Source organism: Pseudoalteromonas denitrificans DSM 6059 (assembly GCF_900112265.1).
GTDB classification, from domain to species: domain Bacteria; phylum Pseudomonadota; class Gammaproteobacteria; order Enterobacterales; family Alteromonadaceae; genus Pseudoalteromonas; species Pseudoalteromonas denitrificans.
Map to the genome: position 1 here is coordinate 1 of NZ_FOLO01000007.1, position 115,343 is coordinate 115,343.

101 protein-coding genes, 1 pseudogene and 1 CRISPR repeat array are annotated in these 115,343 nt (G+C 34.5%); of the genes and pseudogenes, 38 read left to right on the plus strand and 64 right to left on the minus strand.

Annotation, left to right across the window (positions count from 1 at the left end):
* Positions 1 to 345: plastocyanin/azurin family copper-binding protein (locus BM088_RS06455; protein WP_218156466.1), on the minus strand; the 345-nt coding region annotated here is incomplete at its 3' end.
* A 99-nt stretch (positions 346 to 444) separates the two neighbouring features.
* Here BM088_RS06455 and BM088_RS06460 point away from each other — a divergent pair.
* Genes BM088_RS06460 through sodX form a run of 4 tightly spaced genes read left to right on the plus strand, consistent with a single transcriptional unit; the run spans position 445 to position 1,908 of the window.
* Positions 445 to 873, plus strand: coding sequence for a hypothetical protein (locus BM088_RS06460; protein ID WP_091981925.1), 429 nt, complete (start codon positions 445 to 447; stop codon positions 871 to 873).
* Positions 874 to 894: 21 nt separating this feature from the next.
* Complete coding sequence (locus BM088_RS06465; protein WP_091981929.1) at positions 895 to 1,095, plus strand: hypothetical protein; 201 nt, start codon at positions 895 to 897, stop codon at positions 1,093 to 1,095.
* A gap of 2 nt (positions 1,096 to 1,097) precedes the next feature.
* Positions 1,098 to 1,598 (plus strand): superoxide dismutase, Ni, encoded by a 501-nt coding sequence (gene sodN / locus BM088_RS06470; protein ID WP_091981932.1) that lies wholly within the window; start codon positions 1,098 to 1,100, stop codon positions 1,596 to 1,598.
* 13 nt (positions 1,599 to 1,611) lie between these two features.
* Complete coding sequence (gene sodX, locus BM088_RS06475) at positions 1,612 to 1,908, plus strand: nickel-type superoxide dismutase maturation protease (protein ID WP_091981936.1); 297 nt, start codon at positions 1,612 to 1,614, stop codon at positions 1,906 to 1,908.
* Here the strand turns inward: sodX and BM088_RS06480 are convergent.
* The 5 genes from BM088_RS06480 to smc form a co-directional block, all read right to left on the minus strand.
* On the minus strand, positions 1,886 to 2,347 hold the full coding sequence (locus tag BM088_RS06480; protein WP_245763774.1) for a DUF2919 domain-containing protein: 462 nt from the start codon (positions 2,345 to 2,347) through the stop codon (positions 1,886 to 1,888). The genes sodX and BM088_RS06480 overlap by 23 nt on opposite strands.
* A gap of 32 nt (positions 2,348 to 2,379) precedes the next feature.
* Positions 2,380 to 2,724, minus strand: a complete 345-nt coding sequence (locus BM088_RS06485; RefSeq protein WP_091981944.1) for a DUF3392 family protein — start codon at positions 2,722 to 2,724, stop codon at positions 2,380 to 2,382.
* Positions 2,721 to 4,742: an NAD-dependent DNA ligase LigA gene (gene ligA / locus BM088_RS06490; RefSeq protein ID WP_091981948.1), complete on the minus strand. Its 2,022-nt coding sequence runs from the start codon at positions 4,740 to 4,742 to the stop codon at positions 2,721 to 2,723. The genes BM088_RS06485 and ligA overlap by 4 nt, the downstream gene beginning before the upstream one ends.
* Positions 4,743 to 4,827: 85 nt before the next feature.
* Positions 4,828 to 5,562 carry a cell division protein ZipA gene (gene zipA / locus BM088_RS06495; protein ID WP_091981953.1) on the minus strand — a complete coding sequence of 245 codons (735 nt, stop codon included), beginning with the start codon at positions 5,560 to 5,562 and terminating at the stop codon, positions 4,828 to 4,830.
* 57 nt (positions 5,563 to 5,619) lie between these two features.
* Complete coding sequence (gene smc, locus BM088_RS06500; RefSeq protein ID WP_091981957.1) at positions 5,620 to 9,051, minus strand: chromosome segregation protein SMC; 3,432 nt, start codon at positions 9,049 to 9,051, stop codon at positions 5,620 to 5,622.
* Positions 9,052 to 9,227: 176 nt separating this feature from the next.
* On the opposite strand from smc, the gene cysZ reads away from it, so the two are divergent.
* Both cysZ and BM088_RS06510 read left to right on the plus strand, forming a co-directional pair.
* Positions 9,228 to 9,950 (plus strand): sulfate transporter CysZ, encoded by a 723-nt coding sequence (cysZ, locus tag BM088_RS06505; protein ID WP_091981961.1) that lies wholly within the window; start codon positions 9,228 to 9,230, stop codon positions 9,948 to 9,950.
* A 28-nt stretch (positions 9,951 to 9,978) separates the two neighbouring features.
* Positions 9,979 to 10,782 carry a PhzF family phenazine biosynthesis protein gene (locus BM088_RS06510; protein ID WP_091981964.1) on the plus strand — a complete coding sequence of 268 codons (804 nt, stop codon included), beginning with the start codon at positions 9,979 to 9,981 and terminating at the stop codon, positions 10,780 to 10,782.
* Between the two features lie 63 nt (positions 10,783 to 10,845).
* On the opposite strand, the gene BM088_RS06515 is transcribed toward BM088_RS06510, so the two are convergent.
* Together BM088_RS06515 and BM088_RS06520 are read right to left on the minus strand one after the other, a co-directional pair.
* Complete coding sequence (locus BM088_RS06515) at positions 10,846 to 13,233, minus strand: Lon protease family protein (protein ID WP_091981967.1); 2,388 nt, start codon at positions 13,231 to 13,233, stop codon at positions 10,846 to 10,848.
* A 91-nt stretch (positions 13,234 to 13,324) separates the two neighbouring features.
* Positions 13,325 to 13,801 (minus strand): zinc ribbon-containing protein, encoded by a 477-nt coding sequence (locus BM088_RS06520; protein ID WP_091981972.1) that lies wholly within the window; start codon positions 13,799 to 13,801, stop codon positions 13,325 to 13,327.
* 196 nt (positions 13,802 to 13,997) lie between these two features.
* Here BM088_RS06520 and leuS point away from each other — a divergent pair, with 196 nt between their 5' ends.
* The 6 genes from leuS (at position 13,998) to BM088_RS06550 (ending at position 19,921) form a co-directional block, all read left to right on the plus strand.
* Positions 13,998 to 16,577, plus strand: a complete 2,580-nt coding sequence (leuS, locus tag BM088_RS06525) for a leucine--tRNA ligase (RefSeq protein WP_091981975.1) — start codon at positions 13,998 to 14,000, stop codon at positions 16,575 to 16,577.
* 1 nt (position 16,578) lies between these two features.
* The gene (locus BM088_RS06530; RefSeq protein ID WP_245763775.1) at positions 16,579 to 17,097 is read left to right on the plus strand and encodes an LPS-assembly lipoprotein LptE; all 519 of its coding nucleotides are present in this window, start codon (positions 16,579 to 16,581) and stop codon (positions 17,095 to 17,097) included.
* Between the two features lie 32 nt (positions 17,098 to 17,129).
* A complete protein-coding gene (gene holA / locus BM088_RS06535; RefSeq protein ID WP_091981978.1) occupies positions 17,130 to 18,167 on the plus strand; it encodes a DNA polymerase III subunit delta in 1,038 nt (345 codons plus the stop codon).
* Between the two features lies 1 nt (position 18,168).
* Positions 18,169 to 18,801 carry a nicotinate-nucleotide adenylyltransferase gene (gene nadD, locus BM088_RS06540; RefSeq protein ID WP_091981981.1) on the plus strand — a complete coding sequence of 211 codons (633 nt, stop codon included), beginning with the start codon at positions 18,169 to 18,171 and terminating at the stop codon, positions 18,799 to 18,801.
* Between the two features lie 67 nt (positions 18,802 to 18,868).
* A complete protein-coding gene (locus tag BM088_RS06545; RefSeq protein WP_091981985.1) occupies positions 18,869 to 19,555 on the plus strand; it encodes an HD domain-containing protein in 687 nt (228 codons plus the stop codon).
* Positions 19,556 to 19,594: 39 nt separating this feature from the next.
* On the plus strand, positions 19,595 to 19,921 hold the full coding sequence (locus tag BM088_RS06550) for a hypothetical protein (RefSeq protein WP_091981988.1): 327 nt from the start codon (positions 19,595 to 19,597) through the stop codon (positions 19,919 to 19,921).
* A 322-nt stretch (positions 19,922 to 20,243) separates the two neighbouring features.
* On the opposite strand, the gene BM088_RS06555 is transcribed toward BM088_RS06550, so the two are convergent.
* The 3 genes from BM088_RS06555 to BM088_RS06565 all read right to left on the minus strand — a co-directional run bounded on the left by BM088_RS06555 (position 20,244) and on the right by BM088_RS06565 (position 22,436).
* Complete coding sequence (locus tag BM088_RS06555; RefSeq protein WP_091982309.1) at positions 20,244 to 20,990, minus strand: HvfC family RiPP maturation protein; 747 nt, start codon at positions 20,988 to 20,990, stop codon at positions 20,244 to 20,246.
* A gap of 17 nt (positions 20,991 to 21,007) precedes the next feature.
* Complete coding sequence (locus BM088_RS06560; RefSeq protein WP_091981992.1) at positions 21,008 to 21,892, minus strand: HvfB family MNIO-type RiPP peptide maturase; 885 nt, start codon at positions 21,890 to 21,892, stop codon at positions 21,008 to 21,010.
* A gap of 70 nt (positions 21,893 to 21,962) precedes the next feature.
* Positions 21,963 to 22,436 carry an HvfA family oxazolone/thioamide-modified RiPP metallophore gene (locus BM088_RS06565; protein ID WP_091981996.1) on the minus strand — a complete coding sequence of 158 codons (474 nt, stop codon included), beginning with the start codon at positions 22,434 to 22,436 and terminating at the stop codon, positions 21,963 to 21,965.
* A gap of 214 nt (positions 22,437 to 22,650) precedes the next feature.
* On the opposite strand from BM088_RS06565, the gene BM088_RS06570 reads away from it, so the two are divergent.
* Entirely contained in the window at positions 22,651 to 23,610 is a 960-nt protein-coding gene (locus BM088_RS06570; RefSeq protein ID WP_091982001.1) for a tRNA-dihydrouridine synthase, read from the plus strand.
* 111 nt (positions 23,611 to 23,721) lie between these two features.
* A complete protein-coding gene (locus BM088_RS06575) occupies positions 23,722 to 24,075 on the plus strand; it encodes a TraR/DksA family transcriptional regulator (RefSeq protein ID WP_091982005.1) in 354 nt (117 codons plus the stop codon).
* 24 nt (positions 24,076 to 24,099) lie between these two features.
* On the opposite strand, the gene BM088_RS06580 is transcribed toward BM088_RS06575, so the two are convergent.
* Positions 24,100 to 25,266: a hypothetical protein gene (locus tag BM088_RS06580; RefSeq protein WP_091982009.1), complete on the minus strand. Its 1,167-nt coding sequence runs from the start codon at positions 25,264 to 25,266 to the stop codon at positions 24,100 to 24,102.
* A 44-nt stretch (positions 25,267 to 25,310) separates the two neighbouring features.
* Between BM088_RS06580 and BM088_RS06585 the strand changes: the two genes are divergently transcribed.
* Positions 25,311 to 25,811 carry a GGDEF domain-containing protein gene (locus BM088_RS06585; protein ID WP_091982012.1) on the plus strand — a complete coding sequence of 167 codons (501 nt, stop codon included), beginning with the start codon at positions 25,311 to 25,313 and terminating at the stop codon, positions 25,809 to 25,811.
* Positions 25,812 to 25,881: 70 nt separating this feature from the next.
* On the opposite strand, the gene BM088_RS06590 is transcribed toward BM088_RS06585, so the two are convergent.
* From BM088_RS06590 to BM088_RS06615, 6 genes are read right to left on the minus strand one after another with little or no spacing between them, the layout of a single operon-like run.
* Positions 25,882 to 27,147: a tetratricopeptide repeat protein gene (locus BM088_RS06590; RefSeq protein WP_091982016.1), complete on the minus strand. Its 1,266-nt coding sequence runs from the start codon at positions 27,145 to 27,147 to the stop codon at positions 25,882 to 25,884.
* Between the two features lie 12 nt (positions 27,148 to 27,159).
* Positions 27,160 to 27,774: an energy transducer TonB gene (locus BM088_RS06595; RefSeq protein ID WP_091982020.1), complete on the minus strand. Its 615-nt coding sequence runs from the start codon at positions 27,772 to 27,774 to the stop codon at positions 27,160 to 27,162.
* Positions 27,774 to 28,175, minus strand: a complete 402-nt coding sequence (locus BM088_RS06600; protein WP_091982024.1) for an ExbD/TolR family protein — start codon at positions 28,173 to 28,175, stop codon at positions 27,774 to 27,776. The genes BM088_RS06595 and BM088_RS06600 overlap by 1 nt, the downstream gene beginning before the upstream one ends.
* 14 nt (positions 28,176 to 28,189) lie before the next feature.
* Positions 28,190 to 28,714, minus strand: coding sequence for a MotA/TolQ/ExbB proton channel family protein (locus BM088_RS06605; protein WP_091982027.1), 525 nt, complete (start codon positions 28,712 to 28,714; stop codon positions 28,190 to 28,192).
* Positions 28,714 to 30,078 (minus strand): MotA/TolQ/ExbB proton channel family protein, encoded by a 1,365-nt coding sequence (locus tag BM088_RS06610; protein ID WP_091982032.1) that lies wholly within the window; start codon positions 30,076 to 30,078, stop codon positions 28,714 to 28,716. The genes BM088_RS06605 and BM088_RS06610 overlap by 1 nt, the downstream gene beginning before the upstream one ends.
* Before the next feature lie 5 nt (positions 30,079 to 30,083).
* A complete protein-coding gene (locus BM088_RS06615) occupies positions 30,084 to 30,854 on the minus strand; it encodes a DUF3450 domain-containing protein (RefSeq protein ID WP_091982036.1) in 771 nt (256 codons plus the stop codon).
* A gap of 472 nt (positions 30,855 to 31,326) precedes the next feature.
* Between BM088_RS06615 and BM088_RS06620 the strand changes: the two genes are divergently transcribed.
* Positions 31,327 to 32,910: a tetratricopeptide repeat-containing sulfotransferase family protein gene (locus BM088_RS06620; protein ID WP_091982039.1), complete on the plus strand. Its 1,584-nt coding sequence runs from the start codon at positions 31,327 to 31,329 to the stop codon at positions 32,908 to 32,910.
* A 57-nt stretch (positions 32,911 to 32,967) separates the two neighbouring features.
* Here BM088_RS06620 and BM088_RS06625 read toward each other — a convergent pair whose 3' ends face one another.
* Positions 32,968 to 33,237, minus strand: coding sequence for a hypothetical protein (locus BM088_RS06625; RefSeq protein ID WP_091982042.1), 270 nt, complete (start codon positions 33,235 to 33,237; stop codon positions 32,968 to 32,970).
* Positions 33,238 to 33,516: 279 nt separating this feature from the next.
* Here BM088_RS06625 and BM088_RS06630 point away from each other — a divergent pair, with 279 nt between their 5' ends.
* On the plus strand, positions 33,517 to 34,365 hold the full coding sequence (locus BM088_RS06630) for a sulfotransferase domain-containing protein (RefSeq protein ID WP_091982045.1): 849 nt from the start codon (positions 33,517 to 33,519) through the stop codon (positions 34,363 to 34,365).
* Between the two features lie 95 nt (positions 34,366 to 34,460).
* On the opposite strand, the gene BM088_RS06635 is transcribed toward BM088_RS06630, so the two are convergent.
* The 4 genes from BM088_RS06635 to BM088_RS06650 all read right to left on the minus strand — a co-directional run bounded on the left by BM088_RS06635 (position 34,461) and on the right by BM088_RS06650 (position 44,005).
* The gene (locus BM088_RS06635) at positions 34,461 to 35,402 is read right to left on the minus strand and encodes a class I SAM-dependent methyltransferase (protein ID WP_091982048.1); all 942 of its coding nucleotides are present in this window, start codon (positions 35,400 to 35,402) and stop codon (positions 34,461 to 34,463) included.
* Positions 35,403 to 35,505: 103 nt separating this feature from the next.
* Positions 35,506 to 38,112 (minus strand): TonB-dependent receptor plug domain-containing protein, encoded by a 2,607-nt coding sequence (locus BM088_RS06640; RefSeq protein ID WP_091982052.1) that lies wholly within the window; start codon positions 38,110 to 38,112, stop codon positions 35,506 to 35,508.
* Positions 38,113 to 38,600: 488 nt separating this feature from the next.
* Positions 38,601 to 41,450: a TonB-dependent receptor gene (locus tag BM088_RS06645; protein ID WP_091982058.1), complete on the minus strand. Its 2,850-nt coding sequence runs from the start codon at positions 41,448 to 41,450 to the stop codon at positions 38,601 to 38,603.
* Between the two features lie 188 nt (positions 41,451 to 41,638).
* The gene (locus BM088_RS06650) at positions 41,639 to 44,005 is read right to left on the minus strand and encodes a DNA polymerase II (protein WP_342742232.1); all 2,367 of its coding nucleotides are present in this window, start codon (positions 44,003 to 44,005) and stop codon (positions 41,639 to 41,641) included.
* 58 nt (positions 44,006 to 44,063) lie between these two features.
* Here BM088_RS06650 and dinG point away from each other — a divergent pair, with 58 nt between their 5' ends.
* The 5 genes from dinG to BM088_RS06675 all read left to right on the plus strand — a co-directional run bounded on the left by dinG (position 44,064) and on the right by BM088_RS06675 (position 48,086).
* Positions 44,064 to 46,136, plus strand: coding sequence for an ATP-dependent DNA helicase DinG (gene dinG / locus BM088_RS06655; RefSeq protein WP_091982066.1), 2,073 nt, complete (start codon positions 44,064 to 44,066; stop codon positions 46,134 to 46,136).
* Positions 46,137 to 46,142: 6 nt separating this feature from the next.
* Positions 46,143 to 46,919, plus strand: coding sequence for a TSUP family transporter (locus BM088_RS06660; RefSeq protein ID WP_091982070.1), 777 nt, complete (start codon positions 46,143 to 46,145; stop codon positions 46,917 to 46,919).
* Positions 46,920 to 47,510 (plus strand): primosomal replication protein, encoded by a 591-nt coding sequence (locus BM088_RS06665; RefSeq protein WP_091982075.1) that lies wholly within the window; start codon positions 46,920 to 46,922, stop codon positions 47,508 to 47,510. It abuts the gene before it with no gap.
* 149 nt (positions 47,511 to 47,659) lie between these two features.
* Positions 47,660 to 47,929, plus strand: a complete 270-nt coding sequence (locus tag BM088_RS06670; RefSeq protein WP_091982078.1) for a late competence development ComFB family protein — start codon at positions 47,660 to 47,662, stop codon at positions 47,927 to 47,929.
* The gene (locus BM088_RS06675) at positions 47,922 to 48,086 is read left to right on the plus strand and encodes a DUF2496 domain-containing protein (protein WP_091982082.1); all 165 of its coding nucleotides are present in this window, start codon (positions 47,922 to 47,924) and stop codon (positions 48,084 to 48,086) included. The genes BM088_RS06670 and BM088_RS06675 overlap by 8 nt, the downstream gene beginning before the upstream one ends.
* Before the next feature lie 36 nt (positions 48,087 to 48,122).
* Here the strand turns inward: BM088_RS06675 and BM088_RS06680 are convergent, their stop codons facing one another.
* The 24 genes from BM088_RS06680 to BM088_RS06795 form a co-directional block, all read right to left on the minus strand.
* On the minus strand, positions 48,123 to 49,349 hold the full coding sequence (locus BM088_RS06680) for a beta-ketoacyl-ACP synthase (protein WP_091982085.1): 1,227 nt from the start codon (positions 49,347 to 49,349) through the stop codon (positions 48,123 to 48,125).
* A complete protein-coding gene (fabG, locus tag BM088_RS06685) occupies positions 49,349 to 50,074 on the minus strand; it encodes a 3-oxoacyl-ACP reductase FabG (protein WP_091982088.1) in 726 nt (241 codons plus the stop codon). The genes BM088_RS06680 and fabG overlap by 1 nt, the downstream gene beginning before the upstream one ends.
* 70 nt (positions 50,075 to 50,144) lie before the next feature.
* The gene (locus BM088_RS06690) at positions 50,145 to 50,609 is read right to left on the minus strand and encodes an ApeP family dehydratase (RefSeq protein WP_091982090.1); all 465 of its coding nucleotides are present in this window, start codon (positions 50,607 to 50,609) and stop codon (positions 50,145 to 50,147) included.
* A 1-nt stretch (position 50,610) separates the two neighbouring features.
* Positions 50,611 to 51,786, minus strand: a complete 1,176-nt coding sequence (locus BM088_RS06695) for a beta-ketoacyl-ACP synthase (RefSeq protein ID WP_091982091.1) — start codon at positions 51,784 to 51,786, stop codon at positions 50,611 to 50,613.
* A gap of 2 nt (positions 51,787 to 51,788) precedes the next feature.
* The gene (locus BM088_RS06700; RefSeq protein ID WP_091982094.1) at positions 51,789 to 52,355 is read right to left on the minus strand and encodes a DUF3261 domain-containing protein; all 567 of its coding nucleotides are present in this window, start codon (positions 52,353 to 52,355) and stop codon (positions 51,789 to 51,791) included.
* The gene (locus tag BM088_RS06705) at positions 52,352 to 53,590 is read right to left on the minus strand and encodes an NAD(P)/FAD-dependent oxidoreductase (RefSeq protein ID WP_091982097.1); all 1,239 of its coding nucleotides are present in this window, start codon (positions 53,588 to 53,590) and stop codon (positions 52,352 to 52,354) included. Before BM088_RS06705 ends, BM088_RS06700 begins: the two co-directional genes overlap by 4 nt.
* Positions 53,580 to 55,862 (minus strand): MMPL family transporter, encoded by a 2,283-nt coding sequence (locus BM088_RS06710; RefSeq protein ID WP_091982099.1) that lies wholly within the window; start codon positions 55,860 to 55,862, stop codon positions 53,580 to 53,582. The genes BM088_RS06705 and BM088_RS06710 overlap by 11 nt, the downstream gene beginning before the upstream one ends.
* Complete coding sequence (locus BM088_RS06715) at positions 55,846 to 56,433, minus strand: LolA family protein (RefSeq protein WP_091982102.1); 588 nt, start codon at positions 56,431 to 56,433, stop codon at positions 55,846 to 55,848. The genes BM088_RS06710 and BM088_RS06715 overlap by 17 nt, the downstream gene beginning before the upstream one ends.
* On the minus strand, positions 56,423 to 56,854 hold the full coding sequence (locus BM088_RS06720) for an acyl-CoA thioesterase (RefSeq protein WP_091982106.1): 432 nt from the start codon (positions 56,852 to 56,854) through the stop codon (positions 56,423 to 56,425). Before BM088_RS06720 ends, BM088_RS06715 begins: the two co-directional genes overlap by 11 nt.
* 257 nt (positions 56,855 to 57,111) lie before the next feature.
* The gene (locus BM088_RS06725) at positions 57,112 to 58,659 is read right to left on the minus strand and encodes an HAL/PAL/TAL family ammonia-lyase (RefSeq protein ID WP_091982109.1); all 1,548 of its coding nucleotides are present in this window, start codon (positions 58,657 to 58,659) and stop codon (positions 57,112 to 57,114) included.
* Positions 58,660 to 58,673: 14 nt separating this feature from the next.
* A complete protein-coding gene (locus BM088_RS06730) occupies positions 58,674 to 59,627 on the minus strand; it encodes a lysophospholipid acyltransferase family protein (RefSeq protein WP_091982113.1) in 954 nt (317 codons plus the stop codon).
* Positions 59,628 to 59,629: 2 nt separating this feature from the next.
* Positions 59,630 to 60,364, minus strand: a complete 735-nt coding sequence (locus tag BM088_RS06735) for a glycosyltransferase family 2 protein (RefSeq protein WP_091982116.1) — start codon at positions 60,362 to 60,364, stop codon at positions 59,630 to 59,632.
* Positions 60,361 to 60,720 carry an ApeI family dehydratase gene (locus tag BM088_RS06740; RefSeq protein WP_091982119.1) on the minus strand — a complete coding sequence of 120 codons (360 nt, stop codon included), beginning with the start codon at positions 60,718 to 60,720 and terminating at the stop codon, positions 60,361 to 60,363. The genes BM088_RS06735 and BM088_RS06740 overlap by 4 nt, the downstream gene beginning before the upstream one ends.
* A complete protein-coding gene (locus BM088_RS06745) occupies positions 60,713 to 62,065 on the minus strand; it encodes an AMP-binding protein (protein ID WP_091982122.1) in 1,353 nt (450 codons plus the stop codon). Before BM088_RS06745 ends, BM088_RS06740 begins: the two co-directional genes overlap by 8 nt.
* Positions 62,066 to 62,069: 4 nt before the next feature.
* Positions 62,070 to 62,642: a COG4648 family protein gene (locus BM088_RS06750; RefSeq protein WP_091982125.1), complete on the minus strand. Its 573-nt coding sequence runs from the start codon at positions 62,640 to 62,642 to the stop codon at positions 62,070 to 62,072.
* Positions 62,639 to 62,890 (minus strand): acyl carrier protein, encoded by a 252-nt coding sequence (locus tag BM088_RS06755; RefSeq protein ID WP_091982127.1) that lies wholly within the window; start codon positions 62,888 to 62,890, stop codon positions 62,639 to 62,641. The genes BM088_RS06750 and BM088_RS06755 overlap by 4 nt, the downstream gene beginning before the upstream one ends.
* A 13-nt stretch (positions 62,891 to 62,903) precedes the next feature.
* On the minus strand, positions 62,904 to 63,161 hold the full coding sequence (locus BM088_RS06760; protein WP_091982130.1) for a phosphopantetheine-binding protein: 258 nt from the start codon (positions 63,159 to 63,161) through the stop codon (positions 62,904 to 62,906).
* The gene (locus tag BM088_RS06765) at positions 63,154 to 63,927 is read right to left on the minus strand and encodes a lysophospholipid acyltransferase family protein (RefSeq protein WP_091982132.1); all 774 of its coding nucleotides are present in this window, start codon (positions 63,925 to 63,927) and stop codon (positions 63,154 to 63,156) included. The genes BM088_RS06760 and BM088_RS06765 overlap by 8 nt, the downstream gene beginning before the upstream one ends.
* Positions 63,920 to 64,651 (minus strand): beta-ketoacyl synthase chain length factor, encoded by a 732-nt coding sequence (locus tag BM088_RS06770; protein ID WP_091982135.1) that lies wholly within the window; start codon positions 64,649 to 64,651, stop codon positions 63,920 to 63,922. Before BM088_RS06770 ends, BM088_RS06765 begins: the two co-directional genes overlap by 8 nt.
* A 273-nt stretch (positions 64,652 to 64,924) precedes the next feature.
* Positions 64,925 to 65,185, minus strand: coding sequence for a hypothetical protein (locus BM088_RS06775; protein WP_091982138.1), 261 nt, complete (start codon positions 65,183 to 65,185; stop codon positions 64,925 to 64,927).
* 593 nt (positions 65,186 to 65,778) lie between these two features.
* A CRISPR array of direct repeats spans positions 65,779 to 66,887; the repeat unit is 28 nt; unit sequence TTTCTAAGCTGCCTGTGCGGCAGTGAAC.
* Between the two features lie 201 nt (positions 66,888 to 67,088).
* Positions 67,089 to 69,218, minus strand: a complete 2,130-nt coding sequence (locus BM088_RS06780; RefSeq protein ID WP_091982140.1) for a peptidase domain-containing ABC transporter — start codon at positions 69,216 to 69,218, stop codon at positions 67,089 to 67,091.
* Between the two features lie 70 nt (positions 69,219 to 69,288).
* Positions 69,289 to 70,533, minus strand: coding sequence for an HlyD family secretion protein (locus BM088_RS06785; RefSeq protein WP_091982143.1), 1,245 nt, complete (start codon positions 70,531 to 70,533; stop codon positions 69,289 to 69,291).
* 76 nt (positions 70,534 to 70,609) lie between these two features.
* Positions 70,610 to 73,837: a lantibiotic dehydratase gene (locus BM088_RS06790; RefSeq protein ID WP_091982147.1), complete on the minus strand. Its 3,228-nt coding sequence runs from the start codon at positions 73,835 to 73,837 to the stop codon at positions 70,610 to 70,612.
* 19 nt (positions 73,838 to 73,856) lie between these two features.
* A complete protein-coding gene (locus BM088_RS06795; RefSeq protein WP_091982150.1) occupies positions 73,857 to 75,074 on the minus strand; it encodes a lanthionine synthetase C family protein in 1,218 nt (405 codons plus the stop codon).
* A gap of 688 nt (positions 75,075 to 75,762) precedes the next feature.
* Here BM088_RS06795 and BM088_RS27145 point away from each other — a divergent pair.
* Positions 75,763 to 75,939, plus strand: coding sequence for a hypothetical protein (locus BM088_RS27145; protein ID WP_177207971.1), 177 nt, complete (start codon positions 75,763 to 75,765; stop codon positions 75,937 to 75,939).
* Positions 75,940 to 76,324: 385 nt separating this feature from the next.
* A complete protein-coding gene (locus tag BM088_RS06800; RefSeq protein WP_091982152.1) occupies positions 76,325 to 77,281 on the plus strand; it encodes a methylenetetrahydrofolate reductase in 957 nt (318 codons plus the stop codon).
* Positions 77,282 to 77,437: 156 nt separating this feature from the next.
* On the opposite strand, the gene BM088_RS06805 is transcribed toward BM088_RS06800, so the two are convergent.
* The 3 genes from BM088_RS06805 to BM088_RS06815 all read right to left on the minus strand — a co-directional run bounded on the left by BM088_RS06805 (position 77,438) and on the right by BM088_RS06815 (position 79,305).
* The gene (locus BM088_RS06805; protein ID WP_091982155.1) at positions 77,438 to 78,169 is read right to left on the minus strand and encodes a transglutaminase-like domain-containing protein; all 732 of its coding nucleotides are present in this window, start codon (positions 78,167 to 78,169) and stop codon (positions 77,438 to 77,440) included.
* 89 nt (positions 78,170 to 78,258) lie between these two features.
* On the minus strand, positions 78,259 to 78,441 hold the full coding sequence (locus tag BM088_RS06810; RefSeq protein WP_091982158.1) for a hypothetical protein: 183 nt from the start codon (positions 78,439 to 78,441) through the stop codon (positions 78,259 to 78,261).
* A 117-nt stretch (positions 78,442 to 78,558) separates the two neighbouring features.
* Positions 78,559 to 79,305, minus strand: a complete 747-nt coding sequence (locus tag BM088_RS06815) for a helix-turn-helix transcriptional regulator (RefSeq protein WP_091982160.1) — start codon at positions 79,303 to 79,305, stop codon at positions 78,559 to 78,561.
* Between the two features lie 275 nt (positions 79,306 to 79,580).
* Between BM088_RS06815 and BM088_RS06820 the strand changes: the two genes are divergently transcribed.
* Positions 79,581 to 80,303 (plus strand): substrate-binding periplasmic protein, encoded by a 723-nt coding sequence (locus BM088_RS06820; RefSeq protein WP_091982162.1) that lies wholly within the window; start codon positions 79,581 to 79,583, stop codon positions 80,301 to 80,303.
* A gap of 226 nt (positions 80,304 to 80,529) precedes the next feature.
* Here the strand turns inward: BM088_RS06820 and BM088_RS06825 are convergent, their stop codons facing one another.
* Positions 80,530 to 81,411 (minus strand): AraC family transcriptional regulator, encoded by an 882-nt coding sequence (locus tag BM088_RS06825; protein WP_091982311.1) that lies wholly within the window; start codon positions 81,409 to 81,411, stop codon positions 80,530 to 80,532.
* A 189-nt stretch (positions 81,412 to 81,600) separates the two neighbouring features.
* On the opposite strand from BM088_RS06825, the gene BM088_RS06830 reads away from it, so the two are divergent.
* From BM088_RS06830 to BM088_RS06850, 4 genes are all read left to right on the plus strand, one after another.
* The gene (locus BM088_RS06830; RefSeq protein ID WP_091982165.1) at positions 81,601 to 82,596 is read left to right on the plus strand and encodes an aldo/keto reductase; all 996 of its coding nucleotides are present in this window, start codon (positions 81,601 to 81,603) and stop codon (positions 82,594 to 82,596) included.
* A 107-nt stretch (positions 82,597 to 82,703) separates the two neighbouring features.
* A complete protein-coding gene (locus BM088_RS06835) occupies positions 82,704 to 83,426 on the plus strand; it encodes an SDR family oxidoreductase (protein ID WP_091982168.1) in 723 nt (240 codons plus the stop codon).
* A gap of 942 nt (positions 83,427 to 84,368) precedes the next feature.
* Complete coding sequence (locus BM088_RS06845) at positions 84,369 to 85,484, plus strand: FAD-dependent monooxygenase (RefSeq protein WP_091982174.1); 1,116 nt, start codon at positions 84,369 to 84,371, stop codon at positions 85,482 to 85,484.
* 288 nt (positions 85,485 to 85,772) lie between these two features.
* Positions 85,773 to 85,973, plus strand: a complete 201-nt coding sequence (locus BM088_RS06850; RefSeq protein ID WP_091982179.1) for a DUF3545 family protein — start codon at positions 85,773 to 85,775, stop codon at positions 85,971 to 85,973.
* An 86-nt stretch (positions 85,974 to 86,059) separates the two neighbouring features.
* Here the strand turns inward: BM088_RS06850 and BM088_RS06855 are convergent, their stop codons facing one another.
* The 3 genes from BM088_RS06855 to BM088_RS06865 all read right to left on the minus strand — a co-directional run bounded on the left by BM088_RS06855 (position 86,060) and on the right by BM088_RS06865 (position 89,320).
* A complete protein-coding gene (locus BM088_RS06855) occupies positions 86,060 to 88,192 on the minus strand; it encodes a pyridoxamine 5'-phosphate oxidase family protein (RefSeq protein ID WP_342742233.1) in 2,133 nt (710 codons plus the stop codon).
* Positions 88,193 to 88,406: 214 nt separating this feature from the next.
* Positions 88,407 to 89,030: a glutathione S-transferase family protein gene (locus BM088_RS06860; protein ID WP_091982184.1), complete on the minus strand. Its 624-nt coding sequence runs from the start codon at positions 89,028 to 89,030 to the stop codon at positions 88,407 to 88,409.
* A gap of 32 nt (positions 89,031 to 89,062) precedes the next feature.
* Positions 89,063 to 89,320, minus strand: coding sequence for a glutaredoxin domain-containing protein (locus tag BM088_RS06865; RefSeq protein WP_091982186.1), 258 nt, complete (start codon positions 89,318 to 89,320; stop codon positions 89,063 to 89,065).
* Positions 89,321 to 89,457: 137 nt separating this feature from the next.
* Between BM088_RS06865 and BM088_RS06870 the strand changes: the two genes are divergently transcribed.
* Entirely contained in the window at positions 89,458 to 90,342 is an 885-nt protein-coding gene (locus BM088_RS06870; RefSeq protein ID WP_091982188.1) for a LysR family transcriptional regulator, read from the plus strand.
* On the opposite strand, the pseudogene BM088_RS06880 reads toward BM088_RS06870, so the two are convergent.
* Together BM088_RS06880 and BM088_RS06885 are read right to left on the minus strand one after the other, a co-directional pair.
* Positions 90,339 to 91,294: pseudogene (locus tag BM088_RS06880) on the minus strand (sensor domain-containing diguanylate cyclase). The gene BM088_RS06870 and the pseudogene BM088_RS06880 sit on opposite strands and share 4 nt — an antisense overlap.
* 174 nt (positions 91,295 to 91,468) lie before the next feature.
* Positions 91,469 to 92,383 (minus strand): haloalkane dehalogenase, encoded by a 915-nt coding sequence (locus BM088_RS06885; RefSeq protein WP_091982194.1) that lies wholly within the window; start codon positions 92,381 to 92,383, stop codon positions 91,469 to 91,471.
* 128 nt (positions 92,384 to 92,511) lie between these two features.
* Here BM088_RS06885 and BM088_RS06890 point away from each other — a divergent pair, with 128 nt between their 5' ends.
* The 4 genes from BM088_RS06890 (at position 92,512) to BM088_RS06905 (ending at position 97,854) form a co-directional block, all read left to right on the plus strand.
* Positions 92,512 to 93,114, plus strand: a complete 603-nt coding sequence (locus BM088_RS06890; protein WP_091982196.1) for a TetR/AcrR family transcriptional regulator — start codon at positions 92,512 to 92,514, stop codon at positions 93,112 to 93,114.
* Between the two features lie 29 nt (positions 93,115 to 93,143).
* The gene (locus BM088_RS06895) at positions 93,144 to 93,419 is read left to right on the plus strand and encodes a hypothetical protein (RefSeq protein ID WP_091982198.1); all 276 of its coding nucleotides are present in this window, start codon (positions 93,144 to 93,146) and stop codon (positions 93,417 to 93,419) included.
* Positions 93,420 to 93,798: 379 nt separating this feature from the next.
* Positions 93,799 to 94,725, plus strand: a complete 927-nt coding sequence (locus BM088_RS06900; RefSeq protein WP_091982199.1) for a DUF4097 family beta strand repeat-containing protein — start codon at positions 93,799 to 93,801, stop codon at positions 94,723 to 94,725.
* Positions 94,726 to 94,893: 168 nt separating this feature from the next.
* Positions 94,894 to 97,854 (plus strand): pre-peptidase C-terminal domain-containing protein, encoded by a 2,961-nt coding sequence (locus BM088_RS06905; RefSeq protein ID WP_177207972.1) that lies wholly within the window; start codon positions 94,894 to 94,896, stop codon positions 97,852 to 97,854.
* Positions 97,855 to 98,074: 220 nt separating this feature from the next.
* On the opposite strand, the gene BM088_RS06910 is transcribed toward BM088_RS06905, so the two are convergent.
* The 5 genes from BM088_RS06910 to BM088_RS06930 all read right to left on the minus strand — a co-directional run bounded on the left by BM088_RS06910 (position 98,075) and on the right by BM088_RS06930 (position 104,084).
* Entirely contained in the window at positions 98,075 to 98,410 is a 336-nt protein-coding gene (locus BM088_RS06910; protein ID WP_091982203.1) for an HIT family protein, read from the minus strand.
* A 12-nt stretch (positions 98,411 to 98,422) separates the two neighbouring features.
* The gene (locus BM088_RS06915) at positions 98,423 to 99,607 is read right to left on the minus strand and encodes an ATP-binding response regulator (protein ID WP_091982204.1); all 1,185 of its coding nucleotides are present in this window, start codon (positions 99,605 to 99,607) and stop codon (positions 98,423 to 98,425) included.
* Positions 99,597 to 101,855 (minus strand): response regulator, encoded by a 2,259-nt coding sequence (locus BM088_RS06920; RefSeq protein ID WP_091982206.1) that lies wholly within the window; start codon positions 101,853 to 101,855, stop codon positions 99,597 to 99,599. The genes BM088_RS06915 and BM088_RS06920 overlap by 11 nt, the downstream gene beginning before the upstream one ends.
* 231 nt (positions 101,856 to 102,086) lie before the next feature.
* Entirely contained in the window at positions 102,087 to 102,881 is a 795-nt protein-coding gene (locus tag BM088_RS06925; RefSeq protein WP_091982208.1) for an alpha/beta hydrolase, read from the minus strand.
* Between the two features lie 9 nt (positions 102,882 to 102,890).
* On the minus strand, positions 102,891 to 104,084 hold the full coding sequence (locus BM088_RS06930) for an alpha/beta hydrolase (RefSeq protein WP_091982210.1): 1,194 nt from the start codon (positions 104,082 to 104,084) through the stop codon (positions 102,891 to 102,893).
* A gap of 210 nt (positions 104,085 to 104,294) precedes the next feature.
* On the opposite strand from BM088_RS06930, the gene BM088_RS06935 reads away from it, so the two are divergent.
* Positions 104,295 to 106,376 (plus strand): winged helix-turn-helix domain-containing protein, encoded by a 2,082-nt coding sequence (locus BM088_RS06935; RefSeq protein ID WP_091982212.1) that lies wholly within the window; start codon positions 104,295 to 104,297, stop codon positions 106,374 to 106,376.
* 158 nt (positions 106,377 to 106,534) lie between these two features.
* On the opposite strand, the gene BM088_RS06940 is transcribed toward BM088_RS06935, so the two are convergent.
* Both BM088_RS06940 and BM088_RS06945 read right to left on the minus strand, forming a co-directional pair.
* On the minus strand, positions 106,535 to 108,034 hold the full coding sequence (locus tag BM088_RS06940; protein WP_091982213.1) for a flavin-containing monooxygenase: 1,500 nt from the start codon (positions 108,032 to 108,034) through the stop codon (positions 106,535 to 106,537).
* 517 nt (positions 108,035 to 108,551) lie between these two features.
* A complete protein-coding gene (locus BM088_RS06945) occupies positions 108,552 to 110,717 on the minus strand; it encodes a winged helix-turn-helix domain-containing protein (protein ID WP_091982215.1) in 2,166 nt (721 codons plus the stop codon).
* A 191-nt stretch (positions 110,718 to 110,908) separates the two neighbouring features.
* On the opposite strand from BM088_RS06945, the gene BM088_RS06950 reads away from it, so the two are divergent.
* From BM088_RS06950 to BM088_RS06960, 3 genes are all read left to right on the plus strand, one after another.
* Complete coding sequence (locus BM088_RS06950) at positions 110,909 to 111,607, plus strand: class I SAM-dependent methyltransferase (protein ID WP_091982216.1); 699 nt, start codon at positions 110,909 to 110,911, stop codon at positions 111,605 to 111,607.
* Positions 111,608 to 111,667: 60 nt separating this feature from the next.
* On the plus strand, positions 111,668 to 113,779 hold the full coding sequence (locus BM088_RS06955) for a TonB-dependent receptor plug domain-containing protein (RefSeq protein ID WP_091982218.1): 2,112 nt from the start codon (positions 111,668 to 111,670) through the stop codon (positions 113,777 to 113,779).
* A 278-nt stretch (positions 113,780 to 114,057) separates the two neighbouring features.
* A complete protein-coding gene (locus tag BM088_RS06960; protein ID WP_091982219.1) occupies positions 114,058 to 114,576 on the plus strand; it encodes a P-loop NTPase family protein in 519 nt (172 codons plus the stop codon).
* Positions 114,577 to 115,059: 483 nt separating this feature from the next.
* On the opposite strand, the gene BM088_RS27695 is transcribed toward BM088_RS06960, so the two are convergent.
* The gene (locus BM088_RS27695; protein ID WP_245763776.1) at positions 115,060 to 115,182 is read right to left on the minus strand and encodes a helix-turn-helix domain-containing protein; all 123 of its coding nucleotides are present in this window, start codon (positions 115,180 to 115,182) and stop codon (positions 115,060 to 115,062) included.
* Positions 115,183 to 115,343 lie beyond the last annotated feature (161 nt).

Consider the following 115,343-nt stretch of genomic DNA (forward strand, 5'->3'; position numbering starts at 1 on the left):
ATTTTCAGCACTCCCAACTTGAACAAGCCCCACCATACCCATTACGATATGAGGTAAACATTTATACAAATAAACCCCCTCTTTATCAAAGGTGACTTTAGCAGGTTGACCGAATGGCGTCATAAAAGCTTTAGCCCCTTTTGGCACTGAAAATGATTGAGCATTATGGCTTGCATCACTCGGGATAAAATTTATCACATCTCCTTTATTAATTTTAATGTAGCCAGGCTCCATAAACATCGTGGCTCCATCTGAACCTGAAGTGACAAGTTTTACTGTATGTTCAGCAGCGTGAACTTGAATAATGCCAAAACTCAATGCCAAATAGATTATTAATTTATACATATTATTCCCCTAAATTATTCATAAATAAAATTTTTACTTTACATTTCAATGCAAAAACAATATAAATGAAAATCATTCTCATTACAACAAAGTAATCAAATGGAAAACTGGCAAAACATGATGAAAACAGGCAATGCTTTTTTTGAGCAGTGTGCCTGGTTCGATGCGCAATTTTATTATCAAAATGCGATATCTCATATTGAAACAATATGGCCAAGTGATCCTTATAACATTCAATTATTACAAGGGTGGATTTGTGGGATGCATAACCTGTCAGCTTTGTTTGAAATCCAAGGAGACTTAAGAAGCGCATTAAATTATTTAAAAATACCACATGAGCACATGTTTTCCTTAGCACAAGATGGCAACCAAACTGAATCAATGCAACTTATTGCATTAAAAGCTTTAAAGATAACACTTAACCCGCTTTTAGAATTTTCTCAAAAGCACCCAATTTGTGCTCCTTGTTTAAAATCGCTGCAAGAGACAGAGGATTTTGTTTATTCATCACAACCTATTATTCATTAAAATAACATTGAAGGAATTACTATGAAGTTCACAAAAACCTTACCAGTATTGTTAGGCGCTAGCGTATTTGCCACACAAGCGGTATATGCTCACCCTGGACACGATCACAGTGCTACATCAGCTAATCTGATTCATTTATTTTGGATAGCGCCCGCTTTTATCGCTGTTGGTTTTATTGCATATAAATTACTTAATAAAAATAAACAAATTAATAAGGATTAATCATGCTATTTAACTTAATAAGTAAACTAGATAAAAAACTCAAATTTTCAACGGCGTCAGCACATTGTGATATTCCCTGTAAAATCTACGATCCAATTAGTGCACAAATTGCAGTATTAACTATGATACGTATGGTTGATTTACTTAATGATATAAATGAAAAATCAAACTTAACAGCCAATGACCAAGCACAATTTCATCGTTTATTAAATCAAAAAGAAGAACATGGTAATAAAGTAAAAGAAGAGATCCGCATTATTTGGGGAGATTATATCAAGCAACCACAGTTAGAAAAATTTCCTGAATTACATGCGTTAACCCATAGCATTATGCTAGCCAGTTCAAAAGCGAAGCAACACATAGACAAAGACGCAACATTGGATCTATTAAATAAAGTAAACAGGTTCGCTGAAATTTTTTGGGCAACTAAAGGTTTAGAAACGTATACAGCTGTATGCCCTTACCCACCAACACAAACTCTTGTTTACCCTAAATTAAATTAATCAGGTTAAATTGATGGGATTTAAATTTATCCGTATTACGGGGCATAGTATGATGCCTCGAATACCTGATAACAGCTATGTTTTAATTCATACTTGGTTAAAGATATTTAAGCCTAAACCAGGTAATACACTGTTGATCAAACATCATAAATACGGTCATATAATAAAAACCTTATCTCATATAGATAAACAAGGTTTCTATTGGGTTAAAGGTGAGAGTATGCAAAGTGTTTCCATGTCAAATATAGGCCCTATTATAAAAGAACAGATTCTAGGAAAAGTGTGTATTACTTTGTCGGCCAATCATTAAAAAATGCGGGAAGATATTTACTACGTAATAAATAAATAAGCACCCATGAAACTAAGACTAATTGAATGGCAAGAAAACCAGAAAATTGAAAGTAATGGCTTTTAGCTTGTATTAATAGCCAAGCTAAATCACACATACAGCATACAACTAAAGGCCACTTCATAAAACGCCATAATTTTGCAAGTTTTGGGTTACTTGTGGGCCTTCGCAGTGAAAATAATATAGCAGGTAATAAGGCTAAAGCGCCTATTGTTAACGCAATAAAAAAATCATCTTTATTGCGATAAAATAACGACATCAAATCTAAATCAGGTCGCCTTGAGACTGCTGAGAATATCCAAATAATGTAAGTTCGTAACAAAATTAAAAAAGTAAAGCTCAAAGCAATTGGTGCACGATATACACCATGTTTATCCCAATACTCAGGCCCAAAACGCATTCTACTTCCTATACTACTCATTTTGAAAATCTCTAAATTTGATTTTTTTTATCGGCTAATATACCTAATACAATAAAAGCCACCAGCAGTAACCAAGGCATATAAAGTTTGCCAAAAATCAATAATAGTTTAATTAATATAGGCGTGACAAAAAACGTTAAAGCCCCAAAACCAAAAGCAGTGACAATAATAAAAGTCATTGTTCTAATGATAAAATGCCTTCTTGCAAAAAGTCGTTTAATAAATTTATTTAAGTCATTTGCATATAAAGCAATCAAACATACAATGATTGTTAAGGCTATTTGATGTAAATATGGGGTTAGCCAGCTTACAAGCTGGCTTGAAATATTATTGAATGTACTGATTAAAAAATTCATACATTATGGCCTATAAATAGATCAACTAAATCTTGTTCCGTTAATACCTCTATCCCTAAGTCCTGTGCTTTAGTGAGTTTCGATCCCGCTTTATCACCTGCGACTATAGCATGTGTTTTTGCCGAAACACTCCCTGATACCTTAGCACCTAAAGCCTGTAATTTAGCTTTTGCTTCAGAGCGTCCCATTTGAGTTAATGTACCCGTCAATACATAAGTTAAACCAGATAAAGGCTGTTCATTTCCTAATTTCACTTCAATAGCAGGCCAACCAATTCCTGCAGATATTAAATCATCAACAACGGCTTTGTTATGGTCTGCTCTAAAAAAGAAATTAACATGTTTTGCAACTATTTCACCTACATCTGAAACCTCTTGTAAACTTTCAATGCTTGCTAAGCTCACTTTTTCAAGCGTGAGGTAATGTGCAGCTAAATTTTGTGCCGTAGCTTCACCCACCTCTCGTATTCCCAAGCTATATAAAAAGCGTGCTAACGTAGTACGTTTTGATGTTTCTAATGATGTGATAAGATTTTCAGCTGATTTAGGTCCCATACGCTCTAATGACTCTAAATGGCCTTGTTTTAAGTTAAATAAATCAGCTGGTGTATGGATAAGCTCCCTATCAACTAATTGTTCAACTATTTTATCGCCTAATCCATCAATATCGAGTGCTTTACGAGATGAGAAATGTTTTATCGCTTCTTTTCTTTGTGCTTCACACACTAAACCGCCACTACAACGCGCTACAGCTTCACCAGTTAGGCGTTCGACTGCAGAATTGCATACAGGGCAGACTATTGGAAAAATAATATCTTGTGCATTTTCTGGACGCTTATCTAAAACTATTTGAGCTATTTTTGGGATCACATCACCGGCGCGGCGGATGATCACCGTATCACCAATTTTAATACCTAAACGTTCTATTTCATCCTGATTATGTAATGTGGCATTTGAAACAGTGACACCACCAACAAATACAGGTTCTAACCTGGCAACAGGGGTAATAGCTCCCGTTCTCCCGACTTGAAATTCAACATCTAATAATTGAGTTAACTCTTCTTGAGCTGGAAATTTAAAAGCAATCGCCCATCTGGGGGCACGGGCAACAAAACCTAAGCTTTGCTGAAGCGCTTTATCATTTATTTTAATTACAACACCATCAATCTCATATTTTAAGCTGGTACGGCGCTCACCTATATCTTTGTAATATGCTAAAGCAGCATCAACCCCGGTAACAAGTTTCGTTTCAGGACTCATCGGAATGCCCCACTGTGTTAGCTGGGTTAATTGTTCATAGTGGTCTTGAGCAAGTTCACCGCTTTCCACTACACCTGTACTATAGGCGTAAAACATTAATGGTCGCTTAGCTGTTACTTTAGAGTCTAACTGGCGCAGACTACCAGCAGCTGCATTTCTGGGATTAACAAATACTTTGTCACCACTAATTTTAGCTTGCTCATTCATTTTCTCGAAACCAGCACTATTCATAAATACTTCACCACGTACTTCAAAGCGTGCCGGATAGCCAGAGCCACGTAATTTAAGTGGAATATTACGAATCGTTTTAACATTTTCAGTGATGTTTTCTCCCGTAGCGCCATCGCCTCGGGTTGCAGCTCTTACTAATATGCCATCTTCATACAAAATTGAAACAGCTAAACCATCAAGTTTAGGTTCACAACAAAACTCAAAAGTATGTGATTCTTTTAATCTATCTTGTAAGCGTTTATCAAAAGCATGAAATTCATCATCATTAAAAGCATTATCAAGCGATAACATAGGCACTTCATGGGTTACTTGACTAAAACTATCAAGTGCATGTCCGCCTACTTTCTGCGTAGGTGAGTCAAATGTTATATATTCAGGGTTGTGTTGCTCAAGTTCAGTTAATGAGCGTATTAACCTATCGTATTCAATATCAGGAATACTCGGTTCATCTAAAACATAATATTTATAGTTATGCTCTTCAAGTTCAGATTTAAGCTCATTAATTTTTGATAAGATCTGTTGTGACATTATTTTCTCTTTCAATAAAAAAGCCACCAAAGGTGACTATTTTTAAAACTATAAATATATTATTTTTTATTAAAATATATGTTGTTTAGCCAAACTCTCTAATTTTTTCAACATATTGCCTTACTGTTGGTACGGTAAGTAATTCACGCTTGTGATCAAATATTTCAGCGCCAAATTCATCAGCTATTTTTTTAGCTGCGCTATGTAACATATTAAATGCGGGCAAACTGTCGCCTTCACAAGGTAAAGTCATAAATAAACTTACACCAGCAGTTGAAAACTGCTCCATATTATCAATATCAAAAGTCCCAGGATTAAACATATTGACTAATCTAAACAAAATTGGCCCGGTACCTGATGCGTCTTGATGACGATTAAAAAAACCTTCATCTGAATATTTAAACCCTAAAGTAAGTAAAAGAGGTAATAAAGAAGAGCCTTGCATCGTTAGGCCCGTAGGCATTTGAATATGAACAATAATAAAGTCTTTTGTTTCTTCAGATGCGGCATCGTCTGATTTTGGCTCTTCTGGTTTTGGAACTTCATCATTAACTTCATCAATCGTGACTTCGTTCTGTTCATCTAATTCAACAGAGAAATCGCCTATTTCAGGTTCATCCCTATCTGCTGAAAACCCTTGAACATCTATCCCAGTATCATTATCAAGTGAAGGTGCCTGTTCTTTATTAACAATGTTGGTATTGGCTTCACCTGATGGGGCTTCATCTTTTTTCCGTACAGACCAAATTCCATGTAATAATAATCCACCAATCACTAAGGCGCTAATGATCACTAAAACCCATCTCAACTCTTCGGCCATGCCTTCACCCTTTTTTATTTTTTGATACTGTACTATCTAGTTATAGCATTATATTAGTTAATTAACAGCCATTTCAACTGCTTGGTCTATATCAACTGCAACCATACGCGAAACACCAGGCTCTCCCATAGTCACACCAACCAAACTACCAGCCATTTCCATGGCAATTTTATTATGACTAATATAAATAAATTGCACTGTTTGTGACATTTCTTCAACGAGTTTACAAAAGCGACCAACGTTAGCATCGTCTAATGGTGCATCAACCTCATCCAACATGCAAAATGGTGCTGGATTAAGTCTGAAAATAGAAAACACTAATGATAATGCGGTTAGCGCTTTTTCTCCACCACTAAGCAAATGAATTGTTGAATTTTTCTTTCCTGGAGGTCTTGCCATAATGGTCACACCACTTTCAAGTAGGTCATTAGATGTTAATTCTAAATATGCATGACCGCCACCAAATACTTTTGGAAATAGCTCCTTTAAACCTTCATTTAACGCATCAAAGGTTTCTTTAAAACGATTTTTAGTTTCTTTATCTATTTTATGAATTGCTGTTTCTAGGGTATTAAGTGCATCAAATAAGTCTTGGTATTGTTCATCTAAATATTCTTTTCTATTTTTAGCTTTTTCATATTCATCAATGGCAGCTAAGTTAATTGGTCCTAGTTGATTTACTTTTATAGCCAAATCGTCAAGTTTTGTTTGCCAAATAGCCAGTTTTGCATTTTCTGGTAAATGTTTTAATACGGTTTCTAAATTAGTATTTAAATCAACAAGGGGCTCAAGTAACCCTGCGGCTCTAACAAGACTACCTTGCTGCTCTACTTCGAGTTGTTGTAATTTTTTTTGTATTTTTTCAAGTTCATTTTGTGCGTCTTTTTGACCTGACTCTTTTATTGATAAATTTTCTTTTGCTTTAACAAGCGCTTTACTGTGTTCTGAGCGCTTAACATTCAGTTTTTGTTTCTGATTAAGTAAAACCGCTATTTGTTCACTTGCATTTTTTATTGGGTCAACAAGTGCCATATACTGTGTATTAACTGTTTTTTGCAATTTGTGTGCTTCAGCTAAAGCAGCTTGATTATGCAATAATTGATGTTCTTCTAGCTTAAGGGTATTTTTAATTGATTCTAATGCCAAACTCGATTCATGTTTGGCATTTTTAAGCTGTTCTAATTGCTCTTGATATAACTTTAGCTCTTGTTTGGCTTTACTATAATCAAGTTCAGCCAGTTGGACCTGTGCCACCAGCTTCACATCCGTTATTTCTACCGCCTTTGCTTGTGCTGCTTGATAGTCACATTTTAACTGAATATTTTGAGTGCTGAATTGATTTAATTGGGCGCTTGTATCATCAAATTGCACTTGCCAATGCTGGGTTTGTTCTTGCAATAAATCCAAACGTGTAAAAATAGCAACATCCTGTTGAGACAATTGATGAATATGCGCTGATATCACGTCATGTTCAATATTAAGTTCAGATATAATTAATCTTTGCTCACCCACTTCTTTTTCTAACTGAGCCTGATTAAAATAATGATGACTTAGCTCTTTTTTCAACTCAGTCACTTTCTTTGACTTCACTATCAGTGAAGCCGACTCATCTATTTTAGTATCTAATTTCCAGTTACGACCAAATAGTGTGCCTTGCTTGTTAATACAAGCAAACCAATGCGAATCTTTTAATATTTCTTTTGCTTCAATGTCATTCTCTACCAAGGCTATACGTTCTAATATATCAGGGTAAACCCCCGTATTAACTTTATGAGATAAGGCTTTTATTGAAACTTCATTACTATGATGTTGCCAAACTCTATGCCCAGCCATAGTAACTGACACTGTATTTTCAAAGACCTGTGCATGTTTAAATTGCTGTAGTGCATTTTCAACGACTAGCTCAAAACCATTTTCAACCTTAAGCTGGCTTAATAATGAAACAGCATCTTTACATTGTGTATCACTGTGTGAAAATGCATTATTAACGATATCATTTAATGCTTTTAGTTTGGCCTCTTTTTGATGAACTATTTGAGTTAATTTATCAATTTCAATATTGATTTCATTCTGTTTTTCTACATGTTCTTTTGTTAATAGTTGTTTTTTATTTTGTGCTAACTGCTGCTTTGCCAAAGTACTTTTAAGCTGAATTTGCTCAATTTTTAATTGCTCAAGTTCTTTTACATTATTACGTTCATTTAACTGTTCAAGTTGCAGCTTGCATTGGGCTACTTGTTTTTCATTTAAAGCCAACGCACCTGATATTTTCTCAATATCATATTTATTTTTTTGAATTTTCTTTTCTTGTTCATGAAATGATTCTTGTAAAGTTTGCCAGGTTTTAAATGCATCCTGATTACTGAGATAGAGCAACTCAGATTTTTCTTGATTTTCAGCGACGCGTAACTGAGCGATTTCAAATTCACCTTCGATAAGTGTCGCTTTCTCTTTGCTTATTAAAGATGCTCCGTTAATGTTTTTTTGTTCCGTTTCTAAGGCTAGTATTTTTGTTTCTAAGTTTTTATTTTGCTCATTAAGCTCTCGTTTTTTTTGTTTTAAATGCACTTTTTGCGTTTCAAAACGTGTTAGTTCAGTTGTCGTTTTATAATCTAGCTCTTGTAACGATTGCGTATGTTGTACTGAAGCCTCAATATCATTTTTGAGTGCGCCAAGCACATCTTCATGGCCTATATGTGCCTCTTGATAAAAGGCTATTTCTTGCTCTCGTTTTTTTATCTTTGTATCTGTTGCATCTATTTGCAACTGTAACTTTTGCCATTTGAGTACCGAAAGTTCACTTTTCAAACAGCGCTCTTGGGTTTTATATTGAGAATATAATTTAGCTTGGCTCGATTGTTCGCTAAGTTTATCTAGCTGCGCTTGTAACTCTTGACGTACATCTAATAAACGTTCTAAATTTTCACGCGTACTGCGAATACGAGTTTCAGTTTCTCTACGGCGCTCTTTATATTTAGATACTCCTGCAGCTTCTTCAATAAAAACTCTTAATTCATGAGGTTTACTTTCAATTAAACGCGAGATCATGCCTTGCTCAATAATGGCATAACTGCGAGGACCCAACCCTGTCCCTAAAAATATATCCGTAATATCACGTTTACGACATTTACTGCCATTAAGATAATAAAATGACATGCCTTCGCGATTAACTGACCTTTTAATAGACACTTGGTTTCTACTTGCAAAAGAGTCAGCTAATCTGTCTTGGGTATTATCAAAAATTAATTCAACCGAAGCTTGAGAGATAGGTTTACGTGAAGTTGAGCCATTAAAAATAACATCCGTCATTGCATCACCACGTAAGTTTTTTGCCGAGCTTTCCCCTAATACCCATCGAACTGCATCTATGACATTTGACTTGCCACAACCGTTAGGACCAACAACACAGGTCATTTGGTCTGGAAAAGGAATTTTTGTTGGCTCAACAAAAGATTTAAAACCAACTAGTTTGATGGTGCTTAAACGCATGTAATTATAATTATCGAAAATGCTCAGGACACATAATTTTATCAGAAATGAAATATATTGATATTAAATCAGAGTTAATATTGTTTCATACACAAATATATACTTGGATAAATAAAGCGTTAAGGTTATCTTAAAGTAAAGTGATTTAAATTAACTCCCTTTTAAAAGGATATTAAGTGCAATCTTCCCAAGGTTTTCAGTATTTTTTAGCTGGCTTTAATCTTATCAATACAAAAGGACTTAAACGTTTTGTTTTAATTCCTCTTTTAATTAATGTTATTTTATTCGGTGGCTCATTATTTTTTATTTATGATTGGCTGACTCAAGGTTTTGCTTATTTAAACGAATTATTGCCTACTTGGTTAAGTTGGTTAGAGTGGTTGCTATGGCCTATTGCCATTTTTACAATTTTATTTAGCTATACCAGTCTTTTCAGCATAATCACTAATTTCATAGCTGCTCCCTTTAATGGTTTATTATCTGAAAAAGTAGAGTTACATTTAACAGGTAAAAAAATTAATGATGATGGTTTTTTAGATACCATAAAAGACGTGCCCAGAATGCTTGCCCGTGAAGGCACAAAATTAATGTATTATTTACCTAAAGCCATAGGTTTTTTCATTTTATTATGGGTATTACCGGTAGTCGGACAAGTTATTTGGGTTTTATTTACCTGCTGGATGTTTGCAGTACAGTATCAAGATTTTGCATTTGATAATCACAAAATACATTTTAGAGAAACACGAAAACAGCTAAAACAAAACCAAGGTCTATCTTATGGGTTTGGCTTTGCAGTACTTATTTTTACAACAATTCCATTATTAAATTTGCTAGTCATGCCTGTTGCTGTATGTGGCGCAACAAAGTTATGGGTAGAAAACTATAGAGACCAATATTAAAACATTATAAATATAAAAGGGAATAAATATGAAGCATGCAATTTTTCAAGTCGATGCATTTACCAATTCACAATTTAAAGGGAATCCTGCAGCAGTGATCCCTTTAGATAAATGGTTAGACAATGAGGTATTACAAAAAATTGCAGCTGAAAATAACTTATCCGAAACTGCTTTTTATATTATTAATGATGACATTGTAAAACTTCGCTGGTTTACTCCTGAGACAGAAGTTGATTTATGTGGTCATGCGACTCTTGCTACTGCTTGGGTTTTAGTAAATGAATTTAACTATCAAAACGCTGAAATACAATTTGAAACCCGTTCAGGTATTTTAACTGTACGCCATTTTGAAGATGTCAAAAATCATAATGAACAAGTATTTGAACTAGAACTACCGATTAAAAATGCACAAGAATGTGATATTAAAAGTCCATTACTCAGTGCTTTTGGTCGCCCCCCCCTAGAAATATTATCCTCTGATGATTACTTATTATTATTTGAAAATGAACAAGTAATAAAAGACCTAAAACCAGATTTTGCTCTGTTAAAACAACTCCCCCTTAGAGGCGTTATTGTTACAGCACCAGGTGATAATGTTGATTTTGTTTCCCGTTGGTTTGGCCCAAATGTCGGTGTAAATGAAGACCCTGTTACAGGTTCAGCTCACACTAGCTTAACGCCTTATTGGGCAAGTAAACTGGATAAGACACTATTAACAGCTAAACAAATTTCGCAACGCGGCGGAGAAATTGAATGTCAACTACGTTGTGAAAAAGTACTGCTACGCGGAAAAGCTAAGCTTTATATGAAAGGCGAGATTTATTTAGTTTAAGCTAAATATAAGGTTAGCGAGTATGCACTCGCTAACGCTCCTCTATACTCAAATTATAATCCATTATTCTGAATCTGAGCCATTTACCACTTCTGCTATTGCACTTAATCTCTGCAAAGCAATATAATTAATAGTGCCTTTTGCATAGGTGCCTTTTCCTGAAAGGGTACCTGCAGGTTTATCCAATAAAATCTCCAACGCTTGATCAACAGTTTTAACTGTATATATTTGAAAATAGCCTTTAGAAACCGCATCCTGAACTTCTTGGTTTAAAACTAAATTGACACTATTTGAGTGTGGAACCATTACCCCTTGCTTACCCGTTAATCCACGCATTTTACATAACTTGAAGAAGCCTTCTATTTTTTCATTTACCCCACCAATCGCTTGCACTTCACCATGCTGATTTATTGAACCTGTTAATGCTATTGATTGATCTATCGGTAAACGTGTAATGGCCGAAATAAGTGCGCATAGTTCAGCAAGTGAAGCACTGTCACCATCGATATAACCATAACTTTGTTCTATGGCAATACTTGAACTGAGAGTGAGTGCAAAATCTTGTGCATATTTATTGCCTAAATAACCAGTTAATAACATCACACCTTTTGAGTGTATCGCTTTACCCAACTCAGCTTCTCTTTCAATATCTAACACACCTTCAGAACCAGCATAGACAGTCGCTGTGATTCTGGCTGGGCTGCCAAAACTGGTATCTCCCACATGCAATACAGTTAAACCATTCACTTTACCTATCGCTTCACCCTGAGTATCTATTAAAGTATGACCTTCTTTAATATCAGACAACATGCTTTCACTCATTTGCCCAGTTCGATATTGTTTGCCTGCAAGCGCCTCACTTATATGATGTGCTTCGATTGTTTTACTCAAATCTTGTTTAGCGTAATAACTTGACTCATTTAATAATTCTAAAATATCTGCAAATCGCGCACTGAGTTTTGTTTGATGCTCTGCTTGGCGATAACTAAAGTTTAATAATTCTGCAATGCCTTCTTTAGTAAGCTCTAACTTGAGAACATCGAGAGCATGCTCTTGTACTTTAGAAATAAACTGATATTGAAACTTATCACTACCTGGAATAAAAAATTCAAAATCGGCTAAGACTCTAAACTGTTCATTAAACTCCTCGTCATATTCCTGCATTAAATAATATAAATCTCGAGAGCCTAAAAGTACTATTTTCACATCAAGCGGGATCAATTGCGGTCGTAAGGTATAATTTCCACCCAAAGCGCTATCTTGCGCTAGCAAGTCATTTTTAATTTGATGTGTTTTTAAAGAAAGTTTGAGTGCATCCCATAGCTGTGGGCTTGCCATTACTTTATCAGCGTCCATCATTAAATAACCGCCATTTGCTTTATGCAATGCTCCTGATTGAATCGCACGGTAACTGGTGATTAATGACCCTTGGTGCGCACCATACTCGACCTTACCAAATACATTACTAAAGGTAGGGTTTGGTTCATAGATAACAGGCGCTGCATCATTTTCTTTATAAGAAACGAGTAAGTTTGGTGCAAAATAATCGGTAAGCATTCCTCGTTTATCTAAGTCATCTTTATTATCATCTGCTTCAACATCTAACCACTCTAAAACGGTATCAATCAGCTCACTTTTAATCTCTTTAAGGTATTTTAAAATACCAATTTGCGTATCATATTTAAATTCAAGTTCTTTTAATAAAGGTTTAATCGCTTGTTCAGCTGTAGATTTTTTTAACTCTCTTAATTTTTCAGAAGACTCTCTTTTCCAACGTGGTAATTCTATTAAAGCATCTATAAGTGCATCTTCTAATTTTGAAATAACGTCATAAAAATATTGCTTTTGTTCGTCACTTAAAACTGAAAACTCAGCATCATCTAACTGTTTGCCATCTACCACAGGCGCAAAGCTTAAAACATCATTCTCTTCAAATAATGCAATGCTATGTTCTGCTGCTACCACTTCAACTTTATCAATCGCAGAGTCATACTTTGTATTAAAAGCACGATCTATCGCCTTTTTCTTACGTTGAAACCCAGGGTTATCAAAAGCTGCGGGGAAGGTATCCATAATTTCATCAATTAATGAATCCATATCATCACAGAACACCTTACTTTCACCTGGTTGCAAACAAATGGCAATAGGCTCTCTATGATCGTCATAATTATTAAGGTATAACCATTCAAGGGGGGTTTTTCGTGTTTTACTATGCGTCATTAGTTTATTTTCAACCATAGAAAAACGCCCTAATGCAGCCTCCCCCATGACATATAAATTATAGCCAGGCATTTCCATACCTAAAGCAAAATCTATTGCAGCTTGTGCCCTATTTTGACCAATAAAACTAAGTGATTCGGGATAAGGCGTGTTCATACAGTTTTTTATATGTGCCATATCAATTGTAGGTGTGAGTGCCCTTGGGCTTAGTGCATTAATTTCTTTATTCATCCCTTACATTACCTCTCTGGGCTTGTTATTTTATAAGCTTATCATAGGCAGTTTAAGATCTTTGTTTTTAAATGATTTTATTAACATAGAATTAAGGTGATAACGCTTGCCGCGTAAAATAAATGCCTCCACACTCATTACAAGCAGTTACTTGAGTTGGATGAAAGCTATGGGTGATATCTCCACATTGTTTACAAACCAGTTCCCCAAATCCGATCCACTGACCTTGATGATATTCTCCATTATGCTTAAAGTCTTCCACTAATGATTGCCATTCGAGCTGTGATTTATCGGCAATAACGGCCAATTCACACCAAATTGTTTCTTTAAACTCTTGTAGTGCTAAATCATTATAATGGTTTTGATTTTGTTGGTAGTGTGATAAATCGAGTAATAAGTTTTTTTGATAAACCGATAGTTGTTTTTCACTTATGTTTTTGAATTTTTTAAATGCTTGCTCCCCCTGCATTATTTTTTCAATTAAATGTTTCATTTCATTTTGCTCAACATCTTTTAGCCAAGCATGGAGATCATTTATCCAATCAAAATAATTATTTTTATTATCCATGATTTCACCTTTAGCGAATGCCCTCTTGTAATAAGTATAGGTAATTTCATACAGTTATGAACAATTTTTAATAAAATTTAGTTAAGTACCAATCAAACCTATAAATGTCTCAATCTATTTATTCAATCTGATACAAATTTAGGTTATCCTAACGTCAATTTTTTAGTGATTTTTTGCAATAAGTTTGGAATTGTAAATGCAAGAGCAATATACCCCGCAAGATATAGAGTCAAAGGTACAAACGTACTGGGACAAAAATAAAGTTTTTAAAGTAACTGAGCAAGAAGATAAAGAAAAGTTTTACTGCTTATCTATGTTCCCATACCCAAGTGGCCGACTGCACATGGGCCATGTACGTAATTATACTATCGGTGATGTTGTTTCACGTTTCCAACGTCTGCAAGGTAAAAATGTTATGCAGCCCATGGGCTGGGATGGTTTTGGCTTACCTGCAGAAAATGCAGCTATTAAAAATAATACAGCGCCTGCAAAATGGACTTATGAAAATATCAACTATATGCGTGATCAATTAAAGCGTTTAGGCTTTGGTTATGATTGGGATCGTGAAATTGCAACCTGTCATCCTGATTACTATAAGTGGGAACAATGGTTCTTCACTAAGCTATATGAAAAAGGCTTAGTTTATAAAAAAATGTCAACGGTTAACTGGGATCCAGTAGATCAAACTGTGCTTGCTAATGAGCAAGTAATTGATGGTAAAGGCTGGCGTTCAGGTGCTTTAGTTGAACAAAAAGAAATTCCACAATGGTTTATTAAAATCACTGACTACGCACAAGAATTATTAGACGATTTAGATAAGTTAGATGAATGGCCTGAGCAAGTTAAAACCATGCAACGTAACTGGATTGGTCGTTCAGAAGGTTTAGATATCACATTTAAGCGTGCAGATACGAATGAAGACCTTTCTATCTACACAACTCGCCCAGATACGATTATGGGTGTGACATATGTTGCTGTTGCAGCAGGTCACCCAATTGCAATTGAAGCTGCTAAAAATAACGCTGATATTGCTGCATTCAACGAAGAATGTAAAAACACCAAAGTTGCTGAAGCTGATATGGCAACGATGGAGAAAAAAGGCATTGCAACTGGTTTCTATGCAGTTCATCCATTAACGGGTAAGCAAGTACCAATCTGGATCGCTAATTTTGTATTAATGGGTTACGGCTCAGGTGCTGTTATGGCTGTTCCAGGTCATGATCAAAGAGATTATGAGTTCGCAACTGCTTACGGCTTAAATATCGAACAAGTTATTACTAACGAAGATAATACAGCTGACATAAGCGAAAGCGCATACACAGAAAAAGGCACTTTAGTTAACTCTGCAGAATTTGATGGCCTAGATTTTGAAAAAGCGTTTAATGCCATTGCTGATAAAGTGACCCAAATGGGCTGTGGTGAGCGTAAAGTTAACTTCCGTTTACGTGATTGGGGTGTAAGTCGCCAGCGTTACTGGGGTTCTCCTATCCCTATGTTAAGCGATGAAGATGGCCAAACGATTGCCGCACCTGAAGAAATGCTTCCAGTACGTCTACCTGAAGATGTCGTAATGAATGGTGTAACTTCGCCAATTAAAGCTGATCCTGAGTGGGCTAAAGCTGAAATCAATGGTCAACCTGTTTTTCATGAAACAGATACTTTTGATACTTTTATGGAGTCTTCTTGGTATTACGCCCGTTACTGTAGTCCACGTAATGATGAAGCCATGTTAGACCCTAAAGAGTCAAACTATTGGTTGCCGGTAAACCAATACATCGGCGGTATTGAACACGCTATTTTACACTTATTATATTCGCGTTTTTTCCATAAGTTATTACGCGACTTTGGTTTAGTTGACTGTGATGAACCTTTTGAGCGTTTATTATGTCAAGGCATGGTATTAGCTGAAACTTTTTATCGTAAAGATGAAAAAGGTGGCGATATTTGGATTGCACCAAGTGATGTTGAAACCGAAAAAGATGAAAAAGGTCGTGTCACTAAAGCATGGCATAAAGACGATGGTGAACCTGTTTTTGCCGCAGGCACTACCAAGATGTCTAAGTCTAAAAATAACGGTATCGACCCACAAACTGTAATCGACCAATATGGTGCTGATACAGTACGTTTATTTATGATGTTTACAGCACCGCCAGAGCAAACTTTAGAATGGTCTGACTCAGGTGTTGAAGGCTCTCATAGATTCTTAAAACGTGTTTGGAAATACGCATACGATGTTAAAGCGGCTGGTACTGCTGAACTTAATAAAGATACGCTAACAAATGACCAAAAAGCGCTGCGTCGTGAGTTACATAAAACCATTGCAAAAGTAACTGATGATTTAAACCGTCGTCAAACTTTTAATACTGCAATTGCAGCGGTAATGGAATTATTAAACAAGTTAAACAAAGCACCTTTAGCTGATGAGCAAGATATTGCTTTAGCAAACGAAGCATTAACAGCTATTATTATTATGCTTTCACCTATCACGCCACATATCAGCCACCAGTTATGGCAAACTTTAGGGTTTGAAGGCGATGTGATTGATGCATCTTGGCCAACATTTGATGAAAGTGCACTTGTTGAAGACGAGAAACTAGTCATAGTGCAAGTTAACGGTAAAGTACGTGCAAAACTGACTGTTGCTGCAGATGCTGATCAAGAATCAGTTGAAAAAGTTGCTTTTGCAGATGCGACTGTAAATAAATTTATTGATGGTAAAACCATTCGTAAAGTAATTTACATTAAAGGCAAAATCTTAAACGTGGTTGCAAATTAATATGCCTTTGTTTTTTAATCAAGTGATGATGAATTACAAGCAGTTCATAGCAGTTTTACTATGTGCTCTTGTCCTGAGTGGCTGCGGCTTTAAATTAAAAAAAGCTTCAGTATTACCACAGGAGTTGCGGTACCTGACAGTCACTTCAGATGATGCTAAATCAGCATTATATCGCCAACTTAAAAAACAATTAATCAAAGCTAAGGTCGATTTTTCTGATAATGCAAATGGCCGACAAGCGAATAGCCCGCAGCTTATTTTAAATAGAGATAAGCTAGACAGACGTACATTATCTTTATTTAAAAATGGACAAGTTGCGGAATATGAACTGACTTACCATGTTGCATATCAATTAATTCGCCCTGGTGAAAAATTAGTACAGCAAAAATTTGAGCTTTATCGCACTTACCAAGATGATCCAAACCAAGCCTTAGCAAAAGCAAAAGAGCTAGATATTATCTTAGCCGAAATGCGATTACAGGCAAGCGATAGGATCATAAGAGAGTTATCTCAACTATGATCTTTTGTTACCAAAATGGCGTACAGTAACCTGTGCGCTGTTATGTAAATCAATTACCTGCACAACTAAATAAAAACTTAAACCCTTTTTATTTGGTTATGGGTGAAGAGCCCTTCCAAGTACAAAAATGTACTAATGATATTCGTAAACAGGCTAAAAAAAATGGTTTTGATGAAGTCATCAAATTCAGTATTTTACCGCAATTTGATTGGAATGAAATTGCTCAAGAATACAACAGCTTGTCACTATTTAGTGATAAACGTATCATTGAAATTGACTTAGCTGAACAAAAAACCGGACAAACTGGCGCAAAATTTTTAAAATCTTTAGCGGAACACATCAACCCTGATTGTATTGTTATCATTAAAGGCAATAAAGCAGGTCAAGACATTCAAAGAACAGCCTGGTTTAAAGCACTAGACAAACAGGGACTATTTATTCCTTGTTACGAAATTACAGATAATCATTTAAATACTTGGCTAAATCAGCAATGCCAAAATTTATCATTAAAATTAGATCATCAAGCCAAACAATTCTTATTAGAGTCAACCCAAGGTAATTTGCTCGCAACCCATCAGGAACTCGAAAAATTAGTTTTACTTTATGCAAATAAGCCCATAACTAAAGCAGATCTGACGAGTGTTTTATTAAACCAATCTAAGTTTGATATTTTTGATTTGTCAGATGCCTTACTACAAGGGAACCTTGACAACATAGTTAATATAATCAGTAATATCAAAAAAAATCATGGTGAAGTCACCAGTGTCAGCTGGGCTATAACACGCGATGCACAACAGTTATTGGATATGAGCCAAGCACTTCAATTAGGTGAAAATACAAATCAACTATTCAAAAAGCATAATATATGGAAAAACAAGCAAGCACTTTACCAAAATGCCCTAAACCGTATTCCATTAGCACAATTAAAACATATCATTATTTTACTTGCTCAATTTGATATCAGTTATAAAAGTGGATTGCTGGTTTCTCCTTGGCAAGCGCTAGCTCATATAGGTGTATGTTTTACACAAACATTTTCAGTTTCATTACCCATTTATAACGAAGACTAATATGATAGGTATTTTTGGCGGCACTTTTGATCCTATTCATTTAGGTCATTTAAATATTGCTGAACATTGCACTAAACAACTTTCACTAGAAAAACTCTATTTTATGCCTTGCGCTACACCACCACACAAGTCATCAGCTAATGTAAGTGCCGATGACCGTAAAAACATGATAAATTTAGCTATAAAATATAATAAAAAGTTTGATTTAGATACAAGAGAACTTAATCGCACAGGTGCTTCATATACTATTTTAAGTTTACGTGAACTTAATGTGAAATTCCCAGATCAAAGCATACTTTTTTTAATTGGTATGGATTCATTAAACACGCTAGATACCTGGTATCACTGGCAAGAAATCACGCAATTATGCCATCTCGTTATTTGCCAAAGACCCGGCCAAACTTTTAATCCGTCAGTAAATACATTAAATTATTTAGCACAAGCCAAAACTAGTAACATTGAAAGTTTAAAGTCTCATAAAGCTGGTAAAGCTTATTTTTTGAAAACCCCCACATTGGATGTTTCTTCAACAAATATCAGAGAAAATATAACTCAGTTTGACTCAATAACGAATTTACTTCCAAAAGCAGTCTGCCAATATATAGCACAGAACAACTTATATTTTAGCGCTTGAATTTTCACTCCTGTAATTTATCGTTTGATGATAATATTATTATATAAAAATCAAAATATACTGCACCATGACAAATAAATACCTTGAACGATGGCAAGAAAAATTTCAACTGTTTGTAATTGACCAAATGGTGGAAGATCCAGCCCATGATATTGCTCATATTAAACGGGTTGTCACCAGCGGAGTTAAATTAGGCATAAAAGAAAATGCTGATTTAAACATCGTTATTCCAGCATGTTGGTTACATGATTGTGTCAACATCCCAAAAACCTCTGAACTTCGCTCTCAGGGCTCTAGATTAAGTGCTGACAGAGCAATTAAATATCTTAAAGAGGTAAGTTATCCTGCTGAGTTTTATGATGCTATTCACCATGCAATTACAGCCCACAGTTTTACCGCAAATATTGAAACTCGCACTCTTGAAGCTAAAGTTGTACAAGATGCTGACCGTTTAGATGCGTTAGGTGCCGTTGGTTTATCTCGATGCCTTATGTTAGGTGCAACATGGCAAAGTAAACTTTATCATTTTGAAGACCCATTTTCACAAAATAGAGAACTAGATGATAAAAATTTTTGCATAGATCATTTTTTTGTTAAGTTACAAGGCCTGGTTAACACAATGAAAACACCTTCCGGGATAGGTGAAGCAGAAAATAGATGGCAATTTATGGTTGAATATCTAGAGCAACTAGGCCATGAAACAGGTATTGTATTTAAACAAAAACAAGAAAAAAATATTAGTTTAATCAAATAAAAGCTAATCTATTAAGATAAGATTTATATAGGTGATAATGTGACTGAACTCCCAGCAGAAAAAAAATTATCAGTATTATTTAGGCTTGAACCCGGATGTTTAGGACCTGAAGGCGCTGAATTAATTGAAGGTTTTTGTAATTTTGCAAATTCTAACATCAATGAACTGCCCTATGCTTCTTATCAATTTGTACCTAGATTTGATAAAAACTTACCTGAATGGGAGTATAAAATTAACTCTAGAAACTTAAATAACGATAGAGTGTCATCTTATTTAGCTATTTTTGGACAGGTTAAAAACCAGTTTGAGGAGAGTTTAGAAGAGCAGGTAACTGAGTATATTGAGATTTATTTAGACAGAACATAATTCTGCAGGCTGAACTTTATTAAATAACCTCGGTGATAAAATAAAGTTCAAGCTACAGAATTATTTACAGGGTTTAATGCACTATAAAGATAGTAACTTATACCAGCCCAAAATCGCATTCAAACAACCAACCCCAGCAAATACAATTAGAAACACTAAAAAATATTTAAAATTAAACGGGTCTTTAAACTCACCTTGATGGCTCATATTTCTTTACCTTTATTGATTAAACACAGACGCGGCGCAATAATAGAGCAATTTTTGCAATCAATAAAGCTTGAAGCTATGAAAAATCTCACATTTAAAACATAAACTCGATAATTTAAATTTTTGTAACTAAAATCCCCTTTTCAGCCAATGAGATTAAAACCGAAATAGCACCTTGTTTTATTACATTTAAGGCTAAACCTTGAGCTTGAATATGTATTTGGTCGCATAACGTTTCAAAAATAATACCTGGATGTTCAGTAATTATTTGCAACATAAGTGCAGTCATAGCATTAATGGCAATAAACCTAACTTCATCACCTGAATCTCTAAATACAATGATGTAACTAGGTTCATCAGGCGCATTTTCAGGCTGATAATCAATACTAATATGATGCACTGGATATTGATAACTTAAAGACCAAGATAAACTCGATAAAAACAACGCTGTTGACTCTAAATATTCAACTTCAAAAGTAAGTTCTTTTTCATTCTGATCTCTTATAGAAATATCCAATTCCACCCATTCATAATGTGCAAGCTCAAGCATAAAATCAGGATCACTAGGCTTCATTTGATATTCATTGCTTAAAAATGCAATAAATTCCTGTGATATTTCTAAAAAATAAGGTGTCTCGCAATCATGCTCAATAAAAAATTGACGGACCAAAGTAACCCAAGCTTTATCTTCATAAAGAGATTTAAGAACAGGGAAAGCTGATGCAACAAAGCCTTCAATATTATTAAAAAATAAATCACTATATATGGCCATACGCCGAGGCTCTACATCAGAGGGAACGCTTGTATTTAAAGGGTTACGAATATGCGCCATAAACTGGGCTTGTATGTCTTTAAAATCAATTTCTTTTGACGACATAATTATATCGATCCAATTTTATTAATAAGTTTGTTTGAAACTTTATTTTTCAAACCTTTAACATGATAGGCATTTTGAATGAGTTTAATGCGATTCACTTCTTTTAATAACTCATTAAGTGGGGGGATGTTAAAATCTCGCTCTAATAGCGTCGGAAATACACCATGAAATTCATATGCTTTTTCTAATAAAGACCAAACTGAGTCAATCACATCTGCACCATGGGTATCAACTAGTAAATCGTCAGCTTCATTAAAGTGTCCCGCAATATGTCCATAAGCTATACGTTTACTTGGTAGCTGTTTTAAAAAATCTATCGCGTCATAATTATGATTAACCGAATTTACATAAATATTATTAACATCAAGCAATAAATCACAATCGGCTAACTCTAATACTTGATTTATAAATTCAATTTCAGGCATCTGTTGTCCAGGAGCTGCATAATAAGATACATTTTCAATGGCTATTGTCATTTCTAATATATCTTGCACCTGTTTTATTCTCTGTGCGACATAATGGGCAGATGAGTTAGTAAATGGTATCGGCATCAGATCATACATATGCCCCTTACCCGAACAATAACTTAAATGTTCACTATAAGTTTTAATATTATGAGACTCAAAAAATGGTTTTAATTGCTTCACAAATTCAATATCAAGAGGCTCTGGAGAACCAATAGAAAGAGATAACCCATGACATACAAACTGATGCTTTTGTGTTAATTGTTTTAATTGCTTACCAAAAAGTCCACCTAAAACAAGCCAGTTTTCCGGTGCAATCTCTAAAAAATCAATTTCTTGAGGAAAATCTTCAATCATTTCATCTAGCATTTCTCGGCGTAAACCTAAACCTGCTGCGCCGAATGAAGATATATTACGATTCATTTAAACACCTTATATGAAAAAAGCCAGAAAGACTGGCCTTTTTCTTCATAAACAAAAAAAGTAAAAATAATTATTTGTTTGAACCACATTTGCCTTCTTTTTTAGATTTTTTCATGTCGCCACCGCACTTGCCTTCGCCACACTTACCTTCTTTTTTTGCTTTTTTCATGTCACTACCACATTTACCTTCGCCACATTTCCCTTCTTTTTTGGCCTTTTTCATGTCGCCACCACATTTACCTTCGCCACACTTGCCTTCTTTTTTGGCCTTTTTCATGTCACCACCACATTTACCTTCGCCACACTTGCCTTCTTTTTTGGCTTTTTTCATGTCGCCGCCACATTTTCCTTCACCGCATTTACCTTCTTTTTCTTTTTTCATGTCACCGCCACACTTGCCTTCACCAGACGCAAGCTGGTAGCCAGAAGACATCGTTTGCATTTCAAAAGGGTTTGCGTGTACATTTACAGAGGTTAAACTTGATGTACCAATAACAACAGCACCTAAAGTTAATGCCATAGATTTTTTGTTTAAAGATTTCATATTAGATTTCCCTTAATTTAAATTTACTTGCGTTAATACTTACGTTACTTATGAAGACCTGTCATTGATTTATTAAATTTCAAAATAAAAAAATAAATTAAAAACTTATTAATAACATTCTGAAAATATTACTATGCAAGCTAAATAAAGATTTATCAAGTAGATACTTCTCTGTAAAATGCTTTGCTTAAATTTAAAACCTCAGAAATATTTTATGAAAATCATTTTAGCGCCTATGGAAGGTGTTGTAGATTTCAATATGCGCCAATTACTCACGGATATTGGTGGTTTTGACCTCTGTGTCACTGAGTTTGTTCGTATCGTAGACCAGGTCTTATCAGCTAAGGTTTATTTAAGATATTGCCCTGAACTATTAACCTCAGGTAAAACTCGCTCTGGTACCCCTGTAAGAGTTCAACTTCTTGGACAAGATGCTAATTATTTGGCAGAAAATGCGTTAATTGCATCAGATTTAGGGTCCCATGGTATAGATTTAAACTTTGGCTGCCCTGCAAAAACAGTCAACAAAAGCAAAGGCGGAGCCGTTTTATTAAAAACACCTGAACATATCTATGACATTGTAAAAAAAGTGCGCGAAGTTGTTCCAAAAAAGAATGAAGTCTCAGCAAAAATCAGATTAGGATTTGATGATGATAGCCTGTCACAAGAGATTTTTGATGCAATAAATCAAGCTGGTGCAAATACAATTACAATACATGCCAGAACTAAAAAAGATGGCTATCGCCCTCCGGCATATTGGGAAAAAATAAAGCCACTATTAAAAACGCACCATAAGATGCAGGTTATCGCTAATGGGGAAGTTTGGTCACTTGATGATTATAAAAGATGTCAACTTAAAAGTGGTTGTAATGATATTATGATCGGAAGAGGTGCATTAGCGAAACCTGACCTTGCAAAACAAATCATGCAATCAAACTTAGGCAATAAATATACAAGTCTAACGTGGCAGAATATTTTACATCATATTATAGATTCATCGATGCACAATGAAGATCCAAAAAAGGATAAATATTTTTCTTCCCGGACTAAACAATGGTTAAGGTTTCTTCAATTCACTTACCCTGAAGCAGTGCTACTTTTTAATGACATTAAACGCTTTAAGCTCAAAGAAGATGTCTTAAATATGCTAAAAATACATGCAAACAGCATTTAATTGATTTACATCATGCCAAAATGACACTTTAGCGCCCTATAATTCGATGACATATTCACCAAATAGGTATCTGCCAATATGTTTGGTCAAAATTATAAGGAAATCTTGTAGATGGCACATTCTCTTTTACTTTTTAAACAACGTTTAAGCAACGAAGTTGAACAATTACGGACTATTTTGTTATGGGAGCTTAGCCAATCAGACAATAGTTATGAGCAAACGCTCTCAGTTAAACTAAAGTCAACACCCACAACTAAATGGGTAGAGTTATTACAAAATAACGTGTATCCCACGCTAAGTGAACAAGTAACTAGGCTCAACAAAGTAGAAGCTGCTTTATGTCAATTTGAACAAGGAGTTTATGGGTTTTGTGCTGATTGTGAAACTCAAATATCAGTGTCTAAGCTAAATAAAGATCCCACTGAACAAAGATGTAAATCATGTGCCAATAAATCAGCCATTTAAATAATTAAACGGCTGATATATTTTTTATAAACTTAATAGTTTTTTTGTCCCAGCCATAATTTGTCCAGGATGAAACATAATATATTCGATTAGAGCACTTGTTTGATTACTATCTAAAGCAATACGTGTATTGAGTACTAAAATCGCCTGTTCAGCTCCCCAGCCTTGATAGTGGATCCCTAAATCAATTTCAGCAAGTGTTAATATAAATATCTGATAGCTTGTCGATAATTCAGTTTTATCACGATATAGCTTTTCATATGTTTTTGGATAATTAATATATCCTTGCTGCCAATCTAATCCATTCACTTTTTCCGAAATTAACTTTCCATTAAAAGTTGAAGATAATGCTTTTAACATAGTAAGAGGAAGAATATACCCACTTGAAATCAAATCAGACTTACACTTTTCACTTAGTTCATTTGTAAAACCAACCTTTTTAGAAACATTTAATGCTTTAAGTTTATTTTGTATCTTGCCAAGCCAAGCAGATGGAGCATCTGTTGCACTTAAAAAATAATTTAATTTTGCTTGATACCAGTCCTTACCGTTAGGAATTTGATGTAGACCTAACATATTTCGTGGTTTATATGACTTTATATAAAGATGTAATTTATCTAACACCATTAAAAGTTCATTTAGACTGACAAGAGCATTATTCTTTTCATGTTGGATTACTATTTTTTCAACAAAAATTTTTGATGATTGTATTTGTTCCAATAAATTTTTATGCGCAATTTTATCTAATTTTAATTTACTATTTTTTGCTTCAATTAATTTACTTTCTATATTGGCAATCCATTTTTTAACCACTTTTATTTTATGGGGATTAATGGCCTCAAAGTCATTTAATACATTTATAACGACATTTGTTTGAGACGGCCATGGAAAATAGCGTTCGGGAAAGCGCTGCCCAATAATGAGGTAATTTAACTCAGTATGAGATACTAATTTTTTTGGATCTGCCATACTTTGGAATGCCAAATATAGTTCATTTCTCTTTAATAAGTACTCTTCAGTAAATGGCAAAATGACATCACCCGATGAAGAAGTACTTATAGGTAATAATGAATTATTTAACTCTTTTAACTGAGATATTGATGTCTGAATATCTAAGTTAGTGTCTTTTTTCGGTTCATTACAACCAGATAATATTAAAATTATAAATAAAAGTTGTGTAAATTTATTCAAGCTAATCTAACCTTATACAAAGATGATTTATTTAAAGGTGGCCTATGATCTATTCTTTTCAAAATGCATCGTTCAGAGATGGTGAAACAGGATTATACAATCAAGCATATTTTATGGAAGTATTTAACCGTGAATGGCATAGATTAATGCGAGATAAAGCTGCTTTATCAATTTTATTTTTAAACCCCCACATTAATTTATCTAACTCAATTGAAAAAGAATGCTTTATCCAAATAGCACATTTACTTGAAGAACTGACGTATCGTAGTAGTGATATTATTTGCCGGTTTGATGATAAGTTTTTTGCCATAGGCCTGTTTGATTTAAATAAGCAAGGTACAAATGTAATTGTTAAGAGAATACAAAAAGAAATTGAACAAAACATTAAATTAAGATCTACGGCTGTAAATATTACTGTTGGTGCCACAAATGTATTACCAAGTACATCAATTCTAATTGAAAACCTTTTCGAAAAAACAGCTATGACTCTTACAGAAGCAGAACATCAAGGCACAAATGCCTATACTATTCATCAATTACATTAAAAATTATTATCCATAAAAAAAACCCTATTCTAAAAAGAATAGGGTTTATAAATACTAAATAAAATTAGTATTAGATCTTAACACCTTTACGTGCAGCTTTTTCCTTAATAAAGGAAGACCAGCCTTTCGCAAATTTACGTGTTTTGGGGTCTTTAGCCGACTCCATGATCGCTGCATAAGCTTTTTTGTATTTCTCTTGCTGGAAATAAGCATCAGCTAAATCAGCATAAATACGGCCCTTTTTCTTAGAACCAAGCTCAAGAGCTTTGTTTAGCGCTTTAACAGATTGTGAAAACTTCTCACTCTGTAGTAATAATGCACCTGATTTACGATATAGTTCTGCATCGTTATCAAACTTAGCTGCTTCTTGGTAATACTTTGAAGCTTTAGCAATTTGTTTTGACTGATGGAAGTAGCTTGCCATCGCAATTACATTTTGCTTAATACGCTGAACCGCTTTCTCTTTCATCGCCTTTTCAAATAACATTCCGGCTTTGTAAGGTATTTCGTTAAGCGAATAGAAGCTAGTTAATACTTTGTAATCAACTTCTGTTTCAAAGAAACCATTTTTATAAGCAATTTCCATAGTTGAAAGACCTTTTTTATAGTCTTCAACTTGCATATAGAATTTGCCTAACTGCGTCCAAGATTTTGGATTTTCAGGCCAAGTCTTCAGCACAACTTCTGCAACTTTGACTACATTTTTGTAGTCTTTCAGCTCATAATAAGACCCTATTTTTAAATCATAAGGGGCTTTTTTCGGATCATCCGCTTTTTGCAAAGCAATGGCACGATCAGCTGGTGCAATTACATCTTTGAATGCTTTAAGCTCATAATTCGCTTGAGCTATTCTGATGTAAACATTGGCGTCTTCTTCACCTGTAAAGTCCATCCAATCCATGTAGATATCTTTGGCTTCTTTGTATTTTTTAGTACCAGCATACAAGTCCCCCATTAACTTCATCGATTGAGCTTGGTCTTTGAAATTCAAAGCATCTTCAGAAATTGCAAGCTTCATATATTTGATAGCTGCAGAATAATTTTCTTTTTGAGCATTTAGCTGCCCAAGATAAAAATTAACTGTTGCTTTATCAAATGCATTTGAAGGTTTTAAATCAAGCAATATAGCTAAAGCACCATCAATATCTTCAGCATTATACAGGTCAAAAGCTTTTACAACTTTTTTACCTGTACGCTCACCCATTATTTTGGTTTTCGCCTTTTTACGTTTTTCAATCTCTTCGTAATTAGGTTTAGCCATAACGCTAGGTGAAACAACTGAGCCACCCAAAGAAATAAGTAGTGCAAGAGCTGTTACTTTTGAAAAGTTTTTCATTTCTATTCCTCCTTAACCTTGGTTAATTTTAAAGTCTAGTTGTACTTGAAGACCAGGTTGTTTCATAGCTTTACCATCAACAACTTTAGGCTTGTATTTCCATTTACGCAAAGCACGTTTAGCTTCGCGGTCGAAAATACGTTTAGGTTCAGCGTTTATAACTTTAACATCTTCAACACCACCAACTTCATTGATAGTAAAAGACAACTGTACCCAACCTTCTTTACCGTCTCGTGCAGCTTGAACTGGGTATTTAGGCTCAATTCGAACGATAGGTGTAGCATCACCATCACGACCGAAAGCACCAGGACCATTTAGTCCCCCAGCTGAACCACCAACGTTAATGCTTGGCATATTAAATGACAAGGCACCAGCATCAGGGTTGCTGTTTTCTGGTTGAGGCGGCTGCGGTTTAGGCGGCTGCTTCGGCGGCGGTGGCGGCGGCGGCGGTACACGCCTACGCTGCTGCACCTTAGATTCAGGCGGATTCGTCATAATTTCGACTATGATTTTTTCCTTCTCATCTTCTGCTCTCTTATCTCCACCGGAGATAAGAAAGGCCATGAAAAAGAACAAGCCGAAAGTAACTGCCCCACCTGCAATAAGTGAAAACAGAAAACGAATCATCAAGGAACTCCCGCTATAGATATTCTAGAAACACCTGTAGTTTTAATAGCATCCATTACTTTAACAACAACACCATGTTTTGCATCTTTATCCGCTTGGATAATTACAACATCAGTAGGTTGTTCAGCTAATAAACTTTCAAGTTTTGCAGAAACACGTTCAATATCAACAACACTCTTGTCCATATGAACTTCACCACGCGCATTAATAGCAATAAAAATATTTGCATTTTTTTGCTTACTTGCTTGTGCTGCTTTAGGTTTATTGACTTCAATACCCGCTTCTTTAACGAATGAAGTCGTAACGATGAAGAAGATCAGCATGATGAAAACGATATCAAGCATCGGTGTCATATCTACTGCGGCATCTTCTTCTTCACGAAAACGTTGTTTACGTGCCATATTTAAATCTCTCTCTAGTGATGTGGCAAACTATCAATTAATGAAGCACGAGCAACTTTCGCTTTAGCTTCAAGTCGTGTACTAAAAAATACACCAGATAGCGCCGCAACCATTCCAGCCATAGTCGGAATTGTTGCCATTGATATACCAGCTGCCATTAAACGTGCGTTACCTGTTCCCTGAGTTGCCATAGTTTCAAAAACAGCAATCATTCCAGTTACAGTACCTAACAGCCCGATTAAAGGACAAACAGCAACCAAAGTTTTAATCAACAACATACGTTGGCTTAAATTTTCGGACGCTTCAGAAATCCATGCATCACGAATTCTGTGTGCGTACCAGGATGTAGTATCCTGGCGGGCATCCCAACTAGCGATTATTCCTTTTTTCATACGAGGAAACTCGGTAGTTAAGAACCAATAACGCTCTATCATTAATACCCACATAATGAAAAGTGCTATTGCGACCACATAAAGTACTTGGCCGCCGGTAGCCACAAAATCCCTGACAGATTCCCATAACTCTATCAGGAATAACATTAGGCTTTTTCCTTCTCTGCGTGCGCTGCGATAATACCAGCACTTTGCTCTTCAAGAACGTGAACAATTGACTTGCTACGAGAATGAACTACAGCATGTAAGAAAATTAATGGTAATGCAGCAATTAGACCTAGAGCCGTTGTTACAAGTGCCATTGAAATTGATCCAGCCATGATTTTCGGGTCACCTGTACCAAACAAAGTAATTTGTTGGAAAGTTTCGATCATACCAACAACCGTACCTAGTAGACCTAGTAACGGAGCGATAGCAGCGAAAATTTTGATGATGTTAATACCGGCTTCAATGCTTGGCGTTTCTTTCATAATCGCTTCATCAAGTTTCAATTCAAGATTTTCAACATCTTGATTTTTGTTATCGATGTAAACTTTTAAGATACGTCCAAGTGGGTTTTTATCGCTTGGTGTATCAGTATTTTTAAGTTGAGACTTCATTTTTCCGCCAATAACAGTAAGAGCAGCTAAACGAACAAAACCAATTAAGAAACCAATAACTAATAACACAGCAATAACATAACCAACAGTTCCACCTTGATGGAAACGATCTTCAACAGTTGCTTTTTGTGTATTTAAACGAAGAATAGAGCCACGAGTTGGATCTAAGTAAAAACCTGAGTAAGAACCACTTGCTGCTGAGATTAAATCTTCTGCAGACGCTGTGATATGACCTTCAGGTTGACGACCTAGAGGCTGAATCTGTTTAGTCTCTGGGTGATAAATTAAGTAACCTTGATCGCTAACTAAATTAAAGTTACCAATACGTGTTACTTGCATCATACTAGTTGCACCATCAAGCTGAGCTACTTCAGCATCAAACTTTGATACTTTAGCTGATTCAGTCATTTCAGTTTGAAGTGCAATCCAAAGTTCTTCTAATTCACGAGTAGTAGGCAGTTTTTTAGCTTCTGCTAATGAACGTAATACAACTTCACGACCAGGTTTTTCAGCACTTACTAATGAAGCTTCAATTGATCCAATTGTTTCAGATGCTGCACGACGTACAACACCAAACATTTCACCAAGAGTACCTTTAGCATTTTCAAGCGCTTGCTCTTTTTCTGCTAAAGTAATTTCATTTTGTGCATATTGCTTTTTAAGCTGTTCGCCACGTGCTTTTTCAGCAGCAAGTTGACGTTTTGCTTTATTATGCAATGCTTTTTTGTCAGCGCGTGCAGAAAGGAACTCTTGCTCGCGTTGTTTATTGATCTTACCTTCAGAGATACGATCTTTTTTAACTTGCTCTAAGATTTTATCAAGAGCGGCTGTATCTGCGTGTGCATTAAGCGCAGCGCCAGCAGAAACTGATAATACAGCTGCAACAGCAAAACCTTTAAAAAGTTTCTTCATTAGTTTTACTCCGCGCCAAAGATAGGAAGTTTAACAAGATCATATGACGCTTGCTTACGTGCCATACGGATAAGTGTTGTAATAGGTTTAAGATATTCATCACCTAGTGCATCCCATGATTTAGAAGTATTGTTCCAAACCCAAGCGTTTTTCATGTCTAAAGACTGAGCAACGTATGAAATACGACCAACACGACCAAAATCTACAGTAATATCACGACCATCTAGTTTCAATACACCTTGAGTAGCGTTAACAATTGAACTGTAATCTTTCTCTACAAGATATGCTTCTAGTACCTGACGATATTTCTCAGAAGTTGTTACTTGTGAGCTAACCATAGTACTACGAAGTAGTTCAATACGTGATAAACGCTTTTCAGTATCGAATGGAACGTCCGCTTTGATGAATTGCTCAAGCGTATCGATCATGCGATACATCAAAGGCACAACGTTTTGTTTCGTTTTATCGATTTCTGAGATTTGGTCATTAAAAGATTCGATTGAAGCATTTTGGTCAGCAACCAAACGTGCTACATGATCGTTATAAACTTTAATGATTTCTCTTTCGTCAACAACGCTACGGTATTCAGCAATTAATTCCTGAGTTTGTTCGTATACATTGTCAATTTTACCTTGTGATTTTACAGCCGCCTTATGAATTTTCGCTTCAGCTTTGTGAAGGTCATTCAAAGGATCTGCAATCACGCTGCTGCTTGCTAATGCAAATGCGCCAACCAACGCAGATGCTACAAGGCTCTTTCTGATTTTAACAGACATAGTTCCCAACCAATTTAAGTAATGTAACTTTTTTAGAATTTAAAACTGATTTTAATTCAACCAGGATTAATGCCTATATATAGGCATCAACTTATCAATAATGCAAAATGGATCAAGGTCTGTCAACTTGATGTTAGAGGATATAGTGAGTTTTATAGCTTTTTTTTTGTTACACACACCATTACGTTACATAATATTTACATAATATTTTTAACACCACTCATGGTTACTAAGCTGAAATCTAGTTTGTAAAGAAATGTTAATACTCTTCCAATAAAAATAAAAAAATAAAATAAAGATTCTTTTAAACCTCATACTTAATAATTAACTGATATTTTGTATTCTCAAAGAAAAAGCTATTAATCATTTTTTAAATAATGTTGAATAACATTAAAATATGAAATATTGCCAATAAACTTTATCTTTAATAAAATTGTCAATTCGATCAAACTTTAAGTATGGAATTATAAGAATGATTCACTCATCTCACAATAGCCAAAATTTACTAAAACAATGTAAAGCTTTACTAGATAATGGCGAACTTTTAAAAGCACAGTCCATAGTTAAACAAGTTTTAATTAATTCAAAAAATGATGTTACAGCCATAGAAATCGCATTTGAAATAGCAATTAGATTCCAGGATTTCAAAATGGCTGAGAATTATTATAATAAATATAAAATACACTCTCAAAACATTGCTAAGCAGCAATTACTATATATAACCCTTTTAGAAACTAAAGAAGAACATTTTAAAGCATTAGATCAAATCGACAGTTACTTATCTGAGCATGGCGTTAACTTAGACCTACTATATAAGCATGGCCTTATTTCAGTAAAGGCTGGACGTATACTTCAAGCTGAACAATCTTTTTTAAATTGTATTGATAATCACTATTCAAATGAATATTTAACTTTAAACTTGGGACATGTATATAAAGCAAAAGGTGATAGCAAACTTGCTTCACATTTTTATAAAAAGTTTATTGCTGAAGGAAACCATGTATATGGCGTTGGATATTGGAGCTTAGCAGATTTAAAAGACTATCGTTTTAGTATAGATGACATTGAACACATGCAAAGCCTCATCGAAGATCCAAGTATTTCAATTTCTAATGCAGCCTTGCTATTATTCGCAATTGCAAAAGCTCATGAACAAGAAAAAGAGTTTAACCTTGCCTTTGATGCAATGAACAAAGCCAATAGTATCATTGAAAAACATAAGCCTTTCAAAGCAGAGCTATTTACAAACCTCATAAAAAATATGATATCTGATACAAAAGCCATTCAAACATCATCACCTTCAGATAAAAGCTTTACTCCTATTTTCATTGTAGGTATGCCACGTTCAGGAACCACCTTAGTTGAGCAAATCATTGCTAGTCACACAGAAGTCGAGTCTACCGATGAGCTCCAGTACATTGAACGCATTGCTCTTGAGCTTGAAATGTCAGGCGGTTATACAAAACAAATAAATGAATTAGATGAAAGTAAAAAATTGCAACTTTCAACTCAATACAAAATTCAAATTCAACAATATTTCAATCAATACCAAGCAATTACAATTGACAAGAACCCAAACAACTACTTACATATAGGGTTAATTAAAAAACTTTTTCCCAATGCAAAAATTATAAACGTCATCAGAAATCCACTAGATAATGCATTAAGTGTATTCAAACAATATTTTTATAATGGCCATGATTATTCATATTCGATAAAAAATATAATTCATTATTGGCAGGGGTATATCGTACTTATGCTACATTGGAAGAAGTTATTTGGTAGTGAAATAATGCATCTTAGTTATGAACAACTGACGCAAGAGCCAGAAGCTGAAATTAGAAGAATTCTTAAGTATTGTGAGCTAGGATTTGAGCCACAATGCCTCACTTTCTATAATTCAGATCGTATTGTTTTAACCCCAAGTGTAAGCCAAGTTAAACAGCCCATTAATAACCGCTCTGTTGGTTCGTGGAAAAAATATCAGAATCAAATGTCTCCCTTCATTTCTGATTTTAAAGACCTAATAAAAAAAACAAACCTGTTATTTGATTAATAAAAACAAGCTTAGATTCGGGAGTATCATTCGTTTTAGAGTGATCCCCCCAAAAGTTTATCCTTTTTGCGACAATCTCCCACCCGTAATTGATTTACGGATCATCTCTTTGGCTATTCTTCTCTCTTCTTTAATTTGTGCTGGTGTTCTACACACTTTGCGACCAATTCTAGATCCTGTTGATTTTTCTATTCTACAAATTCTATCATCTTTTTTTACTTGTTCATTAGATGCTTGCAAATTTGATTTCTCATTATTTTCAGTACTTGAGCAGCCAGCCATAAGCACTAATACAGATACCACTAGTGTAATAGATATTAATTTCATGATTTATCCTTGGTTATTTATTCTTTGGTCCATGATACGACGTTCGTCATACGAACTTACCCATACGACAAAAATCATACGAAACAACTCGTACTGAATAATTACTTTAATTAGCAAAAATGTCAACACTTTTAACAACTAAGTTACAATATTATTAATTTTCATATAAATTAAATTTTAATTATCTGAAAATGCACAAAGTAACTTTTAGCCATTGCTTGTCCATTAGATCAATTGACTGTAGTATCGCCTACAAAATCAAAATTTAGGATTAACTTTATGGGAAATATTGTTTGGGTTTCTTCTTACCCCAAGTCAGGAAACACTTGGGTAAGAACATTTATAGAAAATTATATTCAAGACCTACCAACTGCAGTAAATATAAATACTTTACATCAAATTTCTACAGCCGAAGCTTACTCTTATCGTTTTGCAGATCACTTAGCGAAAGGCAAAACAACAACTGAACTTTCAATGGCTGAAGTGTGTGCTATTAGACCAAGAGTCCAGTCGGCTATGGCTTCAGAAGCTCAAGGCAGCCTTTTTGTTAAAACCCATAATATATTAGGCAATTTTGAAGGTTATCCTTTGCATAACAGCACAGTCACAGCTGGCGCGATTTACATTGTTAGAAACCCGCTAGATGTGGTTATATCTTTAGCAAATTATTTTGATTATACAATTGATGAAGCTATCAGTTATATGGCAGAGGAAATGACAGGTACTCCAAATGAACCTGCAACCGTCCCGCAATATATTTCTTCTTGGTCAGTGCATGCAAAAAGTTGGACTCAGCATAAACAAAAAGAATTTTTAATTCTGCGTTATGAAGATCTGTTAGACAACCCTCAAAAAATGTTTAAAAAAGTAGAATCATTTTTAGGTATGAAAAAGAACCCTGCAAGATTAAATAAAGCCATCAGGTTTTCATCTTTCGAACAACTTAAAAATCAAGAAAAACAAAGTGGTTTTGTTGAGAAGCATGAAAATGCAAATTCTTTTTTCCGTGAAGGTAGAAAAAATCAATGGCGATCTATTTTAACGCCTGAGCAAGTGAAAAAGATAATTAGTGATCATTTTGAGCAAATGAAAGAATTCAAATATATTCCAAAAGAATACAAACTTTGATATGTATTATCAATCATATAAGTGGGAGTTTATTTAAAATAAATTCTCACTTATATTTATAATTTAGCTCTCCATTACATTCATAAAGCGGCTTATTAACTCTGTTTTTTTACAATTATCCACCAACCTAGTAAACCCACACTTGTAGTGAGCTCCTCAAGCTTAACTTGCATAAAATTTGATTTTTTAAACTCTAGCATCAATTGTTCTATAGTTTCTCTACTAAATGAAACACTTATCATATGCTCTAATCTCTTAAAGTGAGCCATACTCTGTCTCTCTAAAGTACTTATAGAACTTTCTATCTCATCAATTGAGATTGACTCAATGTTTGCTAACAATTTTTTTAATAAATTAATTAATTCAAACAAGCCTGATTTATCATCATAATTATCATAAAGGTGACCCAATTTATTATTTAGCGTCGTTCTTAGCTTTTCGGTTATTGCTGTTTCTTTTGTTATTTTTAACTCTAACAATAAATTTTTTGTTGCATCGTAAATTTTTGTAACGTTAAGCATGTCTTGATACATTTTAAATTCTTTTTTTGACTGCTTACAAATAAAAGAATCATCGTGGTGGACTAAAAAACATAGATGACCATTATCATAGATAACACGAGAAAGCTCTTGAATGACTAAGTTAGTATTTGTATATTCAAAACCAAACTGTGAAACAGCTAGACTCAAACAATTACTTTCAATAGGTAAATTAACTGCATCTGTTGATGGTATCCACTTCACTTTTTTTAAAGCAAATTCCCCCTGAACTTTTTTATCTAACATGATTTCTGAATAATCATTAGCATAAACATCATTATGCTTATCTAATGCTTGCAATACATTACATGCTTGCACAGCTAAGTCACCATTGCCACATGCTAAATCGAGAACAGCTCCTTGTTGACAAAACTCTTTAATGGATTCACTCCATTTATTGCTAACTTCAATACCGTAAGCTGACTTATCTATGTCACTTAATGTGGATTTCGCTCCGCCTTGCCAGTACTGCGTCCAATAACTTGCCATTTCATCCATAGTAATAAATTTCCTGTACGCTAGTATCAATAAATAATACAAAATAAAAAGGGTGGCAAATGCCACCCTTTAAATTTGGTTATTAATTATTAAAGACTAATAATTAAAAATCCCATTGACCAGATAAAGAGTAAACGCGACCGATATGACCAGCACTGTACATAAAGTCATATTCATCAGCATATTTACCATTCGTATCTAATACTGGATCTTCATCAGTTAAGTTACGAACACCAAGTGTGTACACACCGTACTCACCAGCATCATATGCGTAGCTTACATTATGAGTCATAAAGCTTTCATTTGAGTCATTAGTCGCTAACGTACCTGAAGGTGTTGGCGTCTCAAAACCACTTGTACTTGGGATGTAATCTATGTTCCAAGTAAGAGCGTGCTCATCATTTGTCCAGTTAGTCGTAAACTGTGTACGGTATTCAGGCTGTAAAGAGAAACCAGCTTGATCTTGCATTGGGCCACCAGCGTATGAATCGCCTTTATAGCTAAAGAAGTAAGATGTTTCAGAGTTAAAGCGGAACTCACCAAAACCAGTCTCAAGCGTATAGTTCAAGTTAATATTTGAACCAGTAATATCTAAACCAGGACCATTGATTGTAGAAGTTGTATATACTGGTGCACTTGCACTTGTACGGTCAATTGTTAACTTAGTTGGATCTGGGTTAGTTGAGCCTAACATATCCATAAGAACAATTTCTTGAATCTTAACAAAACGTATTGCATTTTCAATTTCAAGATTAAATACATCAGCAGTTACGCTGAATGAATCAGAAACATTCCAAACTAAACCTAAGTTAATAGTTGTAGATTCTTCTGCATCTAAGTCTGCGTTACCTTGACGTGTTGTATCATATTGAGACTGATTACAATCAGCAAATGCAATACCTTGCGCGTTACAGTATACGTAATCTACCGCATAATCAGCTGCATAAGAGTCAGCTGCTGATAATACAGATAATGATGGTGCACGGAAACCTTCACCGTAAGAAGCACGAACCATTAAATCATCACTTGGACGGTAAGTTACAGATAGTTTTGGTGTAGTTGCAGTACCAAAATCTGAGTAATCATCATAACGAACCGCAAAACCAACTTCAATTTGATCAGTTACAGGTAAGATTGTTTCATAGAACACAGCCCAAATATCACGGCTAGCGCCAGCACTGTTACCTGAAGAACCACCCACTAGATCAGCAGCAGATTGGCCATCGTATTTATCACCGTAAACGATATCAAATGTTTCACCACCGAAGTAATGACCAATCGCACCACCGGCTAATTCACCTGCTTCAAATGAGAAGCCAGCATAGAATTGATCAAAACGGTTTGAAGCAATACTTAAAGTAGTTGAAGCCATATTAGCTTGGCCTGCTTCAGTATCTAAGCTGATACCATTAGCGGCATTATATGCTAAACCACCGTAACTTAAATATGTATCACCTACACTCTTATTATCTGTAGTATTGTGATGGTAATAAATTTCATAATCAATTTCATCACCAATCATGCCATTCATACCAAGAATATAATCTTGAGAGTAATCATCAACAATACCATCACGGTTACCTAGTTGGTACCAACGGAATTTACCTTCTGTTGTTGCATCATATGGATTATTAGAAGAGTTAGCTGGAACACTATTCCATTTTGCAGCAGCAGGTGCATAACGACCAAATGATCTGTTATGTGCAAATAACGCTCTTGCAAATACACTTGTATCTTCTGCTACTTCATACGTTGCATTTACAAAAATTGAATCACGGTTTGTAGATGCTTGGTTAGCAGAAACACCTGAATATGCAAAACCACACCATGTTTCTGTATGGTCATCACTTTCCATTACGCCAACAAAACCATCTACATTTGCAGTTAAGCTATCACATTGTGGAGATGCTTCGTATAGACCTGTATTAGGGTTTATAATTGATGCACCGTATTGGCTTATACCAACTTGTGATGAATAGTTAAGAATACCATTACCATCTGTATCTTCAATTGATGGAGCTGTGTATGGACGATCTCTATCAAAAATTGGTTTTTGTTCAGCATGCTCATATGCAAAAGTGATATTACCTTTATCACTTGAGATACCTGTTACAATTGAGAAATCGTTTGCATCACCACCTTCATCAGAAGGACGTGAACCATTAGCAGAAATACTGAAGCCTTCGTAATCTTTCTTAAGGATGATATTTACAACACCAGCGATTGCATCAGAACCGTATACAGCTGAACCACCATCTTTTAAGATTTCAATACGCTCAACAATAGCCATTGGGATTTGGTTAATGTTAGCTGTGCTGCCACCCATAGTTGGTGAGCCAGGTAGACGCTTACCGTCTAATAGTACTAATGTACGTGATGCACCAACACCTAAAAGGTCAACTGATGCTTGAGACTGCCAAGAACCACCAGAAGATGGAACTGTTGAACCAAAGCTGTTACTTGTAGAAGAACGTAAAACATCAGCAACACTGAAACGGCCTTCCATTTTCATATCTGCAGCAGTAATGATTTGAACAGGTGATGCACCTTCCATATCAGTACGTTTAATACGAGAACCTGTTACTTCAATACGTTCTACTTCTTCAGCGCCTTCTTCAGCTGCTGATACATTTGCAGATAGTGCAACAGTTGATGCCGCACCAAAAGCGATCGCTAGGCGAACTGCTTTTGCAAGTTTATTGTTTATCATTTCGATTTCTCCCTGGACCACACTCTTTGGCGTAGTTTAATTTTTTTTGTCATTTAAGCTGAACTTAATGACGATTTTTGAGTCTTGCTCGTTATCCGAGGCAAATATTAAACAAAATAGGAAACATCGGTCAACAAGTGTTTATAAAAAATTAACACTTTAATCCTAATTGTTTCGACAAAAACATACTTCGACATATTTAAATACAACTTAAAAAAACACATAAGTCATTAATTAAAAACAAATAAAAGTAAAATCATGATAACTAAAACATAACAGAAAGTGTAACCAAATAATTACAAAAAAAAACATGAAAAAAAACAACGTTTTGATGTTGACATGGCATTATGGCATTTGTACCCATAAAAAAGTGGAAGTTATTGCAGGTTGCCAATATTCGTACATTTTAGTCTCAATATTATTTATCTAACTAAAATAAAAAATAGGCTGCAATTGCAGCCTATTCTTAATGTGAATATCAATCTTTATCAGAAAGTATATTCTGCTGATATATAAAATGTACGGCCCAGTACATCTACATATCTTGGATCATACCCAACTTGGTGACCCGCCCCTGAGGTACGTAAAGACAATGGAGGCTGTTTATCAAATAAGTTTTTAATACCAAAACCCATATTAAAGTTATCGTTGTAGAAGTAAGTTGTTAGATAATCAAATTTAATAAATGATGATACTGACAATTGAATATCCGGTGCATTTGTCGAAATATCACTACCTAAACGTACATCTCCTCCTGTTGCTAATTGATCCTGATAACCACTACGATAATTAAGATTGATAGTATGCGCAAAATCTCCCATAGTCAGTGTATTGTTTATTTGGGTGATCACCCTAAAAGTCACTTCATCATCTGAACCAAATTTGCCTAAGCTAGTATCAAACTGATTAGTTGTAGTTCCAGACCTTAACCTTTTACTTTCTATCATATAAGTACCAGTCACTGAACTTTTGAGTGTACCCATACTTAATTCGGTTGTAAGATTTATTGCCCAGTCCACCCCACTATTTTCTGACTTACCGATATTGACCGCAGATTGAATAATTGCGAGATCATCCTCCCCAGTGCCTAAGTTAGGTTTCGTTGTAAAAAGATCTGCATATAACACAGCATCACCAAAAATTTGTGCTTCGGTTAATCGTGTTACTTGGTCTTCTAAATCAACACTCCAATAATCCATACTAAAGCTAAAGTCATTGCCTGGTGCATAAACAAAACCTGCTGATATTTGCTCTGAAGTTTCAGGTTTCAAATCTGGGTTACCTTCACGCCAAACTTGATATTGGAAACTTTCAGGAAAACACAATGCAGCCAATGCAGGAGCTAAGCCTACAGGGCAATCAAAATTCCCTGATGTGACACCGAAGTCTTCTCTAGGCGATGCAATTTCTTTCATCGTAGCAGATTTAAAACCTGTACCTATCGAAGCTCTAAGCAGCCAATCACCATCAGGTCTATAAGATGCACTTAATTTATAAGTAGTATCATTTTCATCTTTATTTACAACCTGGCCAGATGTACGGTCATGGTCAGTTACTGCACCAATATTATCGTAACGAACAGCTGCTGTAACTTCAAAACCCTCAAAAACAGGAATAATAGTCTCTATAAACATACCATAAGTTTCACGTGAAAAATCAAACTCATCAGTAGGCGCTTCAAACAAAATGATGGCGTCGCTATTCGCCTGAGACCTTCTTCTGGTATATTCAGCTTCTCTATAATCAAAGCCAAAGCCAATGTAAACATCCCCCTCTTCTAATTCAAAAACAGGCATAGATGCTTTCGCTTCAAATGAGAGTAATTCTGTTTCAGTTTTTTCCCAAGGGCCACCATACATAGAATCTTTAACTTGCTGATTTGCAGTATCCGATAAGCTGTCAAAAGTACCAAATACATTTACAGCACCCGAAGTCACTAAAGGCATGAATTGAGCCTCTATTGGATAGCCTGTCAATCTGGTTTCATCTCGCTCAGAGTCAGCATAAGTTACAGCAACATCATAAGTAACATCTCCTATATCACCTTCGATACCCCAAGTAGCATTAAGTGTATCAGTACTCCATTCTGAGGTTCTATTCCCACCTGGTAATACACGCCAACGGGCTGTTACTTTAGCCAAAGATGCTTTTTCGGCATTTGATAAATGCGGCATGATCTCATCGGTTACTAATTGTGAACTTAAAGGTAAGCCAAAACCTCCTGTAGGATAAGGTGCTATACGTGTGATCATCTCAAATCGAGACCAAGAAGCATTTACATAAGTTTGCATATTATCATTTATTTCAACAATACCTTGTAAAAAAACATTGTCACGAGTCGTTTCAGGAAATATCTCTAATGTACTTGTATAATCAAACATACAGGTTGTGCCTGAAGGCGCACTATTTGGACCACATTGACCATTTGCTTCTCTATAGGGATTAAAGTTTCTTGTTGCATAATGCGGGTTTTGAGTGAAATTACCCGTTTCATTACCATCAGCATCAAGCTCAGGTAACATTTTAATACTGCCATCAGGGTTATATTGAAAAAAACTTAAATAAGCATTACCAGGCCCTGCATTTGCGGAGCCTTGTACTAAAATATACTCATTATCATTATGCGTAAAAGGCAAAATACCTGTTTTTGAAAAATCACGATCGACAGATTTAAGCCTATCTTGTTCATCATGGCTGTACGCAAACATCACATTAAAACTATCGCTTCCTAAATCACCAAAACCACCACTTAAGCTTACATTAAAGCTTTCCCCTCCAGTTTCTTCTGGTTTATCGTAACGGGCGTTAATGATAAAGTCTTGCATATCATCCTTCATTATGAAGTTAACAACTCCGGCAATAGCGTCAGACCCATAAATAGCTGATGCACCATCGGTTAATACCTCAACCCGCTTTATTGCAGCTAATGGAATTGAGCTTAAATCAATTGTGCCACCAGAATCTGAAGAAGCCATACGCCGGCCATTTAATAAAACCAATGTATATTCTTCGCCAAGATCGCGTAAAGAGGCCGATTGAACGCCTCCGCCACTGCCACCAACAGAGTCAGCTGCAGTTGTGAATCCTTGCATTGATGGTAACTGGGCTATTAAATCAGGCACAGATGTAACACCTGATTTTGTAATATCGTCTGCTGAAATTGTTGTAATTGGTAAAGCACCTTCTATATCTGTGCGCTTTATGCTTGAGCCCGTGACTTCAATTCGCTCAATCTCTTCTTCTCCATCGGCCGCTTGAACATTGGGCATAAATAGTAAAGGAAAGCTCCCGATCACCAGTGCTAGTTTTGATATTTTAAAAAGTTTATTGTTTAACATTTCAAATTCCCCCAAATAAAATCTGTACTGGAAAAAATAAAAAACAAAATAAATTGAACTTTATTAACCTAATAATGTCCTGATTATTTATTGTACAATAATAGATTACTGTTTAAAAATTAACCAATAACAAAGAGTGATATCTCACTAATAAAACTTAACATCTTGATTAACTGAAGAATTGATTTTTAGAATAGTGATGTTTGCCCATTTAGAATCTGGTCAAAATTAGAGTTGATGTAGGGAAGGATAGATTCAGCAATCGGCTTAATTTGTTTTTCTACATAATGTGAGCGATTAAAGTCTGATGTTTTAAATTCAATCAATTCAGGACCATTTTGAGTGATAACATATTGAATCCAGCTTCCTTTTTTAGGTGTTTTTTCTGAAAATTTAACATGAACTTTTAATGCGGCTTGCGCATGAGGTGGAATGTTTTTAACATATTCACTAATGTGTTGCCTTAAACGCTTTCTATATATCAGTTGCTGATCAAAGTCCCCTTTTAGCGTTTTAGTAACATAGTCTTTGATATATGATTCAACTTCTTCCCCATCAAATATTTTCCGATACAAGGTCATTTGAAAGTTTCTTGCTAATAAAGTCCAGTCACTTCTTACTGTTTCCATGCCTTTAAATACAAGTTTTTTTTCATCAAGATCGCTACTAAGTCCTTTTTTAATTATTTGACCAACATAACGTTTTTTTGAACCTTTTAAATCACCTCTGATAGTTGGCATGAAGAATGGGCTATAAAGTGTTTCGAATTCAATTTCTAAATCACTTTTTAAAGCATATTCATTTTTCAACTTTGATTTCCAATTTAAATTTACTTCAGTTGCTAACTGGCCACCTATTGCATTACATTGTTCTTGCGTTAATTCATCATCGAGTTTAATAAAAGTTGAATCAGTATCACCATAAATGACCTCATAGCCTTGTTTTTCTATCCAAAGCTTTGTTTGCTGCATGATTTCATGTCCGCGTAATGTGATAGAACTTGATAATCTGGGATCATAAAACCTGCACCCTGTAGATCCCAAAACACCATAAAAACTGTTCATAATAATTTTAATTGCCTGAGACAACATTTTATCATCATGTTTTTTAGCTTGATCTCTCGCTCGCCAAAGTTGCGCTATCAGTTTAGGTAAATGATGTTTATATCGTGAAAACCTGGCATCGTGGAAGCCATCGACAACAGACTCTGGATCCTGTAATTCTTCTTTTAACCCTTCAATCAAACCCATAGGATCAATTAAAAAAGTACGAATAATTGATGGATATAAGCTTTTAAAATCAAGTACGATGACATTTTTATAGAAACCTGGTGTTGAATTCATAACATAACCACCAGGGCTATCAAAGTTCACAGGACTGTCACCTAAATTAGGTGCAACATAACCACTTCGGTGTAATAAAGGTAGATACAAATTAACAAAAGCAGCTACAGAGCCTCCCATTCGCTCCATATCCAAGCCAGTCAACTGAGTACGAACAATTGCAAAATCAAGCAACTTTTCTTTTACAAATATATCCCAAACCAATTTACAATCTTGCAGGTTATATTTTGCTAAAGAAATTTTGTCTTCTTTAAATTGGCGTTCAATTTCAGCCAAACGATCATCTGTTTCTATTAGTTTTGATTTTCCTAAAATTTCACTCGAAACATGGGCCAAACTAAAACTCATAAATTGATAAGTCGCATTTTTCATCAAATCAATGCCATCTAAAATAATACGCCCAGGTACCAATAATTTACCAACTATAGATTGTTTAAACTGTACTTTAGTTGCAGTACGACCTAATTTTAATGAAATATCAAGTTGTTCAGCTCTCTTGTAAAGTAGTGAAAAATCAAAATCAATGACATTCCAACCAATAATTACATCAGGATCATAAAAAGCTATTTGTTTTTCTAATTCAATAAGTAGCTCAGTTTCGTCTTTAACCCAAATAATACCTTTTTCTTTTTGCCTCTTACCAACCATGATCACCAATGAACATATATCTGAGTATAAACCCACCGAAAATAAAACACCTTTACCACTGCATTCAATATCTAATGAAAGCATATTCAATTTAGGTTTAGTTTTATTTTCAACCGATGTCATTTGTGCATTGTTGATCTCTATATAACCTAACTTTTGTTTTGCTAAACCTTTTACCCAAACAGAACCACATATAAATCGCTCCATCAAAAAACGATCGCAATGACGAATATCAGCTTCAAATAAAGTAATAAATTCTGTTTTAAGTATTTCTCTAGCATTATAAAAAGCCTTCAAATTACTAAAATAAAAACCATGAAGTTTTTGCTGTGAAAAGTTTTTTAATTTTAAGCTCTTACTTTCAAAATTAATTTTCTGCTTGAAAAGTAGATCACATGCTTTTGATGCATGCTTGTCTAATACAAAAAATACTGCTTTTTCATCTTTTACAATCACTTTTACAGGGCCATGATCAGATGCTAGCCAATAACATAAAATTAATCGGCCATTTTCAGTGTATTGTTGCTTTGAAAGAATAAAGCCTTGTAATGTTTGTTGTATCAAAAACCCGTTCCATTTAAACTGATCACTGTGATTATATACATAACTAGGTTGCTGTAACATGCTCTCTGATGCTTTAAAAAAAACAATACGCAAAATTCACCAGCAAGTTGCAGATAATTTAACCGATTACAAACCTCGAAAAAGCCAAAATTATTTAGTAGCAGAAATAGCAAAAACGCTGTCAGGGGAATATCATAAAAGCCAACGTATCTGTGTAATGGAAGCTGGCACTGGTACTGGAAAATCTCTAGCTTATTGTTTAGGTGCCTTACCCTATGCATTAGCAAATAAAAAAAAGTTAATCATTTCGACTGCGACAGTTGCATTGCAAGAGCAATTAATTGAACAAGAATTACCATTTTTTGCTAAAAATTCAGGGCTAGACTTTCAATTTGATTTAGTAAAAGGTCGACATAGATATGCTTGTGCACAAAAATTAAAAGCTTCGCTTATTGAAGAACCTGAACAACTTGGTTTTATGCCGTTATTAAAGTCACCATTGAGTGAAATGGAAAAAAAGTGTCTTGAACAATTAGTGAGTGCTTACACAACAAGTAAATGGCATGGAGATCGTGATGCCTGGGCCGATACTATTCCGGATAAGGTATGGAACTTGGTTGCCGGAGATAAACACTCTTGTCAGAGACAATTAGCTGAACATCAGCATTGTCCTTTTCACAAGGCGCGAAATCGCTTGGCACAAATGGACGTTTTAGTCGTAAACCATAGCTTACTCTTAGCAGACTTAGATTTAGGGGGAGGGAAAATTTTACCTGAACCGTCTAAAAGCATTTATGTTATTGATGAAGCACATCATTTACCTAAAATAACTCGTGACTTCTCATCCGCATCTGCAACTGTGAAAGGCACTTTAGAATGGCTAGACAAGCTGGCTAAATTTAATCAAAAATTGTCAAATACGATATCAACGCAACGTGCCATTGGCATGAATTTCAAATTAGCAGATGCCATTACAGATACCCAAAAAGAACTAAAAAAAGCCAGGGATATATTAGATGGCCTAGATATTACCTATAATGAAGATGACGTTTACCGCTTTAAAAATGGAGAATTACCAGAACTTTTAACCAATTTAAGCAAAGATTTAAGCGACTCATCACATCTTGTTTCTAAACATTTAAATAAAATGCATGAAGCATTAGTACTTGATGTAAATGATGGTGATGTTAAACCTCATAAAGCAGATCCGATTTTGGCCGAAAGCGGTGTGTATATTCAGCGTATTGAAAACTTAAATAAGCTTTGGAATAATTTAACTAAGGGCACAAGTTCATCACCTCATGCTCGTTGGATCACCCAACAAAATTATAAAAACCATCACGACCACTTGTTAGCCGATAGCCCGATAGAAGTTGGCTTTTATTTAAAAGACAAGCTTTGGCAAGAGTGTGCAGGCGCAGTTTTATGTTCAGCTACCTTAACCGCTTTAGGGAATTTCGACCATTTTGCTTTTGAATCAGGCTTAGCAGGTGAAGAAGGTGTGAAGTTTTTAAAAGTGCCCTCTCCTTTTGACTACCCTGAACAAGCACAATTATTATTACCCGATATAAAATGTGAACCAACTGATAAAAACTTCACCAAACGTTTAATTGAAGCCATGCCTGACTTTATCAAAAAAGAAAAAGCGAATTTAGTTCTATTTGCATCTTATTGGCAAATGAAAGAAGTTGCCCAAGGCTTAAGAACAAAAGGTTATAATTTATTATTACAGGGTGAGTCATCACGTGAATATTTAATTAAACAACATAAAAAAAACATAGATAAAAATAAAGGTTCTATTCTATTTGGTACCCAAAGCCTCTCAGAAGGACTTGATTTACCAGGTAAATATTTAGAAAACCTCATAATTACCAAAATTCCATTTGCGGTTCCGACTTCTCCTATGGAAGAAGCGCAGACAGAACACGTACAAAATAAAGGGGGTAATCCATTTTTATCTATCACAGTACCCGAAGCCTCAAAGAAATTAGTGCAAAGTTGTGGTAGACTGCTGCGCAAAGAAAAAGACTTTGGGCGGATTGTTATTTTAGATCGCCGTCTTATCAGTAAGCGCTACGGTAAAGCCATGTTAGATGCATTACCCCCATTCACAAGAAAGATAGAGTATTAAATTTAAGTGCTAGAACTCGCTTTAGACCCTTCAACTTGGGCAATTTTATGTACTGTGGCACTGGCCGCGGGTTTTATTGATGCAATTGCAGGCGGCGGTGGCATGTTAACAGTACCCGCTTTACTAACTGCTGGTTTACCACCTCATATTGCTTTAGGCACAAATAAGCTTGCTTCTAGTTTTGGTTCATTAACTGCTAGCATCACCTACTTTAAAAAGAACTTATTTCAACCTAAATTCTGGTTGAAGTCGGTTATAGCAACAGCAATAGGTTCCCTCATTGGCACTTTAGTTGTCGATAAATTGAGTATCGACTTTTTAAATAAATTATTGCCATTTATTATTATTTTAGTCGCTTTATATAGCTTATTTGGCAAGTTGAGCCCAGAGCAAAAAACAAAATTACCTGAAATAACCTTAGGCCTCAAAATAAAACAAGTCATTCAAGGCAGTTTATTAGGCTTTTTTGATGGCTTAGCAGGCCCAGGAACAGGCACTTTTTGGACGGCTTCAAATTCACTTTTATATAAAATGAATTTATTACTCAATTGTGGTTTAGCCCGCTCAATGAATTTTGTTAGCAATTTTATATCTTTAATTGCTTTTGTTGCCTTAGGTCATGTTAACTTTTTATTAGGTGCGACCATGGGCGCATTTTTAATGTTAGGTGCTTGGATTGGAGCGCATTCAGCAATAAAATTTGGCAGTAAAATTATTAGACCTATCTTTAATACCGTTGTAATCGTTTTAGCTGGTAAACTTGCTTATGAGGCGTTTATTTAAATGAAAGCGCAAGCAGTAGAGCGTTTAAATATTCAAATTGAAAAAATTAAACTTGATGCGCAACACTTTGATAATGAAAAATGGTTTGATAAAAATCGATATATGAAATCAAAACGCAGATTATTTGATCTTAGGTTATTTAATACCCGAAGTATGATTTTGTTAGATTATGTTAATGAGCTTTCTGAAACCTATCACTCTCTTCTAACTATATCGAATCAGCAAAGTTATGAATATGTCATTGACAGATTAACGGCTCAATTAGAAGCCGTGATCCGAGTATTAAAATCAACTTCCGTTTGGCAAAGTGAGTTAACGACAAATAAATTGGTGAAAAATAAAAGTCTTTATAAAAAAACCATGAAAAAAGAGACTAAAGCTTCACATCCGCTATATCACGAGCTAACCAAAAATAAAGAATTTGAAAGACGTTTACTTGCGATGATCGCAGAAAAAAAAACAATATTACACAAATCAATCACAACTAATAAAAATGAAATAAGTAAAGATATTTTAGCAACCCAAGGTCGTTTAGAACGGTGTCGCAAAGCAATTAGCCTAACAGAAGATAAAATAAAAAAATTGAGATAACCAAATAAACCATCAAGTAATCCAAAGGTTATTGGTATCGGTTAGATTTCCCATTAATTTTGGTATAAGCTGATAAAGTATAATGAATTTAGTATTCACTTTTTTCAACATTATAAAAATAAAATTTCATGTTATATATGGAGCGTTAGATGAAAATGCATGATGATATACATAATTATTATGAAAAATTAGTGCTTGATGAAATCATCAAACAAAAATTAAATGAAACAATCGACGTTGATACTTTAGCTGATTTTTGTTGTACCGTGCTAAATCAATTACCACCCAGGTATATACGTTATGAAGTTGATATGGCTTTTTATTTACCTCAGTCAGAACGTGTGCAGATGGAAAATAAAGTCAAAGCTGCTATAACAGAGTCGAGAAAATTAATCTCAATGAGAAGCCACAGTGAATAAATCTAGCTTAGAGAGTGCACCTAAACATATAAAACTTGCGATAGATTTAATCATGCTATTAGAGCAAGAAGAACTTGAGTCTCAAGTTGTTTTAGACGCACTAGAAGTTGTTACCAAGGATTTTAAAAAGAAGGTAATTCAGATACCAAGTGTTTAACTTAGTATCTGAGTTATTTTTATTAAACTAATAAAGTTATTCAGAAAAGCGTTTAAAAATAAGCGATGTGTTTATACCACCAAAAGCAAAGTTATTGCTCATTACATGATCTGTGTTTATTTCACGGCCTTCATTTTTAATATAATCAAGATCACCACACTGTGAATCAATCTCTTGCAAATTTAATGTGGGTGAAAACCAATTATCTTGCATCATATTAATACTTGCCCAGGCTTCAATACTGCCACAAGCGCCTAATGTATGTCCTAAATAGCTTTTTAATGAACTTACCGGGACTTTTCCTAATACATTGGCAGTTGCATTTGTTTCAGCAATATCGCCTCGTTCAGTCGCTGTGCCATGAGCATTTACATAACCTATTTTATCAGAACTAATTTCAGCATCATTGAGTGCTTCTTCTATTGCAATTTGCATCGTTGCTGCTGTTGGTTGCGTTACATGTGCGCCATCTGAATTACAGCCAAAACCAACTATCTCAGCAATGATATTTGCACCACGGCTTTTAGCATGTTCGTATTCTTCTAAAATAAGTGTACATGCGCCTTCACCTATCACTAAACCATCACGATTTTTATCAAATGGTTTTGGTGTTTCTTTTGGTGAATCATTTTTTATACTTGTTGCATACAAGGTATCAAAAACAGCCGCTTCTGTTACACATAGCTCTTCAGCACCACCAGCAACCATTAATTTCTGACGACCAAATTTAATGGCTTCATAGGCATAACCTATACCTTGGGAACCAGATGTACAAGCTGAACTTGTTGTGATCACCCGCCCTTTTAGACCAAAAAATACGCCAACATTGACAGGCGCTGTATGAGACATCATTTGAATATAACTTGTTGCAGTGACGCCATTCATGCAACCAGTATCCATCATACGGCCAAAAGCAACTAAAGGCTCTGTTGAACCTACAGATGAGCCGTAAGCAATACCTGTAGTTCCATCGGTTAAAGATGCATGCTCTAATAAACCAGCTTGTTCAAGTGCTAATTCTGTTGCACGAGTGGCCATCAAGGAAACACGACCCATAGAGCGGACCATTTTACGTTTATAATGACTTGGTTTTTCAAAATGTGTGATAGGCGCAGCTAAACGCGTATTTAAGCCATCAAGTTTATCCCACTCATTAATAACTTGAACTGCATTTTCACCTTTTTCAAGGTTCTGTTTAAAAGTTTGCCAATCATCACCTAATGCTGTGATGGCCGACATACCTGTTACAACAACACGTTTCATTATATTAATCCGCCATTCACTGAAATCACCTGACGTGTAATATACGAGGCACCATCTGAAGCTAAAAATGAAACAGCAGAAGCGACTTCTTCAGGCTGACCCATACGTCTTAAAGGGATCATCTTTTTAATTTCATCAACAGGTATATCTGCTGTCATATCTGTTTCAATTAAGCCTGGTGCAACACAGTTTACAGTGATTTTTCTTTTGGCTAACTCTAAAGATAAAGCTTTAGTGGCTGCAATAACACCACCCTTTGCGGCTGAGTAATTTACTTGGCCACGATTACCAGCAATGCCCGATACCGAAGCCATAGTAATAATACGACCACCTTTTTTAGCTCTTACCATAGGCATCACAACCGGGTGAAGTACATTATAAAAACCATCTAAGCCAGTTCTTAATACACTATCCCAATCATCACCTTCCATAGCTGGAAAAGCCATATCTCGCGTAATACCCGCATTACAAATCACACCGTAGTAACAGCCATTAGCTTCAATATCAGACTCTATTGCTTGCTTAACAGCTTCTCTATCACATACATCAAATTGTAATAGATTAGCTTTTTGTCCTAAAACTTCAATTTCAGCTTGTGTTTGTTGTGCTTGTTCAATGCCACTGCGACAATGCACTGTAATATCAAAGCCATCTTTTGCTAATTTAAGTGCGATTGCTTTACCTAAACCACGACTTGAACCTGTTACTAATATTCGTCTACTCATTATTCTCTTTGCCTGAGTTGATATTTCAATTTTTTATTATTTAAATCTTAACAGCACAATACGTCGAGCGTTATGCTTCTAAATTATTATCTAAAAATGCCATAGGATCTTGAGGTTGAAACACATTAATTTTAGCTTGTGCTAATACTTCATTTTTAGAAGATGTTATCTCACATTCAAATACACTTAATCCAGACTCTTCTTGATATAACTGCTCAACTTTAACGCGCAAAGTGTCATTTAATGCAAAATAAGCTTGAAATGCGGTGTATTTCCTTGAACCCAACAAAAAGCCAATTTTCACTTTATTGCCGTTATCTAATGCCAAAGCGCCTGCATAAGCGGCAATTGCCTGCGCCATATATTCAGTACCAATATAATTAGCGACCCCTTTTTTAGCTTCATTATAAAAAGGGCTTTTTTCTGTAATTGTAACATCACACACACAGCCATCATCATGATAACTGTTTAATGAATCAATTAAGATCATAGGTGCTTGATGCGGTAATACAGCTTCAATGCTGTACTTCTTCATATTATTTTCCTAACACTAGACTAAGGTTATTGCCGCCAAAAGCAAAGGAGTTGCTCATACAATATTTTAAAGATGACACCTTTTGGCCTTGGCTTAAATTAATTTCTGGTAAGTTTGAGTCTTGTTGCTCATAACCCACATTGGCAGGTATTTCATTATTGCTGTTAATATCACTTAATAAAAGCCAACAGATTGCAGCTTCAAGCGCCCCTGCAGCACCTAAAGTATGGCCTGTCATGCCTTTAGTTGAACCACAGAAAACATCATTACCACATACAGTGTGCATAGCTAATGATTCCATTTCATCATTTTTTACAGTTGCAGTACCATGCAAGTTAACGTAATCAATTTGTTTGGACTCTATTTGCGCCATATCTAATGCTAATTCCATTGCAGATATCGCCCCACTGCCGTCTGGTGAAGGTGAAGATACATGATAAGCATCAGAAGTTTCACCAAAGCCCATTAATTGAATACCAGAAGCTGTCGAATGAATCACAAATAATGCAGCGGCTTCACCTATATTAATACCATCACGACCTTGTGAAAATGGCGCACATTTACCATTGGATACCGACTCTAACGATTTAAATCCATTTATAGTCAACCTAGCTAAACTATCAACCCCACCCGCAATAACAATATCAGCAATATCAGCTTCGATCAGTGCTTTTGCACTCACTAACGCTTTTGCACTTGAAGAACATGCCGTTGATATACTATAAACAGGACCCGTTGCTTGGCATAAATCAGCTATAAAATGTGCCGGAGCAATCATTTCTTGCGTTTGATAATGAAAATCATCAGGGTATTGTTCGCTTTGTGCTAGTGTCTTTCTTGCATTTTCACCTTCTGCAATGCCTGAGGTGCTAGTACCAATTATGACTGCGATTCTTTTTTTATCTACATTTTTAGCCAGTTCACTAAAACTGGACTCTATTTGCTTAAATGCATGATACGCCAACTGATTATTTCGTGATGAATGACGTGATGAAGGTGCTTTTAATTTATCATCTAAGTTCAGCGCAACATGCCCAACAAACTGAGGCTCAGTTAAAGGTAAACTCGTATCTTTTACCAAAGCATTTGCATTGCCATCTATTAAACTCTTTAAAACTGCTTGTTTAGATTGGCCAATATTACACACTATACCAACATCTTTAAGACAAATGCCCACTGTTAATCCTCACTCAAGTCTGTAATTGTGATCTGATAATCTCTTAATTTATGCTGTAAAAAATATTGCTTATTTTTTTTCTCAATTTGCATTATTAATTTATCTTGATACATCAAGTTTCTTTGCCAGTCTGAATTTAAAACAGCGGTTTGTATTACAAAAGCAGCATCAGATATAAGAGATGATTTTAACTGTTTTAATGGCCAATTAACCCATTGTAAATCCGCAACAATATAGTTTAAATCAACCCCGGGTAGCGGCACATATTGTGTTATTTCACTGGTTTTATTAGCGAACCAAACCAAGTCAAATAGCGGCACACCCGATACACTCATAGCTGCAATTGAAATCTTATTTTTTGCATACTCTACCTGGGCAATTAAACTTTTAGTTTCATTATTAAATTGCACTTCAATTAAATGCGTATGAACCACACCAATCAACTCGGTTGGAGGCGATGATAAGCTAAAGCTTACATTATTAGATAACAGCACTTGCCTTTGGGTAGGCACAGATACACAAGCCGATAGCAAAAAAAGAAAAACGCTAATAAAGTATTTTAATTTCATGGCTGACAAATTTGAGCCAATACATTTACCCTACGCTCACTTTCGCTCACATAAGGGTTTTTATTATCCCAAGCATAACCTGCTAAAATAGAGCTGATCATATTGCGAATTTTTTCATCTTGCTGCTCATGAAAAATAATATCTTGAAAACGGCCATCATACCAAGACTCAACAAAAGTTCTAAAAGTATCTACACCATACTTTAACTTATCAGCATACTCACTTTGCCAGTTAACTTGCTCACCATTAAGTTGCTTTTCAATTAACGGCGCAGCCAAAACCGCTGAAGATAGCGCAATTGTCACTCCTGAAGAAAATACAGGATCTAAAAATTCTCCCGCATTGCCCAAAAGCGCGTAGTTTTCACCAAATAACTGGCTCACATTAGCTGAATAACCTTGAATACTTCTCACATCTTGAATTGGTTTAGCATTTTTTAATAAAGTCTTAAGGTTAGGATCTTGTGATAAAAAGTCCAACAAGGTTTCTGATTCAGACTTTGCGTCATCAAAATACTTTGGTTCTGCGACAACACCAATACTCGATGTGCCATCAGCAAAAGGGATCAGCCAATACCAAATATCTTTATATTCTGGGTGAACCGTAATTAATATTTTATTTCGGTCAAAGTTTTCTTCATTAATATTATCTTCAAAATGGGTAAATACAGTTTTTCGCATTGGGAAGTTTGATGGTTTTTCTAAATCCAACAATCTTGGTAAAACACGACCAAAACCACTGGCATCTAATAAAAATTTTGCATTAACATTGTATTGTTGGTTTTGCTCATTTAATACAGTTAAACATACATCGGGTTCAAGCCTTTCAACAGATTCGACTTGATGACCATAACAGATCTCCACGCCTTTTTTGTGTGTTTCATCGGCTAAAAGTTTATCAAATAAACCCCGCTTAACTTGGAAAGTAGTCCCAGGTCCCTCAGTAAACTTTTGTGTAAAATCAAAAGCACTATCATTGCCAGCACGATGAAATGCCGCCCCATTTTTAAATTGGAAACCTAATTGTGCCACATTATCTAATACAACTTGTTCAAGTTCTGCTTGTTGTAAAAATTGCATGCATTGCGGTAATAAACTTTCACCAATAGAAAATCGCGGAAAATACTGTTTCTCAAGAATAATAACGCTCAATCCTTTATTAGCTAGGATAGAGCCCGCAACAGCACCCGATGGCCCTGCACCTATGATCACAACATCGTACTGCTTATGTGTCATTTAAATTTCCTTGTTTAATTTTTTTATTTGGTCGCGGGAGGTTTGCACTCATAGGTGCGATTAAAAATGTAAATGTAATACCAAACATCACTGTTGAACCAAAGCTTTGCACGGCAGGTGTTTGACTAAAAGCCAACATGCCAAAAGCGAGTATGGATGACAGCGCAGATAAGGTAATTGCTAATAATGTAGGTCCTTTAATACCTTGCTCTTGATAAAAAATCACATAATCAATTGCCAACGCTAAAATTAATAAAATACCTAATAAGTTAAATATATTTAAATGTTCAGAAATTAAATTTGTAAAAATTACAGCACTAACTGCACTTAGCCCTATCGCTAATGTGCTTAATAGCCCCTGTTTAATACCATAACGGGCAATGAGCACTAAGGTGATAGCTAAGAAAGCGATTAATAATAAGTTTATTAATTCTGACCTATATTGAGATAGCGCACTAGATACGTTTTTAGCCGTATCATAAAGCAAGATATCTTGCTGCTGAGATAGCCATTTAGTCGTGTTTTGATTAAGTTCACCTTTAACACTGAACCATAACGCATACCCTAATTCGTGTTGCACGATATAAATATCTGCAATATCAGATAACGGACCTGCTTTAAAAATTTTATAAGTCAGCGCATTAAATTCAGTTAATGGATCTGATAAGCCTAACTGTGCCAGCCCTAAATCAAACACTTTATTTTGCTCTGCTTTATTTACTAATTCATAGTGTAATTTTTGTTTACTGGGTGAAGGTAATAAACCAAATAACCCTTTAATATCTAATTGGGCTTGTTCAGATTTTAATTGTGTTATTGCGTATTCTTGCTTTTGTAATAACGCTTCAATTGTTGGTGCATAAACAATAATGCGATTAATGGATTGCATATTAGACAAGTGAGACATGGTTTTTTCATTTTCCATTAACCAAGCTGGGCTTGAGTTAAGTAAACGAATATCATCATTAAAACTCACTTTATATATTGCTATAAAACCTATCGCCAATAAAGATAATCCCAATAAAATACCAGTTCGATGCTTTATAAGGTATAAATTAACAGTTTTAAGACGCTCGCTAGCCTGAGTTACTGAATACTGCACTTTTAATTGCTCATTTTGTTTTAATTTAGGCAATACTGCTAATACAGTTAACAAAGCACCCAATAAACCAAAAATCATAAACACAGCTACTTGTGTCAACAATGCCATAGGTGAACTTGCTATCACTAAATAACCTAAAGCTGTGGTAATAAAGCCTAACAGTAATGGCGTTATTAAGGCTTTTGCGCTGTGGTGTGTATTTGCATGAACAAATGTATGAAAACAGTAATCTATCACAATGCCAATCAAGGTCACTGCAAATACAAAACTTAATAAATGGATGTCATCAAAAAATAACATCAATCCAATACCGCCATAAATAATGGCTAAACTGATCACCCATAAAGCGATAAATAAAGGGGTTATAGAGCGAAAAACAACAAGTATTAATAAAATAATGCCTATTAACGAAATAAGGCCAAAAGTTGATATTTCATCTTCTGCTTGTTTACTCGATTGGGCGGTATGAAACAAAACACCGCTATAAATCAGTTCAACATTAAATTCACTTTTAATACTCAAAAATACACTTTGTAGCTGCTGTGAAATCAACTGACTTTCTTTAATTGAAAACGCATCAGTTGCTATCGTCAGTGATATTAAATAGTAGATTTTTTCATTGAGTTCAGCCGTTATTAAACCCTGCTTTTGTTTGTAACTTGTCAGGTTATTAAACTCAGTATTTAAATATTCGGCCAAGGCTAATCGAGGTGAAAACGCAATAGTCTCACTTACAAATGGGTTAGCCATTTGTGTTACCTGAGATAAAATAAGGCTTTGCATTTCAGATTCATCATCTAACGCTTTTACATATTGCGCTGTTAAAAAATTATCTTTAAAGGGTGCATAAAATTGGCTAATTTGAGCAATTGATGGCAACTGTTCAGTATGAATATCAACGGATTCTATTTGATTTAGCTTTGCCACTAAAGCGTTATGGGCTATAAGTACTTTTTCACCCGTTAATGCAACTGTTACTTTTTTCTTAGCTTGCCCAAATAAAGCCTGCTCTGAGCTTAAAAGTGCCTTTGAGATTTGTGTATTTGGTAGGATAGACAAAACATTTGTTTGTACTTGCCATGAACCAAAAGCAAATTGATAACCACCTAAAAGCAGGATTAAAAGTAACTGAGTAACATAAAGCTTCTGAAAATTACTGTAACTGAGCACGAATAGCCTCAGGCATAATTGCATTTTCATGATAAGTTAACTGAATTTCAGTTTTATTACCTTTAGATTCAAATAACTTAATTGACTCTGGCTTTAAACCGCCACAGATGTCTATCTTAGTAATAGCTTGGCGCAATATCTCTTGCTTTGGTTTTAATTCAAGGCAATCATTACCTTGGTGTTTAAGCAGCTCAAACTCATTTTTTAATGCGTTAATATCACCTGAAATAGCTTTAATTAAAACCGATGCTAAAGTACCACCACCAACAATGCTTTTAATATTGCCATGATGATCTTTTTCCATTAACTCACCCGACTTTAAAAATATCGCTGAATTAACAGGTTTAATAGTTTGCCAATAAAAACCAAGTTTTTGATCTAAATAAAAATCACCTGATGATTTTATTGGTCGCGTTAATATTTTAAAAAACTTATTTTGCTCAAACGTGCCTGCAATCAAATTTGGCTTCATTAAGTTTTTTTCTGATGACTCATTTGAAGCGGCAGTTGAACTGAAACTCAACGACCCTATTATCAATAAAAATAAGTAACTTAAATGCTTAAGCAACATAGTTTTTTGCTCTTAGTTTTATAGTTAAAATATCAGGGGAAACAAACTGCATTTCTTTTGTCTGTAAATCAACTGCAACTTGCACTGTATGTGCTTTTGTCAATTTTTTACCTGTCAATTTACAACTGATCAAATACGCTATTTTAAGCCTTGATTCATATTCAACTAAATGTGCATCAACTGTGATCATTTGTGCAAATAATGCAGAGCCAACAAATTTTGTTCGCATATCCACTATTGGCCAAACATATCCAGAATCTTGCATATCTAAATAATCGAAATCAATTTTTCGTAATAAAGCACAACGCGCTACCTCAAAATAGCGCGCATAATTACCATGCCAAACCACTTGCATCGGATCGCAATCATGAAAGGGTATTTCAATATCTACCGATGCCGATAGAATTGCATTTTTAGTCATATATACCCGTAGCCTTTTATAATTCGGGTTTCAGAGTTTGAGGGGGAAACCAGCTCAAGGCATCACTAGCAGCCAATGGTTATTCCCTTAGCAATAGTGATAACGTAGAACTGGCTTTCCCCTCAGACTCCCTTTGGGCAAATCAAATCTAAGTCATATTCGTTGTTGTGAGTGCTAAAAGAGTACATATTACACCTCATTTTCACATCTAGAACCGACCTTAGATTTGAATTGCTGATATCTTACATTATGAATGGTTACGGGTATAAACTCCATCGCTGCGTTTGGATCGCATCAATTGTAAAGCGTAAAAGTTTATCTAATGGTCTATCTTCCACTAAAGGTTCAAAAAAGCCACATACATCATCGTACATCTGCATAACTTGTACAGGTAAGGTATCGTGGTCAAGCTCGCCATTTTCGATTCTTATTCTAACGCCCTGAATAGCAGCTAATAAGGTGCTAGCAAGTACTTGCTCTGTTAGTTGTAAAACTCGCATTGCATCGCGTGCTGCAATCGTACCCATGCTCACCTTATCTTGGTTATGACATTCTGTAGAGCGAGAAAACACACTTGCCGGCATAGTATTTTTTAATGCTTCTGCGGTATAAGCTGACGCACCAATTTGCACAGCTTTAAAGCCATGGTTGATATAACGACGCTCATCACTACTCATAGATAAATTAGAAGGCAAACCATTGTTATATCGGGTATCAACTAAAGAGGCGATTTGTCTGTCGGCTAAATCTGCCAAATTAGCAACTGCAGTTTTTAATGAGTCCATTACCATCGCAATATGACCACCATAAAAATGCCCGCCATGTAAAACATGCTCACCAGGGCCATCTATAATAGGATTATCATTTGCAGAATTAAGTTCATTTTCAATCATTTGACGGAACCAAGGCAATGAGTCTTGTAAAACACCAATCACATGGGGTGCACAACGAATAGAATACCTATCTTGTAATCTGTCGGCATTTCTTGGGTGATCAACATGGTTTAAATCATTGCGGATCCAAGTAGCAACTTGTTGTTGCCCAGGATGTGGTTTTACTGAAAATAAAATATCATCAAAGTGATGACTGTTACCTTTAAGTGCTAAGCTAGATAAAGCCGTAATACGAGATGCCAATTTAGTTAAGTATTCAGCGCGGCTATATGCAGTACAGGCTATTGCAGTCATAACAGCTGTGCCATTCATGATAGCTAAACCTTCTTTCGGTCTCAAAGTGACTGGTGTTAAACCTAAACTTTGCATTACCTCTAAGCTATTTTTAACTTGGCCTTTATAATACACATCACGCTCACCGACTAATGCACCTGCAACATAAGATAATGGGGTTAAATCACCACTGGCACCAACAGAGCCCTCTTGCGGGATCACAGGCACAATATCGTGGGTTAAAAACGCTTTAAGTAGATTAAGTAAATCCCAACTAACGCCTGAATACCCTTGAGATAAAGATGCTAATCGTGTTGCTAAAATTGCCCGTCCTTCATATGGACTAAACATTTGGCCTAAACCACAACCATGAAAGCGTGTTAAATGAAGTGGTAGCTCATTCACTAAATCTAAAGGTACGTTTACCGTAACAGAGTCACCATAACCAGTCGTCACACCATAAATAACACCATCTTCTTCAAGTAAGGTATCTAAAAATTTAATAGCTGAATCTATTTTATGGCTAAATTCTGGCGAGCGACTTAAACATGCTTGTTTTTTTTGTGACGCGATTGCTACGATATCTTCAATAACTAAACGTGACTCACCAAAATTGACTGTACCTGAACTTTCTAGCACTACTACTACTCCATTTATTTTTTGCGTTCTACTTTTTGATCATCAGACCAAAAATCAAAAAAATTAAACCATTGAAAGGGATATTTTAAACAATAAAACTCAAGTCGCTTGGCATAATCTATTACTGCTTTTTCTAGCTTTTGTTGACGTTCTTTTCTTGGCATTTTCAAAGTATCTGCGACATGTTCAAAAATAACATGATACTTTGAGCCCTCTTTTAAACAAAAAAGATAATATACAGGGCAATCTAACAAAGCAGCCAAAATAAAAGGCCCTTGAGAAAAAGCCGCTTGTTCACCTAAAAAGTCGGCATATACGACACGCCCTGGTGTACTAACACTCGTACGATCACCTACTATTACAACGACTTCACCATTATCTATTCTTTCTTTTAATAAAATAGCTAAGTCTGCGCCTACATCTGATACTTGAATTAAATCAACATTAATATCAGGATTAATCTGCTGCATTACTTTATTAAATTCAACAGCATGATGAGTAAATACCAAAACATTAATTCGCGTTTGATAACGACCTTGGCTAAGCGCCCTGCACACTTCCAAATTACCTAAGTGAGAGCCGATAAAAATAGCGCCTTGCTGCTTTTCTTTTAAATCATTAAAAGCATGCTCTTTGCCATAAATAATATTTTTTGTGGTAATTTTACCAGTCCATGCATCTATCTTATCAAATGCGCCCAGCGCAAATGTATAAAAGTGTTTAATTCCCTGCTTATGACCTATTTTTTTTGGCCAACTTTGGATCTTTGCTACTCTATTTAAATACTGATTCGACGCTAACCGACCTTCTCTCCCTGTAAAATACAAATAAACAATTACAGGATATAAAATAATTGATAGTACTTTTCTGCCTAGTAAACGATAAATCACAAATAAGGTTTTCATGCCAAAATAAGTACCGCGTTCTTGGGCTTTTGACCAGTGTTTATTTCCAGACTTTTCAGACATAACTAATTTTTAAACTTTCTAAATATTAATTTAGGGCTGCGTAATAACATGCCAAAAAATAAGCGTGTATGCATCCATGAAATTAATACGTTATCTTTGAAAGGCTGAAAATGTGAGATCCCATTTTCTGGGTAATTCACTTTAGTTTTAAAAAACGCTACCGGCACATTAGCCCAATATAAGCGCACCATGACTTCGGTATCAAAATCCATACGTTTGCCTAAAGCAACTTTATTCATTAAAACACATGTATCGTTAAGCGGATAAACACGAAAACCACACATAGAGTCTTTTAATGACAATGATAAAGTTTCAATCCAAACCCAAACATGAGTGATATAACGACTATAAAAACGATGTTTAGGCACTGATTCATCATAAATTGGCATACCAGAGATCAATGCACTTGGTGAGTTTTTTGATAAATGTATTATTTTTTTTATATCAGTTAAATCATGCTGACCATCAGCATCAACTTGTATGGCATGAGTAAAACCTAAGTCATGGGCTAATGCAAAACCTGTTTGCATCGCGACGCCCTTACCTTGATTTATTTCATGGTTTACCAAAGTTAAAAAGTCGTATTTGTTATTCAGTTTTTCAAATTGCCTTGTTACATCACTATCACTGCCATCATTCACCATTATCACAGGTAAATTAAAGTTTTTTAATTCAAGCAATAAATCTTCAATCACTAATACATGATTAAAGTTTGGGATCACAAAACAATAACTCATGAAAGCGTATCAAAAACAATGCGACCAGAGGCATGTTTTCCTTTATTCGACGAATAATAAAAAGTGATTTTTTGCTCAGACTTTTGAGTCAGTTGCAAAGTTAAATTTTGCCCTGGCTCTATTACAACTTGAAACTTTAAAACTTCAATATCTTTGACATCACAATCAATATTAAACATTTGTTTGGCATACATAACAGCCCAATCAAGCTGTACTACGCCTGGCAGTATCGGGCTTTGAGGGAAATGACCTTTAAAGTAATCTAAATTGACAGAAATAAACAGTTCAATTGTTGCGTCAGTATCTTGTTTTTCTTTGCTAATTACTTCTGGGCTGATATTTATTAAATCAGTCAAACAACACCTCTAACTCTTTTTGTACTAATTTACCTTGAGCGTTAAATGGTAATTCATTTAAGTAACGCCATTTTTTAGGTAAACTAATACGTTCAAATTCTTTTAATAAATGCGTTTTAAAACATTCGTTTAATGCGCGCTTATTGCGATCACATAGTATTTTTCTTGCGATGTCATTTATTGCAATTACAGCAACTAAACTCGGCCTTTTACTGTTATTTAAAATAAAAACTTTGGCCTCTTTTATTGCTTCATGACGTATTAATGCTTGTTCCATATGCTCTAAATTAATACGCTTTTCTTCTAACTTAATAGTACGATCTGAGCGCCCTTTTAATACAAAGTGGGTATCATCTACTTTTTGTATTAAATCATCTGTTAAATAAGATTCATCTGCCATAAAGGGTGATGATATCTGCAACCTTTCACCTAAGTCTTCAAAAGGCACACTATTATATTTTATTCCTTGAAATAACATCCAATCATTCGGTGTTGTTTTATCACAACGACGCCAAGCAATGCCCCCAGTTTCAGTGCTGCCAAAAACCTCTATTGGCGCGATACTCATTTGCTTATTAAGCAGTGATGACACATCAAATGCTAAAGGACCGCCAGAACTAAATATACACTCAAACTGCGTTTTAACTTGCAGTAGAACATTATCTTCAACTAAGCGTTTTAAATGCGCAGGACTTGCTAATAAAGTCACTTGTTTGCTTTTATTTGCTTTTAAATAAGCCTGTATATGCTCTGGATATTCAAATACTTGATTTAATATTTTAATACCAAACCTCAGAGGTAATAAAATCTTAAATAACAAACCATAAATATGCTGATGAGATACCGTACTTAATACAATATCAGTTTGTGATAAAGGAGTTTCAAAAGTACTTTTTAAAGTTTCGATTTCTTTTAACAAATAACGGCTATGTTTAACTATTGCTTTTGGTTTGCCTGTTGAGCCAGAAGTATAAAAAGTAATTTTACTATTTAAACTATCAAACAACTTAGGAGCTATTTTATATGAGTTTTCTAGCTGTATATTATTGTTAAAACTGCATTTAATTTGCGGGATATTTAATAGTGATATTTCTCCCATATAAGCATCTGCACTTTTAGATATCTGATTCAGGGTTTCTTGTTGTGAATTAGGCGGCAATAAAATATGTTTTTGCTCTAGCAATAAAGCAAAAAAACAAATTGAAAACTGATAACTATCACTATGATAAAGCAATACATTTTCAAACTGAGTTTGACGAATAGTTTGCCTTACACTTTCTACTTGAGTACAAAAAAATGACCAAGTAATTTCTTTATCACCCTCTAAAAAACAAACTTGAGACATACTATTACACAGCCTCTTTTTTATGCTGCTTTTTAACTTGGAGTCGCACTAAAAATTCAATCCCCATAATGCAAGCCATTATAATATAAGATATAAATCCGTTATAAATCATCCAGGTTTCAAGACTAGTGAAAAATGCAGTATAACTTGAAATTACAGCATTGATAACAAAAAAAACACACCAAACTAGGGTGACATTAGCAGTATATTTAACACCCTTATCATTTAAATCAGGTTCTTTTAAACGTGCAAAGGTTTCAATCAATGTGGGAGGTTTAAAATATGAATATAAAAATACGCTCAGCATAGCGAAGCTAATTAAAATAGGATAAATTTTAAAGCCGATGAAAGAGTTAGTAAAGGTACTGATTAAAATGCCAGCGCCACCAAGTAGCGATGCGGGTAAAATCCAAGGCATTTTATTCAAAGCATTTTTCATTAAAAATACTCTTAATATTAAAATGCTTAAGATAATAATAGACAGCCATTGAGGGCTAAAATAATTCAACCCAAAGTAAACAGCAAATGGGTATAATGCCAGAAGTATACCCACTACTATTGAAGTTATTAATTTCACTTAGCTAAAATCAACTTCTCAACTTCAATAACCACATGCTCAACGGTTCTGACTAATTTAAATGCTTCAGGATCAATTTTTTTACCTGTTATTTCGCGTAATTTAACCACTAAATCAACTGCATCTATGCTATCTAAGTCTAAGTCTTGATATAAGTTTGCTTCTAAGCTGATATCGTCAGATTCAACTTCAAAGTCATCAACCAATATTTCAACTAAAGTATTATAAATTTCGTCTCTTGATTTCATAATAACCCCAGAATTACGCTTTTGCTTGAGAGATAAAGTCACTCAAGGCATTAATTGATGAAAAATGTTGTTTTGTTTGTTCTGAATTAGCATCAATTTTTACTTCATATGCTTTTTTTATTGCTAAACCTAGCTCTAAAGCATCTATGCTATCTAAACCTAAGCCATCTACAAATAAAGCTTCATCATCTTGAATATCTGATACTGCAATATCTTCAAGATCTAAAGTGTCGATTATGAGTTGTTTTAGTTCTACTTTTAAATCACTCATTTATGATTAATTCCTCTTTAAAATAATTCTCTAAGTCGCGACTGTACTGCCTAACATATTTACTTGTCTGTGACTTATCATATTCAGGTAAATCGGGTATGTTATAAACAAGCTTTGCTGTAAAGTGTACTTTTTCGCTGGGTATTCTATACCAAGGTAACGATTTAGTTAATGTTGAGGGTGCAACTTTTATAATAACCGCAGTAATACTTGCCTTGCATCGCAAAGCAATATTGGCTGCACCGCGTTTAAATTCAATTTTATTATCCGGATTAGTTCGTGTGCCTTCAGGAAATATAATTAAATTATTACCTGCATCTAGGGTGTTTTTACAATCAGCTAATAGCCCTTCAGGATCTTCATTACTGATATATCCTGTATTTTTTACAACCCCACGTATGAAAGGATTTTTAAATAAATGGGCTTTAACAACACAGTCAGCATTAGGAATAATAGAAATAAGTACAACAACATCAATCAATGATGGGTGATTGGCTAATAATAATTGACCATGTATATTTTTTATTTTGCTAATTTTACTTATATTGATATCAATAACTCTCAAAAATTGCATAAGTAATACAAAGAACTTGAAGCTATAATGTACCGTTTTACGGGCTATTACTTTACGTTTATCAGTGTTTTTTAAAACAATACTTTGCAGTGGAAAAACAACAGCAGATAAAAATAAACCTCCTATACCAAAGCATAAAAAACAAAAAACAGTGGCAAATAAACGCCAAATATAATTTATTTTTTTAAACATTTTTAAAACAATACCAATGATATCTAGTCGAAATAATATTTAAATTTGATTTTTTTGAATTTAACCAAGCATAAAAATTCAGAGCTGCTGGCATTTGATTAGCAGTATTCACTATATTTTTGTGTGATTCGAATTTCATTTCAAAAGCATTCTTTTGACTTTCATCTAAACTTAAAACTAAAGCAATAGCATGATCTATTTGCACTTCATCTTTAAAAGTATCGTATATACTGGGCAAAGCTTGATCTACATGTACTAATAATACCTTATGACAAATACCAGACTTCAAACGTGCATAGGCATCTATTAATGCCATAAATAAACTATCTTGTCCTGAAGCAATAGCATTAATAGCTGATTTATTTTTAGTTAAAATACTATATAGCCCCGCAACCGCATTATGAACAGATAAACTAAAAGCAGTCGGTGAAAGTTCATTATTTAACGCTAAATCAGCTAACAAATCAGATGTTTTATGCAAATCGCCATGACGGCTTGAAAATATCATAGGTAAATCATTGTTAGTATGCTCGCTCGCTTGGTGTGCAACATAAAGCGCAATCTTAGCAAAAGGGCTTAAACGACGTCTTTGCATAGGCGGAACAAAAGCCAGTTTTGGCCAAATAGAGGTAGGTAATGTTCCATTTGATAAAATTGCATTTAATGGCGTTCCATTTTCACAATCTGGAAACCAAACTCCAGCACTTTCAATGTGCAATTTCATAAATACCTTAGGACAAACATAGCTAAATAGGGTTCGCAGACTAATTAAAAATGATGATAAAAGCAATTATCAAAAAAATAAAACAGAAATAAATGTGACGCATTATTTTTTTACATCGTGACATGTCTTTGTTAAGCTGACTTTATACCAATGAAATCATTAATAACTTCATTTCAATACTCATAATCTCAGGGCCATTAAACTAAACCCCCTTTTAAAGCCCCCTAAAACAGATAACAATAAAATGCTTAATAAATAAACCAGAGCATATAATTATTTATTGTTTTTAGAGAAAAGCAAGTCCACAATAAACTCACCCCATTCATTAATGTTTGCCTCTTTAGTTTCTCTTTCTCTCAACCCTTCTTTTTGTTGAAGGCACTGAGAAAAAACAATATCTGCATCGCTGTTCATAGACTTAGAGTTTTTATCATAAGCAACCTTACGGCATTCAGCAGTATCACTAGATGCCCCCCCTAAATTTGTGCAAGCGGATAATAATAAAACACTCATTAATAAAACAATCTTTCTCAAACCAAACTCCAATCTGCATTTTTAATAGAAAGCACCATGCAACTCAATTTATTATCTTTTTGATTTTTGAGTAATGCAACTACATTAGTAACATTTACTTTATCAGCTTTGGGAACAAAGTTACATTACTGCATATTTAAAGTTATGCAAAAATCGACAAACAATACACTATGCTCACTTTGCACTATCACATTTAGAAGATGCGCTCACACTAAGTCACCGACCCATACTTTCTAATCCTGTATATCGTGATTAATATAATATTTGTTTTAATCATTAACCAGTGGATGCTTTTCATTAAAACAATAACTTGCTTCTCAATGAGGCATTTTATATAGGTTTAATCAGCTTTTATATAACTTCAAAGTGACAATTCAGACAAAAACAATGGAATGGGTTGGTAAAGAAGGTCGAAGATGACGGTTTTACTCGTATAGGATTTGACTTATTTAATACTGAAGATAATTTGTTCATCGAATATTTATGTAACATTGTGTCTAATGAAACAAACAGATAACAGGCTAAGAACCCTATAAAACATCCACAACAACTAGATTTTGTTATATTCCACTATAACAAACGCTTTTTGGACGTTTATAAGCTGCCTGTGCGGCAGTGAACTAATTTAAACAATTAATGGTTCTTCACAGATATTTCTAAGCTGCCTGTGCGGCAGTGAACAATGCAAAGTCAAATAGAGAAAAACGGGGAATTTTCTAAGCTGCCTGTGCGGCAGTGAACGTTTAGAAGATATATTTTCGATTGAGCAAGATTTTCTAAGCTGCCTGTGCGGCAGTGAACGAAAGTAACAGGCGACTGAGAAGCGCCCGACTTTTTCTAAGCTGCCTGTGCGGCAGTGAACAGTGAGTGTGATACTGGTCAAGATGTGGATATTTTCTAAGCTGCCTGTGCGGCAGTGAACCACTTGTTGTCACTGTGCCAGTAAACACTACATTTCTAAGCTGCCTGTGCGGCAGTGAACGTGCGTTTGTAAATCATTCGTTTTTAGTGGATTTTCTAAGCTGCCTGTGCGGCAGTGAACAACGCAAGTTTATCACTCTAACACTAATGAATTTTCTAAGCTGCCTGTGCGGCAGTGAACTTATGGGTTTGAAATCAACAACACGTTCCACATTTCTAAGCTGCCTGTGCGGCAGTGAACCTTTCAATCTGTCACGTACCTTTTTTAATACTTTTCTAAGCTGCCTGTGCGGCAGTGAACACGCGTGTTGACGTGACATCGAATAAAGCAACTTTCTAAGCTGCCTGTGCGGCAGTGAACCCAATGTGTATTTGCTCGTTTTCCTGACACGTTTTCTAAGCTGCCTGTGCGGCAGTGAACCAGGAACGATAACAGGAAGTAACTACCCAAGCTTTCTAAGCTGCCTGTGCGGCAGTGAACGTACTATAAAGTTCAGTTGCATATCACTGGTTTTTCTAAGCTGCCTGTGCGGCAGTGAACTGTAAGTTTAGTTGAGCGTGATGAATTAATGATTTCTAAGCTGCCTGTGCGGCAGTGAACGAATTAGAAAAACAGGCGTATGCGGATAGGTGTTTCTAAGCTGCCTGTGCGGCAGTGAACGCGCTGAAAAGCTGTTTTAGCCGTAACATAATTTTCTAAGCTGCCTGTGCGGCAGTGAACTCTCTACCCATCAAAGTTAAACGCTTAGAAACTTTCTAAGCTGCCTGTGCGGCAGTGAACTATGTAATTAAAACATTAAGACTTTAATTTTTAAAGAGCTTTTAGTTATTTTATGATTTCACCCTTTTTTTTAATTTAAAATGTAGCCCTTAATTTATAAGGGCTACAGAGCAAGTAAAAATAAAAGGTTAAAAATTAATATGAAACTTTAATCGTTTTTAATCGCGTTTTTATTCTAGGATTTAAATAAATCTACATTTTTTAATTTTCATAAACTGCTTCAGGTTTCTGCTGGCTAACAAAAAGCTGAATTTCTCTGTCGGCTGAAGCGATGGTCTCTTTTCTATGAGCAATTATCACCCTAGTCATATCTAAACGCTTTATGGCATGGTTAATATCAGACTCTAAAGCCGTATCCAAATGACTTGTAGCTTCATCCATGAATAAAATTTTAGGCTTTTTATATAAAGCGCGGGCTAAAATAAGGCGCTGCTTTTGTCCTCCAGATAAACTAGAGCCCATATCACCAATTAAACTATCGTAACCCATAGGCATCTTACTTATGTCGTCATGAATAGCTGCAAGCTCAGCGCAATATACCACTAACTCCATATCGATTGGTGTATCAAAAAAAGCAATATTATCGGCAACTGAACCTGACAATAATTCATCATTTTGCATTACTGCAGCTATTTGCTGACGATACTGACTATGCCCTAACTGTTCTAATGGAATATCATCAATTAAAATCTCACCACTATTAGATTTATTGAGTCCTAGCATCAGTTTTAACAAAGTTGATTTACCACACCCTGAAGGTCCAGTGACTGCCACCGACTCTCCAGCTTTAATTTCTAAATTCAATTCATTAATCACATTAGGTGTTGCATCACTATATCTGAAAGAAACATTTCTAATTGATATTTTGCCTTCAATAGCATGTTTTTTAACATTTTCGCTTTGTAGTGATTCTTTTTCAGACAATGCAATATCAGCCAAACGTTCAAAATGTAATCCTAACATTTTAAACTCTATTAGTTTTTCAATTAATTTTGCTGTTTTATCCATAAACTGTTGTTTATAAGCCATAAAAGCAAATAGCATCCCGGTACTAAACCCACCTTTGATCACTAAAGATGCCGCTAAATAAATTACAACTATATTTTCTAAACCAAATAATAAACGGTTTATGCCCGTATATGATATTTGAAAGTGACCTAAGCGTATGCTTTGATTAATGGCATTAGCGTATCGATTCTGCCATTGCCCTTCACGTTTTACTTCTGAACCAAACAGTTTAATCGTTTGAATACCACGCACAGTTTCCATAAAGTTACTATGTTCTTCTGCTCTGGCTATAATTTCTTGCTCTGTAATATTACGAAAAGGTCGATACATTAAAATACGCAATGCCGCATAAAGTCCAACAGCAATTAATACAACGACAGATAAGGTTGGACTGTAAAAGAAAATCATCGCCAAAGTAATGATAGCCATTAAGCCATCAATGATGGTTTCTATTACTCCTGTTGTCAGCAATTCTTTAACTTGCTGTAAAGAACCAAAACGCGATACCACATCACCCATGTGGCGTTTTTCAAAATAATTTAATGGGAGACGAATAAGATGATGAAATAAATTGGCACCCAACTGGATGTTCATCAAACTACCAAAGTGCAATAAGGTAAACCCTCGTAGAGAGTTAGTAATAATTTCAAATAGCAATACAAAAGCAAACCCAACAGCCAGTACTGTCAATAAAGAAGTATCACCCGTTAAAATCACATCATCTATCACCAGTTGAATATAATAAGGGGTTGCTAAGGCAAACACTTGTAATAACAAAGATAAAGTAAAAATAAGAATCAGAGAGCTTTTTAGTCCCGTAATTTTTTGCCAAAAATCCGAAAATTTTAAACTTGGCGCTTTTTCTTTTACAGTAAATTCTTTGGTTGGCGTAAGCTCAAGCGCAATGCCTGTGAAATGATTTGAAGCTTCTTTTAAACTTAAGCGCTTTTGCCCTCCAGCTGGGTCATAAATAACAATAGACTTTGCATTAGCTGATTTTAGAACAACAAAATGGTTTAAATCCCAATGTAAAATGCAGGGTGTTTGCAAATCTTCTAAATCTTCAAGCTCTATGCGTAATGGCCGTGACGTTAGAGACAGTTTTTCTGAAAATTGCATAATATCCAGTAAAGTAGCCCCCTCTAAAGACAAACTAAACTGTTGACGCATTGATAATAAATCGCTTTTATAGCCATGGTAACCCGCAACCATAGCTAAACAGGCTAACCCACATTCAGTTGCTTCCGATTGTAAAATTAATGGAAGCGTTTTTCGATGCCAAAACTGTAGCTTACTTGCTGGATTTGACTCATTAATAGACATAATAAAGCTCTTTATTTTTATACTTTTTATAATGGTGTAATTTTACTTTAGTCATACATCTGTAGGTATATTACAGTTGACCCTTAATACTAAAAACAGGATCAAATAACCAACGAATTAAAGAGCGTTGCTCAATTACAATATCAGCATCAAGTTTCATACCTGAACGAAGCGGAATACTTCGACCATAGGCTTGAATATCTTGTCCTTGAAGCGCAACAACTACACGATAAGATGGCACTGTGATTAAACCAGGTATATCAGTTTCATCAGGTAAAATAACATTGGCACTTATTTGAGAAATTATGCCCTCATAAATACCAAACCTTTGATATGGAAATGCATGATAGCGCAATCTGGTTTTTTGCCCGTTATCTATAAACCCAAATGCTGAAGTTGGCACATAAATGACAGCCTGCATCACACTATTTTTAGGTAAAATACTTAATAGATTTTGATTGGTATTGACTGATTTCCCCTGTTTTGCCAATAAGCCAGTTACAATACCATCAGAGGGAGCTCTGAGTTCACTTAATCTCTGTTGTTTTGTTGTATCTAGCTGCGAGCGTATTTGTGCTATTTGTGTTTCTAACAAATCATTCTCTTTTGCCTGATTAATAGGTTGTTGGGATAATTTACTTTTGATTTGTTGAATTTGATTTTTAATCGATAAACGTTCAGAATCAATTGTTGAAACTTGCTGATTTAAAGACAATAAGCTGTCTTGTTGTTTTCGAAGATCTAAATCTGATATATAACCCGTTCCAGCTAATGTACTCACTTGCTCTACTATTTCTTTATTTATCAAAACGCGTTTGGAAAATATATCACTTTGCAATTCCAGCTGCGCTAACCGTTTAATAGCATCACTGTGATCATCATCAAGCCCTTGCATTTCAAATGTATGTTTGAGCTTTTGCTTACTCAATTGTGACTCTAATATATTAATTTGAAACTCATATTGCTTTATCAAAGACTGATTTAACTCAAAACCTTTAACACCGTGTTTTTCTGACTTAATACGTAATAAAGGCTGATCTTTTTTAACAACTTGACCTTCACTTACCAAAAGTTCTGTAATAATACCCACTTGAGGCGCACTTAATTTTAACAAACCTGTATCAGGCTGTAATACACCCGAAACAGTTTCTTTTCGGGTATAACTACCTATAGATAAAAAAACAATGCTAATAATGACCACTGTTAATAGTAATAAAGCCAAATATTTGAAAATCGGAGGTTGAACTAAACTCACAACCCCAGATAATCGGTATTTTCTTTTTTCAATTACTTCTTGTCTGAATAACTGTTCCATTTATCTTCTTTTTTATCCAAAATTTAAATATGAAATTAAGTACCATTAAATACTTTATAACAGTACTTAATTATCATTATCTTCTTTTACCAGCAGAAAAATAATAACGTCGTAAGAAATCATGCATTACTAACTCATGTTCTCTCCCATAGGCTTTAAACATACGGTTATTATGCATATGCAATAAAGAACTCAGTAAAGTATCTTTACTACATTTAATACCTTCATCTGATGACATTAACGCATTAAGAGAGTGAATAACAGGAGTGACATCTTGTTGCCAAACATTTATTAAATCAAATATTTGCTGTGTATCTTCTTCAATTTCAGATTGTTGTGGGTCTTCAAATTGTGAAAAATCCGATAATAATTGAGTCTGAATTTTTTTATACTTGTCTCCAAGTTGTTTTCTCAGCTGACTCGATTCATTAAATTCCTTACCAAATCCAGCTCTGAGTCCACTGATCAAACTTAGCTTATTTTCCACCTCATAATCGAAAGTATTTAATAGTTGGTTTGTCATCAACAATGCAATACGCCAGCGAACATCTTCACCATATTCCTCTTCTAACTGCACTGTTTTAGCGACTAACTGACTATCGGCCATAAAAAGCTCTTCAATTAATGCCATGGCATCTGGCCCACCATAACGCTCAACTTCTCTTTCATACGTAAAAAGTTCTGCTTTATGGATTTCGCCACTTTCTATCATAGGGTCAAGTAATTGGTTTAATTTTGGTAAAAGCTGACCACATAAAATACTTGGATCCCCAAAAAAGCGTAACCTTAAATGCCAATCAGGATCACCATAGCGAATAAAGAACCATTTTTTATACAAAGGAGCACATTGCTCTATTAGAGGTAATAAACTTTCAGCTAATAATGTTTCTACAGCCGTATTTCCTGAATATACTTTTAAACTTAACCACTCAGATCCAGGAGAAAAACGACGTTTGATCGGTTTTGCCAATATATTAGCCTGAGGATCATCACTAAAGTTAATGTGTTCTTTGGCACCCGTATTTAAAAATGGAATGATTAATTCATTTGCATAACACTCACCAGTAGAAGACTTAACAGGTGTATTAAATTGCCCCGTTAATACTTCTTTTAGTTCAACTGTTATTTGCCCCTTTGTTTCGGATAGTAAAATTTCAAGCATTAAAGGGTTTGTTAAATTGAGTTGTAATACATTGTCACTCATTGCATAAGCAACATGATCATCTAATTGGTATTTTTCTTTTAATTCTTGCCACTTTTTAATAACAATTTCAGTCGTATCAGCTGATTTAGTATCTAATACTTCTTCAAGTTCTTTTCGTTCAATACGCCATATTTTTTCCGACAAAATCAAATTATCTAACATCACTCTAGGCACAAAGCTCATGTTAACTTGGCTCTGCGGCATTGAAAAGCTTGGTGAGGATGAACCTTGATGTTGCAACATGCTTAAAAATTTATACGCACTTAAGCTATGTGATGAATAATTATGAGCAGATGATAATCTTGGAATAACTTGTTTATCTAGCCTTTTTGACCATAATTTAACCTGACCACCTTCAACCCAAACATGTAAATCACTAATGGGTATTTGGAATTCACTTTGTAAGCTTGAGTCGGCTAAAAATACAATTTCATATTGACGCAAATGTGGCCTTGCAATCACATTTCCTGGACGCCCTTCTGGCATATGAACAATTTCAGCAAATATAACATCTGGAGAATGTGCACTTTCAGCTGACAAATGTGTTTTTACATTCTGCTGTAAGCCATCGTTTAAGTGACAAAAACGTCCTAATAAATTAGCAGCTGAAGGACCATAACACCCATTAAATTTTATGAATGGTGACTGTGTTTCTTTATCTTCATACAGAGATAACATCGCCGCAAACGATGTGGGTAGATCAGATTCTGATATGGGTTTATCTAGATGTTTAGCTAATTTTTTTGAACTTAGTTTAATAACTGATTTATTTCTATTTTGCGGTAAACTAATTTCTTGAGTGATTAAATTATCTAATATTGAAGCACTCTGCCCAGCTCCTTGCCCACCTGAACTAGACCTTAATTTTAAACCGGCGAGTAAGGGTGCTTCATAACCTGTTTCATTTGAAAAACTGATCCCTGACTCATCATCTAATAGCTTATCTAAAGGCACATATTGCCCTTCGAATCTTAGATTGAATTTACTAATAAAATCACTAAATGGTTCTGTATGTTTTATTGATAAACCTTTGATCAGTTTCAGTTGTTTTAATAATCTTGAAATCTGACTTTCATCTAATTCACAATGCTCAAATGCACGATAAATATCTGATTGAAACAGTTTATTTTCTTGGGCTTTAACTGGAAGCTGATTCAAATGCTCTAATATTTTTTTGTAATCATCAACCGTACCTGACTTTTGATTATCAAGCTGTTGTAACTGATATAATGAAGTTGATATATGATCTGCGGTTTCTTTTTGACCTATCTTATTTAAAGAGTTAATCAAAGCTGTGTCTGGAGCTTCTCCCGTTAAAGGTAAAGGAATATCAGCTAATAAGATTGATTCATCGATCAGTTGTTGCACATATTCAATAACGTCATTTTTTTCAGCTTCAACTTCTTCTAAATCTGCAGCATCACTTTGTGAAAAGCGACCTAACAGTGCGTTTACCAGCTGATTAAAACTTAAACCTTCTTTTGCTTTATCTAGAATAAAATCAAAATACTCATCACGTTCAATCGCACTTAATCTGTACTGTCGCGTTTCATCTGATTGATACGCTTCAATATATCGACAATGATCCGCGATAAAGTAATGGCTTGAATTTGGTGAATATTTCAACTGTTCTGAACGGGCATTATGCTTCAAAAAATGCTCTTTAATTGCACTTAAATAAAACATATCTAATCGTGTTTTTCGACTATCTAGAGATAAGTTCTGACTTAATATTTTTGTTTGAGAAGATATATCTCCCATAAAAATACCAGAAAACAAACCAAAAGGAGTGGGTCTAGAACACATACGGATCATATATTTAAGTAATGCTAACTCTAGTTTTTTAGCTTGCTTGAGTTCTGATTTTTTAGGTTTTTTATCCGTATTGTCTATTTTATTCTTTTCAAACTGTTCAATTCGTTCAAGTAAAGAAGGACTTGCCAAATACAAGGCTTCTTTTACCTGTGGAATTGCAATCCAACTTTTTAATGCATCTTGTGTTTGCTGTTTACTATTACCTAATGCTGATAATGCATTAACTGGCATTCTAGGTGTACGGATCACAAAAAAATCTTGATGTTTTATTTCTGGTTTTGACATTTTTATTTCCAATCTTGTGTTAAGCCAGTAGCAGGCAATCAGCCCAGTCGGCATCTTCGCCTAAAGCTGCTAATAAACATAAACCGATACCACCATAGCCCATTAGCAAGCCAGTATCTTCCTCATGGCTTTTGCTTAAACCTGAATACATGTAGAAACCTTGCATGCCCTTATTTTGGTACAAATCTAAACTATAAGTTAACCATTTATTTGCAACTTCTAAAAATTTTTCTTCGTTTAGCTGTTGATTTAACAATTGAAAAATAAGTGCTAACCCCGCACTACCATGACATAATCCTGCATCATTGATCATGCCTTCCTTTTCATCTCGAGCGGCTGCGTGCAAACCTATTTGTTTAGCTTTATCAATATAAGAAGGCATTTCTAAAGCATTACCAACACGTGCTAAAGTCAAAGCAATTGTTAAATCACCATAACACCAGCCCAAGCGAGAGCCGCTATCATCATTACACGAAGATCCAAAGCAACTTATCCTATCTTTATCTTTTAGCTCTTGTGCTAATAGCCAATCACAACTTTGGATTAATAACCTTTTGGTGCGTTCAAATAAAGAAGGAATTGTTAATGCAGGCAAGATCGCAGCAATAATACTAGGGACACCATGGGCTAAACCTAAGTTATATTCTGGAACTTCAACTTCATCTTTATTAAAACGATATACTGAATCACTTGGTTGTGACCAAGCTAATGTATTATCAGAAGTTTGAATGGCGATATTTTCAAAGTGGTTAATTATTTTTTCAAAAAGAGCCTCTGGAGCTGACTTTAATTGACGACGCCCTGCATACATGGCGATACCAGATAAACCGATTACCATTTCAATTTCGCCCTTCCAGCTATCAACTGAAAGTACATTTAGTAAAATGTCATCAATTTCTTCACATAGCTCAGGATCATAATCATCTTCCTGCGCTTGATTAACATACTCTAAAAACCAACCTTGCCCACTTAAGCCATTGCTTAAATCTGGATGATCAACATTCATAGCTAACTGCGACTGTAAAAACTCTAATTTGTCATTAAAAACAGACTCATCAACTAAATCTGAATTATATTGGCTAAGTTTGTACAAAAAAAGTAAATCGCCGCTTAAACCACTAAGTAAACCACAGTTAACATAAGTATTTTCTAAACTTGATATTTTTTGATTAAATTGTATTAAAACTTGATTTATGAGTTCTTGATTTTCTATTGCAGATTTTAACGCCTGAGACATCAAAACATCCTTATTTATTATTTTATTTATTAACGCAATACAGCATCTTCAAAAGGTAAAAATGTTACCTAAAACAAAAACAATGTAACTTAAATTAAAAATATTAACCAATGTTTTTTCATTATTTTTTACTACATTTTTGTATTTACTTTAGAAACTCGCTTTGCTAGCTTGATTCAGGTACATTTGTTATGTATAAAAAAATAAACAGGCGTATGTTAAGATAAAACTTAAATTAAATAGAAGAAATATTAAAAACTTACCTAAGGGTATGAGACTTCAAGTTACAACAGGAATAGGTTTAATTAACTCCCTACATTATCTGTCACAGAAACCCTATTACAACAATGTATATCAATATAAAGAGGGAGATCTGCTTGTGATCTTTCAAACCCAGTTTATATTCATAATGTTTTAATTTTGAGAAAGGCGGTAGGTTGAATTGCGCTATTTACTGGATAGTCCAATTTTTTAAATCGAATAATCATCTTATCTTATAATTTAAACAATCCTGAATTTTAAAAACCTTTTAAACACAATGTTTTTTGTGATTAACACCAATAAATTCAAGCCAGAATTGACATTGTTTTTGACTAGATTTATGCATTTACTTTAGAAATATACTTTGATAATTTATTTTGGGTACAGCAAAGCGTATACAGATAATAAATAAACAAAGGATGTAAACATGAAACTTAAATTAAATAAAAAGAAACTTAAAAACTTATCTAAAGATAATAAATCATTACCAGCAGATATGACTCCTATGATTGCAGGTGGTAATGGCGCTTGTTTTGGCTCAGATCGATGCCTGAGAGATCAACAGCCTATCGGTGGCAATGAAACAGTTGCTGTTACTTGGTAAATTATATGGTGTAGCTTAAGGTTTTTAAGCATATACAAAATAGTCTGCGTACTTCACTGCGCAGAGTTTTATTTCTGAAAATTTATATCTCATCAATACTATATCTTTGATATGAGAAAGTGATTCAAATTTCATCCGTCTCTGTACAACTATTTATTCTTCAATACACACCTGCACTAAGCCTATAATTCAAATATTAAATACAAGTCATAAAAATGCCTCATCTCAAAATGAAAACCAAACAAACGCTCTAAATTTTCAACTCAGTATTTTTACTAAAATGAATTTAATTCAACTTAAATGAAAAACCTTCATCAATAAAAACTATCTAGACGTCTAAATGGCTGCTATATTTAATTCCTAAGATAACTAAGGTAGAAATGAAATGGCTTTATCACTGAAACAAAAAATTCAAGACCCAAGACAAGGCGTATATTTAATTGGAACCACGCCTCCAAAAATGGGCACTGATAAAGCACAACTTGAAACTATCGCTAAAAAATTATTAAATCGTTTGCACGAGATTGAATACGATGGCGTTGTCATTTACGACATTCAAGATGAAAGCAGCCGAATTTCAGCACCACGCCCTTTTCCATTTAAGAAAACGGTAGATCCAAGAGAGTATAGTCAGTTAATTAGTCAATTATCACATTTAGATGTAATCACTTATAAAAGTGTGGCACAGCGTGATGAAAGTGAATTTAATACTTGGCTTGATGAAACAGCGAATAAATTTAAACTGAAAAATTTAGTTTTAGTGGGTAGTCCCTCATCTACCGGTAATATTAAATTAAGTTTACCAAATGCCTATAAAGCATTAAGTGAAGATAAAAACAGTGTGTTTTTAGGGGGTGTTACTATAGCTGAACGCCATGCAAGTAAACGTAATGAGCACGATCGCTTGCTTGAAAAGATAGATCAAGGCTGTGATTTTTTTATCTCGCAAGCGGTTTATAATGCACAAGAAACCATAGATTTAATTACCAGTTATTCTAGAAGTTGTCGTCATAAAGGAATTTCTCCAAAAAGAATTATTCTAACTTTTACGCCTTGTGGTGGTGAAAAAACGCTAGATTTCATGAAGTGGTTAGGTATTTCAGTACCAGAAGCTACCAAGTGGAGAATTTTAGACTCTAACGACTCACTCAACGAGTCAATTAGAATTTGTCGAGACAATCTTAATCAAGTTTTACAAAGTTGTGCTCACTTAGATGTACCATTAGGCTTAAACATTGAAAGTTTAACTAATCGAAAAGAAGAAATAGATGCATCAATTAATTTATACCGCTTATTAAAAGCAACGATGGAATTAAATTTGGCGGAAAAACAAATCGCATAAGGATTCTATCAAAACGAGGCTTAATCTCATGTGTAGATAAAAAGATTAAGCCTTTATTTATTGTGTTATCTTTTATTATATAAATCTTGAACTGAATATTTTCAGAGCTAAAAATAAAAGCATTAAAACCTTACCTTATTTAAAACATGACTAATTTTATCGCTTTTTTCGCTTAACTCCGTTAGTGCGAATTCGATTTACATTTAAATTCATTAAATGACGAAGTAGATAACGAAAAAGTACTTTTTTTACTCCTGATAAATTACTGCCATGAATAGCGTAAAAATTATCCGGTTGAGTATATACACCAAAATCATCTGCAATACCGTCACTTTGTATATAAGTATCGTCTCCTTTCCAGTCAATATCAGGCTGAGAAAGGCAGTTAGTTGCAATACCAAAACCTGAAAATTGCGCACATTGATCAGCAAAACCTATCTGAACTTGCTTTAAAAAAGGTTTATCTATGATATAACCTTCCAAATTAATCCAACGACCATTTTGGTGAACTTCAACCCAACTATGAAGAATACGCTCAGGTGCCAAAGCAAAAAGATAACTAGGTATAGCACCCCGTTGTAATTCGTTATAAATAGTGAAACCATGGAATCGAGTTGATATTCCTACCGCGCGTAATAAGGCGATTAATAATGTTCCTTTAGTATTACATTGACCGTAACCATCTTTAAGCACTTTACTTGCGGATAAACGATCATCTGCATTATAGCCAAAACGAATTTCATCACGTACATAATTATAAATTGCACCAATGGCATCATATTGTGACAAATCACGCCATTTTCTTTGTTCCAGTAAAGCTTGGATCTGTGGATGATTAAAGTCCAACATAGAGGTCTCTAAAAGGAAGTCTTTTGATAGTTTAGCCATGAATTATTCCTGAACAATGAATATGCAAATACAATAACCAATCGCTCTTTAATAAACTTGAACAAACTGGCTACATCTTCAAAATAAAATTAATCACGACTTCCTTGTTCTTCAATTATTGCAAGTAAAGAAAACCCGATTAATAAAAAGACTGGATGTAAAATCATGCCATGGAATATGGATATATCAGCGATACTTGCATGTAATAAAGTCGCTAATACGGTTATTAATGCAGTAACTATTAAAATTATAGTTTTGAGTGTTAGCTTCATGTTTTCACCTTAATAAAATCGATAAACAAGTGTGATGGTTTAATTATGGATAACAGTTATCCAGTGACTATATGCACATTATAATTAATCGCTCTATTGTGAACTTGAATAAACTGGCTAACTTTTTTTGAACAATGTAAGCGCTTGCCTAATTGTCATACCGAAGGTATTACGAAATGTACGGCTTAGATGAGAACTATCTGAAAATCCAGCTAAGTGAGCAGCCTCAGTTGCTGAAGTATTATTTATTATCGCTTGAATCGCACATATCATTCGCCGCCATAATAAATAAGGCCGCCAAGCGATACCTAATTCTTCACTAAATAAATGAAGAAAACGACTTTCAGATAACGCTAATTGACCTGCAACTTCAGAAGCTCGCCAATTTGAAGGTTTAATACATTTACCGTGTAAGCAAAGGTCTAATTCGGTTAATATTTGTTGAATGCGCTTATCTTTTACAGTGCTTTTATTATTAAGCAATGATTGACTGGTTAGTTTTAACGCTTTAAATAATGGAATTAAAAACTTCGCTAAGCTCTCTTCTTGCGTAGGAGGTCCAATCGTCGAAATCGTGGCAGAACTAAATGTTTTGAACGATTTCCCCCCGAGTTTACGAAACAATTCTTGCCCTAAATCACTCTTAGGCTCAATAAGAAACACCCATCCCTTAGACATTTGTAGCTGATGCTCTATTTTAGAATCAATTATGATTAATTCTGATATCTCGTTTCCATTAAATTTACAATTGGAATTTTTTTGAGGCCATATGACTTGCATCGCATGGTGACTATGAGGAGCGGCATCTAAACTAGAACCATATATAATGACGATACCAGCCTGAATCAAAACAGTAGGTTTCATCACACTATATTCCTCTTAAATAAAATAGGTTTTAATCTTGTTATTAACTGTAAATTTTAACTTTAAAGCCATTAATTTCAATAATAACATGAAAAAAAATTAATCCTTACACCGCTACAAAGCTATCAACCACTGACTATTTTTACGCTCTAAAAAATTAACTCATACATAGTATCACTCTTTAACTCTGGACGATTGTTTATTAATTAGACTATTCTTTATATAAATATTGTTTGTAAAAATGTTTTCTTTCGTATTTATGAAAAGGAAAATATATGAAAAGAATTGTATTTATTTTGACAGCGTCCTTATTTTTCACACATGCATCATTTGCAGAAACAGTTCTTAAATTTACTCAAATAAAAGATACTCCGGATCAGGTTGTCGGCGCCGAAATTTTAAAAGAGGCATACAAAAAGATTGGAATTTCAATTGAAATATTAATTATGCCTGGCAAAAGAGCTTTGAAAGAGTCAAGTGAAGGAAGAGCTGATGGGGAAGTGCATAGGATTTTTGAAATTGGGGAAAATTACCCCACTTTGCTAAGAGTGCCGACACCGATTAATTATATTGAACCTTCCGTTTTCTCAAAAAAACATCATTTTAAAGTAACAAGCTGTTCAGCCTTAAAAGATTTTGATATCGCTATCGTAAGGGGAATTAAGCATGCTGAGTTATGTGTCGAAGGTATGAAAAACGTTATAGTCTTTCCTTATATCACTGAGATGCTCAAACTACTGGATGCAGACAAATTTGATCTTGCAATAACAGCAAAACTAAATGGTCTATTGTTAAAAAAAGAAATGAATATGAAATCAATTTATCCTTTATCTCCACCATTAAGCCGCATGTTCGTTTATCATTATCTTCATGAAAAGAACAAAGGATTAGTTTCTAAGATAGATGACGTTATTATTAAAATGAAAGAGACTGGTGAGTTAGAAATAATACGGGAAAAAGCAATCAAAGCGCTCTTAGAGAAAGTAAAAAGTAATTAACTTCAACTTTGACACGTTCAACCCCTCTAATACTCCCAATAAAACAGATAATTTTTCAAAAATTAATGCAGTAATTCCCGTTGAGCTTCGCACAATTAATAATAAAGATAACTAAAAAATAATAACGCATCCGGCATTACCTTTAAAATATCAATAAACTGAGTTGTGATGCATTATTCTTGGATTAAAAGAGCCACAAATAGATTCAATAATAAAAGCATTATTTTTAACTATTAGTCTGAATATCTAGTTTAGGTGGCATACCAAAAAATCGACGATATTCACGACTAAATTGTGATGGACTCGCATATCCAACTTGATATGCCGCATCGCTTGCAGATTGACTGTCATACAACATTTTTCTCCTCGCTGCATGTAATCTAATAGCCTTAATATATTGGATCGGTGAAGAACTTGTGACAGTTTTAAAATAAGCATGAAATGATGACTGACTCATATTGGCTTTAGAGGCAAGCTCAGATACTTCTATGTTTTCAGCATAGTGGCTCTGAATATAGTGAATCACTTTTGCAATATGAAAACTCTGTTTATCTCTATATGCAAAGGCTTTTAATAACTCTCCTTGCTCACCTTGTAATACATGAAACAGTAACTCTTTAATCGCCAAACGGCCTAATACCTTGGCACTTGTTCCTTGGTTAACATAAGATAATAACCTGCCCAAAGTTGACTTAATCTCTTGCTCTAAATGTGATACATATATCCCCCGCTTTACCTCTACGCCTTTTTCAAAAGGCTGATCCTCAAATTCTTCAATTAGTTCATTAAGTATCTGAGTATCAATGTTTATCTTTACTGCCAGATATGGTTTTTCAGAGCTGGCTTCTAGTAGCTGGCACTCCAAAGGTAAAGGCACTGACAATACCAAATAATTTAAAGCATCATAAATAAAGTTATCACCACCAAGTAACGCGGACTTTTTACCCTGAACAACAATATAAATGCAAGGATCATAAATAATAGGTGCTCGAGTTTGCATCACATTGTCACATCTTATCAATGTTAAGTTATCAACATTTGTTTTTATAACATTAGCTTCAGGCATCAATTTTAATAACTGTTTTGCTAAATGATTCACTTTATCCATATTGTAATTATCCTCAAAATTTTCCATTTCTATTATGGCATAAGCCAAAATCAATTTTATCCTGTTTACAACAAGTTTAGAGGAATAGGCAAGAACTAGAGAGCATCATTCTAATACCAGAACAACTAACTTGCTTAAACTCATTAGCCTACTCAATCAACTCAAATTGAAAATGACAAAGGAAACATGATGAAAACACGACAATTAGGTGGCCAAGGTTTAGAAGTGTCTATGATAGGTTTAGGCTGTATGGGCATGTCTGAATTTTATGGCAGTTACAATGAACAGGCATCGTTCAAAACACTTGCAACGGCCATAGATACTGGTGTGCATTTCTGGGACACCTCAGATATTTATGGACCTAAAACAAATGAAATACTATTAGGCAAGTACTTCTCTAAAAACCCTGGGCACAGAGAAAAAATAAGCTTAGCGACTAAGTTCGGCATTATGAGAAATAATCAAGGGGATTTTTTAGGCTTTAATGGTCGCCCCGAGTATGTAAAACAAGCATGTGATGCAAGTTTGCAACGTCTTGGAGTTGATCATATTGATCTTTATTACCAGCACCGAATGGATCCAAATGTGCCTATTGAAGACACTGTCGGCGCAATGTCTGATTTAGTAACAGCAGGTAAAATTAGATATTTAGGTTTATCTGAAGCGGGAACCGAAACATTAAAACGCGCATCTGCAGTACATCCTATATCTGCATTACAGAGTGAATATTCACTCTGGAGTCGAGATTTAGAGTCTCAAATTTTACCTCTATGTAAAAAACTCGAAATTGGCCTAGTAGCATACAGCCCATTAGGTCGTGGTTTTTTAACTGGCGCAATACAAAGTCGCCAAGATTTAGAACTTGGTGACTGGCGACTAAATAATCCAAGATTTTCAGAAGAACATTTTGCAAAAAATCTAAAACTAGTGAGGCTTATTAAAGACTTAGCATCTATAAAAAACTGTACACCAGCTCAACTCGCTCTCGCCTGGATTGCTCATCAATCCCAAGACTACATTTCTATTCCAGGAACACGCAACGAACTTCGTTTACGAGAAAATGCAATGGCTGAAAATATAAAATTAACGTCGCTAGAACTAACACAAATAGCAGGCACCTTATCAAGTTTAGAAGTATATGGATCACGCTATCCAGAAAATATGATGACGGCTCTTGAAGTCTAATTATCTCTAAAAAAAATTTAAGGTACCAATCATTTTACCTCAACTATAACCAGCAGCTTGGTTAAATTGATTGAACATCCAAAATCATATAATTTAGGAAAAATAAAATGTACAACTTTTCAAATAAAAAAATAATTGTCACGGGCATAACAGGCGGAATAGCCCATGCAAGCGTAAAGTTATTGGCTTCCTTAGGAGCCGAAATCATAGTCACGGCGCGTACAGCTAAAAAGTTAGAGCTTGGGCTTTCAGGCATTGAAGGTAATGTATCAGGTGAAATACTCGATCTCACTGATTCAAATGCCATAAAAAATTTCTTCGACAAAGTAGGCTCATTTGATCACTTAGTGACACCAGCGGCAAGTTCTTCTTTTTCACTCATAAAAGAGCTAGATCTTGATGCTTCCAGAAAGTTATTGGAAACAAAACAGTGGGGGCAGCTATTATGTGTTCATTACGCATTACCACATTTAAAAAGCACAGGGTCTATTACATTATTTTCTGGAACAGTGACTCAAAAACCTTTACTAGGTGCGACCATGTTTGCATCAGCAGGTGCAGCAACAGAAGCAGCTGGCAGAATATGGGCACATGAATTAGCACCGATCAGAGTAAATACAGTGGTGCCAGGTGTAATTGAAACACGTATCTGGGGTGATTTACTGGGTGAAGAGCAAGCTGACGCTCAACTTAATTCCATAGCAAATACTTTACCAGTAAAACGCATTGGAACTGCCGAAGAAGTCGCAAAAGCAGTCGCTTTTTTAATAGACAACGGGTTTGTAAATGGTATCTCTTTAGTAATAGATGGCGGGCATAGATTAATTTAACATTAGTTCAAAAACATGAACGTGTGCTGGAATACACTATTTTCTTAATAGATAGTTTATTCCATTTATTAGAATTTATAGGCCTATCATTAACACATTTCGCACAACGCCTACTTTAATTAAAAACGACACTTTGTGGTAGGAAAGCTAAAGTTCAATTAGTTAAATCAGTTCAGTTCTAAAATATTCGCGCCAGCGCTATTAATTGAGCTAAATAACACAGTATTTTCATTGGAATTAATATCTATTAATTGACCTAAATAGTCTGATAATTGCTTTATCAATAAAACTTTTTTTAATGCACTTAACTTATAAACCTTTCTATCACTTTGAAATATAACTACTTTCAACTGGAAAAATCATACTTAAAACCTGTTTTTACAGTTTTTTAATTACTTTATTTAGCTTACCTATTTTACCTAATAATCAAATTTTCATCGGAGCTTGGCATCAAAATTGATTCCAGTTTTACACGAAAATAGACCTTATTTAGTTTATCTGTCACCAACAAATCAATTATGATCAACAAACTCCTAAAGCCAATGTCTTTTTTACTTTTGCTAATCATTTACATTTTGAAGATATAGGTAAACCAATTATTTATGGGATCGAGAGTTTTCATCTCGATTCGAAAATCACTGATCTTTGAAACACACCGTTGCAGTAAAATATTTTAAAAATGAATCCACGGCACAGTCGAGCAAATTAGTTGGATTTATGGCTTAAGATTTTTTAAGCAAAAAGAAGGAATAACGGTTTGTTAAAGCTTTATTTTTATTGTACTCAGCTTTAATGAAAACGACTTAATTAATAATTTCACAGCCTGTTTAAAGATATTATTATTTAATAATCAATATTGAATATTAAATAATCATTAATCTTTCTTTATTTAACATAAGTTAAAGGAGATAATTTATTACAAGCTTAATAACAAGAAATCATATGAAAATTTTAATTGTAGGTGCGGGCATTGCGGGTTTGAGCCTTTTTCATAAATTAAAAAACGGCAAACATGATATTGAAATAATAGAAAAATCTGAGACTATGCGTTTGCAAGGTGCTGGAATTTGTTTACCTGCCAATGCAATGGCGGGCTTTGAAAAGTTAGGTTTTAAAGATGACATATTAAAACACGCGCACCAAGTAACTGAGGTACGTTTTGAGAAAGCGTCTCGTAAATTATTAAGTAAGGCATCTTTATTAGAGTCGCCATTAAATATACAACCTTTTGTTGCACTTGAGCGTAACAATTTAATGACCATTTTAAATAAAGGCCTAGAAAACAACATTCAATATAACCGTTTTATTAGTACTATAAAACAGAGTCAAAATACCAGCCGAGTTATCTTTAATGATGGAACTGAAAAGGAATATGATTTAATCATAGCTGCAGATGGTATTAATTCGGATACCCGAAAAAAAGTCTTTGATAGCCCTAATTTATTAGATTTAAAAGTATCAAATTGGCGTTTTTGTATCGATTATCCCAATCATAAAATGCAACCAAGCTACTTACTTGGTAAAAATGACTTATTTATGTTTTACCCAATTTCAAAAAACAGATTATATTGTTATGGCCAAATATCAGATCCAACAGGTGAAATTTTTGAACTTGATTCAAAAGAGGCGATGAAAAAAGTATTTGTCCATTATGAGCAATCGGTTCAAAATGCGATATTTAATGCCGATACCATTATAAAAGGCCAGCTAAAGTCTGTTGAGTCACGTGAAGTATTTAAAAATAATGTGCTTTTAATTGGCGATGCGCTACATGGCTGCCCGCCATCGCTACAACAAGGTGTCGGTATGGCTTTAGAAGATGTTTTATTGCTTGCTCAATTAATTGAAACTGATTTAGAACCAAATGAAATTCTTAACGAATTCAAAAATAAACGATTAAAAAGAATTAGTTGGGTGATTGATGAATCAAATAAAGTGATTAAACTAGCCGAAATGGGAAAAAGTTTTTTTGGTCGCTTACTCAGAAATTCTATAGTACGAAAAACAGGGCCACAAAACGTGAAAGGTTGGAGAAAGCTATTAACAGAAGAAGTTTAATTTCAAACCTAGTTATACCCTAGCCAACTTTGCTTGTGAATTAATATTAAACTTAACATTAACTTACAAGCAAAAATCACTTTAAATACACGCTTTATTTTTATCCCTTCTCACTTTTTACAATTAAGTTTTATCATCCGTAATATCAGAGTTAATAACTTATATCCTACCTCTTTAGTACCGAAAATCATTTAATTAAATTGTCATATACAAGTAACGCTTCTGTCATATTTACAAATTAAAGTTTGCACATATCAAAACCATTCAATATAAAATTAAGGAAAGACGATGACAGATAATAATTATGCAGAGTTTGACGACATACTTGAAGAAAATGAAAATCCAGCTCAAGAACGAAAAGTAAGAAAGACCAAAAAAAGAAAATGGCGTGAAATAGAAACAATTAAAGAAAAACAACGCTTACGTCGTGAATTTATTGAATATAACGAATACTCTTTTGAGGATGATTTAGCTGCTGTGTTTGGTTAATTTAATGAGCACAATAAATTCGCTGTAGAAAAGATTAAAACAACTACAGCGAATACTTAACAACTCATACATCATCAGTAAAAATACTAAAGTTTAATTGCTATTTTAGTCATATCTTGCCCTTTTTCACTCGCAGGTAGTGCGCAGCATAATAAAACCTCATCAGCTTCAATTGTTGCGATAGCATCATTTTGATAAGTGACCTTTCCAGAAACTAACTTTGTTTTACATGCACCGCACTGGCCACTTCGACAGCCAAACTCAGGTGTAAAGCCATGGGACTCTGCAAATTCTAATAAGTTACCATCATTTTTAGACCAAGCTTGCTCAACCTTTGAGTCTGTAAATTCAATAATAGCCTCTGACGCACTTAATTCTGGTGTAAAAGGTAATGTTGCAACATCGGCTTCTCTTTTTAATGACGCAGGTCCAAATTCTTCTGCGTTAATGCGATGATCACTGACACCAAGTTCTCGTAAAACATCATATAGGCTTTGCATAAACCCACTTGGACCGCATAAATAAAAATCGTAATCATCTAATGCTAAAACGGCTTGTAATAACTCTTTTGATAATCGCCCTGTTTGATGAAAGTCTTTACCTGCCTTTAAGTTTTTATCTACCTGACTTAATGCCCAAAATACATTTATTTTCCCATTCGATTTTTCTGATATTTCATTTAATTCATCAAAAAAAGCTCTTTGCTTATCATCTTTAGCTGAGCAAAATAAGGTAAGTGGGCGCATGTAACGCGTGCGAATACCTTCAATCAAAACATGTCTTGCCATAGAAACCATAGGAGTGATCCCTATGCCACCAGCAATTAATACCGCAGGGCGTTCAGCTGAAGCGTCAAAAGTAAAAGTACCCGTTGGTGACTTGGCATAAATAATATCACCTGACTTTATTGCTTCATGTATATAATTTGAGAAAACACCTTTCGGTATACTGTGATCATTTGAACTTTCTTGTTTTATACTTATGCGAACCACCTCATCAGCTGGCGCGCTTGAAACTGTATAAGTTCTTATTAATTCTTTTTTATTAATTTGCGCTTTTATTGTTAAAAACTGTCCTGGTAGAAATGCTTTAACCTGATGCCCTTTAGCTTTTAAATAAAAAGATTTAATCACACTGCTTTCTTGAACAATCTCAGTTACAACATAAGGTAACCAGTCATTTTTTTGTTTTTCAGCTTGTTGAAGTAGCTCTGCTTCTTGCCATGTACCGGTAAGTTCAGTGTTAGGTGAATACTCATTTAGTTTCCAGCGAAAAGGCAATGCATTGTTGATCCATCGTCCTTTTTTAATATGAAATTGCCATAACCTTTGTGCCCCAGAAAAATATTTCACATCAGGTGAGTCCCATAATATTTCAACGGTTCCTGTCAGTGTTAATATATGACCCGTTTCAAAGTCTACAAATAATAGCCCTGCTTTATCATTTTCAATAAAGTTTCCAAAAGTATTAAAGTGGTTATTGCCTAAATAATCAGGGATCGTTAGGGTATTTTCATTATCAATACGAATAAAACCAGGTTTACCGCCTCTATGCGATACATCCGCACCTTCACTTGCTGCATCAGTGCCATTATCAACATAACTGGCAACAAAGAAAGTATCACTATTTTGAATTAGATCCTGTGCTCGTTTATCAAATTGAGTAAATTCTTCAACACTGATAGTTTTCAATGTTTTTGCATCAACGGATTCAAGTTCTCTCACTTGAATATACTGAGGACAATTACCAAACGCCTGATCTACCCTCAGAGAAAGGCTCTTATTTGTTGCTTCTGTAATATGTGCGGCCAACCTATTACGACGACGTGTTGTTAGTTCAATACCTAATAAACCTAGACGTGTATTTTTATTTAATGATTCACCTAAAGGGTCACCTTTTACAGGTTGGGTATGTATTTCTAAACTTTTATCATGTTTTGATGTAATGAAACCTGAATTATGAGTTACTTTTCCTTGTGGTAGTGCTTTATTAAATAAAATTGATGCCCAAGGCCAGCCTTCTGTATCAGCATGTCCAACAAATAAAAATGGTAATTGTTGATAAAAGTCCCTATGTTGCAATGGCATATGGTCTCTGATCACCCGTCTACCAAAACGCTCCATTTGCTCTCTTACACCCATGCGAGTTTGAATCTCTTGCTCACCAATATGAAATGGAGAGTTATTATCATTTACTTGATTATCATTTGTTGTTTTCACTGAGACTCTCCATTTACACTCATTGTAACTTTTTAGATCTAACCCACTTAGAATTATAGATTCAATTGTAGCTAAAAATGCCGCTATTTTATTGAGAAAGTAGTCTCACGATGATGAGAAACTGATACCAAACAGGGTATATCTATGGCAACTTCAAAAATAAAAAAGCAACATATTTAAGCTATTAAACCTTAACTATTCTATAAACAAAATATTATGTATTTAACCCTACAGCAGTTGATTGCATTGGCACAAAATGAGGTAAATTTTCAAAACGTGCCACCCAAGCTTTAACATTAGCATACTCCTCTAATGACACATTACCTTCAGGTGCATGCGCAATATAAGTATAATTTGCAACATCAGCAATTGTAGGTAAATCAGTAACTAACCACTCTCTTCCTGCTAAATGCGCATTTAACTGTGCAAGTAAAGCATGTGATGCAGAGATAACATTATCAGTATCAATTGTTGCCCCAAATACAGTACCTAACCTGGCAAGTGCTGGACCATAAGCAACTTTACTTGCAGCCACAGATAAAAAACGTTGAACTTGAGCTCCTTGTGCTAAGTTCTCAGGTAACCAAGTACGGTCTTTATCATATTTACTGGCTAAATATACTAAAATCGCATTTGAGTCTGAAAGCGTATTTTCGCCATCTTCAATTACAGGTACTTGACCAAAGATATTTTTATTTAAGAAGTCAGCCTGCTTATGAGCGCCACTCATTAAATCAACATCTAAAATTTGTGATTCTAAACCTAAAAGAGATAAAAAGACTTCTACTCTATGTGAATGACCAGAAAGTGCATGACGGTAAAGTTTAATTGGTAACATAATAATTATCCTATTGATTGGTTGTTTGTCTGTTAAACGTTTTTAACTAATTTATTTAAAGTATTTTTGTGTTCTAAATCTAATAACTCAGTAAACCCACCCATGGAAACATTGTTAATAAATATTTGAGGAAAAGTTCTTCCTAAAGTGCGTCTACGCATATCTGTTAAATGATCTGGATATTTATAAACATCGTATTCATTAAAAGTTAAACCCTTTGTTTGCAGTAAACGTTTTGCATGAGTGCAATATCCACATCCAGGGCGAGTATAAATTTCTATATTTGCCATAATGATTCCTGTGTTTTGCTTCGATGAGTTCAGTATGTATGAAATCAAAATATTGATAAACCGCCTTGTTATTGAATCATTGTAAATGATATATTGACAATCAAGCCTTCAATTTAAAGTAAAGGTGCTTAACAACTATGGATACAATTGATGGCATAAAAACGGTTATCGCTGTAGTAGAAACAGGCTCATTCACAGCGGCCAGCGAACGTTTAGGCATGTCTAAAGCATTAGTCAGTAAATATATCTCAGAAGTAGAAAGCCATTTAGGTGTGCGTTTATTTAACCGCTCAACTAGACGTCTTGCCTTAACTGAAGCAGGTAAGAACTATTATGATAAAGCTTTACCTTTATTAGAAGAATTTTCAGAGCTGATAGATAGCGTAACAGGAGAACAGTCCAGTCCAAGAGGTCGTTTACGTGTAAGCGTGCCTGTTACTTTCGGAGAAATGAAACTCTCTCCCGTCATTCCTAAATTTTTAAATTTATATCCAGATATTCATATTGATATTCAACTGACAGATCGAAAAATAGATATGTTGGAGGAAGGTGTTGATGTTGTAATACGAATAGGCGGAGTTGATGACTCTAGTTTAATAGCGAAACAAATTAATACTTATCCACTCATATTATGTGCATCTAAAGAATATCTTAAAAAGAATGGAATACCTAAGTCACCACAGGACATCACAAAGCATACCTGCATCATAGATAGTAACTTCAGGATTGGAAAGCAGTGGCCTATTATATCCCCAGATCAAAAAAGTGAATCAATAAAAGTCGACTCAAACGTATCAGCTAATAGCCCAAGAGCCGTTAAAGAAATGGCCATTGCATCGGGAGGCATAGCTATGATCCCTAAATTTATTATCGAAGATGCTTTAGAAAATGGTGCTTTAGTTGAAGTTTTACCAGGTTATCATACGTTAGAGTTTGGCTTATTTGCTATCTTTCCACACAGGCGCTATTTAGCTAAAAAAATTAGATGTTTTATCGATTTTTTAGCACAAGAGTTTTCTTAAGATTTTTTTGTATACATATTTTGATCTGCAACTTCAATTAAATCCAGTAAGTTATTATATTTTTTATCACTGATCACTTGCCCTATACTAATACTACTTTGGGGCAAGTTTTGTAACAATAAATTATCTGAATATGCTTTTTTAAGCCCCGAGATCATTCTTTCTAAATCTGTTTTATTTTTTAAGTGCAAAACTACCACAAACTCATCCCCCCCATTCGCCCAATCACATCGATTTCACGAAATGAATCCATTAGTGTATTAGCCAATACCTTTAAAACTTTATCGCCAATATCATGACCATACTTATCATTGAGTAATTTAAACTCATTAATATCAATGAATAAAACTGAAATTAACAAATTCATTCTGGAAGCCAACTTTAGTTTTTGCTCACCTAATAACATAAAAGCACGACGATTATTTATATTTGTAAGTGGGTCAAGCATAGCCATTTCACGCATTTTACAAAAATTATCAAGCATCACTAAATCATCTTCTATCACATCGCGTAAATGCTCAAAAAGCTCAATATAATCTGCTTGATAATCTGTTGTTTGAAAATCCATAACACAGATTGTGCCAAATGATGCGCCATTAGCTTTAAAAATAGGTAAACCTAAATAAGATTGAAAACCATCATTTATTAATTCTGGATTATCATCCCATTGATGATCTGCTGAAGCATTTTTTACATATAAAGTGTGTTGCTCTAAAACCACATGTTTACAAAATATATTGGTATCTGCAGAAATTGAAGCCCCAGGATGATAAGGGTTTTCATCTTGTTCACTGGCAATTAAAACCTGAAACCCTTTTGTTTTATCAAACTGAACAATATAACCAGCTGGAGCCTGAAAAATACGTGCTATTAAATTAACTGTTTTTTGCCATTTATGTAAGGATAAAAAATCTTCATTTTGCTCTAATAAGCACTCATTTGTATTTAACATTCGATAGCTCAAGTAATATCCAATGAATCACTAAAGCATGGCTTTTTATTGCAATAAATACAATAAAGTTAGAAAGAATTTAAACTATGTCGCTCATATATTTCAAATTACGCAATAAACTGTATTTCATATCTTTCTATTTATTGAATTTAAGTTTTTATGGCTAATTACATGTTATGTAACTAACCAATGAGCAATTGCCTCACCGATTAAAATAGGCTCATCTTCTTGAATAAAATGCAGTCCTTTTCCAACATGCACTATTGATAAATTTTTTATATTTTCCTGATACCAAGGTACAAGTTCAGGAGGGGTTAATATGCCTGGATCGCTATAAAGCAATAACATAGGAATTTGACTTGAACACATAAAGGCTTCGATATCAGCCATTAATACCACATTGTCTTTAGGCTCTCCTGCGATAGGTAATTCTTTTGGCCAAGTTAATAATGCTGTACGGTCATCTTGATTTAAAAATGGGGCTTTATATTGATCCCAAGTCACCTTATCCAAAGGTCTTAAAATAAAATCAGGTAAGGTTTTTTCAATAAACATATGCTGGTTAATTAATAACTCGACGCCCTCAATAGGGTCTCTAAATGACTTAAACAAAGCGCCTATTTCTTCTCCCATAGCATCATAACTTACTTGGGGAAATATTGGCGGTAATACGGCCTCCATAAAAGCAATTGCTTTGACATTTTCAGTATTCTTTCTCGCATATTCAAAACCTAAGGCAGCGCCCCAATCATGCACAACCAAAGTAATATTTTTGAGCCCTAGAGCATCAATGAAACCTTCTAACACCCGATAATTATCAATGAATGTGTATGGTTTTTTGGGTTTGTTAGACCCTCCCATACCGATTAAATCAAAAGCAACTGCTTTATGTGTATTTGAAACAAACGGAATGATATTCCTCCATAAGTAAGAAGATGTAGGACAACCATGAATAAAGAGTATAGGGTCACCATTTCCCTTTTCAATATAGTGAATTTTTTGATCATTGATATCAATATACTGACGGTGAAAATCAAAAGCGGATGAGATTTCGCCTAAAGATGAAATATTATTTATTTGTTGATTCATGACTGTGCCTTCTATTGTTTTGTACAGGTAAGTACAAAACAATGTTAAAGCATTTTTGTTCACATTAGTACAAAATAATTTATAATTGAATACAGTATCTTTTAAAATGAATTAACTGGTTTAAATAAATGACTGAAACAAAGATTGGCAGACCAAATAAATTTAATAGAAATCAGGCTATAGAAATCGCTAAACAGGCCTTTTGGAAGCAAGGTTACCAAGCATTATCAGTCAGTCAACTTGCAACTATGATGGGGATAACCCGCTCTAGTTTTTATAATAGCTTTGGGGATAAACAAGGGTTATTCAAAGAAGCATTGGCCGCATATAAATTAACTGAACCTTATATATTGCTACTTGACCTTCCAGAGTCAGCACCCATAAAACCGATATTAACAGCATTTTTTAAAGAAATTTGCCGTACTCGAATTCATGACCAAGGAAATCAAGGATGTTTAGTTGTAAATACTGTATCTGGTGTTATTGGCAGTGATGATAAGTTATCAGATGACATTGAAAATTTATTATTATCATCCATAGATTTATTTGAAGATTTACTTAATCGAGCGGTGATACAAAATGAAATTTCCGCCCCTGATAACTTAAAAGCAACAGCAAGTGCTTTAGTTGCTTTTGTTATGGGCTTAAGTAATTTATCAAAAGTAATACGTGACGAAGAACAGTTATGGCTAATGTGTGAAACATATTTAAAAAATTACCAGTTACTTTAATTACCCCCTTTGAGAAAGAGGTTATAAAAATGGATCAAGATATTCCAAAAGTATCATCAACAGAACGTGATGCACTACTTAACAATGTAAAAAATGATTATGAGTATTATCAGGCCAGTATCATCAAACATGATGAACAGGGGAATGGACAAAAATTTAAACTTTTTGTAATGGCAAATATCACTACATTTCACTTAATTCATAATAGCAGTACTAAAGAAGAGATTGATGCTTTTTGTGATAAGTACCAATGGTTTTATCCATTATTTATAACAATAAAAGAACTACTAGAGCAAGATGTTTAAACTAGAGCACTAAGGAATTCCTTCTATAGAAATAAACACACAAATCAAGCAGGTTAAAACTAAGCCTGTTAACACTCCTATCAAGCGCAATAACACAAACCTCCTCAATCTGAGCCATATTAGCATCTGGTTCAAATTGCTGTATTAAACAATCTATCACCTCCAAAAAGCACGCCTATTTTTTATTATTGGGTACGTGATATAGCTAAAATTAAAATACCAACATGTTATCCAGCAGTTATTAAATGTTAATTATTTGGAAATAAACTGTACCTAAAATATATTTTTAATGTTATGTTATTTTCATCAAAGATGCGTTATATCAAATAATTGTATTTTAGGTTTACATCAGATACAAAAATAAGAAAGAGGTTGAAGGATGAAAAAGTATATATCAATAGGATGTTTTTTAAGCTTCATTTCACTATTGTGTAGTGCATGTACTACAGCTGAACCAAAAAACAAATATCAACTCAATGATGTTGTTATTGAAAACTATACTTGGATGGGGAAAATTCCAGCCAAAAAAAAGGTCGTCGTCACTAATTTTTACGGTAACATCAGTTCGCGTTTACGCAGTGAAAAAAAAATAGGCATATCTGCCACAATTCAAAAAATAGGTCTCAAACCTGCAATTCCTTCATTTGACATTAAAGAAGAAAATGGCATAACTAAGATCACCGTTAATTATCCCCAAGGTCAAAAAGACAAAGCTGGAAATTTAACAGGTCGGGTAGATATTGCGATTGCGGTTCCTGAATATGTCGCAGTCGAAATGGAAACCAGTTTTGGCGATATTGGCGCAAAAAAACATTTTTCATCACTCAGTGCTAAAACTCAAAACGGTAATATAACTTTAGGTTCTGTCGGCGAACTGAATGCATATTCGGACACTGGAGATATTACGCTAGACATGTACAATATTATTTGGAAAGGCAATCAAAAAGTACATACAAAACAAGGGAATATTAAACTTGTCATTGCTCAACAAGCAGCCCTTGAAGTACTGATCAGTGGCAAAACAATTTCTCATAATCTAACCGACTTTAAAATCCCTCTAACACAAACTCAAGATACTTTAAATTTTAAACTTAATCAGGCTCACTCAAACGCTCACATAGCTGCACCAAAAGGCATTGTTGAATTAGAAATTATCACAAAGCCCCATGGCGGATATGTGGCATTACCAGGCGAATTTAGTGGTGACATTCGTAATTTACCTAAAGCAAAACCTTGGAAGCCAGGTGATCCGATTCGAGAACAAGAGGATAAAGGTCGACGTAAAAAACAGTCGGGTAAATCTTAAGTAACATCACACTTTAGCTGAATCTCGCTAATAGCATATTTAAAAGAATTAATACCAATGGCTACAGATTGACTGTATTCATTGGCATTGAGAGGACGCGTTCGCCTTTAATTAAGCTCAATCAAAATTGGCGTTCGTTTTATAATAAAAAAAATGAAGGAATTAAACGTGCAAAATAATAACTTTATTTCAGCAGCCACACAGCAATCTTGCTTACCGGTGAAGAAAATAATCAAAAGCGCGCTAACATTATCAGTTTTAACTGCAATCTCTACAACCTCAGTGGTTGCTGCAGAGCATTCTGGACCCGTTATTAATGATAATCAAGCGATGCAAATGTACTCAGGTGCAGACTTAATGGCAACCGTTGCACCTGAAAGCTTTACAGGTGACGTGAGAGACTTAAGTGAAGCTGTACAATGGCAACCGGGTGATCCAATTAAATCTGTTCCCCGTCGTATCTATCCTAACGCACTCAATACTTTTAATCGTTCAGCAATCAATCCTGTTGCTAATACAGTAGACCCCCTATTAGGCATTCAAAGCGAAGCTGAAGGTATGTTTAGTCGTGCTGTTGAAGTTGCAAATATCAACCAAGACGGCATGGGTTATACAGGTGTTAACCCAGCAGATCCGACAGGGACAGTGGGTAAAAACCATTATATTCAATCAATAAATGGTGGTGGTGGTGCCCTTTTCTCAATTTATGATAAAGCAACGGGTAATCAAGTATCTGGCCCAACTAATATGTCGGACCTGGCAACAAATCGATGTAAAAACGGTTTAGGCGACCCAATTGTATTTTATGATGAAGATGCTGAACGTTACGTTATGACTGAATTTAGTAATCAGTCTGGTCGTAGCTTATGTGTATACGTATCAAAAACAGATAACCCTGTTTCTGGAGGTTGGTTCGCTTATGAGTTCCAAGCCCCTGAATTTCCAGATTACCCTAAATTTGGTCGCTACGGTGACTCTTATTATGTTGGTACCAATGAAAGTGCTGGTCCAGGTGTGTATGCACTGGAGCGTAGTAAATTATTATCTGGTCAAACCGCCAGAATGCAACGTAAAACTGCACCAAGACTTTCAAACCTTGGCTTTCAAATGATGGTACCTGTTGATGTTGATTCTGTATCGGGTCCTGCGGGATCTGAAGCCGGTATTTTTATTCGCCAACGTGATGATGAAGTGATTAACCCCGGCAGTAATAACCCAAACAAAGATTATATTGAATTATGGACATTTGCTCCTGATTACGACAATACTTCAAATAGTCAATTGGTCGGTCCTATCAATATAGAAATTAGTGAATTTGATGCTGAGTTCTGTAGTTCTAATAATCAAGATTTTGGTTGTTTAACACAAAAAGGAACATCTCAAACTTTAGATCCATTAAAAGAAGTTATCATGTACCGTGCTCAGTATCGTAAGTTTTCAGGGCATGAATCAATTGTTGGGAATTTCTTAACTGATGTGAGTGGCAATGATCAAGGCGGTATACGTTGGTTCGAGTTACGTCGCACAAATGGTGGTCAGTGGGGTCTACATCAAGAAGGTACTTATGCACCTTCAGGCACAGATCATCGCTTTATGGGATCAGCTGCAATGGATGCAAGCGGAAATATTGCATTGTCTTACCATATTTCAGGACCAAATACATATCCTGGGATTAATATGACAGGCCGTAATGCCAGTGATGCAAACGGAACGATGACACAGGCTGAATCAGTTCTCGTTGCAGGTACAAGCCATATTGCCAGTGACAGAAATGGAGATTATAGTCATTTGTCCGTGGATCCGGTGGACAATTGTACTTTCTGGATGACCAGTGATTACGGTAGTAATAATGGTAAATGGAAAACCCGCATTTCTAACTTTAAGTTCGATAACTGTGGTGCTCCAGCAACGCCAGACTTTACAATGGCAGCAACAAATCTATCACAACAAGTTTGTGCTAATACCGCATTGCAACCTATCGGTATTAGTACTGCTGCAATAAATGGTTTTAGTAGTGCAATCAGCCTTACATACTCAGGTTTACCAACTGGAGTAACAGGCTCATTCACTGCAAGCTCTGTTACACCGGGTGGCAGCTCTGATGCCAATGTATCTGTAGGTAATCTTAATACAGGCGATTATAACTTTACTATCAATGGTACTGCATCTGGCGTTTCAGCTAAACAACTTGCAGTTGCACTTAGTGTTGTAGATGCCCCTACTCAAGTGGTTTTATCTGGCCCTGCAAGTGGTTCAGTTGATGTTGCACTACGTCCCGAGTTTAGTTGGACAGCACACGCTTCAGCTTCTTCTTATCGGATAGAAGTTGCAACTGATAATGCCTTTTCTAATGTTATTGCTTCAGGCACAGTTGCCAGTGGTACTAACTATCAACCATCAGCAGACTTAAATACCGAAACAACATATTACTGGCGTGTTAGAGCCGATAACGGTTGTGGTCAGGTATGGTCTGAGGTGTCATCATTCACAACTCAAACTGTAGATGCTGGTACTATATTGCAAAATGGCATCGCTAAAACAAATTTAAGTGGTGAACTTAATTCTGAAACAACCAAGTTTACTTTTGTTGTTCCAGCGAATGTTAGTAACTTGAAGTTTGTTATGTCTGGCGGTACTGGTGATGCTGATATGCATGTGAAATTTGATCAAGAAGCATCTACTAGTGTTTATGACTGTCGCCCGTTTGAAACTGGTAATGATGAAACATGTACTATCAGTAATATTCAAACTGGTACGTACCACGTTACTCTCCACGGTTATAGAGCATATAGCGGTGTGAGCCTTGTTGCATCTTATTCTGATGGTACGTCAGGCGGAATAGATGAAACTAACATTTCAGGCGCTGCAAACAGTGAAACTTTTTATAGCATGGATGTTGCGCCAGGCACGAGTAAACTGACAGTTGTTATGTCTGGTGGTACAGGTGATGCTGATTTATACGTGAAAGAAGGCAGCCAACCTACTGAAACAAGCTATAATTGTCGCCCATTTAAAAATGGTAATAGTGAAACTTGTACTATTAACAACCCTGGAGCAGGTACATGGCATGTGGGTGTATTTGGCTATAGAAGGTTTAGCGGTGTTAGTTTAAAAGGTAGCACTGAGTAAACGCTACTGTTAAATAAAACCTGATAAAGCCATTCTTATAATGTGATTGTTAACCAATACATATGTTCTGGCTTTATCATTTCATATAAACGCTCTCGGTATATTATAGAGAGCGTTTTTTAATAGGCTAAAAATTCTATTTTATTAGTTGAGTAGCTTAGATGAACGAGACATTCTAATTTATACTATGCATAATGAGATTTTAGGAAACATATTAACTTTATAAAGGCTCACCAAAATTAACATGGAAATGAAGATGTTTTGAGTCTTGATAATCGCCAACATTAGTTAAGACTCTGGCAGCACCATACTCATTTTTAACTTGTTGTGCTACGGTTTGAACAACTTTTATTAACTCATCAAAAACAGCTTTATAAGGAGGTTCTATCTCAACAAACGAATTTATATGTATTTTAGGAATAATAACAATATGTACAGGCCAATAAGGCTTGGTATGTTTAAACGCTAATATGGCATCTGTTTCTTTCACAACTTCAACTGAAACATCCCCCGTTAACACTTTATCACAATAAAAATCGTCTTCTTTATATTTCAATGGATTACCTCATCATTGACTGTGTGAGTCATTCTCATTTTCTATCTTGATATTTTTTAATATTTTGAATGTAATTTGAGTGCCTTTATTTTCTTCACTATTTAAAGTAATTTCACCACCAAGTTCATTTTCAACTAATTCTCTGCACAAACCTAACCCTAAACCAGAGCCTCCTTCACCCGCTTTTGTTGTAAAAAACATATCGAAGGCTTTCTCCAATGCTTGTTTATTCATGCCAATACCATTATCTGAATAAATCATAGTGACATAAGAACTGCTTTCGTTGGTAGATATGCTAATTTCACCCGATTGCTGGTTTTGAAAAGCATGTAATAGAGAGTTATTAACCAAATTTGTTATAACCTGTGATAATGCTCCTGGATATGTTGTCACTAATATATTCTGTCCTATATCAAATTTCAGTTTATGTGAATACTTTTTAAGCTGCGGTCCTAAGGTCAAAAAAATATCTTTTACGAAATTGAGTAAGTTTATTTCGATTACATAATTACTACATTGTGCCACTGCAACCTGCTTAAAACTTGTTATTAATTCAGTTGCTCTTTTAGCATTTTTTCGACTCAAATTCAGGCCCTCATCTAATTGCTCTAAAAATAGATTAAAATCTGATTTGCTTAATTCATTTTTTTCAAATGCATCATGTATTTTTACCGTTTCTTGTAAAATATATTCTACAGATAGCATCATGTTTCCCAGCGGAGACGCGACTTCATGGGTAATCCCAGCAACCAGCTTTCCAAGTTCAGCCATTTTTAAAGACTCATCAACAATTTTTTTTTCAAGTCTCAGCTGATCTCTGATTGATATTTGATTGTTAACTCTGGCTAATAATACGTCTTGATGAACAGGCTTAGTTATATAATCAACAGCACCTAAATAAAACCCTTTTCTTAAATCTTCAGGTTCAACTTTTGCTGTCACAAATATAATTGGAATATGTTCGTATAACGGCTCTTTCTTTAATATTTGGCATAATTGATAACCATCCATTTCAGGCATCATAATATCAAGCAAAATTAAATCGACTTTAATTTTTTTTAGCATATTTAATGCTAGTTTTCCGCCAGTAGCGGCGTATATTGTAAAACCTTCAGGCTCAAGGTAACGGCGTAATAAATCAATATTAATAGGATTATCATCCACGATGAAAATAGAAAAAACTGCATTAACTTTCATTTTCACCTCCAGCTAAAAACCCACATAAACCATCAAGATCATAAGATTTAACAAACTTATTTAATGTCGCAAAATAGTCAGCATTATTTGGAAACTCCTGAGATAATTTAACTAAAATAGATTCAACTTCTGCAACTTGGTAAGACTGACATAATAAATTAATCTGTTTTATTTCTTCATTTGGTAAAACAAACTTGTCTGAATTTAAATTTTCATTTGTAAGAACTTCTCCCTCTTTATTTTGACGATAAATAAACTTAACTTTTAAGAATTTTTTTAATAAATCATAAATATCATCAAAGTGAAAAGGTTTAGAAATATAAAAATCAAAACCCTGCTCAATATAAAATTCAGAATCATTTCGAATGCTTGATGCGCTTATCGCAACCACTGGAATATCCCTATCTAGTTTATTCACTTCTATTAATAGTTGATTACCATCCATTATAGGCATCATTAAGTCAGTAAAAATAAGGTCTATATGCATATTTTTAAGCACATTCAATGCATCTCTACCGTTATACGCATCTATCACATCAAATCCCACATCATCTAACATACGATGTAATATCGTGCGATTAACCTGAACATCATCTACTACGAGTATTCTTTTATTTTGTTCTGGCGCTAGATACTCAACTTGCTCAATTTTCTCAGTTTCTAATTTATTTTCTAACACAGTTAAAGGCAAATGAAATGAAAAGTTACACCCTTTGTTAGCTTCAGACTCAAGTTTAAGCTCACTGCCCATAAGTTTTAAATATTTTTGAGAAATCGTCAGCCCTAAACCAGAACCTCCAAATTCAGGTTTTACATCACCTTGATTAAAAGCATCAAATACGGCTCTTTGATACTTAGATGCAATGCCAATACCGCTATCTTCAATTTCAAATGAAAAGACATTATCAGACTCACAACACACAGAAAAATTTACATAACCTTTGTCGGTAAATTTAATTGCATTACCAATAAGGTTAATTAAAATTTGTCTTATTTTGCCTTCATCACCTAAAACAGGCAAGGCATCAGCAGCAAGATCTGTTGTTGTATTCCATTTGAGTTTTTTTTGTGCTGCTTTGAGTTTAAACATATCACTTAAGGTGCTACAAAGTGACACTAAATCAAATGACTGCATGTTTAACGTGGTCGCACCAGCTTCCATTTTTGATAAATCTAAAATATCGTTTATAAGACCTAATAAATGCTCACCCGACTTACCAACAATAGATAATGAATGAAGTTGGTCATCATTAAGTTGCCTGTCACGTTGTAAGATTTGTGTATACCCTAAAATTGCATTCATAGGGGTTCGAATTTCATGAGAGATATTTGCAAGAAATGTAGACTTTGCTCTATTAGCCGATATGGCATCTTCTTTTGCTAAATCGGCTTGTTGTTTTTCAAATTCAGCATTCTCTTTAGCTTGAACAATTCTAGCTTCAGCTTGTTTTCGTTCTTCTATTTCTATTGCTAATAACTTATTTGATTGATTTATCATTTGATAATTTTTAATCAAACGTTTTACTGTCATAGTAAAACCAAAAAAACCTAACAAAAGCAGTACAGAAATCCAACTTACCATTTCAACAAAAATATGATTAACTTTACTGACACCCATAGTTAATGGCTCTATAACCTCTAAAACCCCTCTGACATCACCTGCTTTCCAACCTATCCTTGGCGTATCAGGATGTGTATTATGACACTCTACACACGCAGGCCTCATAACATCTGCAATTGCATAACGTACGCTTAAAACACCTTCTACGGTTTCTATTTCAATATAAGGTTTATCTGGTGTTAAATTTAATTGCTGCCATGCATTTTTTTCAAACTCCCCTGTTAGTCCCCCTGTTTTTTTTCGCCATGGAAAAGGGTATGCACTATAAAGTTTGGCTTTTACATCCAGACCTTCTAGCCCCATTTTTTCTCCGAGTAATAAACTTAAAGTAGCAGGTAAAGGAATCGCATTATTTTTTAAATGGTAATCATGACTTATCTCAATGCCCATTTTAGATAAAGTATTGACAACTTCAGATGTATATAAAGATCTAAATTGTTTTAATACTTCAACATATTGACGTGTACTTTGCGTGGTGATCGATTCTACTAATTGTAAATTTAACTGTTTAAAATGAAAAAATATTAAAGTGGTACCAAAGATAAAAATACAAGCAATAATACTCAAAGGGTTATTTCGCCAAAAATGTTTTATTTTAATAAATAAATCACTTTGGTTCTTTCTCATTACGAGTCCCTTTAAGTTTTATTCATAAATAAATAAGTATAGATGCATTCTTTACATTTTCACTTAGATACATAATTTACAATAGAAAATAAATACGTATCGACACTGTATCAATCTGTTTAAGGTTTTTAATGTGTTCAAATAAATGTGGTAAGAGGATTTGATGCTACTTGGTTGGTTATAGTGTTGAAAATAAGCGTTAGAAATAAATAAGCTAACGCTATAAAATCACTATTTTAAACTTACATTAAATGCCTTACTCAGCCCAGCATAAAATGTAAGGTATGGTGTGCTCATATGAGTTTGTTCAGGAATAAATTCATAATGCCAGTTAAAGTTTTCAGGGGCTTGCTCAGTTAAAAATTTGTCAAAATTAATATTTCCCTCGGTAAAACCCACAACCTCATTTTCTTTATCCGTTACAGTAAAAAATAATGACGTATTTGATATTTGTTTATTATTAAATGCCGTTTTAAATTTCTCTAATAATGCAGTTTTTACACCGATTGCAGGTGATGCAGCAATATAATGATCAAATAGTGCCATTTTAGTCGCAAAAATCTCCATCGTTAATGCTCCCATACTTGAATGGCCAAACAAAGTACTGACATCTGAAGTACGGTAGTTTTTTGCTACAAATGGCAATACTTCATGTTCAATAAATTGAATAAACCCTTCTCTGCCCTCGCCTAAATCTCTGTTTCTCATTCTTGTATTATTAGGGATGGCAACAATAATGCTATCGGGCGCTCTTTCATAGCGAGTTAATACCTTAAGGCCACTCACACTATGTTTAAAATGATTATTACCATCTAACAAATATATAACAGGATATGATTTATCCTTGCTATAATAATCCTTAGGCAAATGAATCAATAATTCTCTCGTTTCATTTAAATATTGTGACTTTATCTGATATTTACTGCCAATATTTATTTGAATTCTCTCCCCTAATTCCTGTTTAGCATATGCATTAAAGCCCAAAAATATCACCATGGAAAATACTTTAAAATATAGTTTTATCATTTTTATTTCCTATTTTTCTTCTAATTTATTTTTGATGTTTTGTAAGTGTTGATTAAGATCTTTTAAATTATCACTGTTATGTACTTGTGCAAACTTCACTGCTTTTTGTTGCATCACTAAAGCTTCATTTAATTCATTATTCGCTACAAAAGTACTTGCTAATAAATCATGCAATATCGAAGAGCTTGGATACCAAAAAATACCTAATTTAAATAAATCAATTGCTTGATTTAAACGACCTTGGTCTTTTGCTGCAAATCCAATATTTGTGATCACATCTTCAGCCAATTTAATATCCTGATTAAATTTTTCAGAAAGCCGTTGAAAGTGTGCTTTTATTTTTTTAGATGTTTGCTGTGCTAATTCAGGTGAAACACTCCATCCTCTATATTTACCGATTTCAATCATGGCATTGTGAAATGTTTTACTTGGATTTGACATATGACTTTCATTTTCATATTCATGAAACTGCCACTCTAAACTTTTAGGTGACTGCTTTTTTAGTACTTGTACAAGCCTATTTATACTTAGCTCAAACCCTGGCTCATTAGCCATAGTCATAAAAAGAAATACTTTAAGCTGAGTTCTCACATTTAAACTGCGCGCAATTTTATTTATTAAAGCCATTTTGTTATAACGCACTGCAGGGCTCATAATAATATAGTGTTGAAACAAATCAGGTGCCAAAAATAACGTATGCACACTAAATAAGCCACCAGCAGAGTGTCCAGCTAAAGTTCTGACGGCTTGGGTTTTATATTTTTTATCTATATAAGGTATAAGCTCACTTGATAGAAAATGCATAAAGTTATCTGCCTCACCTAAGATGTTTTTACCTTTATAATTTTTAGGTTTAGAGGGAGTAAAGTCTCGAAATCTTTGCTTGCCATTTTCAGTGACAATTGCCACAACAATATGTGGCACGATCATTTCATTTTCTAATCTCTGTATAGTACCAACCATATGAGAAAAATGATGAGCTCCATCTAATGTATAAAGCACTGGATATCGATTATTTTGTGTCGCATCATATTCATCAGGTAAATGTACTAAAATAGTACGCTGCTCATTTAATACTTTTGAATATAATGTTTCGCTATGTCCAATCGTAATCGCGTCATTGGCAAATGATTTTAATGTTATAAAAAGACAAATGAACACAAGAAAAAACATCCAAGTCTTATTGGAAATTGAGTAAAACATACGGCTTCCATATATAGTAATAATTTAAATTCATTTTCCAAACAACATATAAATTAGCAATCCTAATGCGCTGATATATCACTGATTTAATGCTGATGCTAGGCTGATGTTTCATGCATCTCATTATTAAATATAGGTTTTATTAATGCTATGCAATATAATTTCAGATTATAAATTCAGCTTTGTTAATGCTAACTTTTGAGGTAATAAATGAATGAGCTTGTTGTAGGTGATTTTCGAATTAATATAAAACGAAGTGAAATTATCTATCAAAAAAACATTACAAGCTTAGAACCTAAAGTTTTAAAGGTTTTATTATTACTTGCCGAAAAACCTGGCGAAATCATCCCTCAATCCGAATTATTAGAAAAAGTATGGCCAGGTGTAATCGTTGAAGCAAATACTCTTCAAAGATGTATCGCACAATTACGAAAAGCATTTAAAGATGATGCTAAAACTCAAAAATTTATCACCACACATCCAAGACGAGGTTATAGCTTAGTTGCACCGGTTGATTGGAAAAATACAGATATAAAAAAGGAAAAAAAACACTCTAAATACCTTTATTGGGCTGTGTGCTGTGTTTTTATAATCTTTGCATTGATATCGGGAGTCACATTTTTCACATCAACTTCGCAATCCCCCTTAGCGAGCTTTAAATACATTACGCCATTAACCACAACTGATGAAACTGAATTTAGAGTCAGTTTTTCACCCGATGGCAAATATATCGCCTTTCAACGGTATGTCGGGTTTCAAAAAAGCCATATATGGGCTAAAAACTTAACGACAAATCAAGAGTTTTTATTAACAAAAAATGAGGGGATTTATGGCCGACCAAAATGGTCACTGGATGGTACACAAATTGCCTTTATTCAAACGAGTCAAACGGGTCACACGCAATCCCCCTCCCCTTTAAAAGCAGACTCACATATACAGTTAAATAAAAAAGTTCACACTAAAATGTGTCATAGCATAGAAGTTTTAACTTTTGCCCTCGCTAAAAATATTCCTCAAAAAACAAAAACGCATTTACCTTGCTTAAGTAATAAAATTTACACACTGACTTGGCTTGCTAAAAATGAAGTCGCTTTTATTTTCGATGATATGCACTCAAGCAAAGTCGTCAGCTATAAATTATCAACGCAAACAAGTACGACTTTATACCAAAATACAGAACAAACGCCCTATGCTGTTATTTATTCGGCATATCATAAAAAAACAGCTATTCTTCAGGTAGATAAAAAACACATTTCCAGTTTAGTCATTTTAGATAATAAAGAAGCTGATTTTAAAACAATTGCGTTACATATTCCTGATGAGTTCTATCAATCTAGTTTAGGTGATATACATTGGCACCCAACAGAAAAAAAAATACTCCTTGCTTACCGTCATAGTTTGTACGAAATCACTCTTAATGGTGCCTTTACGCAATATCCAATAACAACCTACCAAACAATTTATGACCCCGTTTATCATCCAAATGGAAAACAAATTGCCGCAACTTTAGGTATTGCAGATTTTGATATTTCACAAATACAATGGCAACCAAATAAAGAAGATAAAATATTGTACCGCAGTACAATGCAAGAAAGCGGTGCTAAATATCAACCTAAGGGTTCAGGCATTGCATTTGTTTCAAATCGAAGCGGCCATTATCAGCTTTGGTTTGATAATGGCAAAGAAATACAACAGCTCACTCATTTTGACTCAAAACAAAAAATAAAATCTTTTGTATGGTCACTCTCAGGTCAATCAATTATTTTAGCGCTAAATAGCCAAGTGAAAATTATCAACTTAAAAGGTGAAATAGAAAACCTAAACCATGATTTTGAGGTATTAAATATTTACCAAGCAATTGGTAATAATCAGTTATTAATGAAAATAGTCAAAGAACAAAGTTCTGAACTCGTTTTATATAATATGAGTAATTCAGAAATAAAATCACTTTATAAAAAGCAGTTAACTTGGGCGCAAATAGATCACAAAAATCGTATTTTTATTTCTGATAAGCAAGGAAACATAACAATACAAAATGAAGCAAAAGATCCATTACCAGTGAACTTGCATGGTATGTTAAGCCATAAACGTTTTTTAATAGATTCCGATAACTTAATCATAAATGATAGCAATGGTGGGATCTGGCAAATAAATCTCATTGAAGATCATGTAAAACGTTTAAATGATAAAGATATAAGCGCAGTTCGATTAGACGATATAAATTTAGAAGAACAAAAGCTACTCTATCTACGTTTTATTGCAGGGAAAAAAGAAATTGTATTATTTAATTAGCGGAGCAAATAAATGATTTATCCACTCTCTCATTAAGTTTACAAGTACATAAAAGTTATAAGCTCTCAATCACAAAGCGTTTATGAAAGACGAGCCTCTAATGGGAGGCTCTCAATTTTAAATACTTCTGAATACGCATTTTGAACTACAGAATTACCTCACTTCAATAAATTATAATCTTTTAAACGAAACCATTTACGTGAAAATATAAAATTGACCACTGATTCTGGTGACAAACTCGTTACTTCACCTGTCATATTTTTTCTATAAAATGCTGAACATTTACTAGATTGCCAAACAGTTAATTTTAGAGTATTTTTCATTTTTGCTACGTATTCTTTTTGGACATGACTTTTAACATCAATGGCTTTGATGCTCTTATCACGCTTTACTGCACAAATCGCTTTAATTGTATAGTTAACCATAGCTTCCATATAACACAACTGCGAACTGTGTCCGGTGCCTGTGTTCGGCCCATTCACTTTAAAATAGTTAGGGTAACCAGAAGTAATGATCCCTTTATATGATACAGCCTCAGTTTCCCACTCTTTGTTTAAATGTCTACCTCGACTACCATATACCTGAAATGAGAGTGCTTTTTTCATATTTGAATAAGCATAAAACCCCGTTGCATAAACAATGATATCCAGAGGTATCTCTTTACCATCTTTTGTTCTTATTCCCGTGGGCGTTATACGCTCTATACCGCTGATATCAACATCAACATTATCCCGAGACAGTGCAGGAAGATATTTATTTGTTGGTATGACACGTCTGCCACCTAGCTCATAATCAGGCATCATGTGCTTACGTAGCTTTTCATCTACGATATATTTCTCAAGGTTCTTTCTAAGTGTTCTGGCATATAGATACTTAATAAACTTACTGATTGTTAAGGTAAATGGATAGCGACGAAATGCAGCAAACCTTACTTCATGATAACTAAAGATCATTAAGCGCTTAATGTGGCGTATTACAGGTAGATTTGTAATAAAACGCTCAGCTTTACTATAGCTTCTATCTGAACGCGGAATTACCCACTGAGCCTTACCCATAAACACAGTTAATTTATCCACTTTACTTGCCATAACAGGAACTGCTTGAGCGGCTGAACATCCAGAACCTATAATGCCAACACGTTTTCCATCATAGGGTACACTGTGATCCCACTTTGCAGTATGAAACTTAGTCCCTTGGAACGACTCAGCTCCTTCAATTTCAGGCGTTTTTGGATTTGCCAATACACCACTAGTATCTATAATGAAACGCGCGATATAATTCTCGCCTGACTCCATAACAACATGCCACAAACATTCACTGTCGCTATATGTTAATTTTGCAACGCTTTGGTTTGTTTTGGTAAATCTTCTGATATCAAATTTATCAATGATATAGTTTGTATACTCTAACAGTTCGCTTTGAGGTGAATATTTTTTCTTAAATTTATAAGGAATAAAAGAAATTGAGTATAAACCAGTTGGAATATCTACTTCGGCCCCAGGATATGAATTGTCTCGCCAAGTTCCACCAATATCAGAACCTCTTTCTAACAATACAAAATCATTATTATTTTTTTTCTTTAAACCTATAGCCGCTAATAAACCTGAAAAACCAGTGCCGATAATTATCGTTTCAAAATACTGTGCATCTTTTTTCATAAATAATTTCCTCTCGCTTCCCAGAAGTCACACACTCCTAACTTAATTAAAGTGGGATAACATCTTGGAAAAACATAACCGGTATATAAACCGACGTATACTATGTGAACTTGTTTGTAGTTTATGCGTGGAAACTTAAGAGAAGCTTAAGTTTGCAGCTTGGAAATTTACTTTGGGTTAATTCAAGATCTCAGTGTTTTGTTATGTCAGCTATAGCAGGTTTGCAGCCAGAAGTGTTATTTGAGTAATTTTTTACAACCATTACGAGTATAAAAATGGCTCATCATTGATGAACATATTTTAATCTTTTCAAATCGATGGCTTAATTATTCAACTTCTGGGGTTAATCATAAAATAGGGAAAGTATTTATTTTTATTAGGGGTGTTATAGGCTGTGAAGCGAGCAGCACAGCCTGTATTTTTTATTCCTCAAAAAAGAATATAAACGATATCAATTGATAGTTTTGTAAAAAATAAGAAGTATTACATTAACTCAGTCAGATCTAGGCTGATAAACTCATCTAACAAGCTCCTTTGACAAACTCATCATCATAATATCTGACTCTATATTTTGCCACTTAGAAAATATGACAGATTCACAGTTATTAAAGGTATCAAACCTAACACGACTATTATTACTAAAAGTCATGATCTCACTTGTAGTATGTGAGTCTAAACTTACCTTTAGTAATTCATTATTATTGTCATCATTAATATAAAAAATAGCATTATTACAAATATTAAATTGTGCATTTCTATCTACGCCATCAATTATTTTTGTTTCCTTAAGTGATGATAAATCTTGTTGCCAAAGCCCGCTTTGGCGATATTTAGTAAAATACAGTTTATCACCCTTAAGATTTGGCTTTACTTGATAGCCGCCCGATTGTGTTATCTGCACAGCTTGATTGAATTCACCGCCATTAAAGTCCAAAGACCATAATTGCCAGTCACCACTTTTATCTGAGGTAAAATATAATTTAGACCCATTAACCGAAAAATATGGGTACGCTGCCGCTTGTTTATCCATGTCTATTTTAGTGGCATTATCTTGGGTTATATCTAATAAATAAAGTTGCTTATCATTCGTTGCAACCACAACATTAATACCGTTAGGATGCCAAGAATAAAAGTCTATCCCCGCATCTATTGGCAAGCTTTCAAAGACAGTTAATTTAGTCGCACTTTGTAGCCACAATTGAACCATGCCATTTCTATCAGACAAAAAAAGTAAATGCTCACCATCACTAGAGTAACTAGGTTGACTGTCAAATTTACTCGAACTCACCAACATTTTAGTTTCAGACATGATGCCGTCAGCCGATAGCTTTGCCTTAAATAAATCAACGTTAGCAGTCTCAACTGCGTAAACAATGCTTTTACCATCAAAACTCAGCTCAGGTGATTTAATTTTTTGCATTGAATGATATAAAGTACTGATGTTTCCCGTTTTAACATCGAGTAGTTTTAATGCTCCTCCAGTACGATTGTCACTGAATAAAATATTTTTACCGTCAGGTGTCCAGCTCGGATTCCAACTCAAAAAACCCAGTTCAGCAATTTTTTTTTGCTCACCCGTTTCTAAGTTTTTAATATAAACCTGATTATTACCCCAATATTTATTACGAAAGAAAACCAGTTTTTTCCCATCCGGCGATAACGCAAGTTCATTATCACCATAATAATTGTCCTGACGACGGGTTATTTCGTCTATTTTTCCTGTGGTTAACGTAATTTGATAAATTTGATAAGGTACATCGCTTGCTGAACGATCAGTAAAAAATAATGATTGATTATCTTTAGAAAATACAAGGTTACTATAATGTTCAATCGCACCACATTTATATACTTCTTTTGTTTTTATCGGCTTAGCATTTTCATCTAACGTCAGAATATTTAAACCACAACTATTTTGACCTTTACTGAAAAATGCAATTTGAGATTTATCAGCAGAAATGGCAGGTACTCTATCGTTAAATACTGAATTGGTTAACTGTATTATTTCTTGCGTGCTTCGTATTTTTAAATATAAATTATATGGTTCGTCGGCATTTTTTCTATGATGATAGACCAACCAGTTTTTATCTTGAGATAAGCTTGCTTCTCGCTCAAAACCAGGTTCACTCGTTTGTTGACTAAACTTGGGTTGTTGAATATTAATTACGCTTTCTTCGGTATTTTGCGCAAATATCAAAACAAAAGTTGCCACAATAATAGATATAAAAATACCAACAAAAACATATTGAGTCTTAGCATTTTTTTTAGCTTTAATTTCATTACTAGCTAAATCATCATTTAATTGATTTTGTAATTGGTTTGATTCAGTTAACTTTACTAACTCAATAGCTTCTACCTTTTCAACTAAACTCACAGGCGCTATTAATCTATATCCTTTTTTGGCAATAGTTTGAATATACTCTGGGGATTCTGAGTTATCTTTAAGTGCTTTTCTCAGTAAACCAACAACTCGGCTTATTGCGCCGTCGCTCACTTTTGTAGGCCATAATTTATCCATTAACTCTTGGCGTGAAATAACTTGCTCAGCATTAGAAGCCAAATAATACAAAACCTCCATTATTTTTGGTTCTACAATTTGAACATATTCACCTAATGAAATTTGATTTAAATCTCTATTAATTTCATATTCACCAACTCTAAAAGAATTAGTTAATTTTAAACTCACTCAGTCTTTCCTTTATCTAAAATCACAAAAACAGTATTTATCAGCATGTTAAAAATAACACCTAAACACATGATTACAAACAACATCAACAAAACATCATACAAACATAACCGTTAAATCAAACCCTTATTATTGTTTAGTGAAAATGAGTGCGGTACTAATAAATCTCTTTCAAAACACATGGAATTAAAATGAAAACAACAACACTACTTTTAGCCGGTTTGCTTGTTTCAAGCTTGCCTACAATAGCGCACTCTAACAAAATAGAACAAGCATTAAATCACAGCGACAGACCACTTGAAGACAAATCAAGAGATCAAAATAGAAAGCCCAGTCAAATAGTTAAACTACTCGACATTCAGCCTAATATGAAAGTAATTGACTATATTGCTGGCGGCGGTTATTACAGTGAGATTTTTGCTCGCGTTTTAAATAACTCAGGAAAACTTTACAGTGTTAAAGGACGTTTATCAAAAAGAGATTTAAAAAATTATTCAAATATTTCTGTTACCAAAGAACTCAATTTATCAGATATAAATGAACCCGTAGATCGTATATTTACAGCCCTGAATTATCATGATGCGGTCAATAATAAGAAGCTTGATAGATCCCAACTACTTAATAGCATCTATAACAAACTGAACAAAGATGGTTACTTAATTGTAATCGACCATAATGCAGCCCCCGGTTCTGGCATATCACAAACCAAGAAAAAACACCGTATAGAAAATACCTTCGTATTGAATGAAATACAAGCAGCTGGTTTTGTTCTTGACCGCTCATTAAGTGTATTAGCAAATCCAAACGATAACTTTGATTTAGATGTTTGGCAAAAGAGTACGAAAGGTAAAACCGATAGATTTGTTTATCGTTTTAAAAAAGTACTTTAACAAGCTTATTAATTCCCCCGCTTTATTCGGGGGTTAAAATTCTCTATATAAGATATTACTATGTCAAAATTTGTAAACACCTTAACAAAAACAACACTTGTATATAGTGCTATTGCAATGAGTTGTATTTTACCTAAAATACTTTTCGCAGATGAGGCCAATAATAAAGCGGCAATCACTGGGTACGATACACAATATTTCAAGCAATTTTCGCCACAAACTCTGTTTGATATGATTGAAAAAATTCCAGGCACAGCGAGCATTTTAGATAGCGTGGTTGATACAGATGATAACAGGGGATTTGGCTCAGCCGGCGAGCAATTATTAATTAATGGAAAAAGAATATCAGGTAAAAGCAACGGGATCGGTGCCGAACTCTACCGAATACAAGCAAAAAATGTAGATGAGATTCAATTAATACGCGGTACCGTAAATGGACTAGATGTAAGGTCAACGGGTTTAATCATTAACGTTATATTAAAAGAAGATATGAGTGCCTCAATACTCTGGGATTTGGGGCTTGCCTATGCTTCAGATGTCAATGCAGAGCCTATTGGCAGTCTTAATTATACTGACTCAACCGATATATTCACCTATTCACTTGGATATAAAAGAACGGCAGACCCTAGATATGCTGTATTTTCAGAAGTATTCAATACAAATCAAGATCAATTAAATGAAACCCGTGTAGATAAATCTGCTCGAGTTACAACAGTGGATAAATTAAATGGCAAAATTGAATATTTTATTTCTGACAAAACGGACCTAAGACTCAATGGTCTACTTGAGATAAATAAATATAAAGGTGAATATGATAAAGCTTTTTATTATGCCAATGCAGAACAAAACTCACCGATAAATGTTACCGATCTTTCTCATGTTAATAATCAAAATGATACTTGGGAAATTGGAGGAGATATTAACCATAAGCTTGATGACTTTGGTAATTTAAAACTACTCTTCATCACAAATAAAACAACTTATGACGATAAACTACTCATAGACAGAAGTGAAGATTTTAATACCACTTTTAAAAGCTACGATTTAAATGACAAAACGATACAGTCTGAAAATATCTTACGCCCTACTTTTAGCAGCCAAATAAATGAAAAACACAGTATTGAAGTCGGTTTTGAGCTTGCGATAAATAAGCGTGATAGCACGATTATCACCAATGTTTCTCCCACTGAACACCACATGATAAAAGAAACACGAAAAGAGGCTTTTATTAGCCATAACTTTGCGTTTTCAGATACCATCAACCTTCAAAGCTCACTCAATAACGAATGGTCAAACGTTATCGTTGACTCTCAATTTGAAGCAAGTATTACCTCTGTACCTGTTGAGCGTTCATTTAAATACCCTAAACCTAGGTTCAACTTAAGATACGATATGACAGAGCAAGATCAATGGCGCTTTAATTTTGAACGTACGGTAAGTCAATTAAACCTGAAAGACTTTGTGCCAAAATACAATGGTGAAGAAAAACGACTTGAGCTTACCAATCCTAATTTAATGCCAGAAAAACGATGGGAGTTTTCCAGCACCTATGAACGCCAATTTAATAAAAATCAGGGAAACCTTGCTACAACACTTTATTATCATGATATTGAAGACCATTTAACAGAAACACCTTATCTAGATAGCCATAACAAAACGATAGGTTCAGGTATTGGTAACATCAACAACGCTAAAGAATATGGGATAAAATTAGATGGCTCTTTGCGTTTATCACTTTTAAATCTTAAAAACACAGTTTTTAGCGGTAACTTAACTTATAGAGGCAGTAAAACACATAACTCCTTCACCCATGAAAAACAATACATAAATGATTTACCGCAATTAGATTGGAGTGCAAATTTAAAACACGACCAGGTTAATTTAGGGCTCGCATTTGGTATAACTTTCAGTAATAAATCAGCAGAGCGCTACAACCGATATGACTTTATTGCACGCTACGAAAATCATGTAAATGCAAAAGCCTATATTGATTATCAATTAACTCATGATTTAAAACTGCGCTTTGAAGGTGATAAGTTATTTCACGGTAAAGGGCTACGAGAAACTACTCGCTATGAAAGTGCGTATACCCATAGTGATATTCTAAGATATGAAGTACGTGATACTGTCCGAGAAAGGCGCTTTAAAATATCGTTAAAAGGACAGTTTTAAACTTATTTTTTAATCACCCTTTTTAAAACAAGCTAAAAAGTTAGCTTTTGTAATATTCAACAAAAAGCTAACTGATGCCTCAATACTATGCTAGTATTTTTAAGTACTTACTTTTAATTCACATAGATAAACTGATGAACAGCAAGCAAAGTTTTTTTGTTACTCGAATTATTATCATTACTTTAAAAAAGTGGTGGGAGTAATGCTGTTCAGCTAATAAAAACCGCCATCAAGGCGGTTTTTTTCGTTTTGATGGCCTCACTCAATAGGAAAGCAAAATGAAGAAAGTTGCTGTATTTGGTAATGCTGGCGCAGGAAAATCAACAACAAGTAAACAATTAGCCAAAATCACAAATTTACCACTTTATGTATTAGATAAAATAAAATTTTTACCCAATGGGGATGAAGTACCCCACAAAGAATATTTGACTGAACACGCTAAGATTCTTGATGAAGATAATTGGGTAATAGATGGATTTGGTTGCTTAGATTCAACTTGGGAAAGGCTTTCTAAGGCTGATACTTTAATTTATATAGACTTGCCTATTTACGTTCATTTTATTTGGGTAACAAAACGTTTCATTAAAGGGATTTTTGCACCCGTTGAAGGCTGGCCAAAAAGTGCACCTTTAATAAAAAGTACCTTAAAAAGTTACCATGTACTTTTGTTATGCCATAAAAAACTCACTCCGAGTTATAGAAAGTTCATTGCTAAGGTAAAAAAAACAAAAAAGGTACATCACTTACAATCAAAGTCAGACATTCAAAAATTTCTTAATTCAATTGAGCATGTTTGATGATAAATACTCTGTCATACTTATGAAAAAAAAGAACAGTTTAATAGGTTTAAATTGTTCTTAAATTGGCATATTCACTATATAGGTTTCACAAGTGAAATTTCATATTTCAACTTATGTAATATCCCCATCATACCAAACGCCATATTTATCTCCTTGATATTTAAGTAAGAGAAATAAATATGCCGTACTCAGCATAATTAAACCTCCAGCAAGTGCAGCCTTATTAAAAAAACCTAAGCAACAAAAAAGAAAACCACTTATATGTGATATTGTTTCAATTCGAGCAGCTTATTTACGACTTGGTCTGGTTTTCAAAAAGTTAAATACAAACCAGCACTTTAAGAGCAACGGCTGGTTTACCCAATTATCAGCGTTTTTATCTATCATGAATTTCTTCTGTTTCAAGCTTGATATATCAACTTCAAGTGCTGAGGCCAAACATTTGAGAGACTCTAAACTCGCATTTTTCCCACTTTCAATTCACTGAATTGTTCTGACATTTAATCCAGATATTTGAGCCAATTGCTCTTGTGTTAAATGGCGACTAATACGTATTTCTTTAAGGATCACTAAACTTTGCATGTACAAGTCACAAGTATTCATGATTTTATTAATTTAAGTGACGATTTTAACCCGACATTAGGCTGAATGTTACCCAACACAAGTATGACAGCACCCTATTTAGCCCAATTTAGTCTTTTTTATTGTGTATCAGTCATATTTTAAATTAGGTAAAAAAATAACAAAGAATTGTTGAAGGTTAA

Bases quoted from the DNA above. Each gene is read 5' to 3' on its own strand.
- BM088_RS06460 (WP_091981925.1), top strand. From the start codon at position 445: ATGGAAAACTGGCAAAACATGATGAAAACAGGCAATGCTTTTTTTGAG.
- BM088_RS06465 (WP_091981929.1), top strand. From the start codon at position 895: ATGAAGTTCACAAAAACCTTACCAGTATTGTTAGGCGCTAGCGTATTT.
- sodN (WP_091981932.1), top strand. From the start codon at position 1,098: ATGCTATTTAACTTAATAAGTAAACTAGATAAAAAACTCAAATTTTCA.
- sodX (WP_091981936.1), top strand. From the start codon at position 1,612: ATGGGATTTAAATTTATCCGTATTACGGGGCATAGTATGATGCCTCGA.
- BM088_RS06480 (WP_245763774.1), bottom strand. From the start codon at position 2,347: ATGCGTTTTGGGCCTGAGTATTGGGATAAACATGGTGTATATCGTGCA.
- BM088_RS06485 (WP_091981944.1), bottom strand. From the start codon at position 2,724: ATGAATTTTTTAATCAGTACATTCAATAATATTTCAAGCCAGCTTGTA.
- ligA (WP_091981948.1), bottom strand. From the start codon at position 4,742: ATGTCACAACAGATCTTATCAAAAATTAATGAGCTTAAATCTGAACTT.
- zipA (WP_091981953.1), bottom strand. From the start codon at position 5,562: ATGGCCGAAGAGTTGAGATGGGTTTTAGTGATCATTAGCGCCTTAGTG.
- smc (WP_091981957.1), bottom strand. From the start codon at position 9,051: ATGCGTTTAAGCACCATCAAACTAGTTGGTTTTAAATCTTTTGTTGAG.
- BM088_RS06510 (WP_091981964.1), top strand. From the start codon at position 9,979: ATGAAGCATGCAATTTTTCAAGTCGATGCATTTACCAATTCACAATTT.
- BM088_RS06515 (WP_091981967.1), bottom strand. From the start codon at position 13,233: ATGAATAAAGAAATTAATGCACTAAGCCCAAGGGCACTCACACCTACA.
- BM088_RS06520 (WP_091981972.1), bottom strand. From the start codon at position 13,801: ATGGATAATAAAAATAATTATTTTGATTGGATAAATGATCTCCATGCT.
- leuS (WP_091981975.1), top strand. From the start codon at position 13,998: ATGCAAGAGCAATATACCCCGCAAGATATAGAGTCAAAGGTACAAACG.
- BM088_RS06530 (WP_245763775.1), top strand. From the start codon at position 16,579: ATGCCTTTGTTTTTTAATCAAGTGATGATGAATTACAAGCAGTTCATA.
- nadD (WP_091981981.1), top strand. From the start codon at position 18,169: ATGATAGGTATTTTTGGCGGCACTTTTGATCCTATTCATTTAGGTCAT.
- BM088_RS06545 (WP_091981985.1), top strand. From the start codon at position 18,869: ATGACAAATAAATACCTTGAACGATGGCAAGAAAAATTTCAACTGTTT.
- BM088_RS06560 (WP_091981992.1), bottom strand. From the start codon at position 21,892: ATGAATCGTAATATATCTTCATTCGGCGCAGCAGGTTTAGGTTTACGC.
- BM088_RS06565 (WP_091981996.1), bottom strand. From the start codon at position 22,436: ATGAAATCTTTAAACAAAAAATCTATGGCATTAACTTTAGGTGCTGTT.
- BM088_RS06570 (WP_091982001.1), top strand. From the start codon at position 22,651: ATGAAAATCATTTTAGCGCCTATGGAAGGTGTTGTAGATTTCAATATG.
- BM088_RS06575 (WP_091982005.1), top strand. From the start codon at position 23,722: ATGGCACATTCTCTTTTACTTTTTAAACAACGTTTAAGCAACGAAGTT.
- BM088_RS06585 (WP_091982012.1), top strand. From the start codon at position 25,311: ATGATCTATTCTTTTCAAAATGCATCGTTCAGAGATGGTGAAACAGGA.
- BM088_RS06590 (WP_091982016.1), bottom strand. From the start codon at position 27,147: ATGAAAAACTTTTCAAAAGTAACAGCTCTTGCACTACTTATTTCTTTG.
- BM088_RS06595 (WP_091982020.1), bottom strand. From the start codon at position 27,774: ATGATTCGTTTTCTGTTTTCACTTATTGCAGGTGGGGCAGTTACTTTC.
- BM088_RS06600 (WP_091982024.1), bottom strand. From the start codon at position 28,175: ATGGCACGTAAACAACGTTTTCGTGAAGAAGAAGATGCCGCAGTAGAT.
- BM088_RS06605 (WP_091982027.1), bottom strand. From the start codon at position 28,714: ATGTTATTCCTGATAGAGTTATGGGAATCTGTCAGGGATTTTGTGGCT.
- BM088_RS06610 (WP_091982032.1), bottom strand. From the start codon at position 30,078: ATGAAGAAACTTTTTAAAGGTTTTGCTGTTGCAGCTGTATTATCAGTT.
- BM088_RS06615 (WP_091982036.1), bottom strand. From the start codon at position 30,854: ATGTCTGTTAAAATCAGAAAGAGCCTTGTAGCATCTGCGTTGGTTGGC.
- BM088_RS06620 (WP_091982039.1), top strand. From the start codon at position 31,327: ATGATTCACTCATCTCACAATAGCCAAAATTTACTAAAACAATGTAAA.
- BM088_RS06625 (WP_091982042.1), bottom strand. From the start codon at position 33,237: ATGAAATTAATATCTATTACACTAGTGGTATCTGTATTAGTGCTTATG.
- BM088_RS06630 (WP_091982045.1), top strand. From the start codon at position 33,517: ATGGGAAATATTGTTTGGGTTTCTTCTTACCCCAAGTCAGGAAACACT.
- BM088_RS06635 (WP_091982048.1), bottom strand. From the start codon at position 35,402: ATGGATGAAATGGCAAGTTATTGGACGCAGTACTGGCAAGGCGGAGCG.
- BM088_RS06640 (WP_091982052.1), bottom strand. From the start codon at position 38,112: ATGATAAACAATAAACTTGCAAAAGCAGTTCGCCTAGCGATCGCTTTT.
- BM088_RS06645 (WP_091982058.1), bottom strand. From the start codon at position 41,450: ATGTTAAACAATAAACTTTTTAAAATATCAAAACTAGCACTGGTGATC.
- dinG (WP_091982066.1), top strand. From the start codon at position 44,064: ATGCTCTCTGATGCTTTAAAAAAAACAATACGCAAAATTCACCAGCAA.
- BM088_RS06665 (WP_091982075.1), top strand. From the start codon at position 46,920: ATGAAAGCGCAAGCAGTAGAGCGTTTAAATATTCAAATTGAAAAAATT.
- BM088_RS06670 (WP_091982078.1), top strand. From the start codon at position 47,660: ATGAAAATGCATGATGATATACATAATTATTATGAAAAATTAGTGCTT.
- BM088_RS06680 (WP_091982085.1), bottom strand. From the start codon at position 49,349: ATGAAACGTGTTGTTGTAACAGGTATGTCGGCCATCACAGCATTAGGT.
- fabG (WP_091982088.1), bottom strand. From the start codon at position 50,074: ATGAGTAGACGAATATTAGTAACAGGTTCAAGTCGTGGTTTAGGTAAA.
- BM088_RS06690 (WP_091982090.1), bottom strand. From the start codon at position 50,609: ATGAAGAAGTACAGCATTGAAGCTGTATTACCGCATCAAGCACCTATG.
- BM088_RS06700 (WP_091982094.1), bottom strand. From the start codon at position 52,355: ATGAAATTAAAATACTTTATTAGCGTTTTTCTTTTTTTGCTATCGGCT.
- BM088_RS06705 (WP_091982097.1), bottom strand. From the start codon at position 53,590: ATGACACATAAGCAGTACGATGTTGTGATCATAGGTGCAGGGCCATCG.
- BM088_RS06715 (WP_091982102.1), bottom strand. From the start codon at position 56,433: ATGTTGCTTAAGCATTTAAGTTACTTATTTTTATTGATAATAGGGTCG.
- BM088_RS06720 (WP_091982106.1), bottom strand. From the start codon at position 56,854: ATGACTAAAAATGCAATTCTATCGGCATCGGTAGATATTGAAATACCC.
- BM088_RS06730 (WP_091982113.1), bottom strand. From the start codon at position 59,627: ATGTCTGAAAAGTCTGGAAATAAACACTGGTCAAAAGCCCAAGAACGC.
- BM088_RS06735 (WP_091982116.1), bottom strand. From the start codon at position 60,364: ATGAGTTATTGTTTTGTGATCCCAAACTTTAATCATGTATTAGTGATT.
- BM088_RS06745 (WP_091982122.1), bottom strand. From the start codon at position 62,065: ATGTCTCAAGTTTGTTTTTTAGAGGGTGATAAAGAAATTACTTGGTCA.
- BM088_RS06755 (WP_091982127.1), bottom strand. From the start codon at position 62,890: ATGAAATCAAGAGACGAAATTTATAATACTTTAGTTGAAATATTGGTT.
- BM088_RS06760 (WP_091982130.1), bottom strand. From the start codon at position 63,161: ATGAGTGATTTAAAAGTAGAACTAAAACAACTCATAATCGACACTTTA.
- BM088_RS06765 (WP_091982132.1), bottom strand. From the start codon at position 63,927: ATGTTTAAAAAAATAAATTATATTTGGCGTTTATTTGCCACTGTTTTT.
- BM088_RS06770 (WP_091982135.1), bottom strand. From the start codon at position 64,651: ATGAAATTGCACATTGAAAGTGCTGGAGTTTGGTTTCCAGATTGTGAA.
- BM088_RS06780 (WP_091982140.1), bottom strand. From the start codon at position 69,218: ATGTCTATTAATGAGTCAAATCCAGCAAGTAAGCTACAGTTTTGGCAT.
- BM088_RS06785 (WP_091982143.1), bottom strand. From the start codon at position 70,533: ATGGAACAGTTATTCAGACAAGAAGTAATTGAAAAAAGAAAATACCGA.
- BM088_RS06790 (WP_091982147.1), bottom strand. From the start codon at position 73,837: ATGTCAAAACCAGAAATAAAACATCAAGATTTTTTTGTGATCCGTACA.
- BM088_RS06795 (WP_091982150.1), bottom strand. From the start codon at position 75,074: ATGTCTCAGGCGTTAAAATCTGCAATAGAAAATCAAGAACTCATAAAT.
- BM088_RS27145 (WP_177207971.1), top strand. From the start codon at position 75,763: ATGAAACTTAAATTAAATAAAAAGAAACTTAAAAACTTATCTAAAGAT.
- BM088_RS06800 (WP_091982152.1), top strand. From the start codon at position 76,325: ATGGCTTTATCACTGAAACAAAAAATTCAAGACCCAAGACAAGGCGTA.
- BM088_RS06805 (WP_091982155.1), bottom strand. From the start codon at position 78,169: ATGGCTAAACTATCAAAAGACTTCCTTTTAGAGACCTCTATGTTGGAC.
- BM088_RS06810 (WP_091982158.1), bottom strand. From the start codon at position 78,441: ATGAAGCTAACACTCAAAACTATAATTTTAATAGTTACTGCATTAATA.
- BM088_RS06815 (WP_091982160.1), bottom strand. From the start codon at position 79,305: ATGAAACCTACTGTTTTGATTCAGGCTGGTATCGTCATTATATATGGT.
- BM088_RS06820 (WP_091982162.1), top strand. From the start codon at position 79,581: ATGAAAAGAATTGTATTTATTTTGACAGCGTCCTTATTTTTCACACAT.
- BM088_RS06825 (WP_091982311.1), bottom strand. From the start codon at position 81,411: ATGGATAAAGTGAATCATTTAGCAAAACAGTTATTAAAATTGATGCCT.
- BM088_RS06830 (WP_091982165.1), top strand. From the start codon at position 81,601: ATGAAAACACGACAATTAGGTGGCCAAGGTTTAGAAGTGTCTATGATA.
- BM088_RS06835 (WP_091982168.1), top strand. From the start codon at position 82,704: ATGTACAACTTTTCAAATAAAAAAATAATTGTCACGGGCATAACAGGC.
- BM088_RS06845 (WP_091982174.1), top strand. From the start codon at position 84,369: ATGAAAATTTTAATTGTAGGTGCGGGCATTGCGGGTTTGAGCCTTTTT.
- BM088_RS06850 (WP_091982179.1), top strand. From the start codon at position 85,773: ATGACAGATAATAATTATGCAGAGTTTGACGACATACTTGAAGAAAAT.
- BM088_RS06860 (WP_091982184.1), bottom strand. From the start codon at position 89,030: ATGTTACCAATTAAACTTTACCGTCATGCACTTTCTGGTCATTCACAT.
- BM088_RS06865 (WP_091982186.1), bottom strand. From the start codon at position 89,320: ATGGCAAATATAGAAATTTATACTCGCCCTGGATGTGGATATTGCACT.
- BM088_RS06870 (WP_091982188.1), top strand. From the start codon at position 89,458: ATGGATACAATTGATGGCATAAAAACGGTTATCGCTGTAGTAGAAACA.
- BM088_RS06885 (WP_091982194.1), bottom strand. From the start codon at position 92,383: ATGAATCAACAAATAAATAATATTTCATCTTTAGGCGAAATCTCATCC.
- BM088_RS06890 (WP_091982196.1), top strand. From the start codon at position 92,512: ATGACTGAAACAAAGATTGGCAGACCAAATAAATTTAATAGAAATCAG.
- BM088_RS06895 (WP_091982198.1), top strand. From the start codon at position 93,144: ATGGATCAAGATATTCCAAAAGTATCATCAACAGAACGTGATGCACTA.
- BM088_RS06900 (WP_091982199.1), top strand. From the start codon at position 93,799: ATGAAAAAGTATATATCAATAGGATGTTTTTTAAGCTTCATTTCACTA.
- BM088_RS06915 (WP_091982204.1), bottom strand. From the start codon at position 99,607: ATGAAAGTTAATGCAGTTTTTTCTATTTTCATCGTGGATGATAATCCT.
- BM088_RS06920 (WP_091982206.1), bottom strand. From the start codon at position 101,855: ATGAGAAAGAACCAAAGTGATTTATTTATTAAAATAAAACATTTTTGG.
- BM088_RS06925 (WP_091982208.1), bottom strand. From the start codon at position 102,881: ATGATAAAACTATATTTTAAAGTATTTTCCATGGTGATATTTTTGGGC.
- BM088_RS06930 (WP_091982210.1), bottom strand. From the start codon at position 104,084: ATGTTTTACTCAATTTCCAATAAGACTTGGATGTTTTTTCTTGTGTTC.
- BM088_RS06935 (WP_091982212.1), top strand. From the start codon at position 104,295: ATGAATGAGCTTGTTGTAGGTGATTTTCGAATTAATATAAAACGAAGT.
- BM088_RS06940 (WP_091982213.1), bottom strand. From the start codon at position 108,034: ATGAAAAAAGATGCACAGTATTTTGAAACGATAATTATCGGCACTGGT.
- BM088_RS06950 (WP_091982216.1), top strand. From the start codon at position 110,909: ATGAAAACAACAACACTACTTTTAGCCGGTTTGCTTGTTTCAAGCTTG.
- BM088_RS06955 (WP_091982218.1), top strand. From the start codon at position 111,668: ATGTCAAAATTTGTAAACACCTTAACAAAAACAACACTTGTATATAGT.
- BM088_RS06960 (WP_091982219.1), top strand. From the start codon at position 114,058: ATGAAGAAAGTTGCTGTATTTGGTAATGCTGGCGCAGGAAAATCAACA.
- BM088_RS27695 (WP_245763776.1), bottom strand. From the start codon at position 115,182: ATGAATACTTGTGACTTGTACATGCAAAGTTTAGTGATCCTTAAAGAA.